The sequence below is a fragment of the Vibrio chanodichtyis genome (assembly GCF_028863985.1).
GTDB lineage: Bacteria > Pseudomonadota > Gammaproteobacteria > Enterobacterales > Vibrionaceae > Vibrio > Vibrio chanodichtyis.
Genome location: NZ_JARBFT010000007.1, coordinates 57,672 through 173,014, shown reverse-complemented (window position 1 = coordinate 173,014; position 115,343 = coordinate 57,672). Strand labels below are relative to the sequence as shown.

Sequence of the window (115,343 nt, the reverse complement as noted above, 5' to 3'; positions counted from 1 at the left end):
TGCTTCTTCAGAACGAGCGGTTTCGACATCAATCACCACATAGCCAAACTCTGCGGTGGTTTGCAGATACTGGGCGGCGATGTTGATCCCTTCCTCGGCGAAGATGGTATTAATTTGAGTTAACACCCCTGGACGGTTGGCGTGAATATGCAGCAGACGCGAGCAGTTACGATGCTCAGGCAGCGATACCTCAGGGAAGTTAACGCTGGATAGGGTTGAACCGTTGTCTGAATATTTGGCCAGTTTACCCGCAACTTCAATACCAATGTTCTCTTGTGCTTCTTGGGTTGAGCCGCCGACGTGTGGGGTTAAAATGACATTGTCAAATTGCAATAAAGGCGATGTAAACGGTTCTTTGTTTGAAGCAGGCTCTTCCGGAAACACATCAATCGCTGCGCCAGCAATATGACCTGACTCCAATGCATGACATAGCGCTGCAATATCAACCACGGTACCGCGGGCTGCGTTGATAAAAATCGAACCTGGCTTCATGCGGGCAAATTCATCGGCCCCCATCATGTTTTTGGTGCCAGCATTTTCTGGCACGTGCAGCGAAATCACATCACATTTATTGAGCAGATCGCTGAGGGTATGCACTTGAGTCGCGTTACCCAAAGAGAGTTTATTTTCAATATCATAGAAATAAACCTGCATACCTAAGTTTTCGGCAATGATGCCAAGCTGAGTGCCAATATGACCATAGCCGATAATACCTAACCGTTTGCCACGCGCTTCATAGGCGTGATCGGCACTTTTTTGCCAAATGCCACGATGGGCGAGGGCGTTTTTCTCGGGGATGCCGCGCAGTAACAGTAGAATTTCACCGAGCACTAGTTCAGCAACACTACGGGTATTTGAGAAAGGTGCGTTAAACACCGGAATGCCACGTTTAGCGGCGGCATTAAGGTCGACTTGGTTGGTACCGATACAAAAACAACCGATCGCGACCAGTTTTTCGGCCGCATTGATCACTTTCTCTGTCAGATTACTACGCGAACGGATCCCCACAAAATGCACATCTTTGATCGCTTCGATCAATTCAGCCTCTTCAAGCGAACCTTTATGGTATTCAATATTGCTGTAACCGGCCGCTTGCAGTACTTCAACTGAAGAGGGGTGAAGTCCTTCAAGCAGGAGGATCTTAATTCTGTCTTTTTCCAGTGAAACTTTGGCCATTTTATCGTCCTTAAAACAATGGGAAGGTGGGCTAACTGGCGCCGTCGTTCGAAAGTTGAGTCATGATCTAGAAAAGCAAACGTTTTCCTTGTGCGCCTTCTGCTCATTAAACTAACAAACTTTTTTGGCTTTGGGTAAGAAAATTACGGAATAAGACAGAGTTTTCTTAGAAAAAAGCCTAAAAAACGGCACCGATGGGCGCCGTTTGTAAGCGAATAACGGAAAAGGGCGATGCCCTGTTCGCTTACTCTTCGATTTTGGCGCCTTGTGCCGTGCCGGTGATCACCACATCCGCTCCGCGGTGGGCAAAAAGACCGACCGTGACTACACCGGCGATGCCGTTGATCTTGGTTTCCAAATCTTTAGGGTGGCTGATGCGCATATTGTGTACATCGAGGATTACATTGCCGTTGTCGGTGATCACGCCAGTCCGATAGACCGGATCTCCGCCCAATTTAACCAGTTCACGCGCAACATAAGAGCGCGCCATTGGGATCACTTCGACCGGCAGAGGGAAATCACCCAGTACGTCAACCGCTTTACTGCCATCGACGATACACACAAATTTTTTGGCAATCGCGGCAACAATTTTTTCACGAGTTAGCGCAGCACCACCGCCTTTGATCATATCGCGCTGTGGGTTGATCTCATCAGCACCATCGACATAGATGTCCAGCTCTGCAACGTCATTGCAGTCATAAACATGGATACCGAGCGCGGCTAATTTCTCGCTAGATGCAACCGAGCTAGACACGGCACCTTTGATTTGATCTTTAACCGAACCAAGTGCATCGATGAAGTGATTGACAGTCGAACCTGTACCCACACCGACAATACTGCCTTTTTCTACGTACTTTAGGGCAGCCCAACCGGCGGCCTTTTTCATTTCATCTTGAGTCATGCCTATCTCCAAAATAGCGTTTATCTTGCGCGGCGCGATTATAACCCCAAACCGCAACGGCAAGTCATCCTTTGGCGCAGGTCAAACTGAGCAATTGATCGGTTACCACTGCCAAACCTTGCTGGGGGTCACAATTTTTCGCAACGGAACGTCCCAACTTGCAGTGGGTAGATGCTCAACTTGCTGGCAATCATGTGCCAAACCCACCGGTAACACGGCGGGTTGATGATGTAAGCAAGGGGCTAAAGTACGATCGTAATAACCGCCGCCCATGCCCAGTCTTTGGCCATAGCGATCAAACGCCACCAATGGTGTGGCAATGATATCGAGGTGTTTGACCGGGCAGATCAAGCGTTGATCGAGTTTTGGTTCGCGAATACGGTAACGATTTTCGCTCATGATGGTATCAGGATGGTAGTGCAAAAATAGCAGATGCCCTTTGGCAAAGGGGTGTAATACGGGCAGATAGACCTGCTTACCTTGTTGCCATAACCACTCGATTAATGGTTGCGTATCGAGTTCACCATCGTTGGCAAGATACAGTGCTATGCGCTGCGCGGTGGAGAGTTCTGGCAGGGTTGCAAAACGGTCAATCAGTTGCAGGCTGGCCGTGCACTGTTGTAAAGCGGATAGCGCTTGGCGACGCAGACGCATTTGCTGGCGAAGCTGAGTACGAGGATCGGTCATAAAGGGAACCCCAGGGTGCCGTTGAGGATTGTAGCCCTTGAACCTGCAGGTTCAAGGCGGATCAATAATGGTAACCGTAGGCTTCTCGGTACAAGCCGAGCTTGCTCAATAGCTACCCAATACCAATCCTGTTATGTTGCTTATCGGCTCAGGGGACGTAAATCCACTGACGAACACCCCAGGGTAAATCAATGCTTGCGCTTATTTGTTCAGCTGCACATTTTGCAATGCGGCTTCTAATGAGGTGGTGAGCTGTTCCATGCGCTGACTCAGTTGTGACTGAGCACCTACATTTTCTTGTTGCTTTGTTTGTAATTCATAGCAGATGTTGAGCGCCGCGATGGTCAATAATTTCACCTCATTGGTGACTTTAGTCCGCTCTGCCATTTCTTTCAATCTATGGTCGAGATCTTGCGCTGCTTGAAGTAAAGACGCTTCTTGACCTGCTGGGCAATTTACCCGGGTCACTTTGCCCAAAATTTCAATATCAACCGCTTGATTACTCATAATAAATGAACTCTTTTGGCGTATCGAAAAGATCAATCCGCTCTAGTGACCATTGAGGTGGAACTATAGGTAAAGCCAAAACAAGATTCAAGCCTTTCTGGTCGCAAGCGGATAAATCCACGCTTGAAAACTCATGATTTGGACAATTTGCGCAAAAGCTAAGCAGCAACCGCAGCTGAGCATTTTCGCTGTGGCGTTGAAGTGATAGGATTAGTGAAATTTCTCGCTGAGTGGATCCTACATGACCAAACCGACACTTCCTAGCTATCTTGCCTTAGCCGACCAACTTCATAGTGCATCTCTCGCGATGAGTCCCGCTGAATTACAAGGTTTACTGACCGGCATGTTGGCGGGGGGCTTAAATGTGCATGATAAAAGCTGGCAAGCGCTGCTGTTTGATTACACCAATGATGGTATGGGGTGGCCAACGGGTGCTTTAGCCTGTGCAGAACAAACGCTAGTTGCTACTCATGCCGAATTAGTGGCAACCGATCTTGAACTCTCTTTGCTACTGCCAGAAGAGGAAGGTGAGAATGCCTTGTTTGAACTCGCGGATGCCGTGGCAGAGTGGATTAACCACTTTATCTCTGGGCTCGGCTTAAGTGGCGCGGATCTGCCGCGCGCTTCAGCACAAGCCAAAGAGGCGCTCGATGATCTGGAAGAGATGTCTAAATTGGGCATTGATGAAGAGGATGATTTAGCCGAGCAGGGTGAATTATTAGAGCAAGTGATTGAGCATCTCAAAGCTTGTGTATGGGTATTGCATGCTGAGTTTGGGGCCAAACCGACCTCTGATCAGACCCCAACACTACATTAATCATCGAGCATGATTATCAAGTATGACTAAGGAAGCGTGATGACAGGCACCGACACCAGCACACACAATCGTGATTTGCCACCGATGTTTGATGTGATCATCGCTGGCGGTGCAATGGCCGGGGCGACGCTCGCGCTTGCCTTACAGCAACTCAGCCAAGGCCGGCTAAAAGTCGCATTGATTGACGCGGTTGCCGCAGATCATGCGGCGCATCCTGGTTTTGATGCGCGCAGTATTGCGCTCTCTTATGGCTCGGTGCAGATTCTGCAACAGTTACAACTCTGGCCGAGCTTGCGTCCCGTCGCCACGCCGATTGCGCAGATCCACGTGTCGGATCAATTTCATGCGGGGATGACCGAGATTGAGCGAGAATCGCTGGGGATTGAGGCGTTGGGCTATGTGGTCGAATTGGCCGAAGTTGGGCGTATCTACGCTGAGCTGATGGTGCAATATCCTGCGCTTTGGCAGTTTATGCCGCATCGCGTGAGCCATATTACGCGTCAAGCGGATTGGGTTAGCGTACAGTTGGATAGTGGTGAAAGCTTACGCGGTAAGCTGTTGGTGGCCGCTGATGGTGCCATGTCGAGCTGCTGCCAAGCCTTAGGGTTAACCATGCATGAGCATGATTTTGCCCAAGTGGCGCTGATTGCCAATCTCACCACTGCTCAGCCACATGCCGGACGCGCTTTCGAGCGCTTTACCCCGTATGGCCCGCTGGCTTTGTTGCCGATGAGTCAAGATCGCTTGTCACTGGTGTGGTGTTTGCCACCTGCGCAAGTCGATGAGTGGCTTACTTGTACGGATCGCGAATTTTTACACCGCTTACAGCAAGCGTTTGGTTGGCGGTTAGGCGAGTTTACCCAAGTCGGCCAGCGTAATGTCTATCCGCTGCTGCTCCGTTACCGTGAGCAAAATATCTCCCATCGCTTTGCACTGGTGGGGAATGCGGCGCAAACTTTGCATCCGATTGCAGGGCAAGGCTTTAATCTTGGGATACGTGATGTTGCGACTTTAGCCGAGCAGATTGCGCATAGTGAAGATGCTGGCGAGTATGCACTATTGCAGCGTTTTTCTCAGTTGCGTCAGGCCGACCGCGCCGCCACCATCGAGCTTACCACTGGCTTGGTGCATACATTTTCCAATCCGTGGTGGCCAATGTGCGTTGGGCGCAACCTCGGTCTGATGATGATCGATCATCTTCCCTTATTAAAAACGCCGTTATTGCGCCGTACCCTCGGCTTAGTTAACCGCTAATAGGTAATAAAATGATGCAAAGTGTCGATGTGGTGATTATCGGTGGCGGTATGGTTGGCTTGGCATTAGCGGCCGCACTCAAAGAGAGTGACTTGCGCATTGCCGTGATCGAAAGCCATGTAGCGAATGATCAATTAACCCCTCTGCCTGATGTGCGAGTTTCAGCGCTGAGCCGCTCAAGTGAAATTGTGCTGCGTAATCTCAATGCATGGTCAGGCATTGTTGCGCGTCGTGCTGCACCTTATCAGGCGATGGAGGTATGGGAGCAAGACAGTTTTGCGCGCATTGAATTTAATGCCGACGCCATGATGCAACCTAATCTCGGCCATATTGTTGAAAACCGAGTGATTCAGTTAGCCCTGTTAGAGCAAGTAAAACAACAAGCCAATGTTGCGTTGCATGTGCCAGCCACTTGTCAAAGCATTGCGATTGGTGAGAGCGAAGCTTGGCTCACTTTGAGTAATGGACAAGCCTTCAGTGCTAAGCTGGTGGTGGGGGCGGATGGCGCTCACTCTTGGTTGCGTCATCAAATGAATATTCCGTTAACCCACTGGGATTACGGGCACAGTGCGCTGGTGGCCAATGTACGTACCCGTGAAGCGCACCAGCAAGTGGCTCGGCAGATCTTTACTGCCCAAGGGCCGCTGGCTTTGCTGCCTATGTCGGATCCGCACTTAAGTTCGATGGTTTGGTCCACCGAACCTTCACGGGCGGAGGCGCTGCTTAATATGAGTGCTGCACAGTTTAATCGCGCTTTGACCGCCGAGTTTGATGCGCGTTTAGGATTGTGTGAAGTGGTTGGAGAGCGGCAAGTTTTGCCATTGAAGATGCGTTATGCCCGTGATTTTGTCGCCCCGCGAGTGGCGCTGGTTGGTGATGCAGCGCATACCATTCACCCATTAGCTGGGCAAGGGGTCAATTTAGGTTTGTTGGATGCGGCCAGCTTGGCGCAAGAGCTGCTAAGTGTGTGGCAGCAAAATCGTGATATTGGAGAGCTGCGTCATCTGCGCCATTACGAACGTTGGCGCAAAGCCGAAGCGGCCAAAATGATTGCCGCGATGCAAGGTTTCCGCGATTTGTTTGCTGGTGATAACCCAGCCAAAAAGCTGATCCGTGGCATTGGCATGCATTTGGTCGGACAATTGCCGGGGGCAAAACATGAAATTATGCAGCGAGCACTGGGCTTAAAAGGCGATTTGCCTGAATTGGCTAAGCAGGTGTGGTTAGAGCGTGTCTACTAATTCAAACTCGTGCGATAAATCAGCATTGTTGATTTTGAGCTCGGTTATGTGAATTTTTCTTGCGCGACAGTTTAAAGCTCGCTCCGTTTGACATCGCTGATTTCTCACCACTGCACAAGGGGGAGTTTACCTTCCCCGCTAGCACGGCAGTATCGCCAACGACTATTTGCTGATTTATGCATAAGCACAGCGCAGCTTCATGATCGCTTGATTGACTTCTTTCACGGTTTGATAGTGGCGCTGTTCCGCTTGTTCTGGCAGTTGTAATTTACCGTGATCAAACTCAAATTTACCTATCCCATAAATATAAATTCGACCTTTAAATAAACGACTTACATGTTTAGCAATCATACCTGGTGTATAGCGCTTAAACAGTCTCATAGCTCGATCCTTGCATTGTTCTAGCACGAATAAGTGTAAAAAAATCCGCATAAAAATACTGTGATATCTCTGGTGAAATACGCAGTGGTTATCGATGATTTAGAGTATCTGTGCACAACTAGACAAATTTACAGTCAAATATTCAGTCTTGTATGATCAAACTTGAAATTTATTCTGATATCTGGCAGTCGGTGCTGAATAAGCAGTCAGCATTAAGCCAGCCAGTTATGACAATTTTAAGAATAAAGCTAAAAAATTTTCATTGAGTAAGTGTGTGGTTATTTGATGGTAAAAAAAAGCCCGCGATTAAGCGGGCAAATAGTCACAGATGCATTACACAAAAAGTGGCTAACTTGAATATTCAGTTAATTCACTTTTCCATTGATAAATAAAGAGCCAACTTGGGTGCTCAATATGTCAATCAACGTGGTATAGCCTAGATGATTGTGCGTTGTTTGACTAATTATGTTTTTATTATGACTATAAATTCTTTGTCTGCGATTGATTTATTTGAAGAGGCTCGCAGCGTGATGTAAAAAATGCACGCTGTTACAGCTAAAGCGAGAGTGATGTGGTGTCGTGGTTAACTGGCCTGATCCGCGCAGAACACTGGCGGCTCAGGCTGTGGTGGTAAGCTTGTTTACGACTCATCCAGCAGTGAATAAGGTAATGGCTGGATCTGCCAATGTGTGGTTGGCTGATTAGTTAAGCGCAGTTCAACGTCGGGTTCCAGATCATTGGGTAAGATCATGAGGCCCATCGCAATCTGGTCAGTAAAGCTGTAATGGGTCAGTAATGTTCCCGCACTGCGCCAGTTTTCGCCGACCGCACGTTCGAGAGTGATGGGCTGGTGTGGCTCAAGTGGGGCGGTTAAATTACCTTTAACCAAGTACATCGCGCGTTTGTTGATGCCACGGTATTTGGCGCGAGCCACGGTTTCTTGCCCGGTATAACAGCCTTTGTTAAAACTGATGCCATCTAACGCTTGCAGGTTGAGCGCCTGTGGAATGTGCTCATTTTGCGCGCTTGCGGTGACGACCGGCACTGCTTCAGCAATATCCAACTGTGTCCAAATGGCTTGCTCAACACACAAGCCCTGCCAGGCTGCGACATATTGCTGTACGTGTGCTGGATCGAGCAAAAGTAACCAGCGTAGTGGGCTAATGCGTACCGCGGTGCCGCCTTCGATGTGACGAACATCGTCGCGAGATGCACTCAAACCATCAATCCACGCCTCGGCTTGGCTGCCCATAACACCCAAGCCGATATCGCTAGATTCAGTGATCTCTACTTTAGAGAAAATGGCGTATTTCTTCAGCTCACGCAGTTCGGTGGCTATGGCTGAGCGAGGTTGTAGCATCGCGTAGCCATCATGATGATGAAATAGACGAAATACTGACCACACTTTACCTTTGGCATCACAGTGTGCGCCAAAGGTGACTTGTTGTGGTGTTAGCGAAACCACATTGCAGGTGACTTGACCTTGCAAATAGGCTTTTTTATCCGCGCCCACCATAGTGATGACTCCCCAGTCAGTGAGGTGAGTGAGCATCAATTCAGGGAGCGGATCGTGAGAAGAGAGATTGAGCACGGAAAAATGATTTTGCCAGTCCATGTTATACACCGCTGAGGAAAAAGTGTGACTATGTTAATCGGGATCAAGTTTTTTGTCAGCTTGAACAGGGAGTGTGATTGAGTCACTAGCGGTGGGTGGGGGGGCTTGTTACACTCTAAGGCATAGCAAACGATTGTGTTATACACAACCAGCAGGTAAGGAAAAGCAATGTACACCGCTGAACAAAAAGCGCGCATCAAATGGGCGTGCCGTCGTGGGATGTTAGAGCTTGATGTGGTCATCATGCCCTTTTTCGAAGAGTGTTTTGATTCGCTGTCAGAATCGGAACAACAGGACTTTGTGGCGTTATTGGAAAGTGACGATCCCGATCTTTTTCGTTGGGTGATGGGGCAAGGCCGCTGTGAGAATTTAGGTCTTGCGGCGATGGTGGATAAAATTGTCGCTCATAACCTCAGCAAACACCGTTAAGCTGATCTTTATTCCTTCGCGTTACGCTCAGTTCAGCGCTCTGTTGTTAATCATGTTGATGGGCTGGGTGCTCATCGCATCGGCAATACCTTTGCTGCTGGTGCCCTATTTTGCGGCTTGGATCTGGCATGGTCATCGACGCGGGGTGTGGATGCCACCTAGTTTAGCGGGGGAAGTGGATCTGACCTTTAGCGGCCAGTTGCAAATTGGCCAGCAGCAGTTGAGTTTTAAGGCGATCGATACTCTGTACGCGCCGTGGTTTATCCGTTTACAAGGCGAGGGGCAAGCTTGGTTGATCTGGCGTGATAGCTGTGATCCCATTACCTATCGACAACTGTTAGTGCGATTAAAACGGGAGCTTAATTGCTCCCGTAATGATTGGCCGATAGCCTGAAATGGTGTCCTCAGGGATCGTGGCAAGTGATTAAACTGTGCCTAGTTTTTCTGGCACTCACTTTTCTGGCACTTATCGCTCGGGCACTAAAATAGTTGGGCCACTGTGCGGCAGCGGATCCGGATAATCGAGCGTATAGTGCAAACCGCGGCTCTCTTTGCGCTGCATGGCACAGCGTACCATTAATTCGGCCACTTGCAGTAAGTTACGCATTTCTAGCAAGTTATTGGAGACGCGAAAATTGCTGTAATACTCATGGGTTTCTTGTTGCAACAACTGAATCCGGCGCATTGCCCGCTCTAAACGTTTGTCTGAGCGCACAATGCCCATATAGTCCCACATAAACAGTCGTAGCTCATGCCAGTTATGCTGCAATACCACTTCTTCATCAGAGCAGGTCACTTGACTTTCATCCCAACGTGGTAGCGGATCCGGCATAGTTGCCTGTGGCAATTGCGCAATAATATCGCGCGAGGCTGACCAAGCGTACACCACACATTCCAGCAGTGAATTTGAGGCCATGCGATTAGCACCGTGTAAACCGGTATAGCTGACTTCACCAATCGCATACAACTGTTTAAGGTCGGTCTGGCCTTGTGGATTAACCACCACACCACCACAGGTATAGTGGGCGGCAGGCACGATCGGGATCGGCTCTTTGGTCATATCAATCCCTAAATCCATCAAGCGTGAATAGATGGTCGGGAAATGTTTTTCGATAAAATCAGCCGGTTGATGACTGATATCCAGATACATGCAGTCAGCACCTAAGCGTTTCATCTCAAAGTCGATGGCGCGCGCAACTACATCGCGTGGTGCCAGTTCGGCTCGCACATCAAAATCGGGCATAAAACGGCTGCCATCGGGACGGCGTAAAAATGCGCCTTCACCGCGCAGTGCTTCGGTGAGCAGAAAGTTGCGCGCTTCGGGATGATACAAGCAGGTTGGATGGAATTGGTTGAACTCTAAGTTGGCAACTCGACAGCCGGCTCGCCATGCCATCGCAATTCCATCTCCGGAAGAGACATCTGGGTTTGAGGTATATTGGTACACTTTCGATGCACCACCAGTGGCCAGCACCACAAATTTCGCGCGAATGGTCTCTACGTGTTCAGCATTACGGTTCCATACATAAGCACCGACCACTTTATTGGCATCACCTCCAATCTTATCTTCAGTGATTAGATCTAACGCATTGTGGCGTTCGAGGACGGTAATATTCGGATGGTGGTGGGCATTATCTTGTAGTGAGGTTTGCATCGCCATTCCGGTCGCATCCGCCGCGTGTAAAATGCGTCGATGGCTATGACCCCCTTCGCGGGTCAGATGGTAGCGAGGATGTTCAGTATTGCTATCTTCGGCTTGATCAAACGGCACGCCACCATCAATCAACCACTGCACACACTCTTTGGCGTGTTCGGCGATAAAGCGCACAGTTTGTTCATTACAGATACCCGCACCGGCAATCAGCGTATCTTGCACGTGAGATTCGACACTATCGGTTTCATCAAATACCGCGGCAATTCCTCCTTGTGCATAAAAGGTGGCGCCTTCACTGCGTGGTCCTTTACTTAATACTACGACTTTTCCGTATTGAGCGACCTGTAAAGCAAGCGATAAGCCTGCCGCGCCACTTCCTATGACTAATACATCGCATTGATGCTCTCGGTCTGCGTTCATAAAATTGCTGATTCCCAAACTGTGTGAGTTATCCAACTCGAAATCTATTTAATTTGCTCATCTCACAACCAAGCTTGACTGAGGATGAGCAATATACCCTTCCTACTTGAAGTTGCAGCGGTGTTGGCTACATTCGCTCACCCCAATCACATAGTTTGCCTATGTTCATGGGGACTCACTCACTTGCCGCCTACCTGCAACTCCAAGTTGTTTGGGTATAACTCCGGAACCGTTGCGCGAAAAATAAATTCGCCAGCAGTAAGTGGCGAAAAATTATCGAAAAATTTGCATCGTTTGCACGGGGTAAATCCTGCTATTATCATCGCGCTAAATGCAATCGTTTGTAAATATTATTGTCATATTACTCGCTCTCTATTCCGGCGTGTTAGATATCTCGCTAGTCGTGGGATTACGCCGTAGGGTCAAGTGGCGTGCTGTGGCCTGTCAGCTTAATGTTGGCGGTGAATGGGCTGGATTGATGGGGTTTTAAGCAAAATATTTTACTGACTAATGAACTTTATCAATGATAGCGAGTCTCAAAGGTGCTCATATAAGCAGTGATGTCAATATTATAATTCGCATAATGAGTACCCATATCTGAGAGGGTAGAGGGACATAACAATAGGAGTGACCGCTCGCATGAACGAGCAACTGACCGATCAAGTATTGATTGAGCGAGTTCAGAATGGGGATAAGCAAGCGTTTAATCTTTTGGTTTTGAAATATCAAAATAAAGTCTGCAACCTTATTTCCCGATACATCAGCAATTCTGGCGATGTAGCGGATGTGGCGCAGGAAGCGTTTATTAAAGCGTATCGAGCCATTCCCACTTTTCGTGGTGACAGTGCATTTTATACTTGGCTATACCGTATAGCGGTGAATACTGCGAAAAATCACATTGTGGCGCAGAATCGACGCCCACCCGCTAGTGATGTTGATGCTGAAGACGCTGAATTTTATGAAGGTGGTGATGCATTAAAAGAAATATCGAACCCAGAGAACATTACGTTGTCCAACGAATTGAAACGGGCAGTGTTCGATGCGATAGATGCATTACCTGATGATTTGAAAACGGCAATGACCTTACGTGAGCTAGAAGGCTTAAGTTATGAGGAAATCGCGGAAGTGATGGATTGTCCGGTAGGAACTGTGCGCTCTCGAATTTTTCGCGCGCGTGAGGCGGTCGAAAAGAGAATTAGCCCGCTTTTGTAATGCAAGCTCGGTCGCAAGCGAATTTCGTAATAACGTTCCGTAATAACATTGCGTAATAACTATGGTGAACAGAATGGCTGACAAACAAAAACTTTCAGCACTCATGGATGGCGAGATGATCGACAATGAGCTGATTTTACAATTGGCTCACAATCCTCAAGCATGTACAACTTGGGGCAATTACCACCTAATTGGTGATGTGCTGCGCGGTGATGCGCCAGTAGCAAAGGAGTGGAATATTGCTGAAAGCGTTGCGTTGGCATTGGAAAATGAACCCGCTCATAATTTATTGCGTGATAAAAACCATTCATTACGTGATACCCACAATGTGATTGCTCTGCAGCAAACTAAGCTGACAGAGCAACCCACACCACAACAGGCCAAGCGTCAACTGCCGGCTTGGTGGTCGCAATTGAGTCAATTTGGTATTGCTGCCTCGGTTTGTTTGGCGGTGGTGTTTGGTGTTCAGCAGTATGCCGGGCAGAGCTCGGCGATCGATGGTGAGTTGCCCGTATTGCAAACTATTCCATTGGCCGGCAGTGCCGAACCTGTCAGTTTGACGCGTGACTCGGTTGAAAAGCATGCACCAGATAGTACTATGCAAGAGCAGCGCCGCCGTGTAAATGCCTTGCTGCAGGACTATGAATTGCAATTACGCTTAAATAGTGAGAATGCCGTTTCTCACCAACATTCAGTTGAATCGGTTGCGGAATGAAGAAATTTTTGATCAGTGCGCTGACGCTGTTTTGTGCCACTTCAACAACCGCCTTTGCAGAAGAACAGCCTGCAGAGGCGTTGTTGTATCAGATGAACCAAGCCAGCCAACATCTTAATTACGAACTCTCATATATCTTGGTTAAGAAAAACAGCATTGAGCCACTGTTGTATCGTCATGTGCGTCAAGATCAGCAGCAATTGGCACATCTAGTGTATTTAAGTGGTCCGGTGCGTGAAGTGATCCGGCGCGGCGATGAAGTGAGCTATATTGAGCCTGGCGTCGAACCATTTACCATCGAGTCGAGCGAGATGGTCGCGCCAACCATGCCAATGATTAATAGTGATGTTGCCCAACTGAGTCAGTATTACGATTTTGTCAAAATCGGCCGGGCGCGCGAAGCGGGTGTCCCTTGCCAGGTGTTGCGTGTGGTGCCGAAAGATGGCTTGCGCTATTCCTATGTGTTATGGGTTGATGAGAAGAGCCATTTACCGTTACGCGCAGACTTGCTGGATCGTGATGGTGAAGTCTTAGAGCAATATCGTACCATTTCCTATTCGATCAGTGAACGGTTAGCTGAGCTGATGGCTGGATTGAATTCGGTCCAACTGCCAGAAGTGCTGAAATTACCCAAAGGCAGCATGCAACAAACTTTTTGGCAAGTAAGCTGGGTGCCAGAAGGTTTTCAGGCGATGGAGTTGAATCGCTATCGTATGGCGATCACCGAGCGCCTAGTAGAAAGTCAAATGTATTCTGACGGCCTGTTTAATTTCTCGGTGTATATTTCGGCCAGTGATAATTACTCATTGAAAGGTCAATTGGTGCGACAAGGTCGGCGAACCTTGCACAGTTTAGTCAAAGGTGACAATGAAATTTCGGTAGTCGGCGATATTCCACCAGCAACCGCGCAGCGGATCGCTCAATCCGTGTTGATCAATGTGGCGGGAGTGCCAGCACCATGATGACCGCGTTGGCGACCGTCACTCAAGTGGTCGCGACTCAACAAGGCTTTCAGGTTACTTTGAGCTGTCAGCAACAAACCAGTTGTAGCCACTGCCAATCATCCAGCAGTTGTGGCACTGGTATTGTATCGAAAGCGCTGGGTAGTAAAGCCCTATTATGGCAGCTACACACCCAGCAAGCATTACAGGCAGGAGAAGTGGTTGAAATCGGTTTGCCAGAAAAAAGCCTGTTGCAATCGGCGGCGTTAGTGTATCTGTTGCCACTGTTTTTTATGCTACTTGGTGCTTGGTTTGGCACTCAATGGCTCGCCCCATGGTTAGCGATGGGCGAAAGTGTGGTGATCCTCACTTCACTATTGTCGATTGCGCTTGGCGTATGGGTGGCCAAACATTATGCCGCAGTGCTTGAGCGGTGCTCGGAGCAGCAAGTGGTCGTACTGCGTAAACTGGGGATCCCACTGGCCTAAATTATGATGCGAACCCAACCGAAATTGGGTAGAATCGCCCCACTTGAATGAATGGCCGCCAGCGCGGCTTTTCTATGTCCTTATTATTTAAGAGTTTAGTCATCCCAAGCCTATGAAGCACATTCGTAACTTTTCGATTATCGCCCACATTGACCATGGTAAATCAACACTATCTGACCGTTTAATTCAAGTCTGTGGTGGCTTGAGTGATCGTGAAATGGCCGATCAAGTTCTTGATTCGATGGATCTCGAACGTGAGCGTGGTATCACCATTAAAGCGCAGAGTGTGACACTCGACTACACAGCGAAAGATGGCCAAACCTATCAACTGAACTTTATCGATACCCCAGGACACGTTGACTTCGCGTACGAAGTATCACGTTCGCTAGCGGCATGTGAAGGTGCGCTGTTGGTGGTGGATGCCGGTCAAGGCGTAGAAGCTCAGACCTTGGCTAACTGCTACACCGCGATTGAGATGGATCTGGAAGTTGTACCGATCCTCAATAAAATTGACCTGCCTGCGGCAGAGCCAGAGCGGGTTGCCGAAGAGATTGAAGACATTGTTGGTATTGATGCGATCGATGCTGTGCGCTGTTCGGCTAAAACCGGAGTAGGCGTCGATGAGGTGTTGGAGAAGATTGTTTCAGCGATCCCAGCGCCACAAGGCGACCCAGAAGCACCGCTGCAAGCGCTGATCATTGACTCTTGGTTTGATAACTATTTAGGCGTGGTTTCTTTGGTGCGGATCAAAAACGGCAGCCTGAAGAAAAACGACAAGATCAAAGTGATGAGCACCGGCCAAATTTGGGGTGTTGATCGTTTAGGTATTTTTACCCCCAAACAAGTCGATACCAACGCACTCAATACTGGCGAAGTGGGCTGGGTAGTGTGTGGTATTAAAGACATCATGGGCGCACCAGTCGGCGATACTTTAACCTTAGCTAAAAATGGCTGCGAAACAGCGCTGCCGGGCTTTAAAAAAGTAAAACCTCAAGTTTATGCGGGCTTATTCCCGGTCTCGTCGGATGATTATGAAAACTTCCGTGATGCACTGGGCAAACTGAGCTTGAATGATGCATCACTGTTTTATGAGCCAGAAACTTCGGCTGCACTTGGTTTTGGTTTCCGCTGTGGCTTCCTTGGTATGCTGCACATGGAGATCATCCAAGAGCGTCTTGAGCGTGAATACGATCTTGATCTGATCACCACTGCGCCGACCGTAGTGTATGAAGTGCTCAAGACCAACAAAGAGATCATCCACGTTGATAGCCCAGCTAAACTGCCCGCTATTAACGATATTGAAGAGATCCGTGAGCCGATTGCGCGCTGTAATATTCTGGTGCCTGCCGATTATCTGGGTAACGTGATCACCTTGTGTATCGAAAAACGCGGTACTCAAGTTGATATGGTTTACCACGGTAACCAAGTCGCCTTGACTTACGATGTGCCAATGGCGGAAGTGGTACTGGATTTCTTTGACCGCTTGAAATCGACTTCGCGTGGTTATGCATCGCTGGATTACGGTTTCCAACGCTTTGAAATGTCGCACATGGTGCGTGTCGATGTGCTGCTCAATGGCGATAAAGTCGATGCGTTGGCCATCATCACCCACCGTGATCAGTCGCAAACTCGCGGCCGTCAATTGGTGGAGAAGATGAAAGAGTTTATCCCTCGCCAGATGTTTGACATTGCGATCCAAGCGGCGATTGGTAACCACATTATCGCCCGTTCTACCGTCAAGCAGTTACGTAAAAACGTACTGGCTAAGTGTTACGGTGGTGACGTGAGTCGTAAGAAGAAGCTACTCAAGAAGCAGAAAGAAGGTAAGAAACGGATGAAGCAGATCGGTAACGTTGAGCTGCCGCAAGAAGCGTTCCTCGCCATTTTGCATGTGGGTAAAGATTAATTTCTTTGCCGAGTTGAGATTGATGGGTTTAACTGATGAGTGAAAGGGTTTCGGCTCTTTCACTTTCGCATTTTTTAGATAAGGGAAGTCAATGGCGAACACATTCTCACTGATTTTGGTGCTAGTCACTCTGATCACCGGTCTGGTTTGGACTCTGGAAAAACTGCGCTGGGCAAAACAGCGTCAGCAAAAACAGGCTGAGCTACAAGCACAAACTCCAGATTTACCGGCCTCAGCGCTCAATAAAGCCTTGGTGCAGCCGTGGTGGATTGAGAACAGCGTGTCGATTTTTCCAGTGATCGCCTTGGTGTTAATTCTGCGTTCGTTCATTTATGAACCATTTCAGATCCCATCTGGCTCGATGATGCCAACCCTGTTAGTTGGTGATTTTATTCTGGTTGAAAAATATGCCTACGGCTTGAAAGATCCGGTTTGGCGTACTCAGTTGCTTGAAACTGGCCAACCTGAACGTGGCGATATTGTGGTGTTCAAATATCCGGTCAGTCCGAATATCGACTATATTAAACGCGTCGTCGGTATGCCGGGAGATACGGTGCGCTACAGTGCAGATAAAGAGCTGTGTATCCAGCCACAAGGCCAAAGCCAATGCCAAGCAGTGACATTATCAAATGTGCAATCGAGTGAGTTTTATCAGAATAATATTCCGCTTATCCAGCTCGATGAGCAGTTAGGTCAACAGCCACACAGTATTTTGGTTAATCCACTGCGCATGGACAACGTGGCCGACTATCGTCCGCGTCGTGGCGTCAATGAGTGGGTGGTACCACAAGGGCACTATTTTGTGATGGGTGATAACCGTGACAATAGTGCTGATAGCCGTTTCTGGGGCTTTGTGCCAGAGCAGAATTTGGTCGGGAAAGCAGTTGCGATCTGGATCAGTTTCGAGTTTGAACGCGCTGCCGATAGCGTACTTCCATCTTGGATCCCAAGTGGAGTGCGATTGAATCGTATTGGCGGGATCCATTAAGCCTGCATCAGTGGGCCAATAACATTGAGATTATGACACCTCTAATGAATAAATTAACAAGTAAGCTCGGTTATACCTTTCAGGATAGCGGGCTGCTTAATCTGGCGCTGACACACCGCAGCGCCAATGGTAAGCACAATGAACGTCTTGAGTTTCTGGGCGATTCAATTTTAAGTTTTGTCATTGCTGACGATCTGTATCACCGTTTTCCTAAAGTGGATGAGGGTGATATGAGTCGTATGCGTGCCACCTTAGTGCGTGGGCACACATTGGCGGAACTGGGTCGAGAATTCGATCTGGGAGATTACTTAAAATTAGGTCCAGGTGAGTTGAAAAGCGGTGGTTTTCGCCGTGACTCGATTCTGGCTGATGCGGTAGAAGCCTTGATTGGTGGAATTTACCTCGATAGCGATCTGGAAACCGTGCGTGGGATTGTGCTCAAGTGGTATCAATGCCGACTGGATGAGATCAAACCGGGCGTATCACAAAAAGATCCGAAAACTCGCTTACAAGAGTTTTTGCAAGGCAGAAGAAAACCACTGCCTATCTACACTGTGACTAATATTAAAGGTGAAGCACACAACCAAGAATTTAGCGTTGCGTGTGAAGTTGCAGGTATGGATGCACCTGTGATCGGTAAAGGCACCAGCCGCCGCAAGGCAGAACAAGCGGCTGCAGAAACGGCACTGGAGCAACTAACTCATGGCTGATCAAGAATTTGATATCGATGCATATTTTGCCTCTCAACATGATGGCGAAGTCGTAGAAACATCCACTCCAGAGGATCAACACTGCGGCTTTGTCGCGATTGTGGGGCGTCCAAACGTTGGTAAATCGACCCTGCTTAATAACCTATTAGGGCAGAAAATTTCCATCACTTCGCGTAAACCACAAACCACTCGCCACCGGATTATGGGCGTGGATACCGATGGTGCTTATCAGGCGATTTATGTCGATACCCCAGGACTGCATATTGAAGAGAAGCGTGCGATTAACCGTTTGATGAACCGTGCCGCGAGCAGTTCATTGAGCGATGTTAACTTAGTGCTGTTTGTGGTCGAAGGTACCCACTGGACCGCCGATGATGAAATGGTGTTCAACAAACTGCAAAAAGCCAATTTCCCTGTGGTGCTGTGCGTCAACAAGGTTGATCAGGTGAAAGATCGTAACGAAGTGATGCTGCACATGCTGGATCTTTCCAAGCGGATGCAATTTGTCGATATCGTACCGATTGCGGCTAAGCTGGGTAAAAACGTGGATGTGCTGAAAAAGCATGTGCGTCAACACTTACCGAAAGCGCTGCACCACTTCCCTGAAGAGTATGTGACTGATCGTTCACAGCGCTTTATGGCGTCGGAAATCGTGCGTGAAAAATTGATGCGTTTTACCGGTGAAGAGCTGCCGTATTCGGTTACGGTGGAAATCGAGCGTTTCGATTACAATCCGGATAATGATGGTTTTCACATTAATGCGCTGATCTTGGTTGAGCGTATCGGTCAGAAAAAAATGGTGATTGGCAAAAATGGCGAAAAAATCAAAACCATTGGTCGTGAAGCACGACTGGATATGGAACAACTGTTTGGTCGTAAAGTGTATTTAGAAACTTGGGTGAAAGTGAAATCCGGTTGGGCGGATGATGAGCGTGCGCTGCGCTCACTCGGCTATATCGACGATCTTTAACCGCACAAAAGGTGGCAACTCTGTTGTCACCTTTTTTGATCCCCGCCCTTAACGAGATAATAGAACAGGAAAATGTCAGACGGACTGCAACGCTGTTTTGTTCTGCATCGCCGCCCTTACAGTGAATCGAGCTTGATCCTTGATGTGTTTAGTGAGGAGTATGGCCGAGTCAGCCTAATGGCCAAAGGGGCGCGTGGCAAACGTTCCAATCTTAAAGGTGCGCTGCAACCTTTTACTCCGCTCCTGCTAAAATGGTCGGGCAATGGCTCGATGAAAACCTTACGCCAAGCTGAGCCGATCAGCCTCGGTTTGCCTCTGTCGGGTGTCTGTCTGTATTCTGCGCTGTATATCAATGAGCTGGTCGATCGAGTCTTGATGCCTGAAGTCGCAAGCCCTGGGTTATTTCATGATTATCTGTTTGCTTTGACGGAACTGGCGCAAAGTACCAATCCGGAGCCTGCGCTGCGGCGCTTTGAGTTAGCGTTACTGACCGCACTGGGTTATGGGGTGGATTTTTTACATTGTGCTGGTAGTGGCGAACCGGTTGCACCACAGATGACCTACCGCTACCGTGAGCAAAAAGGCTTTATGGCGTCACTGCGTCGCGATAATCTCACTTTTCTCGGTGATGAGCTGATTGCGATCAGTGAGCGGCGTTTTACCAGCCAAGCTCAATTGCAAGCGGCAAAACGCTTTACACGTTTAGCCTTAAAGCCGTATCTTGGCGGCAAACCTTTAAAAAGTCGTGAGTTGTTTCGTCAAACAGCTCTCCCTAGAGCACGGAGTACAGAAAAATGAGCTCAATTTATCTTGGTGTGAACATCGATCATGTGGCGACATTGCGTAATGCGCGCGGCACCCAATATCCAGACCCGGTGCATGCCGCGGAAATGGCTGAACGTGCCGGTGCCGATGGCATTACTATTCATTTGCGTGAAGATCGCCGTCACATTACCGATCGCGATGTGCGTATTTTGCGCGAAACGTTGCAAACGCGTATGAACTTAGAAATGGCGGTGACCGATGAGATGGTCGAGATTGCGCTGCAAACTCAGCCAGAATATGTCTGCTTAGTGCCAGAAAAGCGTGAAGAGCTCACCACCGAAGGTGGCTTAGATGTGGTTGGTCAGCTAGCGCGCGTTAAAACGGCGACCCAAAAACTCACCGCGGCGGGGATTAAAGTCTCGCTATTTATTGACGCGGATCGTGAGCAAATTGATGCGGCGAAAAGCTGTGGCGCACCGTTTATCGAGCTGCATACCGGCCATTATGCTGACGCATCTAGCGAGCTTGAGCAGCAAAATGAGCTCAAAAAAATTGCTGCCGCTGCGGCTTATGCGGATGATCTGGGGATTACCGTCAACGCTGGCCACGGTCTGACTTACCATAACGTTGCGCCGATTGCGGCAATCCCTGAAATTTACGAGCTTAACATCGGCCATGCGATCATTGGTCGTGCCGTGTTTGATGGTTTAGCCAAAGCAGTCGCGGATATGAAAGCCTTGATGCTGGCGGCACGTCGTTAAGCCGATGATTGTAGGTCTCGGAACCGATATTACTGAAATCGAACGAGTGGAAAAGGCCTTGGCGCGCTCTGGTGAAAACTTTGCGCGCCGTATTCTCACCGATGCGGAGTTCGAGCAGTTTCAGAGTTTGCAGCGGCAAGGGCGATTTTTAGCCAAGCGTTTTGCGGCCAAAGAAGCGGCCTCGAAAGCGTTAGGCACTGGAATTGCCCAGGGCGTGACCTTTCACGACTTCACCATCAGTAATGATGCTTTGGGTAAGCCGCTGCTAAGTTTAAGCGGCAAAGCCGCACAATTAGCCGCCTTGCTTGAGGTGCGTTCGATTCACCTCTCTTTATCGGATGAACGCCATTATGCAATGGCGACGGTTATTTTCGAGCGTTAAACGGCGTGTCCTGCGGCGAATTAATCCTCACTCGGCAGATAATCGGCCGCAGCTTGTATCACGTTGATCATCTCATCTTGTAGCTCAAACAGCTCCGGCTCCAGTTCTGCAATCGTGACACCACTGCGTAGCGCTTGTTCTAGATTGGCACACACTCGGCGCAGTTTCGGTACACCGCTATAGGCGCAACTGCCATGCAGTTTGTGGATATGGTGCAGCAGATCACTTGCCGAATACTGGGGATCGGCTAACGCGAGATTGACCACGTTGGCCATCTGCGGTAAGAAATCGACTAACATGCCCAGCATCTCTTGGGCCAGTGCTGGTTTATTGGCGGCTTGTTGCAACGCCAGTGACCAATCAATCACCCTCTCATCATCCTTTACCATTGTCTGCTGATGTGACTCTGCTATTGCAGAGGAGGCAGCCTCTCCGGCGGAGAAAGGTTTACGGATAGCGTGCTTGGTCGAATAAGGATCCCAATCGATTAATACTTGCTGTAATACCGGCTCATCAATCGGTTTGGTCAGGTAATCATCCATGCCAGCGTTAAGTAAGCGATCCCGCTCACCCGCCATCGCGTGCGCAGTGACGGCAATCACCGGAATCTCTTGATAGCCGTCGAGCTGCTTGATCGCTTTACAAGCGGTGACGCCATCCATATGTGGCATCTGAATATCCATCAAAATGATATCGAATTGCCATTGTTGTGCTTGCTCGATCGCTTCTTGGCCACTGGTGCAAGCGATCACGCACTCCACGCGCTCTTGCAGTAGGGCGGTGATCAGCTTGAGATTGGCAGGGTTATCATCAACGGCCATCACACGCAGTGGCAGTTTCGCCGCTTGCGGTTTCGGAGCGCTGCTACTGGTTAAAGCGGGTTGCTGTGCGGCTAGGGTTTGCAGCAGTTTTTTGCGTGACAGCGGCTTGCTGATGCATTTGATCGGGTAGTGTTGCATCAATTGATCGGCGAGAGCTAATTCGGTGGTTGGCATGCCAACAATCACATGCTGGCTGATCGTGAGCGCGCGCTGTACCCAGGTTTGCACTAGGCTCGGATTGATTTCTTTATTCGGCGCGAGGTTAAGCAATACATAGTCGTAGGTTTGATCGTGCTCTGGGAGCGCTGAGTGGTAGGTGACTTCCAAGCCACTTTGCTGCAAGGTTTGCTGCACAATTGCGGCCGCTTGCATATTCGGTTCAATCAATAGTAAATGACGATCGGCCAGTAATTGGGCGTCATAGCCATCATTGATTGGCAGCTCAGTGGTGTGTAAACGTAGAGTAAACCAGAATGTCGAGCCTTGGTGTAAACGGCTGGTGAGGCTGATTTCGCCGCCCATATGGCTGACCAATTTCTGGGTGATAACCAGCCCAAGGCCAGTACCGCCATAACGGCGTGAAATGCTGGCATCAGCTTGGCTAAAGGCTTGGAATAGCTGGGCTTGTTGGCGCTCCGAAATACCAATCCCAGTGTCGCGCACCATAAATTGCAGGTCGATCATATCGTCACGTTGAGTGCGCATTTCGATGCTGACATCAATATTGCCGCGCTCAGTAAACTTAATCGAGTTGCCGACTAAGTTGGTCAGCACTTGCTGAATACGCAGTGGATCGCCAACTACGCCACGAGGGATCTTCGGATCGATTTTAAGCGTGATCTCCAACCCTTTTTCGTGGGCGCTGGTGGCTTGTAGGTTGACCACCTCTTCCAGCACATCTTGAAATTCAAAGGCGATGTTTTCAAGTGCCAGTTTGCCCGCTTCCAGTTTGGAAAAATCTAAAATGTCATTAATGATGGTTAGTAGGTTATTGGCCGATTTATCAATGGTTTGTAAACAGTCGGTTTGGCTGTTGGTCAACTGGGTTTTGAGCATCTGCCGAGTAAAGCCAATCACGCCATTGAGTGGGGTGCGCAGCTCATGCGACATATTGGCCAAAAATTCAGATTTAACCCGCGCCGCTTCTTGGGCGCGTTTTTTGGCGATATCAAGCTCCACGTTTTGAATTTCAAGCTGCTCAAGGGTTTCGCGCAAATCGGAAGTGGCTTGGTCGATGCTGTGCTGCATCTCAACATGGTATTCCGACAGCGACACCGCCATCGCGTTGATGCCTTTTTTCAGAGCATCTAATTCGCCGTGCATTTTGCCTTCAATCCGTACATCCAAATGTCCGCGCCGGATCCGGTCGACCATATTTTTCATATGGGTGATCGGGCGGGTCACATCGTGCATCAAACGAAATGCAAATACCGCAGAGAGTAAAATGCCAATCACCAGTACTAAGCCAGCCGAGAAAATTTCTTGGTATTGCTGTAAGCGCAGTGATGATAGATCCAGTTCAATCGCGATATAGCCAGTGACTGGCGTGGCCGGATTGGCATCACCATTTTCGAGTAAGGTGCGCTCGGAGACGATCGGAGTGCGTAAAATCAGCGTGTTTTCATCAATCACTGAGCTACTTAAAAATGGGATCGGCTGATCTTTGGGGTACATCAACTGTTCAAAATTGGGATGAAAGTTGGAGGTGACAAACAGTTCATGATGGAGATCAAAGACCGCGATACTGCGCACTAACTTGGAGTTTTTGCGGTGTGCGTAGCTGATGATGCGGCGTACCGACTCACGGCTCTGGATACGCAGCGCATCTTCACTGGCGATCGCCAGTGGCTCGATGATGCTCGCGCCAGAACTGATCACTTGGTTTTCTAAGTCGTGATAGCGGTTAAAAGAGAATAGCGCACTGAGCAGCAGACCAATAATCAGGGTGGGAGCCAGAGTGAGGGTAATTACGCGGGCACGCAAGCCATATCTTCGATTCATTATTGTCTAAACATTGTGGTGTGGATATGGGAAAATACCCCACATGAATTCGAAATTGGGTGAGGCAGGCTTAGCGCTAGCTTAATCAACTCGCTCAGCTTCGACAATCCTCCCAGCGCAGAATAGTGACACTGGGGCGAAAACACACCGATTTCAACACTTGAGCACAAAGCATGGCACGTTTCTTTCAACCGAAAAAACCCACTACGTTAGACAAAAAGCACCAACCGGTCACTATTGAACGGTTGGATCATCAAGGCAGCGGGCTGGCCTTTTGGCACAATAAACCGTTGTTTGTTGACGGAGCTTTGCCTGGCGAACAGGTGCTGATCCAGCTCACGGAAAGCAAAAGCAAATACGCCAGAGGCCAGTTGATCAAAGTGTTGCAGCCAAGCACACAGCGGGTGGCGCCATTTTGTCAGCATTACGGACAGTGCGGTGGTTGTGATTTGCAGCATTTAGAACGTGCGGCACAAATGACTCACAAGCAGCAAGCATTAAGTCAATTAATGGTCAAGTTTGCTAAGCAGACGCTTGCTCTGTCGCCGCCGATTTGCTCTGATGATCAAGGTTATCGTCGTCGGGCGCGGCTCAGTCTGCAATGGGATAAAAAAGCCCAGCAATTGCAGTTTGGTTTTCGCCGTAAGCAGAGTAAAGCGATCATCGGTGTTACCGACTGCCCAGTGCTTGAGGCGAGCTTAAATGCTTTGCTCCCCCCTTTAAAATCACTGCTGAGTGATTGGAGCCAGCCTGAATGCTTGGGCCATGTTGAATTGGTGCGCGGCGACAATACACGAGTACTGCTGCTGCGCCATCTCGGTGCGCTAGCCGCGCAAGATCATGCCCGTTTGAGCGAGTTTGCTACCCAGCACCAGCTTAGCCTTTATCTCAGCTTAGAGGCAGGACAACTGCAACATGTGCAAGGGGAAGTCGCCTATTGTGAGGAAGCCGGGGCGCGGTTAAGTTTCTTGCCGAGCCATTTTATTCAGGTTAATCGTAGCGTGAATCAGCAGATGGTGGCGCAGGCGCTCGCTTGGTTAGAGGTTAATCCGCAAGATCAGGTGTTGGATCTGTTTTGTGGTTTAGGTAACTTCACTTTACCGTTGGCTAACTTGGCGCATCAAGTGGTTGGCGTAGAAGGGGTGGCCGAGATGGTGCTACACGCCACCCATAACGCCAAGTTGAATCAAGTTAACAATGTGGCGTTTTATCAGGCTAATTTGGAACAAGATATGACACGCGCCTCATGGGCGCAGCAGAAATTTGCTAAAGTACTGCTCGATCCTGCGCGAGCGGGAGCGGAAGGTATAGTACAACAATTGGCGGCTCTCGGGGCTGAGCGGGTGGTGTATGTCTCGTGTAATCCCGCGACATTGGCTCGTGATAGTCAAAGCTTATTAAGCCAAGGATTTCGCTTAGAAAAATTAGGTATGTTGGATATGTTCCCGCATACCAGCCATCTCGAATCGATGGCACTGTTTGTAAAAAAGGGCTAATCGCTAAACGGTTTATTGAGGCGTCGGTCGAAGGCTAACAAAGACAATTATTAGGATGATATCAATGGTTGCGGTACGCAGCGCACACTTAAACCCAGATCAACAGTTTGAACTCGCAACATGGATCACCAGTCTCGCACAAGAGGCGAAAACCGCGGCGAAATTGACCGAGGTGTATCGCGATTGTGAGCAGTTGCTGGCTACCCATTCACAAGGCCCGCTGCTGCTATGGCGTGGGCGCGAAATGATCGAAATTTTGATCACCTTGTCGATGGATCGCCCAACGTTGGTGGCCGCTTTGCTGTTTCCTATCGCCAGCAGTGGCGTGTTAGATAGCGAATCACTGCAAGAGAGCTATGGGCGAGAAGTGCTGAAATTGATCCAAGGTGTGGAAGAGATGGCGGCGATTGGTCAGCTCAATGTCACCTTGCATGGCAGTGAAGCTTCCGCTCAAGTGGATAACGTGCGCCGGATGTTGCTCGCGATGGTGGATGATTTTCGCAGCGTCGTGATCAAGCTGGCCGAGCGGATCTGTAATCTGCGTGAAGTGAAAAATGAGCCGGATGATGTGCGCCGTGTGGCGGCCAAAGAGTGTGCCAATATCTATGCGCCGTTAGCCAACCGACTCGGGATTGGGCAACTGAAATGGGAAATGGAAGATTACGCATTTCGTTATCAGCAGCCAGAAACGTACAAGCAGATTGCCAAACAGTTATCCGAGCGGCGGATTGTACGCGAGCAGTATATTCGTGACTTTGTCGACGATTTACGTGCTGAGATGCAACTGGCGGAGATCAATGCCGAAGTCAGTGGCCGCCCCAAACACATCTACAGCATTTGGCGCAAAATGCAGAAAAAAAGTCTCGCCTTTGATGAGCTGTTTGATGTGCGAGCGGTGCGAATTATTGCCGAAAAACTGCAAGATTGTTATGCCGCACTTGGCATAGTGCATACCAAATATCGTCATCTACCGAACGAGTTCGACGACTATGTCGCCAATCCTAAGCCGAACGGTTATCAATCGATCCATACCGTCATTTTAGGCCCAGAAGGCAAAACCATCGAAATCCAGATCCGCACCAAACAGATGCACGAAGAGTCAGAGCTTGGGGTCGCGGCGCACTGGAAATACAAAGAAGGCAGCAGCGCAGCCCGCAGTGGTTATGATGAGAAAATCACTTGGCTGCGTAAACTGCTCGATTGGCAAGAAGAGATGTCCGATTCAGGCGAGATGCTTGATGAGCTGCGCAGCCAAGTGTTTGATGATCGGGTGTATGCCTTTACTCCGAAAGGTGAGGTGGTGGATTTACCCATGGGCGCCACTCCGCTCGATTTTGCCTACCACATCCATTCTGAAGTCGGTCATCGCTGTATCGGTGCCAAAGTAGCGGGCCGTATCGTGCCCTTTACCCATAAATTGCAGATGGGCGATCAGGTGGAGATCATCACCGCCAAGCAGCCTAATCCATCGCGAGACTGGCTCAACCCATCGCTAGGGTTCGTCCATTCAGGGCGTGCTCGGGCTAAGATCAACGCTTGGTTTCGCAAACAGAGCCGTGAGAAAAATCTCGAAGCTGGCCGTGAAATTCTCGAGAGTGAACTCGCCAAAATTGGTGCCAATCTGAAACATGCCGAGGCTTATGCACTCAAGCGTTTTAACGTTAACAGTGTGGATGAAATGTATGTTGGGATTGGCAGTGGCGATCTGCGCATTAACCAAATTGTTAATCATATTAATGCATTAGTTAATAAGCCGACCGCTGAGCAGCAAGATAAGCTGGTGCTTGAGAAGCTGCAGGAAAACAAAACGCTCACCTCCCATCGTCCGCACAAAGATGCGGTGGTGGTGGAGGGGGTCGATAATCTGATGACCCACCTCGCACGCTGCTGTCAGCCGATCCCGGGTGATGAGATCCGCGGTTATATTACGCAAGGACGGGGCATTTCCGTGCATCGCAGCGATTGTGAGCAGTTAGAAGAGCTGAGCCATCATGCACCAGAGCGGATCATTGATACCGTATGGGGCAGTGGTTTTGCTGGCAGTTACTTACTGACGGTTCGTATCGAGGCGATGGAGCGCAGTGGCTTATTGAAAGATATCACCACCTTACTGGCCAATGAAAAAATCAAAGTGGCGAGTATGAAGAGCCGCTCAGACTATAAGCGGCAGATCATCACGATGGATTTCGATCTTGAGGTTAATAACGTGGAAGCGCTAGTCCGAGTTTCCAAGCGGATTGAACAGATCAAAGATGTGATGCTGGTTAAACGCTTAGGTTAAATGAAGTCCCCATATATAAGGCAAGCTATGTCACACCCAATTGAACAACTTGAGCAAATTATGCGTCGTCTACGTGATCCTGAATCAGGTTGCCCGTGGGATAAACAGCAAACCTTTGATACGATTGCCCCGTATACGATTGAAGAGACGTTTGAAGTAGTGGATGCCATCACCCAGCGCGATTGGCCGAATTTGCGTGAAGAGCTGGGTGATCTGCTATTTCAGGTGATTTTCTACAGCCAAATGGCCAAAGAACAGGGGTTGTTTGAGTTTCGTGATGTGGTTGAGACAGTGAATGAGAAGCTGACTCGCCGCCATCCCCATGTGTTTGCGGATGCTCAATTTGATAATCAAGCGCAAATTGATGCCAACTGGCAAGCAGAAAAAGCCAAAGAAAAAGCGCTGGCGGGCAAGCATCAACAGAGCATCCTTGATGCGGTGCCACGTTCGTTACCCGCCTTGTCACGTGCGGATAAAATCCAGAAAAAATGTGCTCAATATGGATTTGATTGGGATAGCGTTGGCCCGGTGGTGGATAAGGTATACGAAGAAGTCGAAGAGGTGATGCACGAAGCGTTGCAAGTGGATGTGGATACTCAAAAAGTCGAACTCGAGTTAGGCGATTTATTGTTCGCGACCGTCAATTTAGTGCGCCATTTGGGTCATGATCCTGAGATGGCGCTGAGCAAAGCCAACGCTAAATTTGTGCGCCGTTTTCAAGGGGTAGAAGAGCGAGCGAGAGCGCAACATAAGTCATTGCAAGATTTCAGTTTGTTAGAGCTCGATCAGTTTTGGCAGCAAGTCAAACAGGCGGAAAATAACCAATAACCGGGCTGGGTTAGCCGAGTTGCCAACATCATCACTCGGCGCTAAAAAAACGCCCAATCGGCCAGCAAAACTAAGTTGGCAGGTCTTCGTTTTGGTGGCTTTGCATCAATTTGGTTTGATTTGAAGCAAAAAATAAAAAATTGAGTGTGATAGATTTCACGTTGTGGCAGTGGGGGGGTTCTGGTATAGTTTTGTCCCGTCCAGATGAAATTCATTTCCCTCATTCAACCAATTTCAGGTTAAACATGACGACAAATTATATTTTTGTTACTGGCGGGGTTGTATCCTCTCTAGGTAAAGGTATTGCAGCGGCATCCCTTGCAGCGATTCTTGAAGCTCGTGGTCTTAAAGTGACCATGATGAAGCTTGACCCTTACATCAACGTTGATCCAGGCACCATGAGCCCAACTCAACACGGTGAAGTGTTCGTTACGGAAGATGGCGCAGAAACCGACCTAGATCTTGGTCACTACGAACGTTTTATTCGTACCAAGATGACCAAGCGTAACAACTTTACTGCAGGTCGTGTTTACGCTGACGTACTACGCAAAGAGCGTCGTGGCGATTATCTCGGTGCTACCATTCAGGTTATTCCTCATATTACTAACGCGATCAAAGAGCGCGTGATTGCAGGCTCTGCAGGCCATGATATCGCGATCGTTGAAGTAGGCGGTACCGTTGGTGATATCGAATCACTGCCATTTATGGAAGCGATCCGTCAGTTGGCGATCGAAGTTGGCCGTGAAAATGCGATGTTTATGCACTTAACGCTAGTGCCTTATCTCGCGGCTGCCGGTGAAGTGAAAACCAAACCAACCCAACACTCGGTCAAAGAGCTGCTTTCGATCGGTATTCAACCGGATATTCTGGTGTGCCGTAGCGATCGCATGATCCCAGCCAACGAGCGTAAGAAGATCGCTCTGTTCTGTAACGTGCCAGAAAAAGCCGTTATTTCGATGAAAGACGTCGATTCTATCTACAAGATCCCACAATTGATCCGCTCGCAAGGGCTGGATGATCTGGTGTGTGCACGCTTTGGTATTAACGCGCCAGAAGCAGATCTGTCGGAATGGGAACAGGTGATTTACGAAGAAGCCAATCCAACGGGTGACGTGACTATCGGTATGGTCGGTAAGTACACCGAACTGCCAGATGCTTACAAGTCGGTCAACGAAGCGCTGAAACATGCGGGTCTGAAGAATCGTCTGAATGTGACTATCAAATATATCGATTCGCAAGATGTTGAAACCAAAGGCACTGATGTGCTCAATGGTCTGGATGCGATTTTGGTACCGGGTGGCTTTGGCGACCGTGGTATTGAAGGTAAAATCTGTGCTGCACAGTTTGCGCGTGAAAACAAAATTCCTTACCTTGGTATCTGCCTAGGTATGCAAGTGGCACTGATTGAATACGCGCGTAACGTTGCGGGTATGGAAGGTGCTCACTCTACTGAATTTAATAAAAGCACCAAATACCCAGTGGTAGGCCTTATCACTGAATGGGTTGATGGTGAAGGTAATGTTGAAGAGCGCAGCGAAAAATCGGATCTTGGCGGTACTATGCGTCTTGGTTTACAGCTGTGCCACCTTGAGAAAGGCACCAAAGCCTATGAAATGTACGGCAGTGCGACGATTCATGAGCGTCATCGCCACCGTTACGAAGTGAACAACCTGCTGCGTCCTCAGATTGAAAAAGCAGGTTTGAAGGTTTCTGGTCTGTCAGCAGATAAGAAGCTGGTTGAAGTGATTGAGAACCCTGCTCACCCATGGTTTGTAGCAGCGCAGTTCCACCCTGAATTCACCTCAACCCCACGCGATGGTCACCCTCTGTTTGCTGGTTTTGTCAAAGCAGCAGGTCAGTACCAACGCGGTGAATTGAAGTAAAAGGATACGGGTAGCCACTTTAGCTGTGTGACTACCCTTTTAGTTTTGACATTTAAATTCAATTGAGAGGAAACATTAATGTCTAAGATCGTTAAAGTTCTAGGTCGTGAAATCATCGACTCACGTGGTAACCCAACCGTAGAAGCTGAAGTTCACCTAGAAGGTGGTTTCGTAGGTATGGCTGCTGCACCATCAGGTGCATCTACTGGTTCTCGTGAAGCGCTTGAACTGCGTGACGGTGACAAGTCTCGTTTCCTAGGTAAAGGCGTTCTGAAAGCGCTGGCTGCGGTTAATGGCCCTATCGCAGACGCTCTGGTTGGCAAAGATGCAAAAGATCAAGCAGCTATTGACCAAATCATGATCGACCTAGATGCGACTGAAAACAAATCAAACTTCGGTGCAAACGCGATTCTAGCGGTTTCTCTGGCGAACGCGAAAGCAGCTGCTGCAGCAAAAGGCATGCCTCTGTTTGAGCACATTGCTGAGCTGAACGGCACTCCAGGCGTATTCTCAATGCCTCTACCAATGATGAACATCATCAACGGTGGTGAGCACGCTGACAACAACGTCGACATCCAAGAGTTCATGATCCAACCTGTTGGCGCGAAAACTCTGAAAGAAGCAGTACGTATGGGCGCAGAAGTGTTCCATAACCTAGCTAAAGTACTGAAGTCTAAAGGCTACAACACTGCAGTTGGCGACGAAGGTGGTTTCGCACCTAACCTGAAATCTAACGCAGAAGCGCTAGAAGTAATCGCTGAAGCAGTAGCAGCAGCAGGTTACAAACTGGGTACTGACATTACGCTAGCGATGGACTGTGCTGCTTCTGAGTTCTACGATGCAGAGAAGAAAGAATACAACCTGAAAGGCGAAGGTCGTATCTTCACTTCTAACGGTTTCTCTGATTTCCTAGAAGAGCTGACTGAGAAGTTCCCAATCGTTTCTATCGAAGACGGTCTGGACGAGTCTGACTGGGAAGGTTTCGCATACCAAACTGAGAAACTGGGTAAGAAAATCCAAATCGTTGGTGACGATCTGTTCGTAACTAACACCAAGATCCTGAAACGTGGTATCGACAACGGTATCGCAAACTCTATCCTGATCAAGTTCAACCAAATCGGTTCTCTGACTGAAACTCTGGCTGCGATCAAGATGGCAAAAGATGCTGGCTACACTGCAGTTATCTCTCACCGTTCAGGCGAAACTGAAGATGCAACTATCGCTGACCTAGCGGTAGGTACTGCAGCAGGTCAAATCAAGACTGGTTCTATGAGCCGTTCAGACCGTGTTGCTAAGTACAACCAACTGATCCGTATCGAAGAAGCACTGGGTGCACGTGCTCCTTTCAACGGTCTGAAAGAAGTAAAAGGCCAAGCTTAATTTTAAGCTAGCTAGTGCGCAGCCGTTGACATAACGGTTGCGTGATAAATCAAACGCCCTGCATTGCAGGGCGTTTTGCTTTTTGACTGTGGATGGAAATTAAGCTTAGACATCGATTAGCCTGTGCTAATTGCGGCCAGGCGCCGTTTATCCAACTCTTGTTTGATATGCTTACCTTGAAAGCCAGCTGCAATCACAGCTTGTACTTCTACGCTGAGCGCGGCTTGATAAGCGCGCTGGAAAATGTCGCGTTGTGGATAGGGCTCGGCCTCTAAACCTAAACGGCCGCAATGATCCGCTTCGCAGCACAATAACACTTGCTCAAGCCGCTCAGGCTTACGCCATACATCCAACAGTCCTAGAACCTTGAGTTTGGTGGCGGGTTTTAATTCGTCCGCGCGGTGGATATTGGAGTGCTGAGCACATACCGCGAGCGCCAAATCGCGAAACTCATTCGGTATGCGAATCCGTTCACATAATGATTCAATGATTTTTAGCCCAGTATGGCCGTGTAATTTATGGCTTGGCCATTCAGCTGGCGGTGTCACTCCTTTGCCTAAATCATGCACTTGCGCCGCAAAACGCACCGCAAGCGAATCAGAAAGTCGTGCCGCTTGCTTCGCCACCATCAAGGTATGAATGCCAGTATCGATCTCTGGGTGCCACTGTTCGGGTTGTGGGACACCAAACAGACGATCGATTTCGGGCAGGACAATGGCGAGCGCACCACAATCGCGCAGCACCTGCAAAAACACTTCGGGATGATGGGTTGAGAGTGATTTATGCCACTCTTGCCACACTCGCTCGGCGGTTAAGTGCTGTAATTCTCCTGACTGAGCAATGTCAGCCATCAACTGCATGGTCTGCTCGGCAACCGTGAAACCGAGATGATGCAGCTTGGCCGCAAAGCGCGCTACGCGTAGTACCCGCAGCGGATCTTCGACAAAAGCCACAGAGACATGGCGCAGCACTTTCGCGGCGAGATCGCGTTGACCACCATAAGGATCGATCAGTTGGCCGGCTTGATCTTGCGCGATGGCATTAATGGTCAGATCGCGGCGCAGCAAATCCTCTTCTAGGCTCACATCCGGCGCGTAATGGCAGGCAAAGCCAGTGTAACCAACCCCGGTTTTGCGTTCGGTACGCGCTAAGGCATATTCTTGTTTGGTCTTTGGATGTAAGAACACCGGAAAATCCTTTCCGACCATTTGAAATCCAAGCTCTAACATGGCTTGTGGGCTTGCCCCCACCACCACCCAATCGCGATCATAAACCGGCAATTGCAGTAATTGATCGCGCACTGCGCCACCGACCAGATAAATTTGCATCATAGAGTCTCAAAAAATTACATGAATGGCATTGGCTAATCTTAGTCAGCAATGATACGTTGCACCCACAGTGATGAATAGGGTTAACCAGCATGTATCTACACTTCTTTGGGTTTGACGAGTTACCGTTTTCGATCGTCCCCAACGCGCGCTATCTCTATCTGAGTCAGCGTCATCAGGAAGCCATAGTACACCTGCAAGCCGGTTTGGGCGATGGTGGCGGTTTTGCGATGCTCACTGGTGAAGTGGGTACCGGTAAAACCACTGTCGCTCGAGCGATTTTGGCCAGTTTGCCGGGCAAAACGCGCGCCGGGATGATCCTCAATCCGACTTTTTCCGATCTGGAGCTGTTGGAAGCGATTTGCGATGAGTTTGAGGTTAGCTATCCGAAACAAGCGACGTTAAAGACGCTCACACAAGTGCTGCATGAGTTTTTGTTGGCCGAGCACGCGCAAGGCATACAAGTACTCTTGATGATTGATGAAGCACAGCACCTCGCTCCGGATGTGTTAGAGCAGTTGCGTTTGCTAACCAATCTAGAAACCGACCAGCATAAACTGCTGAAAGTGCTACTGATTGGTCAACCGGAGTTGCAAGACAAACTGCGCATGCCGCAATTACGCCAGCTCGCGCAGCGGATCACAGGGCGCTATCATCTGTTACCGCTCACCGAGCAGCAATGTGTTCATTATATTCACTTTCGAGTCGAGCAAGCCGAGGGGGATCCCGCGCTGTTTGCTCGTAAAGGGTGCCTATGGATAGCTAAGCAAACACACGGTATTCCGCGTTTAATTAATCTGGTGTGTGATGCGGCGCTGAAGCAAGCTTATCAAGCGGGTGAGCAAACGCTGAGTTTGGCGAGAATTAAGCTTGCCTGCCAAGCAGTGATGAGCTTTCAATCCTCCGTTTATCAAGTGACATCAAGCAAACCACCCGCGCGCAAACTCTCTTATCTCTTCAGCGCATTGGGGGGGATTGTTCTGAGCGCAGTATTGGCATGGCAATTACCACCCCAGCTTGATCGAGCTATGCAAAGCTATTTTCCGCTAGCAGAAGTGGTGCCACCGACCGAGCAGATGGTTTTCCCACCAGCACTACGTAGTGCGTTGCTCAATGCGACCAGTAGTGAACATGCCTTTGAAACCCTGTATGCAGTTTGGGGGTATCAAGCCTCGGTGATGGAGCGGTTTTGCCAAACTCAGGCGGATACGGCGCTCTGGTGCGAAGAGCAGAGCGGAGATTGGTCAACGCTGCAAACTTACGATTTGCCAGCGGTATTGACTTTAGTGCTGGATGAAGTGCCAGTTTACGCAGTGCTGTATCGCTTAACGGGCGAGCAAGTTGAGCTGTTGGTGAATGGCGAGCGTTATCGTGTTGCACGTCAATGGCTAGAGCCGCTATGGAATGGGCAGTTTGCTCTACTTTGGCAAGGTGGTTTTTCCCGAACCTTAAAACAGGGAATGCGAGGGGGAGATGTCGCGTTACTCGAGAGCAAATTGGCGCAAGTGTTAGGTGCGCCTGAACGTCCGCGTGAGCAATTTGATAAGGATTTGGCGCGTAAAGTTGAGTTATTCCAACGTTGGCAAAATATGCACGTTGATGGTATCGCAGGAAGACAAACCTTACGCCGCCTTGAGCTATTGACCCAGCAGCAAGCACCAAGTTTGCAGGAGGAGGGCTAATGTCAAAAGTAATGCATGCCTTGCAGCAATCTCAGCACCATTGTCAACAAGCTCATCCAGTCAGTGATCGCGCTTATACCGAGCAAGAACCCGCAGCGATGAGTCGATCACGCTGGTTGCATTTAATGCTGTGGCTCGTGCCGGGATTAGTGACAGCGGGAGTGATGACTTACCAACGCTATGAACAAGTGCAGCAGGAAGTGGCTAATCGACCAACCGAGCCTAAAACGGTGCAAGTTGATGCGCCATTAGAGCGTTTAACTTATCCCGAATTTGAGGATCTGCAACCGACCTTTGTCGAATCAGTACTCGACGAATCCTATCCAGAAGAGGATTTGACGTCTTTAGCTGGAAACATAGTGTCACCACCGGCGACAATCCAAGCTTCTGCTCAACAGAGTGCATCAAATCAGGCGTTGGGCGATCTCGATTTAACTCAGCTTTCGCCTGAATTAGCATTGCGTGTTCAGGCGATTATGCGCGATCAATCCAGTGAGTCAGCCGCCCCAACCACAGCAACTTCTGCGGCGGTGCGATTAACTCAGCACAGCGATCGTTACCAAGGGCAGCTTCCAGCACTCAATTTTCAGATGCATGCTTTTTCCAGTAATGACCAAAAACGCTGGATAAAAGTGAATGGGGTCGAATATCGTGAAGGGGATAGCTTAGCGCCTGAGGTCAAGTTACAAAGTATCAAGCCCCAAAGCAGCGTGATTATCTTTGGTGGTGAGGAGATCGAGATACCAGCACTGTATGACTGGAAAGGTTAGGTGCAGCCCAACTCTTATTGCCCAACGATGAAAGATAGCTAAAACAAAACGGTCACCTGAGTGACCGTTTTGTCTAAGCAAGCGGGATAGTTAGGCCCAACCAGAAGGATTACGTTTACGGCGTGGCACAATATGCGGTAATAGCAAACCAAATAGTAAGCCGATCCCCGCGACGCCACCGCCATAGGTGAAGTATTTGAGCAGCAAATCTTCTTTTTGCGTATCGAGTTTGGCGCGCAGTTCGCGAATTTCCGTTTGTGACTGGGTGAGCTGTTTACTGATCTCGCTGTAACTACGTTCCAGATCGGTGATCTGTTGATTGCGCAGCTCAAGGGATTCGGCCAGTCCCGCTTTTTCACTGTCGGCATTTTGTCGCGCATTGGCTAACTGCTTTTTCACATCGGCCAATTCTTGCTCCAGCGCGGGTAGGCGCAGTGCATTGCTGACTTGACGGCTAATCAAGCGACTTTCTACCCAACCGGTACGGCCGCGTTCATCGCTGATCTGGCTATAGCCATTTTCTTTATTGACACTGAGCAGCTTAACTTTTTCACCTGCTTCAATGCTGCCAAGAATACGGTATTGGTTACTTGGGCCTGAATGCATGTAAGTGAAGAGTTTATCGGCAATGTAGCGCTCTTGCGCGAACGTTGGTGCAGCCAACATGGAAAGTAGCACCATGCAGATCAGTTTTTTCACAGTAAATCCCTTAGGTTAACGATAGGTTTAGTGATAGGTCTCATCAAATGTGTCGCAAATAGTATGCAGTTTTGGTAAGCGCTGCAACTAACAAGGGAGGCTAAGCCTCCCTTTCTGTGCGTTTGAGCCAATCCTGACGGTTGGCTAACTCTGATTTTACCTAGGCTTAGCCGACAAACACTGCTTGAATAGCGTAGAAGAACACCACCGCCAGTAGCGCACCAGCCGGAAGGGTGACCACCCAAGAGGCGACAATGTTACGCACTACACCTAAGTTAAGTGCGGCAATACCACGTGCAAAACCTACCCCTAACACAGCACCCACCAAAGTTTGTGTGGTTGAAATAGGCAGACCAGTACCAGAAGCCAGCACTACCGTAGAGGCGGTGGCAAGCTGAGCGGCGAAACCACGGCTTGGCGTCAGTTCAGTAATTCCAGTGCCGATAGTGGCCATGACTTTATGACCCAGTGTGGCTAAGCCAACCACGATACCAAAACCACCAAGCGGTAGGATCCACCATGCGATCGAGCTTTTCGCTGCCACTTCACCCATATGCTCAACGGTTGAAACCACCGCTGACAATGGACCAATCGCGTTGGCGACATCGTTTGAACCGTGGGCAAAGGCCATCGCACAGGCGGTGATCACCATCAATACGCTAAAGATGCTCTCTACACCACTAAAGCCGTGGTCTTCATCTCGATTGGCAAATTTGCGTTGAATGTACAAGTAGCCGCCGACCATCACAATCGCAGAGAGTACCGCCGCCCACATCCAAGCTTCGGTGTTTGAAAGGTGTAGGCCAACGTGCTTCAAGCCTTTTTTGATGGTCACCAGCGCAATCACCATTGTAGTGATAAACATGTACACTGGCACAAAACGCTTAGCATTAATCAGCGGTTTTTCGGTATCAAAAATCAGGCGTTGGGCGCTGACAAAGATCAGGTAAGCAAATAAGCCAGAAATGACTGGCGTGATTAGCCAGCTACCGACGATGCCTTGTACTGAGCTCCAATCGACCGCTTCAGTGCCTACCGACACACACGCAAAACCGATGATCGCACCAATAATCGAGTGGGTAGTGGAAACCGGCCAGCCCATATAAGAGGCGACCAGTAACCAAGTTCCAGCTGCCAGCAGAGCTGACATCATGCCGTAGATCAGCACATCCGGCGTATTTACGAAAAGTGAAGTGTCGATAACCCCATTACGGATAGTTTCCGTCACTTCACCACCGGCTAAGTAAGCGCCTGCGAATTCAAAAATCATCGCAATAATAATTGCTTGTTTAACAGTGAGTGCTTTTGACCCTACGGAAGTGCCCATGGCATTGGCCACATCATTGGCACCAATACCAATTGCCATCAAGAAACCGAAGACAGCTGCCACAATAATCAACACAGTGCCGTAGTTTGCAAGGATTTCCATCGTAATACCTAGTTGTTGATAACAAGCGGAGCAACCTTTGCTTGTTTTTTTATGCACATGACAACTTTCAGCGTAGTGAGTACTTAGCGCCTAGCGGGTTGTCATCATATGGTTGCTCTTCGTTATTTGGTTAACTTTAAATTTAAGAACGAGAAAGCATCAGCTCTAAGCGAGCGCCAACGCGCTGCGCTTGGTCGGCAATGCCGCCCACCCATTCAAGAATTTTGTACAAGAACATGACATCAATCGGATTCATTTTCGATTCGATGGCCATCAGTTGCTGGCGCAGGCGAATCTGCATGGTATCGGTGTCATCTTCAATCACATCCAGTTGATGGATCATTTCAGCCACGAGGGTGACCTCACGACCTTTGAATCCGGTTTCCAATAACTCGTCGAGCTCGCTGATCACCTTCTGCGCTTGGTTCGCTGCATCTAAACAGCGTTTAACGTAAGCGATGAAGTTTTCTTGGAGAGGCTCAGGGATGATAAGCTGACGGCCATACACTCGGCCGGCAATATCTTTGGCAAGGTTAGCTAATTTATCCTGTTGGGTGAGCAGTTCAAGCATGTCACTGCGATCGACTGGCATGAACAAACCGCGAGGAAGTTTAAGGCGGATTTCACGTTTTAACACGTCAGCTTCTTTCTCAAGGTGAGAAATTTGTGCACGAATTTCACCGGCCGTTTCCCAATCATCTTTGTTACAAACTTCAAAGAAATTGATCAGATGTGAGCAGCATTCATTCACACACACAACATGACGTTGCAAAGGCTTAATTGGGGACTTTGCAAATAACCCCATAATTGTATTTACTGGCATGGTCATTCAACCTAATAGCTATAACCTTTAAATAACATACACCATAATATGGTGAAATGTTGAGCGTTGGCTATAAAGGCGCGCATGTTAACTCAAACACTGGCGCAATAAAACTGTTTTAGATCACGATTGAACGGATATTTCTCTCTTGCTCCTATGTCTATAAGGCAATATCCTGTCGGCATCTGCAGCGAAAGGTATAACTATGGAAACCGAGATAGAACTGAAGTTTTTTGTTTCTCCAGAATTTTCGACGATTTTATGCGCCAAACTTTCTGAAACTAAAGTACTTCAGCACAGCTGTCGCGAGCTAGGAAACACGTACTTTGATACACCTGATAACTGGTTACGCCAGCATGATATTGGCTTGCGCATCCGTCGTTTTGATGAAGTGTATGTCCAAACGGTGAAAACCGCTGGCCGTGTGGTGGCAGGTCTGCATCAGCGTCCAGAGTTTAATGCCGAACATCATAGTAATGATCCCGATCTCTCTTTACACCCGATGGATATTTGGCCGGCCGCGAAACCGTTGGCCGAGTTGCAAGCCGAGCTATTGCCACTGTTTTCTACCAATTTTAGCCGTGAACAATGGCTGATTAACATGGCTGATGGTAGCCAAGTCGAGGTTGCTTTTGATCAAGGTGTGGTGGTGGCCGGTGAGCGCCAACAGCCGATTTGTGAAGTGGAATTAGAGCTTAAATCAGGGCAAACCGATGCACTGTTTACCTTGGCACGCCAGTTGTGTGAACAGGGCGGCATGCGCTTAGGTAACCTAAGTAAAGCCGCGCGTGGCTATCGGTTAGCGGCTAACCATGCGGGTGAGCCGATCACGCCATTGGCACTGGTCAGTGTCGATAAAAATGATAGCGCAGAATCGTGCTTCATCCGTGCGCTGGAACATGCCCTTGACCATTGGCACCGTCATGAGCAGATTTACATCGAGCGTGAAGAGGTGGCCGCTCTACATGAAATACACCATGCGGTCAGTTATTTACGCCAATTGTTGTCAGTGTATGGAGGGGTGATACCGCGCCGTGCCAGTGCCATTTTACGTCAAGAATTGAAATGGCTAGAGCAAGAGCTGCAGTGGCTAAAACAATTTGAATACCTTGCCAGTTTGCAAGAGGACAAAGGCTATGCGCTGCGTAAATTGGATGCGCGTAAGTTCTTGGTGACTGAGCTAAAAACTGTGCAAGAAAGTTTACCCCAGCGTGAGGATACTCTGCGCTTGTTGAGTAGTGCGCGTTATACCGGACTATTGCTCGATCTCAGTCGCTGGGTATTGACCCGTGGTTGGCAGCCATTTTTAGATGACAAAGCGCGTGAAAAAATGGCACTGCCGCTGGAAATCTTTGCGGTAAGAAAACTGGATCGAGCTTGGGCCGAGTTAATGGAAGCTTTCCCTCCGGGTAAAGTACTAACCGTGCAAGAGTACATCGATCAGCAGTATCGTTTAATGCGCAATTTGTACACAGGGGTCAGTTTTGCCAACTTGTATGCGGCGGAAGATCGTCAGGCATTTCGTATGCCGTGGGCCGATTTATTGCATGGCATTGATGATCTACTGCGCCTGAAGCCGTTAGAGCGGCTGGTGGATTTACTGCAAGGTGACGAGCAAGATCAACTGAAACGCTGGCTGAATCGTCAAGAAAACTCAATTCTGCATGCGATGGAGCAGAGCCGCACTATGGGGGTTGAAGCCCATCGTTATTGGCATGAGTAACACGTTTTTGTTGTTGATCACTGAGTTTGATTGAGATCAGGGAGGCTTTGGCCTCCCTGATTGCTTGCTACACCTTGGTAAAAACTCTTTAGTTTTGGTGGTAGAAGCCGATAGTAAGGTGACGAGAATGCTCGGGAAGCCGACCAAGCTCACAAATTATTTTACTCAACGAAAGAATTAGCGATGTGCCGCGCATTGGTTGAGTTTAATGTTTGTTATCATCGGCATTATTCGTACAACTGATTGCATTAATACGCGCTCAGTTTGGTTACCTAATCTCAATAATATGGAGTCAGGATCATGACAACGATGTCTTTTAAGCCGTGGGAGCGTTTAATTACCGATTTTCGCTTAGTGCCGAAAATGGTGATACTAATGGTATTCAGCACGGTGTTGATCGTTGGCAAGCAGTTATGGGATGCCAGTATTTTCTACCAGTCGCTGCTCTCGGCTACCCAAAATGCGCAAGTCGCCCAGCAGTATTATGATAACTACTTGGTGCAAATCTTTTGGCAAACCCTGCTATTAATTGCTTTCTTTGCTGCACTGCTGCTGTTTGTTGCACGAGTCATGCTGCGCCAAACTCAGTACCTGAATGATGCGATTAAGTTAATGGCACAGCGTAATTTATCGCAACCGATCAATATGGACTGTAAAGATGAATACGGTGATGTGGCGCGTGAGCTAGAAAAAACGCGTCATCAACTGCAAGAGTTGATCCGCACGCAGATTAACGCTTCACAGGAATTAACTTCATTGACTGAAGTGATGACCATGAGCATGTCGGAAACCAAAGATTCGGCGCTGGAAGAGTTCAATGAAATTGATCAACTGGCGACAGCGATGAGTGAAATGTCATCGACCGTCCAAACTGTGGCGGAACATGCGCAAAATGCCTCATCCCTGACAGAAAGTACCTCACTGCAAGCCGATACCGGCCAGCAGTTTGTGAAAAGCACCATCAGTAAAATGAGTGAATTGTCGAAAGACATCAGCGCTTCTGCTCACGCGGTCAATCAGGTTGAAGAGCGAGTGGTCGCGATCAGCAGTGTGGTGGGTACCATTCGTGGCATTTCAGAACAAACCAATTTATTGGCGCTCAATGCGGCGATTGAAGCGGCGCGTGCCGGTGAAGCTGGACGTGGCTTTGCGGTGGTGGCTGATGAAGTGCGTAATCTGGCGCAGCGTACCCAAAATGCGACGGTGGAAATTCAAGAGATGATCACTCAGTTGCAACAGAGTGCCAACAGCGCGGTCGATTTAATGGAAAAAAGCGTCGTGCAAGCAGCGGATGGGGTTGAGCTGATCACCAATGCTGGCACTGAGCTGGATGGGATTGTCAGCCAAGTGCAGCAGTTAAATGATATGAACTTCCAAATTGCTTCTGCCGCCGGCCAGCAAAGCAGTGTGGCGGAAGAGATGAACAAAAATCTCAATAATGTCCGAGAATTGGTTGAAGGCTCAGTCACCGTGATGAGCGAACTGTTAGAAACATCAGAAATAATGCAAACTAACGCCGAAGAGTTGGATAGTAAAATCACCACCTTTCGGGTGTAACGCCGTTTGAATGGTTGCACTCAATAAAAAGATCAAGATAACGCTCACACTCTGCGGTGGGCGTTTTTTTTCAACCCCAGTTTGCGATATAACTCATCACTGATAACGAATCACGAATCAGCATAATCACCACTGAGCTTAACCGATCAAGACAAGGATGCCGCATGCCACTGCCTAGTGCTCTTTTACCCATCGCCGAACAACATTATCAGCAACTGTTGGCATTGCAGCCAGAGATTGCCCAATGGCCGGCCGATTATCAAACCGAGCTGCATCGAGTGCTTGGGCTGAGTGAGTTTATTGCCGAAACTTTAAAGCGGGATCGCCAGTTGTGCCAGCAATTGCCGAACTGGCTTGCCCAAGCGTCACGTTGGCAGAGCTATCGACACCAATTAGCACAACATTTGGTGGATTGTCATGATGAAGCCGCAGGGCAAGCGATACTGCGAAAATTTCGTCATCAAGAGATGGTCTACATCGCATGGCGTGATTTTTGTGGTAGCTGGACGATTGAGCAGAGCCTCACGCATCTTTCACAATTGGCGGAAGCGTTAATTTTTGAAAGTTACCAATGGTTATATCAGCGCTGTTGTCTGGAAATGGGTACGCCATGTAATACACAAGGCCAGCCGCAACCAATGCTGATCATTGGGATGGGCAAACTGGGTGGTGGCGAGCTTAATTTCTCCTCTGATATCGATCTGATTTTCACTTATCCGGAAAATGGTGAAACCCAAGGTGCGCGCCGAGCAATCGCCAATGCTCAGTTTTTTACCCGGCTTGGCCAACGCTTGATCAAATTGTTGGATCAGCCGACACCGGAGGGCTTCTGTTATCGAGTCGATATGCGTTTGCGCCCATTTGGTGATAGTGGTCCACTGGCAATGAGCTATGCGGCGTTAGAAGATTATTATCAAGAGCAGGGGCGTGATTGGGAACGCTACGCGATGATCAAAGCGCGGGTGATTGGGCGCGAAATGTATCCCCAATACCAAGAGCTGCGCCAAATGTTGCGGCCTTTCGTCTTTCGGCGTTACATCGATTTCAGTGCCATTCAGTCGCTGCGTCGCATGAAATCGATGATCAGTAGCGAAGTGCGCCGCCGTGGTTTAAGTAACAATATTAAACTCGGCGCGGGCGGGATCCGCGAAATCGAATTTATCGCCCAAGTGTTTCAATTGATCCGAGGTGGCCGCGAGCCAAGCTTACGTAAACGCGGCCTATTGGAAACGCTGGATGCGATTGCTGAGTTAGCCCTGTTGCCACTCGCGCAAGTGCAAGATCTGCGGGATGCTTATCGCTTTTTGCGCCGAGTAGAAAATTTGCTGCAAGCGATCGCCGATAAACAGACGCAGACCTTGCCAGATAAAGAGCAAGATCAATGGCGGCTTGCGGTGGCAATGGGAGTGAGCGATTGGTCAAGTTTGCAACAACAAGTGAACCAGCATATGCAGCAGGTGCATCAGGTCTTTGCGAGCTTGATTGGTGAGGATGAGGAAGAAGATCAAACGGTGGAGCGCCATTTTCATGAGCTGTGGGATATGGCCCATAAGCCGGAAGTGATCGAGCACATTATTCAGCACGATCTTGGCCTCGCCGCTGGCGAGCAGCCGATTCGCATCATTACCCAATTTAAAGAGGATCTCGCTAAGCGTACCATCGGCCCCCGTGGGCGCGAGGTACTCAATCGCTTGATGCCGAAACTGTACCAAGCGGTGTTTGCTCATCCTGAGGCCGAATTTGGTTTAGCCCGCGTGCTCAACCTGCTGCACAATATTGCAACTCGCACCACTTACCTTGAATTGTTGGATGAGCATCCGGCGGCGTTAGTGCAACTGGTACGGCTGTGTACCGCCAGTCCAATGATTTCAGAGCAGTTAGCGCGTTATCCGATTTTGCTCGATGAACTGATCGATCCGCAGCATCTATATCACCCGATCCCACTAGAGTCTTATCAAAGCGAGCTGCGCGATTTTCTGGCGCGAATTCCAGAGGAAGATATGGAGCAGCAGATGGAAGCGCTGCGCCAATTTAAGCAGATCTCGATTTTACGCATTGCGGCGGCAGACATTGCGGGCGCGCTACCGATCATGAAAGTGAGTGATCACTTAACCTATTTGGCCGAAGCGATTGTCGAAGCAGTGATCCGTCAAGCCTGGCTGCAAGTGAGCAGTAAATATGGCGAGCCGACCCATCTTAAACAGCGTGATGGCAAAGGCTTTGGCGTGGTGGGCTATGGCAAAGTCGGCGGTTGGGAGCTTGGCTACAACTCAGATTTAGATATCGTGTTTATGCACGATTGCCCAGCCGATATTTACACCGACGGCGAGAAAGTGATTGATGGTCGCCAGTTTTATTTACGCTTAGCCCAGCGCGTGATGCACATTTTTTCCACCCGTACCGCATCGGGAATTCTGTATGAGGTAGATACCCGCCTGCGCCCCTCCGGCGTTTCCGGATTACTGGTTTGCCCAACCCAAGCGTTTGATGAGTACCAACGCCAAGAGGCGTGGACATGGGAGCATCAAGCCTTGGTTCGAGCGCGGATGATTTACGGTGATGCACCGCTGCAACAAGCGTTTGCCACTACGCGGCATGAGATCCTTTGCTTGCCACGCGAGCCAGAGCAGTTGAAACAAGAGGTGGTTGCCATGCGCTTGAAAATGCGCGATCACCTTGGTGGCAAAAAAGCCGGTCGTTTTATGCTCAAGCAAGATCAAGGCGGGATCACCGATATTGAATTTTTAGCGCAATATTTGGTGTTATGTTTTAGCCATCAACAGCCTAAGCTGACCCGCTGGTCGGATAATGTGCGTATTTTTGAGTCGTTGATGCAGCATCAAGTGATGGATGAAACACAAGCGCTGACTCTGACTCAGGCTTACACCAGCATGCGGGATCAAATCCATCGCCGTAATTTGCTCAACCAATCGGCCGATGTGCGCGATACGCAATTTGTCGTGGAACGTCAACAAGTGATACAAGCTTGGCAGCAGTGGCTCGCTTGATGACTTCTGCCCTTTCAGTGGCTGTGATAGACTTGGCCGCAATCGGATTATTGGAGATTAAGCATGAAACCAGTCCTACCTGACTACAGCAAAGCAGGGGTATTAATTGTCGGTGATGTGATGCTAGACCGTTACTGGTATGGCCCAACTGGCCGTATCTCACCGGAAGCCCCGGTGCCTGTGGTCAAAGTAGAGCAGAGTGAGGAGCGGCCAGGCGGAGCGGCTAACGTGGCGATGAACATTGCGTCATTAGGCGGTCAGGCGCACATTATTGGCCTGATTGGGCAAGATGAACCGGCGCGTGTGCTGACCGACAAATTGACTTCACTGAAGGTAGATTGTGATTTTGTGGCGTTGGCTAATTATCCAACCATCACTAAATTGCGCGTTTTGAGCCGCGGCCAGCAGTTGATCCGTCTCGATTTTGAAGACAAATTTGAAAATACCGATGCGAATTTGATCTTATCGCGTATGCAAAATGCGCTACCTAAGGTGCGTGCGGTGATCCTGTCTGACTATGCCAAAGGTGCGCTAGAGCATGTGCAGCAGTTTATTCAACAAGCTAAGCAGGCTGGGGTTCCGGTGTTTATTGACCCGAAAGGCAGTGATTTTGAACCGTACCGTGGTGCATCACTGCTAACGCCGAATATGTCTGAGTTTGAAGCGGTGGTCGGTAAAGTGACATCGGAGCAAGATCTGGTCGACAAAGGCTTCGCACTGATTGAGCAGTTCGATTTAGAAGCGTTATTGGTGACGCGTAGTGAACATGGTATGACCCTGTTACGCCGTGGAATGACACCATTCCATTTGCCAACCCAAGCGCGCGAAGTGTATGACGTGACCGGTGCCGGCGATACGGTGATTTCAGTGTTGGCCGCTTCAGTTGCGGCAGGTAAAGATTTGGATGAAGCGTGTGCGCTGGCCAATGCCGCTGCTGGGGTAGTGGTAGGTAAACTGGGCACCTCAACCGTTTCGACCATTGAATTGGCGGAGGCGGTACACGGCAGCCAAGATACCGATTTTGGCGTGATCAGCGAACAAGCCCTGATTGAAGCAGTGAAAAAAGCCAAGGCGCGCGGTGAAAAAGTGGTGATGACTAATGGCTGCTTTGATATTTTGCACGCTGGCCATGTTTCCTATCTTAACCATGCGGCCGAGCTTGGCGATCGACTGATTGTAGCGGTCAATACTGATGAGTCAGTCAAACGCTTGAAAGGCCCAGCGCGTCCAGTCAACAGCACTGAGCGTCGCATGGCAGTATTAGCTGGACTCGGCGCGGTGGATTGGGTGGTGCCATTTAGTGAAGATACGCCACAGCGTTTAATCGCGGCCGTATTGCCTAATTTGTTAGTCAAAGGTGGTGATTACCAACCGCATGAGATCGCGGGTGGGCAAGAGGTGATGGCGGCCGGTGGTGAAGTGAAAGTGTTGAACTTTGAAGATGGATGTTCAACTTCAGAAATTATCGCGGCAATTAAAGGCGGGCGTGGTTAATTCCCCCCCCCAGCCAGTGCGCGACAGTGATTAACTGGATTGCTGAAGCGTTCGCTGATGTTATCAATAAGCAAAGGGGCCAAATGAATAGGCCCCTTTATTTTTGGTATCAATCGATAGTGGCGAATTATTTTTTCGCGACTCGCAAGCCCGCATTGACATCAATAATGTCTTGCTCGCTTAGCGTACCAATTGCTTGGCGCAGTTGTAGTACATTCAAAATGTAGTCGTAACGTGCATTAGACAAGTTTTTGTTGGCATCATACAGACGGCGTGTTGAATCAAGCACATCGACAATCGTACGCGTACCCACATCAAAACCTGCTTCAGTCGCTTCAAGGGCTGATTTGGCCGAAATTACCGCTTGCTCGTAAGCACGCAGGGCACCGATTGAGGCATTAATGTTGTTGTTGTAAGCACGTACATCTTTCACCACCGAACGATAAGTCGCTTCAAGATCTTGGCTGGCAGCCACGTAAGCAAATTCAGCCTGCTTGGTTAGTGAGGTAGTGTTACCACCGGTGTAAAGTGGTACCGACAAATTCACCCCGATTTTGAAATCGTTGTAATCGGACGGGTTGGATGCATTGTTGTCGTTGCGAATATTACCATAGTTGTAACCGCCATCCAGTGTCAGTGATGGCAGATGGCCAGAGCTGGCTAGCGAGATATTATCGCGCGCCACATCTTGGCTAATGCGCGCACTCAGCAGCGATAAGTTTTTCTGCTGAGCTTGCTCAATCAGCGCTTCGCTTGACTCTGTGGTACGGCTTGCCGCAAAACGTTTGGTGTCTAATACCGCCAGTTTTGAATATCCTTGGCCAGTGATTTCACGCAACGTCTCATAGCTATTGATCAGATTGTTTTCGGCGAGCACTTCATCGGCTAACACGCTATCGTATTGTGCTTGTGCATCGTGTACGTCAGTAATCGCCGACAAGCCAACTTCAAAGCGTTGTTTGGTTTGCTCTAATTGACGACCGACCGCCGCTTTTTCGGCTTGCACGAATTCAAGGGTATCTTGAGCGAGCAGCACTTCAAAATAGGCTTGCGCGACACGCAGGATCAAACCTTGCTGAGCTGCTGCGTATTGTGAATCCGCTTGGCGCGCTTTTTTCTCTGCGGTATCTAAATTTATCCAGCTTGAACGTTGATACAGCTCTTGTGAGAACGCAATGCCCGCCGAGAGCAGATCACTTTCCCGTGAATCTTGATCACTACGGCTGATATTGTAACCAGCAGTCAGGTTAATCTGTGGTAATAGGCTGCTGCGGCTGGAGTTTATCGCTTCAAATGCCGCTTCACGTTGCGCGGCGACACTGAGTAATTGAGGGTCATGTTCTTTTGCTTGGTTATAAATCTCTGCCAGGTTTTCTGCCCACACAGCAGAACTTAGTGTGCCTAGCGCAGCACTAACAAATAATGGAATCAGTTTTTTCATCGGTCCTATTCCTGACGTGATGTGAAAGGATTTATTCCTCAAGAGTTTAACCCAAATTGGTGGTAATTCACTCGAAACTTTGCACTTTTTTACACTTAACTATCCACTTGTGCAATAAAAATTTTGAGCCACTTAAAATTTAAAATAAAATTTACATAAAAAGTTGAGCACTTGTTGGAAGTCGGCAAATTCCGCGAGTAAACTGTAAAATCGACCGCGAGGAGATCACTATGCAAGATGCCAAGCCACAACCGCTCTGTTTTAATCAGCAACAGGTCGAGATCCTTAACAAACAGACCTTGTTTCAAGGTTATTTTCGGATGGTGAAATATCGCTTTAAACACCAGCGTTTTGCTGGGGGATGGAGTGAGCCGATCGAGCGTGAAATGTTTGAGCGTGGCCATGCGGCAGCGCTATTACCGTACGATCCGATCCGCGACCAAGTGGTGATCATTGAACAGATCCGAGTCGGTGCACTCGAGTGCGCGCAGCCTTGGCAATTGGAAATTGTCGCTGGGGTGATCGATAGCCAAGAGAGCTCAGAACAAGTGGTGCGTCGCGAAGCGATCGAAGAAGCCGGATTAACGGTTGCAAGAGTGGAAAAAATCCTCTCTTATTACCCCTCTTCGGGTGGCTGCTCTGAAAAGTTGGATGTGTTTGTTGGCGAAGTTGACTGCTCACTGGCGGGCGGCATTCATGGTTTAGACTGTGAAGGTGAAGATATTCAGGTGCATGTGCTGAGTCGAGCCGAGGCGTATCAGCTGGTCGAACAAGGCAAAATTGAGAATGGCGCGTCGATTATTGCCCTGCAATGGTTAGCATTGAATTATCAGCGCTTACAGCAACAGTGGCAGCATACAGAGTGATAATGGGCTGTGAATAGTCAATTGAGAGCAAGAAAGCCTTATCATGTTGATCTTAGAGAGCTGATGCGCGTCTATGAGACCAACTACGCTAAATTGAATGCGCTGTTGCCTGCCCAACCAGAAGTGGGAGAGCAGCGCTGTTACCAAGCGGCACAGATGGCCTATCAACTGGAAGTGCGAGAAGTCACAAAATACACAACTTTGCTGGAAATTTGTCAAAGTGATGACTGGTCGGCGTTTCCATTGCCGACTATGTCTGTCAGGCTATACCACGATGTTCGGGTGGCCGAAGTGTGCTCTACGCTGCCGCGAGAGCGAGTGTTACCGTGTTATGATTATCCCAATCAAAACATGGTGCAACCTGATGAAAAAGCGCAATTAAACCGCTTTTTAGGTGATTGGCTGACCTTCTGCCTAAAATATGGCATTAGCCGCAGCCCGATCACTCTATCACCATAAATAACAGAGGTAGGTTTACCGATTTTGAAAGTGTCATCTCAATCAGAACCGTCAGCAATCAAGCTTATTCAGATCACGGATACCCATTTATTCGCGGCAGAAGATGGTAGCTTGCTGAGTGTGAATACTGCGGATAGTTTTTCAGCGGTGGTGGCGGCCATTGTAGAAGAGCAGGTCGAGTTTGATGCGCTGGTTGCGACAGGGGATATTTCGCAAGATCATACGCCGGAATCTTATCAGCGTTTCGTGCGCACTGTTGCGCCGCTACAAACCACCCAAGCGCAACCCAAAGTTTGCTACTGGTTGCCTGGCAACCACGATTATCCGCCCAGTATGCACAGTGTGTTGCCCAGCGAGCAGATTCAAGCTATTGAGCATGTTTTGCTCGGTGAACATTGGCAGATGGTGCTGCTCGATTCACAAGTCAGTGGCGCTCCGCATGGTTGCCTAAGTCCTGCACAACTGCAATTGCTTGATGACCAATTGAGCCAGCATCCTCAGCGCCACAGTTTAGTTTTACTTCATCATCATCCGTTATTGGTCGGCAGTGCGTGGTTGGATCAACATGCGCTGAAACAGAGTGAAGATCTCTGGGCGGTGGTGGCAAAACATCGTAATGTCCGCGCGTTGTTGTGTGGCCATGTGCATCAGGAGATGGATCGGATGCATTTAGGTGCGCGGGTGATGGCAACCCCATCGACCTGTGTGCAGTTTAAACCCAATTCACAAAATTTTGCCTTGGACAACTGTTCTCCCGGTTGGCGTGAGCTGACCTTGCACGCGGATGGGCAGATCAGTAGTCAAGTTAACCGTTTGAAGCACGGTCGTTTCTTACCTGACTTTACTTCCAATGGATACTAATATGGCTGCGCGTCCCTCACTGCTGGTTTACATCCATGGCTTTAACAGCTCACCGTTGTCACACAAAGCGCAGGTGATGCAGCAGTATTGCCTGCAACATCGGCCAGATATCACGGTCTTGGTCCCCAAGTTGCCGAGTTTTCCTGCCCAAGCCGCGCAGCATTTGTTCGCACTGATCGAGCCGTATCGTGAGCAATACCGAATTGGTTTGGTCGGCAGTTCACTGGGCGGCTATTTAGCCACTTGGCTAAATGCTCAATGGGGTTTGCCCGCGGTAGTGATTAACCCGGCGGTCAAGCCTTATGAGCTGTTAGCGGATTTTCTCGGTGAGCAGCTTAACCCTTACACACATGAGCGTTACGTGCTTGATGCGGGTCATATTGATGAGCTCAAAGCGTTAGACGTCGCGCAGCTCAAGCAGCCGAGTGATTTTTGGTTATTGCAGCAGATGGGGGATGAAGTGCTCGATTATCGCCAAGCAGCTGAAAAATACCATGCCGCCAAGCTGACACTCGAAGCGGGTGGCGATCACAGCTTTGTCGATTTTGAACGCTACCCAGCGCAGATCATTCAATTCCTAGCCCTTTGATTGGTGATTCGCTTTGCGCTTTTGGTGCGGTTGGCCGATTTTGCTGCGCAAAGCGTCATAAATTTAATCAATCCTTGCGCTCTGTCCTTGACATCAATCGGCAGCTTCCAGACTATGTTGCCCTTAGACTTTGGCGTCTAGTACACGCCTAATCATTCAGCAAATAAAGCATTCCGATTATGACTGAACAATATAATGCTGGCGCTATTGAGGTTCTCAATGGCTTAGAACCAGTCCGTCGCAGACCGGGAATGTATACCGATACCACGCGGCCTAACCATCTTGGCCAAGAAGTGATCGACAACTCTGTCGATGAAGCGTTGGCCGGATACGCCTCCAAAATTCAGGTTATTCTGCATGCCGATCAATCATTAGAAGTGATTGATGACGGGCGAGGAATGCCAGTGGATATTCACCCAGAAGAGAAAATCTCTGGGGTTGAACTGATTTTATGCAAACTGCATGCAGGCGGTAAGTTTTCCAATAAAAACTACCAATTCTCCGGCGGTTTGCACGGGGTTGGTATTTCGGTGGTCAACGCCCTGTCGAAACGGGTGGAAGTGACGGTACGCCGTGATGGTCAAGTGTATGACATTGCTTTTGAACATGGCGAGAAAGTCACCGAGTTGAGCGTGACAGGCACCTGTGGTCGACGCAATACCGGCACGAGCGTACATTTCTGGCCGGACAGCAAATATTTTGATTTCGCCAACTTTTCCGCATCCCGCCTGATTAATAATTTGCGTGCTAAAGCGGTGCTGTGCCCCGGTTTAGAGATCATCTTTACCGATAAAGTTAATAATCATGAGCACCGTTGGCTGTATCAAGACGGTTTGAAAGATTATCTGGCCGAAGGGGTGAAAGGTTACACCTTATTGCCTGAAGAGCCGTTTACCGGTGAGTTTAGCGCGCAAACTGAAGCGGCGACTTGGGCGGTGATTTGGCTGCCGGAAGGCGGCGATCTGATCAGCGAAAGCTACGTTAACCTGATCCCAACCGCGCAGGGGGGGACTCACGTTAACGGTTTGCGCCAAGGTTTACTCGATGCAATGCGTGAATTCTGCGAGTTTCGCAACCTGCTACCACGCGGGGTTAAGCTGACCGGAGAAGATATTTTTGAACGCTGTGCCTATGTGCTGTCGATCAAGATGCAAGATCCGCAATTTGCTGGCCAAACCAAAGAGCGTCTCTCTTCCCGCCAATCGGCAGCCTTTGTCTCTGGAGTGGTGAAAGATGCCTTCAGCTTGTGGTTGAATGAAAAACCGCAATTAGCTGAACAGTTGGCAGAAGTATGTATTACCAACGCCCATCAGCGCATGCGCGCTAGCAAAAAAGTGGTGCGTAAGAAAATTGCTTCTGGCCCTGCATTACCCGGCAAATTAACCGACTGTACCGTGCAAGATCTTAACCGTACCGAACTATTTTTGGTGGAAGGGGATTCGGCAGGCGGCTCGGCTAAACAAGCACGCGATCGCGAATTCCAAGCGATCATGCCGCTGCGTGGCAAAATTCTCAACACTTGGGAAGTCTCCGCCGATCAAGTGCTTGCTTCACAAGAAGTGCACAATATTTCGATTGCGTTGGGGATTGATCCTGATAGTGATGATTTGGAAACTCTGCGTTATGGCAAAGTGTGTATCCTCGCCGATGCGGACTCCGATGGTCTACACATTGCCACCTTGTTGTGCGCGCTGTTTACCCGCCATTTCCGTGCGTTAGTCAAAGCTGGCCATGTGTATGTGGCGATGCCTCCGCTCTATCGTATCGACTGTGGCAAAGAGGTGTACTACGCCTTGGATGATCAGGAAAAAGAGGGCGTGTTAGAGCGCCTGAGCCAGAAAAAAGCCAAAATTAATGTGCAACGCTTTAAAGGTTTGGGTGAGATGAACCCACTGCAACTGCGTGAAACCACGATGGATCCGAATACTCGCCGCTTGGTGCAACTGACGATTGATGATTCAGAAGCCACCGACGAAATGATGGATATGCTGCTGGGCAAAAAACGTGCGGATGACCGCCGTGCTTGGCTGCAAAGCAACGGCGACATAGCAGAGGTGTAACCCATGTCTACAGAAATCAGCTTTGATGGCGTTGAGCAGTTGCCGCTGCGCAAGTTTACCGAAGACGCTTATCTTAATTATTCCATGTACGTGATCATGGATCGCGCGTTGCCATATATTGGCGACGGCTTAAAACCGGTGCAACGCCGTATCATTTACGCGATGTCCGAGCTTGGGCTTTCCGCCTCGTCCAAATACAAAAAATCGGCACGTACCGTGGGCGATGTGTTAGGTAAATACCATCCACACGGTGATTCAGCCTGTTACGAAGCCATGGTATTGATGGCTCAGCCATTTTCTTACCGTTATCCCTTGGTTGATGGTCAAGGTAACTGGGGTGCGCCCGATGACCCGAAATCGTTTGCTGCGATGCGTTATACCGAAGCCAAATTGTCTAAATTTGCCGAAGTGTTATTGGGTGAATTAGGTCAAGGCACGGTTGAGTGGCAACCGAACTTTGATGGCACCATGCAAGAGCCAAAAATGTTGCCAGCGCGACTGCCGCATATTTTACTCAATGGGGTCACCGGCATTGCGGTTGGGATGGCGACAGATATTCCACCGCACAACGTGCGTGAAGTTGCTGAAGCGACCATGCATTTGCTGGATCATCCACAGGCGTCACTGACCGACTTAATGCAGTATGTCCAAGGCCCAGATTTTCCAACCGAAGCGGAGATCATCACCCCAACCGCTGAGCTTGAAAAAATGTACCGTTCAGGGCGCGGCAGCGTCAAAATGCGAGCGGTATGGAGCAAAGACGGTAACGATATTGTGATCACCGCGCTGCCCCATCAAGTGTCAGGTGCCAAACTGCTTGAGCAGATCGCTGCGCAAATGCGCGCGAAGAAACTGCCGATGGTGGAGGATCTGCGTGATGAATCGGATCATGAAAATCCGACCCGCATTGTGATTGTGCCGCGATCCAATCGCGTGGATTGCGATCTGCTGATGAACCACTTATTCGCTTCAACCGATTTGGAAAAAAGCTTTCGGGTGAATCTGAATATGATCGGGCTGGATAATCGTCCACAGGTCAAAGGGTTAGTGCAAATCCTCAACGAGTGGATCACTTTCCGTCGTGAAACGGTACGCTCACGTTTGCAATACCGCCTAGATAAGGTACTGGCGCGCTTACATATTTTGCAAGGTTTGCTGATCGCTTATCTCAATCTTGATGAAGTGATCGAAATCATCCGCACCGAAGAGGACCCGAAAGCGGTGCTGATGGCGCGCTTTGACCTGAGTGAGATTCAAGCCGATGCGATCTTAGATACCAAATTGCGCCACTTGGCGAAATTGGAAGAGATGAAGATCCGCGGTGAGCAGGATGAACTAGAAAAAGAGCGCAAAAAACTCGAAGAGTTACTCGGCTCGGAACGTCGTCTCAATAGCCTGCTCAAAAAAGAGATCAAAGCTGATGCGGATAAATTTGGCGATGCTCGCCGTTCTCCATTAGTTGAACGCGAAGAAGCTAAAGCGCTGACCGAGCGTGATCTGATGCCAAGTGAAATGATCACTGTGGTGGTTTCCGAAAAAGGTTGGATCCGCCATGCCAAAGGGCATGAAGTGGATTGCCACAGTTTAAGCTATAAAGCGGGTGATAATTATCTGACTCACGCCTGTGGTAAGAGTAACCAGCAAGCGGTACTGCTAGGCAGTGATGGGCGCTGTTACTCATTAGAGTCGCACACTCTGCCTTCTGCGCGTGGCCAAGGTGAGCCGATTACTGGCCGACTCAATATGGCGGAAGGCACCTCGATTCGTCAGGTGGTGATGGGCGATGAAGAGCAGTTGTGGCTGATCGGATCGGATGCCGGTTATGGCTTTGTGTGTAAAGGTGACGATTTATTATCGAAAAACCGCACTGGTAAGGCGCTGATCAATTTGCCTGATCAATCAGAAGTGATGACGCCGCAAGTGATTGCTGATTTGGATCGCGATGAGATTTTAGCTATCACCAACCAAGGCCGAATGTTGCTGTTCCCGATCAAGGATCTGCCGCAACTGAACAAGGGCAAAGGCAATAAGATCATCAACATTCCTGCCGCCAAAGCCAAAACACGTGAGGAAGTGTTATCGAACTTGATGGTGCTGCCACAAGGTGCCTCGATTACCCTGTATGCTGGTAAGCGCAAATTGGGCTTGAAAGCCAGCGATCTGGATAACTTCCGTGGTGAGCGTGGCCGCCGTGGGGCACTGTTGCCGCGTGGTTTACAGCGGGTGACCGCGATTGAGATTGAAACCTCAGCCGAGCCGCCAGTCTCTGATCATACTGAAGCATAAGAATAACAACGAGGAGCCAGTGGCTCCTCGTTGTTTATGACTGGCTTTTATTACGGGTTATGACTCACCAGCCGATTGAGTGCGGATGATTTTACCGCCATCGATTATTAATACGGATCTTCTGACCAACCATCGCTGTCGGACATATCTGGCGCGCCAGCAATCGCGTTCTCTTCATCGGCCCATTCACCAAAATCAATCATTTGGCATTGCTTGCTGCAAAATGGGCGGTGTGGGCTCTGCTCACTCCATGGCACATCAGCGTGACATTGTGGGCATTTGACGATGGTGATTTTTGGGGTCATAACACGGTCCTGTTGAATAAGCCACAGCGGCCTATTCCTAATTGAAGCGAATTTATTACGATTGTCAGTGACAACGGAGGAAGTTTAACAGCACACCGCTAAATCAAAGCCAATATCTTGGCTGCTGGCTTGTCCGCTGTAGAAGTCGAGAAACTTGATCGCAAAGCGATTTTTGTGTCCGGAAATCATCGGGTAGACGCCATATTCGAGCGGGATCGCAAGACGTAGGATATTGGCATCCTCGGCATCACTTTGGTAGAAGCCATTATTGGCCATCCGTGAACGGTAAGTTCCGGTTTCACGGGTCAGTTTTAGCCACAGTTTAAGGGCATTGGACAGTGGGGTTAGGGTTTGCATCCACTGCTTGGCATCGCGCGTTTTACGCTCCAGTGGCAGATGCAGCCAATAATGCAGCGCAGGCAGATCAAAGCAGCAAGCACCACCGGGCAAATTAAAACGCTGCCGAATGGCACTCAGGAAACGATCTTCTTTGAGCGATTGACCAAACCGCTCAGCGCTCATTAAATCGCGATGCACCGCATCCAGTTCGCTAAGTAGCGTTTTCAGCATCGCCTGATCGACACCTTCCACATTGAGCCAACTACGATAGGTTAGGCGCTGCTTTTCCATATCTTTCGCCAGCTCACTTTTCAGTTGGATCTGTTCAAAAATATCCAGCATATCGAACAGAGAACGGAAAAATAGCGGATACTGAATGCCATCACTGAAGTCTGATGTTTGCTCCATCTGGTTGAGCAGCGCTTCAACTCGCAGGTAGATGCGCGTCTTTTCATTGAGAGGATGTTCAAACAGGTGTGTGGTCATTGAGCTAGCCTTGGATTCTTTGCGCTTATTCTCACAAATTTTGCCTGCTCATGGCTAGATACTTTTGGTGCAATAGTGTGATTTGTGGCAAAAGTTTCTGGTTTTCTGCATCATTTTTGAGCACATCGTTGGCGATCGCCAGCCGTTCAGCGCGTGAAGCTTGTGCGGCGAGAATCGCTTGTGCTTGTTGGCGTGCAACCCCATCGCGCGCCATAGTGCGCTCAAGCTGTACTTTTTCATCCACATCCACCACCAGCACCCAATCCGCCATACTTTGCAGTTGGTTTTCAACCAAGAGCGGCACAATTAATAATGCATAAGGGGAGCGGGTTTGCTTGAGTGCTGCTCGCATCCGCTCACGGATCAGCGGATGCAGCAGTTGATCCAGCCAGGCTTTCTCATCCAGATCGGTAAAGATGCGCTCACGCAGGGCGGCGCGGTTGAGTGAGCCATCGGCCTGGATCACGGAGGATCCAAAATGGGCAGCAATCGCTTGTAGCCCTTGCGTGTTGGGAGCCACCACCTCACGAGCGATTACATCGGCATCGACCAAATCGATGCCAAACTGCTCATGAAACAGATTAGCAACCGTGGTTTTGCCGCTGGCGATACCGCCAGTCAGTGCAACGACTAAGCTCATAATGGCCCAACCCAAGTGGAGAAGTACCACGCGATGATCGACTCACCGTACAGCAGAGCCAAGCCACCCGCGATTGCTAAATAAGGCCCAAATGGGAAAGCTTTATCAATCCCTTGCCGTTGTAGGCGCAGTTGGATTAATCCAAATACGATGCCAACCAGTGAAGAAAGCAGCACAATTACTGGCAACTGCTGCCAGCCAAGCCAAGCGCCGAGTGCGGCGAGCAATTTGAAATCGCCATAGCCCATGCCTTCTTTGCCGGTCAGTAATTTAAACAGCCAGTAAATTGACCATAGGCAGAGATAGCCTGCCATAGCGCCGATCACCGCATCACCAAGTGATAGCGGAGAAAACCCAAGCAGCGCCAGCGCAATGCCCGCCCACAGTAACGGGAGGGTCAGTTGATCGGGCAGCAGCATGGTATCGAGGTCGATAAACGTTGCTGCAATCAGCACATAGCTGAAAAACAGTAGCGCCACGGCATAGATACCAAACGGAAATTGGCTGGCGATCAGGCCACTGATCCCTGCGCTCAGCAGCTCAATCAATGGATAACGCGCACTAATTGCCGCTTGGCAGTGCGAGCACTTACCGCGTAGCCAAAGCCAACTGAGCAGTGGGATGTTATCGATCACTCGAATCGGGGTATTGCAGTGTGGGCAAGTGGAGCGCGGCACACTGAGCGTGAGCACACCGTCTGGCGGGCTAATCGCGTATTCAGGAAAACTTGCCGCACACTCAGTGCGCCATTCGCGTTCCATTATTTTCGGTAAGCGGTAAATCACCACATTCAGAAAGCTACCGATGATCAAGCCAAATAAGCTAGCCAATAGCGGAAATAGCCACGGGTAGTAATCAAACAGTTCCATTTTTTATGCTCTAAGCTAATTGTCCCAGCGTCGAAGTGCGTGGGATTGCCATACTAACCTAAGACACTCATCAAGTTAAAGATTGGCAAGTACATCGCCACCACTAAGCCACCCACTACCGTGCCAAGAAACACAATGATCAGCGGCTCAAGAATTTTGCCTAAATTATCCACGGTATTATCGACTTCAAATTCGTAGATGCTGGCGACCTTATTCAACATATCATCCAACTGGCCTGACTCTTCGCCAATCATCACCATTTGCAGCACCATTTCCGGAAACGCTTCGGTATTGCGCAGCGCAATATACATCGGTACCCCGGCCGCCGTATCGCGGTATACTTGATTGATGGCGTGTTCAAAGTGGATGTTACCTGCGGTTTTGGCAGTGGTTTTTAAACTGGCGAGGATGGGAATACCCGCGGCAAAGCTGGTGGCGAGAGTGCGGCTGAATTTGGCGATCGAGGCTTTGGCCAGTACTGAGCCGATCACCGGTATTTTCAGGCTGAGGCGACTGGTGGCTAAACGCACTGCCAATGATTTTTGGCGTAGCGTTTTGAGTCCGAAGAGTGCCGAGCCAATCGCCAGTAATGCCCATCCACTATAGGCTTGTACCCAGTGTGATAGTTTGAGCACTTGCTGAGTAAACCAAGGTAGTTCCGCCCCAAAACCGCTAAACATTGCTTCAAATTCGGGGATCACCATAGTCAGCATTAGGTAAGAAACGCCAAGCGCGACTAACACCACCATGCTGGGGTAAATCAGCGCTTTGATCACTTTAGCGCGCAGTTGTTCACTTTTTTCCCGATAAGTCGCCAAGCGTTCAAACACATCCGGCAAATTGCCGGACATTTCACCGGTTTCCACCAAATCAACATACAAGCTGTCAAAATGCGCGCTGGCGGTACGCATCGATTTTGAGAGTGGCGTACCGGCTTCAACCCCTTTGGTGATTTGTGCCAGGATCGATTTCATCTCCGCTTTGCGATGGTTATCGCCCACCAACTTGAGCGCCTGCACAATCGGTACGCCAGTGGTGAGCATGGTGGCCAGTTGGCGGGTTAATAGGGTGATGTCTTTACCTTTGACCCGATGAGTGAGGCGAGACAGCAAGGAGACGCTGCCTTTTTTGAGTTTTTTGATCTGAATGTGCTGCTCTTTGAGTTTGTCGCGCACTTCTAATTCGCTGAGTGCCAGTAACTGGCCGTGGACTTTTTTGCCGTTACTGTTAATGCCTTTCCAGCGGTAGTGTTTTAAGGCTACAGATTTGCTCGCTTGCATAGAAAAACTCGTTATTTGGTCGATCGTGCTTGGTTTAGAAATAGAGTACCCGTTGTAGCTCGGTAAAACTGGTGATGCCTTGGCGCAGTTTTTCTAAGCCGGACTGTTGCAGGGTTTGCATGCCATTTGCGCTGGCTAGTTGTTCAATTTGTTGAATGGTGGCGCGCTGCATAATCGCTTCTGCCAGCTCTGGATTAAACGCCATCACCTCATAAATGCCGACCCGACCAGAATAGCCACCGGTACATTCGTTGCAGCCAGCCGGATTGGCTTGATACAAAACTTCTTGTGCTTGAAAGGCAAACTGGTTTTGCAAAATGGCCGATGGCGCATGAGCCACTTTGCACTGTTTGCATAAGCGACGCGCCAGCCGCTGAGCAATAATTAAACTCAGCGATGAGGCGAGGTTAAATGGCTCCACCCCCATATTAGCTAAGCGGATCACGGTTTCTGCCGCGGAATTGGTGTGTAAAGTGGAGAGCACTAAGTGACCAGTTTGCGCCGCTTTGACCGCGATTTCTGCGGTTTCCAGATCGCGGATTTCGCCTACCATCACCACATCGGGATCTTGGCGCAGAAACGAGCGCAGCGCTTCGGCAAAGCCAAAACCAATTTTCGGTTGCACTTGTACTTGGTTAATACCCGTTAGGTTTATTTCGACCGGATCTTCCGCGGTGGAGATATTGATTTGCGCGGTATTAAGAATGCGCAGCCCAGTGTACAGCGATACGGTTTTGCCGCTGCCAGTTGGGCCAGTCATTAAAATCATCCCTTGTGGCCGTTTTAGTGCGGTTAAATAGAGCTGTTTTTGCTGCGGGTTGTAGCCGAGCTTATCAATATCCAAATTGGCCGCGCTGCTGTCGAGCAGACGTAGAACAATTTTTTCGCCCCATAACGTGGGCAAGGTTGAGACGCGCAGATCAATCGCAGTATCGGCATTGAGGCGCAGTTTGATCCGCCCATCTTGCGGTAGGCGGCGTTCGGCAATATCCAGTTTGGCGAGGATTTTTAGCCGCGCGGCTAAGCGGCGGCTGAGTTGGCTAGCGGGTTGTTGAGTTTCCACCAAAATCCCATCGCAGCGTAGCCGAATGCGAAATTGGTTTTCATAAGGTTCAAAATGGATGTCAGAGGCGCCTTTACGCACTGCATCAAGCAGCACTTGGTTGATAAAGCGGCTGACCGGCGAGTCATCTTGGCTTAAATCTTCAATCGATTGCAGCTCATCGGCACCGACTTGCACCAGATCGGCCAGCTCATCTTGGCTGATCTCTTTACCTTGATTAGCCGCGCCTTGAATTGAGCGGCCATACAAACGGCGGATTGCCGCTTGCAAGGCGCGATGATCGGCCAGTGCCAATTCAACTTGTAGCCCTGAGGCGAAGCGAAACTCTTCTTCTGCTTGTAGTAAGGTCGGATCGGACACCGCCAGCAGTAGCACATGGCCTTGTTTGGCCAGCGGCAGCGCTTGATAGCGGGTGATCAGCTCACGCAAGCCGAGCTGTTGGCACAGCTCGGCATAGTCGTAGCGGCTAAGATCGCTTTCCGGCAAGCCAAAAATATGGCTCAGTTGCTCGGTTAACTGCTGGGGATGGAAAATCTTGAGCTCCAGCAGCGCTTCCGGCACCGAAGTGTCGCAAGCGCTAACGTGTTCGAGCACCGCTTGCTGTTGCGCCGCGCTAATTAACTCCGCTTGGCGCAAGATGGCGATTAGATTGGTGAGCATGTTGCTAAATGTTATTCATTATCTTTAACACAACCCTTGGGTCTATAATTTTCATCAATGTTTGACGAGCATCCCCACGATCCCTCTACATCACGTTGTAAGTTGATTTTTTTATTTACAACGCTAGGACTTGCCCCACTGGTTGCGAATGTAAAGACGATAGTTCCTGAACCGGTCCCTGCAGCCCCAGATGTTGCTGTTCCATAAGTTATTTTTCCAGAGGTTGTTGATGGAACTGGTAAATTTGTTTCGCTTGGAAAAGCCCCATTTTCCACCACGTACATTTCCACATTGGTTCTATGAGCGGTAATTGAAGCCAGTGCTGCTGCCGCTTCACTTTTGGCAACGTATTTCTGATATTGCGGTACGGCAATTGCGGCCAGCACGCCAATAATCGCTACCACAATCATTAATTCAATTAGGGTAAAGCCCTGTTGCAGTTTGTTATACGCTTTCATCACTCTCTCCATTGTTATTGACGTATATCGTGGGGTGAGGATAAGCAGTGTGATGCACAGGAGAAATGGGCTTGATAGTAGGCTGCGAGCCACGCACAGATTTACCTGCCTTGCTTGCAGCGGCGGCGCAAAAGATTACGAGTCAGTTAAAAAAACGCAGGCCACCTTATCGGTGGCCTGCACAGGATGATGACGGGCTGCGGTGTTAATTGGGCTTGGGATCGGCGCTAAAGCGCATCGAGAGATCGAGCGCGCGCACATGCTTGGTCAGCGCGCCGACCGAAATATAATCCACGCCAGTTTCAGCACACTGTTTGAGGTTGTCTAAGGTGATATTGCCGGAGTTTTCCAGCGCCGCGCGTCCAGCGTTAATGTTTACCGCTTCACGCATCATCTCAAGACTAAAGTTATCCAGCATAATGATGTCGGCTCCGGCACGGATCGCCTCTTCCAATTCGGCCAAACTTTCGGTTTCCACTTCAACCGGTTTACCGGGGTTAAGCTGCTTAGCGCGAGTCACCGCCTGTGTGATCCCGCCACAGGCGATAATGTGGTTCTCTTTGATCAGGTAAGCATCAAATACCCCAACCCGGTGATTATGGCCTCCGCCGCAGGTGACCGCATATTTTAGGGCGCTGCGTAGGCCGGGAATGGTTTTGCGGGTATCGAGCAAGCGGCACTGGGTGCCTTGCAGCTCACGCACATAGCGCGCAGTGAGCGTGGCGCAGCCGGATAAGGTTTGGATAAAGTTCATCGCGCTGCGCTCACCGGTGAGCAAAATCCGCGCTGGCCCGGTTAAGGTACACAAGGTTTGGTTGGGCGTAAGCGTATCACCGTCTTGCACATGCCACTCAATATGGACTTGGCCACCGAGCTGTTCAAATACCTGCTGCGCCCATTGTTGGCCGCAAAATACCCCCGCTTCACGAGTGATAATGGTCGCGCTGCTGATCCGATCGGCAGGGATCAGGCTTGCGGTAATATCGGCCGCGGGATTGAGTGTGCCACCTAAATCTTCTTTGAGCGCGTCGCTGACGCTGCGGGTAATATCGGCCGGCAATTGTTGGGTTAAGTATGCTAGGCGATCTTGGCTGTTGTGAGTCGATTTCATCGCAAGTCGAGGGTCCGTGTTAATGGCTAACTAGGCCATGATACTGACTGTCGGCGAGAAATTCAGCCTTTAATCTCGCATTTCACTGGCCGCACGCTAGAATGGGCACCCTCTGCCAGCGACTTGGCGTTGGTCGTCAGCGGCAAATTTATCCCCAGTCGCGAACAAAGCTAAGTCGTCAATAAAGCTAAGCAATGAACAAACCCAAATAGCGAACAGATCTAAGCAACCCATCAAGGAGCGAGCATGATCGATGCACAAGGCTGGTACCGTCTGGCGAGAAAAGTCCCCTCGCCACACTGTGATGCGCGCGGTGATAGTGAAGATATTTCTTTGTTGGTGATCCACAACATCAGCTTGCCGCCCGGTCAATTTGGTGGTCCGTATATTGAGCAGTTTTTTCTCGGCCAATTGGATGCCGAACAGCATCCGTTTTTTAAAGTGATCGCGCCAATGCGCGTGTCGGCGCATTGTGTGATCCGCCGTGATGGTGAAGTGGTGCAGTTGGTGCCGTTTGGTTTGCGCGCGTGGCATGCTGGGGTGTCATCGTTTGCTGGGCGCGCGAAATGCAATGACTATTCGATTGGCATTGAATTAGAAGGCACCGATTTTGTGCCGTACACCGCAGCGCAATATCAGGCGTTGATCACCCTGACTCAAGCGCTGATGGCGCGTTATCCGCACATCACCGTGCCGCGGATTACCGGGCATCAATATATTGCGCCGCTACGCAAAACCGATCCCGGTTTAGTATTTGATTGGCCACGCTTGCGCGCGGGATTACAGGCTAAAGCGCTTTAATCGTTGGTGGCATGGTTTTACTTAGCAGCCTGGCTTTGCGGCATAGATTTGGCCTAGGCTTAAAGCGCAGCGTGGTATTCGCTCAGCACCTGTTCCACCCAAGTGGCGATGCGCTGATCGCTCAATTCATATTGTGAATCTTCATCCAGCGCTAGGCCGACAAAATGACTGCCATCTTCGGTCAAGGCTTTGGAAGCTTCAAACTGGTAGCCCTGATTGGGCCAGTAGCCAAGCAGCTTAGCTCCGCTCTGTTGGATCTGGCTGTGCAGCAGCCCCATCGCATCCAGATACCACTCGCCATAGCCTTCTTGATCGCCTAAGCCGAATAACGCGACGTACTTGTTTTTTAGCGACACGCCAGCGATGTGATCCCATACCGCCCCCCAGTCTTGTTGAATTTCACCGAAATCCCAAGTTGAAATGCCCAGCAACAGCAGATCATAATCATTCATCAAGCTGAGCGGAGCATGTTTGACATTGTGGATATCCACCAGCTCTTCACCAATTATGGCGCGAATTTTCTCGGCTGCCATTTCGGTGTAGCAGGTGCTAGAACCATAAAATAGACCAATCTTCATCAGTTGTTTGTATCGGTTGGGGTAGCAATGGCAAATTCTAACCATAAATATGGGCGCAATGCAGCCAATATCCTGCATCGTGGGCTTTTTTATGTTATACCCGTGCTACTTGCCGCCTAACGGCAACGCCAAGTCGGGCGGGAATTGTTGAGTTAAGAATAAAAACACGCTGTAACGAGACAGCTAAAGCTGAGGACTGTGTGAGCGAAGCCTTATCTATCGATCCCTTATCTGCTGAACCTTTATCGACAGATCTGGGGATGGTTGAACGATTTTTAGATGCGATGTGGTTGGAGCGCGGGTTAGCGGAAAATACCGTCGCTTCTTATCGCAATGATTTGATTAAATTATTAGATTGGATGGCCGAACAGGGCTATCGATTAGATTTCATTAGCTTTGCTGGCCTGCTGGAGTATCAAAGCTGGTTAAGCGAGCAAAATTACCAAGCGACCTCCAAAGCGCGCATGCTATCGGCCATCCGGCGGCTGTTTCAGTATTTGCACCGTGAGCAAGTGCGAGCCGATGATCCGAGTGCACTGTTGATCAGCCCCAAATTACCGGTGCGTCTGCCCAAAGATTTGAGTGAGGCGCAAGTGGAGGCGCTGCTGAATGCACCTGATCCGCAAGCGCCAATTGAGCTACGCGATAAAGCGATGCTCGAATTGTTGTACGCCACCGGTTTGCGGGTCACTGAATTAGTCTCGCTGACCATGGAAAATATGAGCTTGCGCCAAGGGGTGGTGCGCGTGACCGGTAAAGGTGGCAAAGAGCGTTTGGTGCCGATGGGCGAAAATGCCGTGGAATGGATTGAAACTTTTTTACAGCACGGACGGTCTTTACTGTTAGGTGAACGGACTTCAGATATTGTGTTTCCGAGCAGCCGTGGTCAACAAATGACCCGGCAAACCTTCTGGCATCGCATCAAACACTATGCGCTGATTGCGCAGATTGAACTCGATCAACTCTCGCCGCACGTATTGCGGCATGCGTTTGCGACTCATCTGCTCAATTATGGCGCGGATTTGCGTGTGGTGCAGATGCTGCTTGGGCATAGTGATTTATCCACCACACAAATTTATACGCATGTCGCGACTGAGCGGCTTAAACAACTCCACAACGAGCACCATCCAAGGGCTTGAAAATAAGGTGATATTGATGAGCATACTGCGCCGACTAACATGGCTGGCCTTTCCTTTATTGAGCATGGCTGCGGGCGTGCAAGCCAGCACTGCGCCATCAAATACTGCGCAACTTGAACAGCGCTTTGCCAAACTCGGCCTGCAAGTGGTGCAGGTCAAACCGGCGGATATTGCCGGTTTACTCGAAGTGCAAACTTCTGGTGGGGTACTGTTTGCTTCTGAGGATGGTCAGCATTTTATTGCGGGCACGCTGTACGCGCTGGATGCTAACGGCGGCTATGTTGATGTGTTGGCGCAGCGTCAAGCTCCGCTGAATGCGCAAAAATTGGCAGCACTGCAACCGAGCATGCTGGAATTTAAAGCGGCCAATGAGCAATACGCGATCAGTGTGTTTACCGACATCTCTTGTGGTTACTGCGTGCGCTTGCACAGTCAAATCCAAGAGTACAACGATTTAGGTATTACCGTGCGCTACTTGGCTTATCCTCGCCAAGGGCCGACTGGACAAGTGGCTGAGCAAATGGCCGCGATTTGGTGCGCCAGCGATCCGAAAGCGGCGCTGCATGAGGCGAAAGTTAATCGTAAAACCATTAGCACTGATTCACTGGCCAAAGGTCAATCGCTCGCCCAGTGCCAACAAACCATTGCCCAGCATTACCGACTTGGCCAAGAGTTAGGTATTAGCGGCACACCAGCGATTTTCTTGCCTAATGGTGAGATGGTTGGCGGTTATCTGCCTGCGCCACAGTTGTTGCAACGTCTACAAGCCACTCAATAATCTGCTGTCATCCTTATTGACCATTAATTAAAGGATCAGGCCGAAGGTAACTTTGGCCTGTCATCACATGATAGAAATTCAACGTCGACCTGCGCCTGATCTTGCGCTGTTACCTGATCACATCGACCCACTGTTACGGCGGCTTTACCTGAGCCGTGGTGTAAGCGATGTAGCACAACTGGAAAAAGCCGCCAAAGCGCTGCACTCATTTAAACAACTGCACGGCATTGAGCGTGCGGTGGAGTTGCTGTTTGCCGCGATTGTCGAGCAAAAACGCATCATAGTGGTGGGCGATTTTGATGCCGATGGTGCGACCAGCTCGGCGTTGTCGGTGTTGGCGCTGCGGATGCTTGGCAGTCGTAATGTTGATTACTTAGTACCAAACCGCTTTGACGATGGCTACGGCTTAAGCCCAGAAGTGGTGGATCAAGCGCTGCAGCGTGGCGCACAGATGATCATGACGGTCGATAATGGGGTCTCTTCGCTAGAAGGGGTGAGTTACGCCAAACAGCAAGGCTTGCAAGTGTTGGTCACCGACCATCATTTACCGGGGCAACAGTTACCGCCGGTGGATGCAATGGTGAACCCTAATTTGCAGCAGTGTGCTTTTCCCTCTAAGGCATTAGCCGGAGTTGGGGTTGCGTTCTATTTGATGATGGCGCTGTGCGTGCATATGCGTCAGCAAGGTTGGTTTGCCGCACAAGGCATGGCTGAGCCTAAATTAATGGAATTGATTGATCTCGTCGCGCTCGGCACGGTAGCTGATGTGGTGCCACTGGATGACAATAACCGCATTTTGGTTCATCAAGGTTTGCAACGCATTCGCGCTGGGCTTGCGCGTCCGGGGATCCAAGCATTGATTGAAATCGCGAAACGTGATGCATCGCGTTTGGTGGCGGCTGATTTTGGTTTTGCGCTCGGGCCTCGGATCAACGCCGCTGGCCGTTTGGATGATATGTCGTTTGGGGTTGAGTTGCTGCTGTGTAACGATATCCACGCCGCAAGGCGCATGGCCAGTGAACTGGATAGCCTTAATCAAACTCGCAAAGATATTGAAGAGGGCATGAAGCAAGAGGCGGTGGCGTTTTGTGAGCGTTTGCAACTGAGTGACGATCGCGAGCTGCCTTACGGTTTAGTGCTGTTTCAGCGTGATTGGCACCAAGGGGTGATCGGCATTCTCGCTTCACGCATCAAAGAGAAATATCACCGTCCAGTGATTGCTTTTGCGCAAGGCAGTGATGGCAAACTGAAAGGCTCTTGCCGCTCAATTGCTGGGCTGCATATGCGCGATGCACTGGATAAAATTGACACCCAGCATCCCGGTATCATCGTTAAATTTGGTGGCCATGCGATGGCGGCGGGTTTAACCATTGAGCCGCAAAACTTTGAGCGTTTTTGTCAGCTGTTTGATCAACTGGTACGCCAAGAGCTGGATGATGCCGCTTTGAAAGGCATTATTCTCAGTGATGGTGAGCTGACACCGGAACAGTTTTCGCTACACACCGCTGAAATACTGCGCGCGGGCGGGCCGTGGGGGCAAGCGTTCCCTGAGCCACTGTTTGATGGCGAGTTTAAAGTGTTGCACCAAAAATTGGTTGGCGAGAAGCATCTCAAATTGATGTTAGAGCCACTGTATAAAGGCTTTGCCAGCAATGTGATGATCGATGGGATTGCGTTTAATGTTGATCTGCGCCGCTGGCCGGATGCCTCGGTCAAAACCGTTCGCTTAGCGTACAAACTCGATATCAATCAATTTCGTGGTAATCAGTCACTGCAATTGATGATCGATCATATCGAAGCCAAATAGATTCATCCGTTTGTGACTTGAAGCATCAGCGGCCTGTTGCCGCTGATCCACAACGCCAAATCATTGAGTTGCGGATACTCCCATTTTGCCATTTCTTTTTATGCCGTGGGCACTGACTGTCCACGCATTTTGCGCCGAGCAATATCCCCAAATCGCACTCTTGCGAGCAACAAATCCGCTGGTGTTGTCGTTTTCTAGCCCATTAATGCCCCGCTCGTGTGTTTTTTGTAACCGACTCGCTTAATTGTTTTACAGTCTCAATTAAATCTTGTTAGCAAAATGTTTTCTAGGTGGCATTTCCATGATTTGGGTCAACTTTTGGCTGGACAGTGATATTTTAATTATGTTAATTTCTGCAGCAACTTGAAATTGGTATGACCAATTGCCAGCAACAAGAATAAAAGTAGAAGAACAATAAATTATGGCCTATCAAAGGATTCGTCAGCCAAAACTCTCTGATGCGATTGAACAAGAATTGGAGAGATTGATAGTGGAAGGATCACTCTCGCCCGGTCAGCAACTGCCCCCGGAACGTGAGCTGGCCAAGCAGTTTGATGTGTCTCGTCCCTCAATCAGAGAAGCGATACAACGCCTAGAAGCCAAAGGTTTGCTCACCCGCCGCCAAGGTGGTGGTACGTTCGTTAGTGATCGTATGTGGCAAAGCTTTACCGACCCTTTGCTCAATTTATTGTCTAGCCACTCCGAAACGCAGTTAGATCTGTTGGAAGCGCGCCATGCGCTGGAAGGCATCTGCGCTTATTTTGCGGCATTGCGTGGTACCGAACAAGATTTTGCTCAGATCCAACACTGTGCGACTAAGATTGCCGAAACTCAACACGGCAACGATGTTGATCAACACAATGTCGATCAAGAAGCGGAATGTGTTATGGCATTTTTAATTGCCATTACTGAAGCGGCGCACAACGTGGTGCTATTACACATTGTGCGCAGTTTAAGCCCGCTGCTTGAGCAGAATATTCGTCAAAACTTTACATTATTACATCACCGCCCAGCAGCGGTAGAGAAAGTAACTAAGCACCGAGCTAACATTGTGAATGCGATTGTTTCTGGTCAGCCGGAAAAGGCGCGTGAAATGTCCCATTCTCATTTAGCTTATATTGAAGAAACGTTGTTGGACTTGACCCGAGAGCAGACTCGTCGAGAGCGATCTCTGCGTCGAATTCAGCAAGGTAATGCGCCGCAATAAGCGGCCATTGCGATTCAACTTAATCCAACCAACAGAAGGATAGATCGCCATGTCTGACATGAAGCATGACGTAGATGCACTGGAAACTCAGGAGTGGCTTGCTGCCCTTGAATCCGTTGTCCGTGAAGAAGGCGTAGAGCGTGCCCAATACCTGCTTGAGCAAGTATTAGAAAAAGCGCGTTTAGATGGGGTTGATATGCCAACCGGCGTGACCACCAACTACATCAACACCATTCCAGCGGCGCAAGAGCCTGCTTACCCAGGTGATACCACGCTCGAAGGTCGTATTCGTTCGATCATTCGCTGGAACGCGATCATGATCGTGCTGCGCGCCTCGAAAAAGGATTTGGAACTGGGGGGCCACATGGCTTCTTTCCAATCTTCCGCGGCGTTCTACGAGACCTGTTTCAACCACTTCTTCCGTGCGCCTAATGAGCAAGACGGTGGTGACTTGGTTTACTATCAAGGTCATATTTCTCCGGGGATCTATGCTCGCGCTTTCGTTGAAGGCCGCTTGAGCGAAGAGCAACTGGATAACTTCCGTCAGGAAGTGGATGGCAAAGGCATTCCTTCTTACCCACACCCGAAATTGATGCCTGAATTCTGGCAATTCCCAACCGTATCTATGGGTTTGGGACCAATTTCTGCGATTTATCAAGCGCGCTTCCTGAAGTATCTCAATGGCCGTGGCCTAAAAGACACCACCGCACAGCGTGTCTACGCTTTCCTTGGCGATGGTGAAATGGATGAGCCAGAATCACGCGGTGCGATCTCTTTCGCGGCCCGTGAGAAGCTGGATAACCTGTGTTTCCTGATCAACTGTAACCTGCAACGTCTGGATGGCCCAGTGACGGGTAACGGTAAGATCATCCAAGAGTTGGAAGGTCTGTTCCGTGGCGCAGGCTGGAACGTGGTTAAAGTGATCTGGGGTAACGGCTGGGACAAACTGCTGGCCAAAGACACCAGCGGTAAACTGCTGCAACTGATGAACGAAACGGTTGATGGCGATTACCAAACGCTCAAATCGAAAAATGGCGCGTACGTGCGTGAGCACTTCTTTGGTAAATACCCAGAGACAGCTGCGCTAGTGGCCGATATGACTGACGATGAGATCTTCGCACTGAAACGCGGTGGTCATGAAACATCGAAAGTGTACGCGGCGTACAAAAATGCCCAAGAGACCAAAGGTCGTCCAACGGTGATCCTAGCCAAAACGGTCAAAGGTTATGGCATGGGTGAAGCGGCGGAAGGTAAGAACATTGCCCACCAAGTGAAGAAGATGGATATGACCCATGTTCTGGCGATGCGCAACCGTCTTGGCTTGCAAGATCTGATTTCCGATGAAGAGATCAAAAACCTGCCTTACCTGAAGCTAGATGAAGGCTCAAAAGAGTACGAGTACCTGCACGCGCGTCGTAAAGCGCTGCATGGTTATACCCCTGCACGTCTGCCTAACTTCACTGGCGAATTCGTGGTGCCAGCGCTGGAAGAGTTTAAGCCGCTGCTCGAAGAGCAGAGCCGTGAAATTTCTTCAACTATGGCCTATGTCCGTTCGCTGAATATCCTGCTCAAAGATAAGAACATTGGTCAGAATATTGTGCCGATCATCGCTGATGAAGCGCGTACTTTTGGTATGGAAGGTCTGTTCCGTCAAATCGGTATCTACAACCCACACGGTCAGAACTACACCCCACAAGATCGCGATATTGTTTCTTACTATAAAGAAGCGACGTCAGGTCAGGTACTGCAAGAAGGTATCAATGAGCTGGGTGCGATGTCCTCTTGGGTTGCGGCGGCAACCTCATACAGCACCAACAACTTGCCGATGATCCCGTTCTACATCTACTACTCGATGTTCGGTTTCCAACGCGTTGGCGACATGGCATGGATGGCGGGCGACCAACAAGCGCGTGGCTTCCTATTGGGTGCGACAGCCGGCCGTACCACACTGAATGGTGAAGGTCTGCAGCATGAAGATGGTCATTCGCACATTCTGGCGGGTACCGTTCCTAACTGTATCTCTTACGATCCAACCTTCGCTTATGAAGTGGCGGTTATCCTACAAGACGGTATTCGCCGCATGTATGGTGAGCAAGAGAACGTGTTCTACTACCTGACGGTGATGAACGAAAGCTACGCTCATCCTGCGATGCCAGTGGGTGCTGAAGAGGGGATCCGTAAGGGGATCTATAAGCTGGAAAGCTATTCGTCTCAAGGAAAGGCGGGTGACAAAGCCAAAGTGCAACTGATGAGCTCAGGCACGATCATGAATGAAGTGCGTAAAGCCGCGCAAATTCTGAGTGCAGAGTACGGTGTTGCATCGGATGTTTACTCCGTGACCTCATTCAACGAATTGGCACGTGATGGCCAAGCGTGTGAGCGTTTCAACATGCTGCACCCTACCGCGGATGCGCAAGTGCCTTACATCGCACAAGTGATGGGTAGTGAACCTGCGATCGCAGCGACCGACTACATGAAGAACTACGCGGATCAAGTACGCGCATTCATTCCAGCTGAGTCTTACAAAGTGCTGGGAACCGATGGTTTCGGCCGCTCAGACAGCCGTGAAAATCTGCGTCGTCATTTCGAAGTGAATGCTGGCTACGTGGTTGTCGCAGCGCTGAATGAATTGGCTAAACGTGGTGACGTGGAGAAGTCTGTGGTTGCAGATGCCATCAAGAAATTCGACATCGACCCTGAAAAAACCAACCCGCAGTACGCTTAATTGAAGGAAGGAAACGTAATGACAATCGAAATTTATGTACCTGACATCGGTGCGGATGAGGTTGAAGTCACTGAGATTCTGGTCAAAGTTGGCGACCAAGTGGCGGAAGAACAATCGCTGATCACAGTGGAAGGCGACAAAGCATCGATGGAAGTGCCTGCTTCTCAAGCGGGCACCGTGAAAGAGATCAAAGTCGTGGCGGGTGACAAAGTGTCTACTGGCTCGCTGATCATGGTTTTTGAAGCAGAAGGTGCAGCAGCGGCTGCACCAACTCCTGCGCCTCAAGCAGAGGCCCCCGTGGCAGCCGCTCCAGCCGCCGCGGCACGCAAGGAAGTACAAGTACCAGACATTGGCGGTGATGAAGTTGAAGTGACTGAAATCATGGTCAAAGTGGGCGATGTGGTGGCCGAAGAGCAATCACTGATCACCGTTGAAGGTGATAAAGCGTCAATGGAAGTACCCGCGCCTTTTGCTGGCACTGTCACCGAGATCAAAATTGCCGCTGGCGACAAAGTCTCAACTGGCTCGCTGATCATGGTATTTGAAGTGGCGGGCGCAGCACCCGTCGCGGCTCCAGTAACGGCAGCTGCGACCCCAGTTGCTACTCCGGCCCCGGCTACTTCAGCACCAGCAGTAGCGCCAGTCGCTGCAGCAGCTCCGGCTGCCAGTGGTGAGTTTAAAGAAAACCATCAGTACTTACATGCCTCACCTGTAGTGCGTCGTTTAGCACGTGAGTTTGGGGTTAATCTTGAGCAAGTAAAAGGCTCTGGACGTAAGAACCGCATCTTAAAAGAAGATGTACAGCTTTACGTGAAAGAAGCGCTGAAACGTTTGGAATCTGGCGCGCAAGCGGCGGGTAAAGGTGACGGCTCGGCGCTCGGCTTACTGCCTTGGCCAAAAGTGGATTTCAGCAAGTTTGGTGATACCGAAGTGCAACCACTGTCGCGCATCAAGAAAATCTCTGGTGCTAACTTGCATCGTAACTGGGTGATGATCCCGCACGTAACCCAATGGGACAACGTGGATATCACCGAGTTAGAGAAATTCCGTCAAGAGCAAAATGCGATGGAAGCCAAGCGTGATACCGGAATGAAAATCACGCCATTAGTGTTCATCATGAAAGCAGCGGCGAAAGCGTTAGAAGCTTTCCCAGCGTTCAATGCTTCTTTGTCTGACGATGGCGAAAGCTTGATCCTGAAGAAATATGTCAATATCGGCATTGCGGTCGATACTCCGAATGGTTTGGTGGTTCCTGTGTTTAAAGATGTCAATAAGAAAGGCATCTACGAGCTATCGAAAGAGCTGGCGGAAGTTTCGAAGAAAGCGCGCGCTGGTAAACTGACGGCGGCGGATATGCAAGGTGGCTGCTTTACTATCTCTAGCCTCGGTGGCATTGGTGGTACTGCGTTTACGCCGATCGTTAACGCACCAGAAGTAGCGATCCTTGGCGTGTCTAAGTCGGAGATGAAGCCGGTGTGGAATGGCAAAGAGTTTGTGCCACGTCTGCAATTGCCACTGTCGCTGTCTTATGATCACCGCGTGATCGACGGTGCGGAAGGCGCTCGCTTTATCACTTACTTGAATGAGAGCCTGAGCGATATTCGTCGTTTGGTACTGTAAGCGAGTTTTCGGGTGGTGTAAGCCACCCGATCTATTGGTTCTCTCGCAATTTGACGCTGCAAGCTTGCTAGGTTGAATTGTTGTTTCGCTCACAGGCTACATGGATTGACTTTGCACACCATTAACATCTCGTTAAACTGTTACGGTCTGCAAGTCAGCGTGTTAGATGATTGGTTTGCCATTCTCGTTGCGGTAGGTTAAATCACACCACGAGAGATAACGCCCATCAGCCTGTTAGGGATATTGACTACAAGAGGTCGCAATGAGCAAAGAAATTAAAACCCAAGTTGTGGTGCTAGGTGCCGGTCCTGCCGGATATTCCGCCGCATTTCGTAGTGCAGATCTAGGTCTGGATACCATCATCATCGAACGTTACAACACGCTAGGTGGTGTGTGTCTTAACGTTGGTTGTATTCCTTCTAAAGCACTGCTGCACGTAGCCAAAGTGATTGAAGAAGCCAAAGCGTTGGCTGAGCACGGTATCGTATTTGGTGAGCCCAAAACAGACATTGATAAAGTTCGTCTGTGGAAAGAGAAGGTGATCACTCAGCTGACCGGCGGTCTGGCTGGAATGGCGAAAATGCGTAAAGTGAATGTCGTCAATGGTTACGGTAAATTCACTGGCCCGAACACCATTGAAGTGCAAGGCGAAGACGGCACCACTGTGGTGACTTTCGAGCACGCGATTGTGGCTGCAGGTTCTCGTCCTATCAAATTGCCATTCATTCCGCATGAAGATCCACGCATTTGGGATTCAACTGATGCGCTGGAATTGAAGCAAGTGCCGGGCAAACTGCTGATCATGGGCGGTGGTATCATCGGCCTAGAAATGGCAACCGTTTACCACTCACTCGGTTCTAAAATTGATGTGGTTGAGATGTTTGACCAACTTATCCCAGCGGCGGATAAGGATATGGTTAAAGTCTATACCAAACGCATCAAAGACAAATTCAACCTGATGTTAGAAACCAAAGTCACCGCGGTAGAAGCGAAAGAAGATGGGATCTACGTGTCAATGGAAGGTAAGAGTGCGCCAGCTCAGCCTGAGCGTTACGATGCAGTTCTGGTTGCGATTGGTCGTGTGCCAAACGGTAAACTGCTGGATGCTGAGAAAGCAGGTCTGGAAGTGGATGAGCGCGGCTTTATCCATGTGGATAAGCAAATGCGTACCAACGTTGCGCACATTTTCGCGATTGGTGACATCGTAGGTCAGCCTATGCTCGCCCACAAAGGGGTGCATGAAGGTCACGTTGCAGCCGAAGTGATCTCAGGGAAGAAGCACTACTTCGATCCTAAAGTGATCCCATCGATTGCTTATACTGAGCCAGAAGTGGCTTGGGTCGGTAAAACCGAAAAAGAAGCGAAAGCGGAAGGGATTAACTACGAAGTGGCGACTTTCCCGTGGGCTGCTTCTGGCCGTGCGATCGCTTCTGACTGTGCGGACGGCATGACTAAACTGATTTTCGATAAAGAGACTCACCGTGTGATCGGTGGTGCTATCGTCGGTACTAACGGTGGTGAGCTGCTGGGCGAAATCGGTCTAGCGATCGAAATGGGCTGTGATGCAGAAGATATTGCACTGACCATTCACGCCCACCCAACGCTGCATGAGTCAGTTGGTCTGGCAGCGGAAGTGTTTGAAGGTACGATTACTGACCTGCCAAACGCCAAAGCGAAAAAGAAAAAGTAATGTCTGATCTACGCGGTTAACTTTCCGCGTTTGATTGAAGAAACCGCTGCTGGCAGCGGTTTTTTTTCGTCTCCGCTTCCTGATTGGCGGCAAAGTAAGCAGTTAAAGCGAGATTTGAGCTGCTGACCGATTGTTTCTGGACTCTGTTCACACTTCCCGCTACAATCCGCCGCGGAGTTGACTGGGTAGTCGCTGCCTTATTGACGTCCCTTGGCCTTGTGTCAGGGAGACTGATAAGGGGGAGGAAAGTCCGGGCTCCAGAGAGCAGGGTGCCAGGTAACGCCTGGGGGGCGCAAGCCTACGACAAGTGCAACAGAGAGCAAACCGCCGATGGCCTCTCCTTCGGGATAGGATCAGGTAAGGGTGAAAGGGTGCGGTAAGAGCGCACCGTGCGACTGGCAACAGTTCGTAGCAGGGTAAACTCCACCCGGAGCAAGACCAAATAGGCCTCCACATAGCGTTGCTCGCGTTAGGAGGCGGGTAGGTTGCTTGAGCCAGTGAGTGATTGCTGGCCTAGAGGAATGGCTACTACCGCGCAAGCGGAACAGAACCCGGCTTATACGTCGACTCCACCTATTGCAGACCCATCATAGCCTTGTGTTATGGTGGGTTTTTTGCTTTTTGCTGACTCAGGTAACAGCAAAACCATTAAACTTAGCGCAAAGTCACGTCCTGTAACGCTTATAGTTAGCGGTAGTGTCTGAAATCAGTACACTATATGGCGGGTATGCCCAGCACAACGAGAAAATCATGACTGCATCTTTCCAACACATCTCTGTACTCCTTAACGAATCGATTGAAGGATTGGCGATCAAGCCGGATGGGATCTACATCGACGGTACCTTTGGCCGTGGTGGTCACAGCCGCAGCATTCTCGCCCAGTTAGGCCCACAAGGCCGTTTGTACAGTATCGACCGTGATCCACAAGCGATTGCCGAAGCGCAGAAAATCGATGATCCGCGTTTTACCATCGTCCATGGTCCTTTTTCTGGGATTGCAAAATACGCACAGCGTTATGATTTAGTTGGAAAAGTTGACGGCGTGCTGTTTGATTTAGGCGTGTCTTCGCCACAGTTGGATGATGCCGAGCGCGGTTTTAGCTTTATGAAAGATGGCCCGCTGGATATGCGTATGGATCCGACCAGTGGTATGCCGGTTTCTGCTTGGCTGGCACAAGCGGATCTGGATGATATTACTTGGGTGATCCGCGAGTTTGGCGAAGATAAACATGCGCGCAGAATTGCCAAAGCGATTGTCGAATACCGCCAAAATGAGCTTAATGAGCCGTTAACCCGCACCGGTCAATTAGCCAAGCTGATCTCCGAAGCGGCACCAAAAAGTTTTAAAGAGAAAAAACATCCGGCCACCCGCGCTTTTCAAGCTTTTCGGATCTACATCAACAGTGAATTAGAAGAGATTGATACCGCGCTGCGTGGTGCGAGTGAAATTCTGGCTCCGCAAGGGCGTTTGTCCGTGATCAGTTTCCATTCGTTGGAAGATCGCATGGTGAAGCGCTTTATGCGTAAAGAGAGCCAAGGTCCAGTAGTACCCCATGGTTTGCCACTGACTCAAGTGCAGATCCAGGCCCTCGGTAGCGCCAAGATGAAAACCGTCGGTAAAGCGCTCAAACCAACCGATCAAGAAGTTGAACTTAACCCGCGTTCACGCAGTTCTGTGCTGCGCGTGGCGGAAAAGCTGTAGCAGGTTGCTATGCCTCGTCAGTCACCGCCGAATTTGGCTAAATTAATTGCCCTCGACCTACTCACCGTAGGTCGGCTGCCTTTATTGTTGCTGCTGCTGATTTTTAGCTGCGCGATGGCGGTGGTATTTATGACTCATCAGGCCAGACAAGCGATCAGCGCTAAAGACCAAGCGTTTATGGAGCGTGAACGGCTTGATAATGAGTGGCGCAATTTGATTTTGGAAGAAACTGCTCTATCGGAACATAGCCGAGTGCAACAATTGGCGAGACAAGATCTGCAGATGCAGCGTCCAGACTCAGAAACCGAAGTCGTGATCAATCTTAAATGAACAACAAAACTGCCCGAGCCAAATCAGCCAAAGTCTCGCCTAAAGTGAGCTCTACTCAGCCTGAGCCAGTTTTTATCCGCTGGCGCTTTTATCTGCTACTGTTTTTTGTGTTGATCGCTTTCTGTGCCTTGGTGGCACGGGTGGCGTATATCCAGATCATTGAGCCTGATAATCTGATCCGCGAAGGGGATTTACGCTCAATTCGCGCCAAAACCTTACCTTCCGCGCGCGGTATTATTTCCGATCGTAATGGCGAAGCATTAGCGGTGAGCGTGCCAGTGGAAGCGGTATGGGCCGATCCGGTCGACATCTATAAAAAAGGTGGCTTGGTCGATAAAAAACCGTGGCATGCCTTGGCTGATGTGCTCGGATTAGATCGACAAGAGATGATCAAAAAAATTGAGGATAACCGCACGCGACGTTTTATTTATTTGCAGCGCCAAGTCAGCCCCGCGATGGCTAACTATATTCGTGAACTGAAATTGACCGGAATTGGCCTTAAAGAAGAGTCTCGGCGTTATTATCCAGCCGGTGAAGTGAGTGCTCATCTAGTTGGAGTGACAGGGATTGATGGTGCCGGGCTTGAGGGGATCGAGCGCAGCTACAACAACACTTTGACCGGCGAGTCAGGCAAGAGCGTGATCCGCAAAGATAAAGATGGTCGGGTGGTAGAAAATATTGCGCTAGAAGAGCGCGAGCAGGGCAAGCCGTTACAATTGACCATCGATCAGCGCTTACAAGCGATCGCTTTTCGTGCCGTCAAGCAGGCGATGGTTGATTATCGTGCCACCTCGGCATCGGCGGTGATGTTGGATGTCAAAACTGGCGCGGTATTGGCGATGGTTAATGCACCATCTTATAACCCCAATAATCGTAATGACTGGCAAAGTTTTAAAATGCGTAATCGGGTGATCACCGATGCCTTTGAACCTGGCTCGACGGTTAAGCCTTTTGTGGTGCTGGCGGCGTTGGCCAATGGCATCGCCGATAAAAATACCGTGATTGATACCGGTGATGGCACCATGCAAATTGGTGGCAGTCGAGTGCGTGATACTTCTAAAGTGGGGAAAGCTGACTTAACCCTAATTTTGAAAAAATCGAGCAATATCGGCGTGGCGAAATTAGCCTTAGAGATGCCGCTGGAAGCTTTGCTTGGTATGTACAGTTCGGTCGGACTAGGCGAAATGTCTAGCTTGAATTTGGTTGGTGAAACGGCGGGGATTTTCCCCAATCGCCGCCGCTGGTCTCCGTTTGAAATTGCCACCTTATCGTTTGGTTATGGACTGGCGATCACTCCAATCCAACTTGCCCACGCCTATGCCACGTTGGGTAATCATGGCAAATATCAGCCAATCCACATTATTAAAGGCGATCAGCCTGCTCCTGCGCTCCAAGTGGTGGAGCCTAAATACGTCAAGCAAGTGCTAGAAATGTTGGAAACCGTTACCCAACCGGGAGGCACTGCTACTCGCGCTGCCGTACCGGGTTATCGGATTGCAGCCAAATCGGGCACTTCGCGTAAAGCGATTGCGGGCGGATATAGTGATGAATATTTTGCCTATACCGCTGGTGTCGCTCCGGTGAGTAATCCCAGAATTTCGTTGGTGGTGATGGTTAATGAGCCGCAGGGCGATTCTTATTATGGCGGTGCGGTGGCGGGGCCGGTTTTTTCCGAAATTATGAAAGGTGCGTTACAGATCCTCAATGTCGCGCCGGATGAAAACCGCTTCCAAGCCAGATAGTTTGATTATCTTTTGGCTAGATTCCTAAAGCAGAAACACCTCAAATTGGCCGCGTTGTGTCGAGCTCGCGGTCCGAATAAAGCATAGTGTGAGAGGGAACATGAACACGCATAAAGCGCTCTTTGAACTGCTCGCTCCTTGGTTAGAGCTGAGCGACGTACATTTGGCGGCACAGCCCATCACTCATTTAGAGCTGGATAGCCGCCAGATCAAAGCGGGTGATACGTTTGTCGCGATTCAAGGCCATGCCGTTGATGGTCGGCATTATATTCAGCAAGCTATCGCGCAAGGTGCCGCGTTGGTATTGGCTGAGGCGGATGCCAAGCATGCCCACGGTCAGATTGAATATTGCCAGCAAGTGGCCGTGATCTACTTGGCTGAGCTTGGTTTGCACTTATCTGAGTTGGCTGGGCGTTTGTATGGCGGTCATCACAATCAATTGATTGCGGTGACGGGTACCAATGGCAAAACCACCATTAGCCAATTGATTGCGCAGTGGCTTGAGTTATTAGGCCATCAAGCGGCGGTGATGGGCACCACCGGCAATGGTTTTTTAAATGCACTTGAACCAGCGGCGAATACCACGGGTAATGCATTACAAATTCAAGCCAGTCTGCGCGATTTCGCCGAGCGCGGCGCGCAGTACACCGTACTGGAAACCTCTTCGCACGGCTTAGTGCAAGGGCGAGTCAAACAGCTTAATTTTGTTGCCGGGGTATTTTCTAATCTCACTCGTGACCATCTTGATTACCACGGCACTATGGAGGCTTACGCGCAAGCGAAATTCTCTCTATTTAGTGAGCATGCTTGCCAACGTTCTATCATCAATGTCGATGATGCAGTGGGTGCGCAATGGGTCAAACAGTTACCCGATGCGATTGGGGTTTCGTTGCTAGCACAACCAAGCACCGCGCAAGGGATTTGGGCGCGCCAAGTGCAATACACCGAAAGCGGTATCACGCTCAATTTTGAGAGTAGTTGGGGCGAGGGCGAATTGCACGCTCCGCTCATCGGTGAGTTTAATGCGTGTAATGTCTTGCTCGCTCTGGCGACCTTGCTCAGCTTAGGTTTTGACAAAAGTGCTTTGCTGGCAAGCGCGCCACAGCTGCGCCCCGTCTTAGGCCGCATGGAACTGTTTCAACGTGCGCAGCGCGCTAAAATCGTGGTCGATTATGCCCATACACCGGATGCATTAGAAAAAGCGCTACGTGCTTTGCGCGTGCATTGTGCCGGACAATTGTGGGTGATTGTTGGCTGTGGCGGCGATCGCGACCGTGGTAAACGGCCATTGATGGCGGCGATGGCTGAGCAGTTTGCCGATCGAGTGATCCTCACCGATGACAATCCACGCAGTGAAGCACCACAAGCGATTGTGGCCGATATGCTGGCTGGACTTGCTCACCCTGAACTCGCTCATATTGAACATCACCGTTTTCAAGCGGCGAGTTATGCGCTGCAACAGGCCAGTGCGCAAGACATAATTCTGCTCGCGGGCAAAGGCCATGAAGATTATCAGGTGCTGGCTCAGCAAACGATCCACTATTCAGATCGGGAAACCGCGCAACAGTTATTGGAGTTACCATTATGATCCGCGTGATGCTTTCACAGCTCTGCACTCTCCTTAATGCGCGCCTAGTTGGCGAAGATCGCGCGATCAGCGCGGTCTCGACCGATAGCCGCAACATTCCAGCTCAAGCGCTATTTGTCGCTTTGGTTGGCGAGCGTTTTGATGCGCACGATTTTGCCGCTCAAGCGGTGACCGGCGGCGCGGTTGCCTTACTGGTTGAGCGTGAGCTAGCGAGTGAGTGCTCGCAACTGGTAGTTGCGGATACCAAACAAGCGTTAGGTCAACTGGCGGCTTGGGTACATGCACAATGTCATACCCCCACCGTGGCGATCACTGGTAGTTGCGGCAAAACCACGGTTAAAGAGATGGTCGCGAGCATTTTAAGTGCCAAAGGCCAAGTGCTGTATACCCAAGGTAATTTTAATAATGATATTGGTGTGCCGCTCACTTTGCTGCGCTCAACCGAAGCGGATGATTATGCGGTGATTGAGCTGGGAGCCAATCATGTGGGGGAAATTGCTTACACTACTAGATTGGTTAAGCCGGATGTGGCATTGGTCAATAATGTCGCGGCGGCACACCTGCAAGGTTTTGGCTCTATTGATGGGGTTAAACGTGCCAAAGGTGAAATTTATCAAGGTTTAGCCGCCGGTGGGGTCGCGATTGTCAATCGAGATAGCCAAGGTGGCGAGTACTGGAACGATGTATTAGCCGATAAACAAGTGACAACTTTTTCTATGGTCGATCACAGCGCTGACTTTTATCCACGTGATGTGCGGTTAAATGCGCACGGAGTGGCTAGTTTTAGTTTAGTGACGCCACAAGGCGCGGTTGATGTCGAGCTTGGCATTATTGGTCAACACAATGTGGCTAATGCACTGGCCGCCGCTGCGTTAGCACAACAGATGGGCGCGAGCTTGACCGAAATTGCTCAAGGCTTAGCGGAGCTTGCCCAAGTCAAAGGTCGGGTTGATCTCACACAACTGCGCGGCGATATTCGCTTGATTGATGACAGCTACAACGCCAGTGTGCCGGCGATGCAAGCGGCGATTAATCTGCTCGCTAGCTTTTCGGCAGTGCGCTGGTTAATTTTGGGCAATATGGCGGAGTTAGGTGACGAAAGCCTTGCACTTCACCAACAAGTCGGTGAACATGCTGCACCCTTTGGTTTTGAGTTTGTCCTGACTTATGGTCAGGATGCAAAAGTGATCAGTGATCGGTGCCAAGGCCATCACTTTGCTACCCATCAAGACCTACTAGCATTTATTGAGCAACATATAGAACAACAACAGGGCCGCGCTCAAGTGCTGTTGGTTAAAGGTGCCAACAGTGCCGGAATGAGTAAGATTGCGGCTGCTCTTAAGGAGAAATTTGCATGATTATTTGGCTTGCTGAACTGCTCCAGCCATATTTTTCTTTTTTTCGTCTATTTGAATATCTGTCATTTCGCGCGATTGTCAGCATTTTAACCTCATTGGCGATTTCCTTGTGGATGGGACCGCGTCTGATTAAGCGTTTGCAGTTGCTGCAAATTGGTCAAGTGGTTCGCAGTGAAGGACCAGAATCGCATTTTAGTAAACGCGGTACCCCAACCATGGGCGGCGTCATGATCCTTGCTGCGATTGTGATCACCGTGTTGCTGTGGGCCGATCTCTCCAATCCTTATGTCTGGGCGGTACTCACGGTATTGCTCGGTTACGGTGCGGTCGGTTTTGTGGATGATTACCGTAAAGTGGTGCGCAAGAATACTGATGGCTTAGTTGCTCGCTGGAAATATTTCTGGCAATCAACCATTGCGTTAGTGGTGGCGTTTGCGCTGTATGTACATGGCCAAGATACTGCGGCCACTCAACTGGTGGTGCCTTTCTTTAAAGAGGTGATGCCCCAGCTCGGTTTAATGTACATCGTGCTGACCTATTTTGTGATTGTTGGCACCAGTAATGCGGTGAACTTGACCGATGGTTTGGATGGTTTAGCGATCATGCCAACCGTATTAGTGGCGGCTGGATTTGCGGTGATTGCTTGGGCGACTGGTAATGTCAATTTTGCTAATTATCTACACATCCCTTACATCCCGCACAGTTCGGAATTGGTGGTAGTGTGTACCGCGATGGTCGGTGCTGGGCTAGGCTTTTTATGGTTTAACACCTATCCGGCGCAAGTGTTTATGGGCGATGTCGGCGCATTAGCATTAGGCGGTGCATTAGGCACGATCGCGGTATTGGTGCGTCAAGAATTTGTGCTGGTGATCATGGGCGGCGTGTTTGTTATGGAAACCCTCTCGGTGATTTTACAGGTTGGTTCGTACAAACTGCGCGGGCAGCGTATCTTTCGCATGGCGCCTATCCACCATCACTACGAATTAAAAGGCTGGCCTGAGCCGCGCGTGATCGTGCGTTTTTGGATTATTTCGATTGTGTTGGTATTGATTGGCTTAGCGACCCTCAAGGTTCGCTAAACTGGCTTAAGGATGTAAATTTCCATGGATCGTTGGCAAAACATACAGCATGTGGTGGTAGTTGGGCTCGGTATTACTGGGCTATCGGTCGTCAACTATCTGCGCAAATACCATCCGTCAGTGACTGTGCAGGTGATCGATACTCGCGCAACACCACCGGGGCAAGAGCAACTTTCGTCTGACGTTGCACTGCATCGTGGCGGTTGGCATCTTGAGTGGTTACTCAATGCCGATTTAGTGGTCACCAACCCTGGTATCGCGCTGGCGACAGCTGAAATCCAACAAGTACTGGCCGCTGGAATTCCTGTGGTCGGTGATATAGAACTGTTCGCCTGGCATGTGGATAAACCAGTGATTGCGATTACTGGCTCGAACGGCAAAAGCACTGTGACCGATTTAAGCGGTGTGCTGGCCAATGCCGCTGGTGTAAAAACAGCGATTGGCGGTAATATTGGTGTTCCGGCGTTGGATCTGCTCGCCCCTGAGGTGGAGCTGTATGTGCTTGAGCTATCAAGCTTCCAATTAGAAACTACCTCTAGCCTAAAACTGAAAGCGGCCGCGTTTCTCAATCTTTCTGAAGATCATATGGATCGCTATCAAGGCATGGCCGATTACCGCCAAGCCAAACTGCGCATATTTGATCATGCTGAAACTGCAGTGGTGAATGCCGATGATCCACAAACTTTACCTGATCAGACCGATCACCTTAAGTTGGTCACTTTTGCGGTTGAGCAGCCAGCACAATTTAGTGTGGCGAAGCGGCAAGATCGTGAATATCTGGTGGCCGGTGATCACGCGCTATTGGCGACTGATGAGCTGAGTTTGGTCGGGCGACATAATGTGGCGAATGTACTGACCGCACTCGCTTTGCTTGATGCCGCTGGAGTGGATTACCGTTTGGCTTTGCCTGCGCTTAAATCTTACACCGGTTTGAGCCATCGCTGCCAAGTGGTGGCCGACAAACATGGGATCCGCTGGGTTAACGATTCAAAAGCGACCAATGTAGCCAGTACCTTAGCGGCGTTGTCTGGGCTACACATCCAAGGTCAATTATATCTCTTGGTCGGTGGTGTCGGTAAAGGTGCGGATTTCACACCGTTAGCGCCAGTGCTCGCTACTTTGCCAGTGCATTTGTGCTGTTTTGGCGTTGATGGTCAGCAATTTATGTCACTGCATCCCACTGCGCGTTTTTATGACTCGCTGGAAAGCATCATCGATACCCTGCGCCCACAGTTAAAAAGTGGCGATATGGTGCTGCTGTCACCGGCGTGTGCCAGTTTTGATCAGTTCAAAAACTTTATGGCGCGGGGAGATCGCTTTGCTCAACTCGCTCAGCAATACGCATAACGATAGGTAACTTAGCTTGTCTCTAGCCCAAACTGTCACCACACTGCGCACTTGGTTGAGTTCTCGTTCACCCAAGGCGCTGTTTGATCGTCAATTGGTGTGGATTACCTTTGGTCTGATGTTGATCGGTTTGGTAATGGTGACTTCGGCTTCGTTTCCGATCAGCTCGCGGCTGACCGATCAGCCATTTCATTTTATGCTGCGCCATGCACTGTTCTTACTGCTGGCGCTGCTCACCTCCAGTGTGGTGCTGCAAATCCCGTTAGAGCGCTGGATGAAATACAGCTCGCTGCTGCTCGGCTTTTCGTTCTTTTTACTGATCGTGGTGTTAGCTGCGGGTAAATCAGTCAACGGTGCATCGCGCTGGATCCCACTGGGTATCTTTAATTTACAGCCCGCTGAAGTGGCTAAACTATCGCTGTTTATTTTTATGTCTGGTTATCTGGTGCGCAAGCACGATGAAGTGCGGCAGACTTTCTTTGGCGGCTTTTTAAAACCGATCATGGTGTTTGGTGCTTTGGCGGTATTACTGCTCTTTCAGCCTGACTTAGGTACCGTGATCGTGATGCTAGTGACCCTGTTTGGCATGCTATTTATTGCTGGGGCTAAGTTGTCGCAATTTTTGGCGCTAATGGTAGCCGGAGTGCTAGCCGTAGTCGCGCTGATTGCTATCGAGCCTTATCGAGTGCGGCGAGTGACTGCGTTTTTAGATCCGTGGGAAGATCCGTTTGGCAGTGGTTATCAGTTGACGCAATCGTTGATGGCGTTTGGCCGTGGCGAATGGTTTGGGCAAGGTTTGGGCAATTCGATCCAAAAACTAGAATACCTACCAGAAGCACATACCGACTTTGTCTTCGCGGTGTTAGCCGAAGAGCTAGGTTTTGTCGGTGTGGTGTTGGTGCTGATGTTGATTTTCAGTCTGATCTTAAAAGCGATGTTGATTGGTAAAAAAGCCTTTCAGTACGATCAGCAATTTGGTGGTTATCTGGCGTTTGGGATTGGGATTTGGTTTGCGTTTCAAACCTTGGTTAACGTTGGTGCAGCCGCGGGTATGGTACCAACCAAAGGTTTGACCTTACCGCTGATCAGTTACGGCGGTTCCAGTTTAATTATTATGTCCGTGGCGGTATCGATTTTACTGCGCATCGATTATGAATGCCGTTTAGTCGAGCGCCACACAGCAGAAGAAAGCACAGTCGATGAACAGTAAAAAATTGATGGTGATGGCCGGTGGTACTGGTGGTCATGTATTTCCGGGTTTAGCAGTGGCAAAGCAGTTGCAGCAACAAGGTTGGCAGATCCGCTGGTTAGGCACTGCGGATCGCATGGAAGCGGATTTGGTCCCCAAACACGGTATCGATATTGATTTTATTCAGGTCAAAGGGTTGCGCGGCCAAGGATGGGTTAGCTTGCTGAAAGCTCCCGTGCAAATCGTTAACGCAATTTTACAAGCGCGTCGTCATTTGCAGGCTTATCAGCCCGATGCAGTGCTTGGCATGGGCGGCTATGTCAGTGGTCCGGGCGGGATTGCTGCTTGGCTACTCGGTATTCCGCTGGTGTTGCATGAGCAAAATGCAGTGGCAGGCCTGACTAATCAGTGGCTAGCGAAAATCGCTCGCCGTGTTTTTCAAGCTTTTCCTGGTGCATTTCGCGATGCGCCGGTGGTCGGTAATCCGGTGCGCCAAGATGTGGTCCAGCTTGCGAGGCCGGAACAACGTTTTGCCGAGCGCAGTGGCGCGCTGCGAATTTTGGTGATGGGCGGCAGTCAAGGTGCGCGCATTTTGAATCAAACCATGCCTGCGGTGATGGCCGCGCTTGGTGAGGGTTACCAAATTCGCCATCAAGCGGGTAAACACAATCAGCCAGCGGTGGTCGATGCTTATGCACAAGCGGGGATCGCTGACGCGCAAGTGACCGAATTTATCGATGATGTCGCCGAAGCTTATGGCTGGGCCGATCTGGTGATTTGCCGCTCTGGAGCGCTGACCGTTTCGGAAGTCTCGGCCGCAGGGCTAGCGGCGATTTTTATTCCCTTTATGCATAAAGATCGCCAGCAAGCGCTGAACGCTGATCATTTGGTGGCTTGTGGTGCCGCGCAAATGATTGAGCAGCCCGATCTGAGTGTGGAAAAACTGGCTCAGGCGGTGCGAGATTTGGATCGCGCTCGGTTATTATCCATGGCCCACAAAGCTCGTCACGCGGCGAAATTAGATGCAGATAAGGTGGTGGCTGAGGCAATCATCGCCATCACCCAATAATGAGAACAGAATTATGACGATTAAACATACCCAAGACCTCGCGCAAATTCGCGCTATGGTGCCAGAGATGCGCCGCGTGAAAGCGATTCACTTTATCGGTATTGGCGGGGCTGGGATGAGCGGGATTGCAGAGGTGTTGCTTAATGAAGGCTACCAAATCTCTGGCTCTGATTTAGCGGCCAATCCTGTCACAGAACGTTTAGCGCAAAAAGGCGCGACCATTTTTATTGGTCATGCAGAGCAAAATGTGGCGCATGCCAGCGTGGTGGTGGTTTCAACCGCGATCAATGAACAGAACCCAGAAATTCAAGCCGCCCGTGAAAAACGCATTCCGATTGTGCGCCGGGCTGAAATGTTGGCCGAGCTGATGCGTTTTCGCCACGGGATAGCGGTGGCTGGTACTCATGGTAAAACTACCACCACCGCGCTGGTCACGCAGATTTATTCTGAAGCCGGATTAGATCCTACCTTTGTCAATGGTGGTTTGGTAAAAAGTGCTGGTACCAATGCTCGCTTGGGTTCTAGCCGAATTTTGATTGCCGAAGCCGATGAAAGCGATGCTTCCTTCCTACATCTGCAACCGATGGTGACTATTGTCACCAATATTGAAGCGGATCACATGGACACTTACGGCGGTGATTTTGACAACCTGAAACAGACCTTTATCGATTTTCTGCATAACCTGCCGTTTTATGGTCAAGCGATTGTTTGCATTGATGACCCAGTGATTTGCGAGATTATTCCGCGTATTAGCCGCCAAGTGATCACCTATGGTTTTGCGCAAGATGCCGATGTACGCATCGAAAATTATCGTCAGCTTGGTCAGCAAGGTCAATTTACGGTGGTGCGTAAGGGCAAAGCCAATTTGGATATCACCCTGAATATTCCAGGTCGACACAATGCACTCAATGCCGCGGCCGCGATTGCGGTGGCGAGTGAAGATAACATTAGTGATGAGGCGATTTTACGCGCGATGGCCAATACCCAAGGTACTGGCCGCCGCTTTGATCACCTCGGTGAATTTGCTACCGGTAATGGGGTTGCGATGCTGGTGGATGATTACGGTCACCATCCGACCGAAGTGGATGTCACCATCAAAGCCGCTCGCAATGGTTGGGCTGATAAACGCTTAGTGATGATTTTCCAACCGCACCGTTATACACGTACTCGCGATCTGTATGATGATTTTGCGAACGTACTGGAACAGGTGGACGTCCTGATCATGCTGGATGTGTACTCGGCAGGCGAAAAACCGATTGCAGGTGCGGATGGTCGCTCGTTATGTCGTACCATTCGTAGTCGTGGCAAAATTGACCCGATTTTTGTTGCCGATAGTCACACCTTGCCTTCGGTGCTGGCTAACATCTTGCAAGATGGTGACTTGGTACTGACGCAAGGTGCGGGCGATGTTGGGAAAGTAGCCAAACATTTAGCCGCGTTAGAGCTCAATATTGCGCGTATGCAAGCAATATAAGTAACCTTATGGGTGTCTCATTGGTGAATTACTTGGTATCAAACCCAGATTTCTGATGTTGGGTATTTGCTACTTTTGACCACCTCAGTATAATCCGTGGGTTAAAGTTATTGCTTTATACTGTAATGATGCAGCGAAATGGAGCATCCAATTGCCAGTGGTTAAAACAGGAACATCAGGCTTTGATCAAGCAAGTACTTTTAGAAGGCCGTAGAATTACCCGCTCACCACATGTTCAGCAACATGCCTGTGGGGCGAGTTTTTTTTTGGTGGTACTGCTGCTGCTCGTGAGTCTGCTGTATACCACGATCAGTTGGATGTGGGATGAGCAACGCCTACCGCTGTCGAAATTGGTTTTACAGGGTGACTTACAATATGTTTCCGCGCTCGATGTGCAACGGGTATTAGCGCGCTTGAATCATATTGGAACTTTTATGTCACAAGATATTAATGTTCTGCAACAGAGCGTGCAGTCGATCCCATGGGTAGCTCAGGCATCGATTCGTAAACAGTGGCCAGATACGATTAAAGTTTATTTAACCGAATATCAGGTTGAAGCGTTGTGGAATGCCAATGCGTTATTAGATAAACATGGCCGAGTTTTTTATGGCGATATTGGCCAAGTTAAAGGCGAATACGTTAAATTATATGGCCCTGAGGGCAGCGCGTCACAAGTATTAAGCGCGTGGCGAGATTTCAACCCGAAATTTGCCCAGCTAGGTTTAAATATCTCCTCATTAGTTTTAAATGAGCGCAGAGCTTGGCAAATTATTCTCGACAATGGCATTCGTCTAGAATTAGGTAAAGAGTCATTAGAAGAGCGAGTGGCGCGTTTCTTTTTGCTCTATAAACAATTAGGTAATAAAGCTGAACAAGTCAGCTATATCGACCTCAGGTATGATACTGGAGCCGCCGTGGGTTGGTTCCCTGAACAAGAGTTAACACAAGAGAAAAACGATGACTAAGACTGTCGATGACAACATTATTGTTGGTCTGGACATAGGCACTGCCACCGTCTCCGCTCTCGTGGGTGAAATACTCCCTGATGGTCAAATTAATATTATTGGCGCGGGAAGTAGCCCATCGCGCGGAATGGATAAAGGTGGGGTCAACGACCTTGAATCGGTCGTTAAATCGGTTCAGCGAGCGATCGATCAAGCAGAAATGATGGCTGAATGTAAAATTAGCCAGGTATTTCTGTCTATCTCCGGGCGGCATATTGCCAGTCGGATTGAGAAAGGCATGGGGACGATTTCTGATGAAGAAGTCTGCCAAGAGGATATGGATCGCGCCATCCATACCGCTAAATCGATCAAAATTGGTGAAGAACAACGCATTCTGCATGTGATTCCGCAAGAGTTCACCATCGATTATCAAGAAGGAATTAAGAACCCACTGGGTTTATCAGGGGTTCGCATGGAAGTTAGCGTGCACTTGATCACATGCCATAATGATATGGCGAGAAACATTATCAAAGCGGTCGAACGCTGTGGGCTAAAAGTTGAACAATTAGTCTATTCTGGTTTAGCTGCCAGCAATGCGGTGATCACCGAAGATGAGCGTGAACTGGGTGTGTGCGTGGTTGATATCGGCGCAGGCACCATGGACATCGCGATTTGGACCGGCGGCGCACTGCGTCATACCGAAGTGTTTTCCTATGCGGGCAATGCGGTCACCAGTGATATTGCGTTTGCTTTTGGTACCCCAGTCAGTGACGCCGAAGAGATCAAAGTAAAATATGGCTGCGCACTGAGTGAATTGGTCAGCAAAGACGATACCGTGAATGTCCCCAGCGTTGGTGGGCGTCCTTCACGCAGTTTGCAACGGCAAACCTTGTCGGAAGTGATTGAGCCTCGCTACACTGAGCTGATCGGAATGGTTAATCAAACCGTGGATACCGTTCAAGAATCACTACGTAAAGAAGGCATTAAACACCAATTAGCCGCTGGGATTGTATTGACCGGTGGCGCAGCACAAATTGAAGGTTTAGTGGCATGCGCCGAGCGCGTATTCCGCAATCAAGTTAGGGTTGGTAAACCACTCGAAGTGAGCGGCCTTACTGACTATGTAAAAGAGCCGTATCATGCTACGGCCGTTGGATTACTTCACTACGCAAGAGATAGCCAAATCAATGATGAGGCTGAATATCAAGAGCCGAAACGACCGTCAATGACCGGTTGGATAAGCCGCTTGCGCAATTGGATACAAAAAGAGTTTTAACCTGAGAGACAGGAAAAACGGAGATAACACATGTTTGAACCGATGATGGAAATGTCTGACGACGCGGTAATTAAGGTCGTTGGAGTAGGTGGTGGCGGCGGTAACGCGGTTGAACACATGGTGCGTGAATCCATCGAAGGTGTGGAATTCATGAGCATCAATACCGATGCACAAGCGTTACGTAAAACCAGTGTGAGTACGGTGATTCAAATTGGTGGTAATATCACCAAAGGTCTTGGCGCTGGTGCCAATCCACAAGTGGGACGTGATGCCGCTCTGGAAGATAAAGAGCGGATTAAAGAATTTCTCACCGGTGCCGATATGGTGTTTATCGCAGCGGGTATGGGTGGTGGTACTGGTACAGGTGCCGCTCCCGTGATTGCTGAAGTGGCTAAAGAGTTGGGGATTTTAACCGTTGCGGTGGTCACCAAGCCTTTTAGCTTTGAAGGTAAAAAACGTTTGGCCTTTGCTGAACAAGGGATTGAAGAGCTGTCTAAGCACGTTGATTCTTTGATCACGATTCCTAATGAAAAGCTACTCAAAGTCTTGGGTCGCGGTATTACGTTACTGGAAGCTTTTGCTAGCGCAAATAACGTATTGAAAAATGCCGTGCAAGGTATTGCGGAATTGATTACTCGCCCAGGCATGATTAACGTCGACTTTGCCGACGTACGCACTGTGATGTCGGAAATGGGTCATGCGATGATGGGCAGCGGTGTTGCGCGCGGTGATGATCGCGCCGAAGAAGCGGCTGAAATGGCAATTTCTAGCCCGCTGCTAGAAGATATCGATCTGGCTGGCGCTCGAGGTGTGTTAGTTAACATTACTGCAGGCTTAGATATGCGATTGGATGAGTTTGAAACGGTTGGTAATACCGTGAAAGCTTTTGCATCGGACAATGCCACTGTGGTGATCGGTACTTCGTTAGATCCAGATATGCAAGACGAAATCCGCGTTACCGTAGTTGCAACTGGTATTGGTAATGAGAAAAAACCAGACATTACCTTAGTCGCTGGTGGTAAAGCGAAAGTGGCTGCGGTATCAGCTCCGGTTACTGCCCGTGTTGAAGAAAAAGCGGTTGCTTCTGTGCATGAACGAGTGGAAATCAAAGCTCAATCAGTCGCAGTGCCATCTCACGCTTCAGCCAGTCAAAGTGTGGCGCCAAAGCAGGAAAAAGAGAGTGGATATCTTGATATTCCTGCATTCCTAAGACGCCAGGCTGACTAAAATAGCAGCATAATTTGACAGTGTTCAAAATTCTGGTAGGATGACGGTCGGTGTTGTGCCGGCCGTGCATTATGGCTAATAAATTCGAGGCAACGAGATGATCAGACAACGTACTCTCAAAGAAATAGTGAAAACAACTGGGGTGGGCTTACACTCTGGTCGTAAAGTTACGCTAACTCTTCGCCCAGCTGCTGCCAATACCGGAATCGTTTATCGCCGTACTGATCTCAACCCACCGGTTGATTTTCCTGCTGATCCAGCTTCAGTGCGCGATACCATGCTGTGTACCGCTCTGGTCAATGACCATGGTGTACGCATCTCTACGGTTGAGCACCTGAATGCTGCACTGGCTGGCATGGGCATCGATAACGCGATTATCGAAGTCGATGCACCTGAAATTCCTATTATGGATGGCAGTGCTAGCCCATTTGTTTATCTGCTGCAACAAGCCGGTATTGAAACACTGAATGCCGCTAAACGCTTTATTCGCATTAAGAAACCTGTACGTATTGAAGACGGTGATAAGTGGGCGGAATTTTTGCCTTTCAATGGCTTCCGTATGGATTTCGAAATTGAATTCAATCACCCTGCGATTGATGGTGATGATCAACGCCTTGTGTTTGATTTCTCTTCGCAAGGTTTTGTGAAAGAAATTTCCCGTGCGCGGACGTTCGGTTTCATGCGTGATATCGAGTACCTACAATCACAAAATCTCTGTTTAGGCGGTAGTTTTGATTGTGCGATCGTGTTGGATGATTACCGGATCCTGAACGATGAAGGCTTACGTTTCGACAATGAGTTTGTCACGCATAAAGTGCTGGATGCGATTGGCGATCTGTACATGGCAGGTCATGCGATTGTCGGCGAATTCCGTGCTTATAAATCAGGTCACGGTTTGAACAACCAACTGCTACGTGCTGTATTAGCTGATCAAGAAGCTTGGGAATGGGCAACGTTCGAAGAGCAAGCGGGTTCTCCGGTTGCGTTTGCAGAGCCCAATATGGTTATTGCCTAAGCGCTTCATCAAGCACTACGTCACAATAAAAGCGTCGTAATAGAATTGCTAATAAAGCCAGACTTCAAGTCTGGCTTTATTGTTTCTCGGCAAAGCAAAGTGTGGAGCGGTGAAAGATCGCGCTTTACTGGTGTTTTGTCTGTGCCAACTGCGCTAAGCTCTGCAGGCGTTTCTTTACCTTATCAGAAGCGTGATCCGCAATCGCCAGCAGCACGTGCGCTGTATGCTCGGATAATTGTCGCCGAGGCTTGGCTATTGGGGCGGAATCGGTATTGGCTAAGGTTTGCCGATATAGATCTGGGTTGACTCGTATTTCAATTGTGATCAAATGACCAAATCCGTTTTGCCTAAGCTGCGAAAGTAAATGCAAACGCTCGTAATCCACTTTCATCTTAATCGCGGCACTCGCGGCTTCTAATACTAGATTACCGCCGCGCACATTGGCGGCGCGCACTTGGCTTTTTAAGCCTTTTGGTAGGATTTCTTGTAATTGGCGATTAATTAGCAAAATAGCTTTCGCATGATCTTGGATTTGTTTGAGTTTGGATGCCTGAATCAACTCATCGGTAGCGGTAGGGCGATGATCACGCATCGGACTCTCCTTTGATTGGGGTAGTGGCTATTCTAGCGCGCTTCTTGACGTACCGAAACGTACATCTTTGCTGGCACTGTCCTGAGTAAAATCGCCTCGTAACCTTATCAACATTGGGCTTAGTGCACAAAACCGCAAGCTGCTATTCAACAAATCATCGAGAAACTTGGTTGTTAAGACAAAAATTCCTTACACTAGGCAGCACTTAATTAACCGCGTGCCTTGAAAATAAACGCCGTCATCACAATATCTCATAGTAATGATTTATCTCAGTATCCTTAGTTGAAAATAGGTAGAGACTAAACCCATTCCAAGGTCGATAGACAGCGATTTAGCACAGAGAGATCCATAACAAATGATAACTAAGCTACTGACAAAGGTGATTGGCAGTCGCAATGACCGCACACTGCGCCGTTTACGCAAGATTGTAAAACAGATTAATAACTTCGAGCCTGCCTTTGAAGCGCTCTCCGATGAAGAGCTCAAAGCCAAAACGGTGGAATTTCGTCAACGTCTTGAACAGGGTGAAAATCTAGACCAACTGTTACCAGAGGCCTTTGCCACCGTACGTGAAGCATCCAAGCGGGTATTTGGTATGCGCCATTTCGATGTGCAGTTGATTGGCGGTATGGTACTTGATGGTGGTCAAATCGCTGAAATGCGTACTGGTGAAGGGAAAACTTTGACCGCCACTTTAGCGGCCTATCTCAATGCGCTACCAGGCAAGGGCGTACACATTGTTACCGTGAATGACTACTTAGCGAAACGTGATGCGGAAACTAACCGCGCACTGTTTGAATTTTTAGGTATGACGGTTGGCATCAACATTCCGAATATGCCGCAGCCAGCCAAAAAAGAAGCTTATCAAGCGGATATTCTGTACGGCACCAACAATGAATTTGGTTTTGACTATCTGCGCGATAACATGGCGTTCCGCCCAGAAGATCGCGTGCAACGCGCTCGTTTCTTCGCCGTGGTCGATGAAGTGGACTCGATCTTAATCGACGAAGCGCGTACACCGTTGATCATTTCCGGCCCTGCAGAAGACAGCTCGGATCTGTATATCCGTATCAATAAGCTGATCCCACTGCTACAAAAACAAGATCAAGAAGATTCTGAAGAGTACCGTGGTGACGGTCACTTTACGGTGGATGAAAAATCTAAGCAGGTACATCTAACCGAAACGGGCCAAGAGTTTGTCGAAGAGCTGTTGGTGAAAAACGGTATGATGCTTGAGGGCGATACGCTCTATTCACCAGCCAACATTAGTTTGCTGCATCATGTTAACGCCGCGCTGCGTGCCCATGTTCTGTTTGAAAAGAACGTCGATTACATCGTAACCCCGGATGGTGAAGTGGTGATCGTCGATGAGCACACCGGTCGTACTATGCCAGGGCGTCGTTGGTCCGATGGCTTGCACCAAGCGGTGGAAGCGAAAGAAGCGGTGAAAATCCAGAACGAAAACCAAACCTTGGCTTCGATCACTTTCCAAAACTACTTCCGTCTGTACGAAAAACTCTCTGGTATGACCGGAACCGCCGATACCGAAGCGTTTGAATTCCAACAAATCTATGGTTTGGAAACTGTGGTGATCCCCACCAACAAACCTATGGTGCGTAATGATATGCCGGATGTGGTGTACCGCTCGGAAGCCGAGAAGTTTGCCGCGATCATTGAAGATATCAAACTGCGGGTCAAACAAGGCCAACCGGTACTGGTCGGTACCGTTTCGATTGAAAAGTCGGAGCTGCTGTCTAACGCACTGCAAAAAGCCAGCATTAAGCACAATGTACTCAACGCTAAGTTCCATGAAAAAGAAGCGGAAATTGTTGCTCAAGCTGGTATGCCTGGAGCAGTAACCATCGCTACCAACATGGCTGGTCGGGGTACCGATATTGTATTGGGTGGTAGCTGGCAAGCGAAAGTGGAAAAACTGGACAACCCAAGCCAAGAGCAGATCCAGCAGATCAAAGCGGATTGGAAACCGATACATGATCAAGTTCTGCAAGCGGGCGGTTTGCACATCATTGGTACCGAGCGTCATGAGTCGCGTCGGATCGATAACCAGTTACGTGGTCGTTCTGGCCGTCAAGGTGATGCGGGCTCTTCGCGTTTCTATCTCTCAATGGAAGATACTTTACTGCGTATTTTCACCTCTGACCGTATGGCAGCATTGATCCAAAGCGGTATGGATGAAGGCGAAGCGATTGAGTCGAAAATGCTGTCGCGTTCGATTGAAAAAGCGCAACGTAAAGTGGAAGGTCGTAACTTCGATATTCGTAAGCAATTGCTGGAATACGATGATGTGGCGAACGATCAGCGTAAAGTGGTTTATGAGCTGCGTGATGAGCTGATGAGCGCTGATGATATCAGCGATATGATTGCGCAAAACCGTGAAGATGTACTCAACACAGTGATCGATGAATACATTCCGCCACAATCTCTGGAAGATATGTGGGACATCGATGGCTTGCAAGAGCGGCTGAAAAATGACTTCGATCTGCAACTGCCAATCCAATCTTGGTTGGATGCCGACAACAAACTGTATGAAGAAGCGTTGCGTGAACGCATCATCGAGCAGGCGGTTGAAGTGTATCAAGCCAAAGAGCAAGCGGTGAGTCCGGCGGTGATGCGTAACTTTGAAAAATCGGTGATGCTGCAAACGCTCGATACTTTGTGGAAAGAGCATTTGGCGGCGATGGATCATTTGCGTCAAGGTATTCATTTACGTGGTTATGCACAGAAAAACCCGAAACAAGAGTACAAACGTGAGTCGTTTGAGCTGTTTGAAGAGTTGCTTGAATCTCTGAAATCGGATGTGATCACGGTGCTGTCAAAAGTGCGCGTGCAGCAGCAAGAAGAAGTTGAGCGCATGGAAGCTCAACGCCAAGCTCAAGCGGCAGAAGCGGCGCGTCATGCGCAAGCTCAGCATGCTAATCCTGAAGGTGAACCACAAGAGCAGGGTTCGAACCAACCTATGGTGCGTGATGAGCGCAAAGTTGGTCGCAACGAAGCGTGTCCATGTGGCAGTGGCAAAAAATACAAACAGTGCCACGGGCAAATTAATTAAACCGATTGTTGGTTAGTAAAAATAAAAGAGTCGCTGTGGCGGCTCTTTTTGCAACTGAGTTTTAGCGCTCAAGCGTGTTGACCTGTGAATGATGCTTAGCACAGAATGTGATTGACCAGTGAGGCGGCTTGACCTCGATTATTTTCAGTTTGCTAGATTAAACCGGAGCTATAGTTTGAAACGTGTCCACATCGTTGCAGGGATCATTTTTAACCCAGAGCAGAACCAAATTTATATTACCAAACGTCCTGATCATCTGCATAAAGGCGGATATTGGGAGTTCCCTGGTGGTAAAGTTGAAGCCGGTGAGAGTGTCGAGCAAGCTATGGTGCGCGAGCTAGCAGAGGAGATTGGGATTGTGGTTACCGAGCAGCGCCCTTTTCAGCATTTTGATTATGACTACCCAGACAAAGCACTGTGCTTTGATTTTATGTTAGTCAGCGCTTTTGCACAGCAACCTTACGGACGTGAAGGTCAACAAGGGCGTTGGGTCAAGGTAGCGGATTTAGTGGACTATGAGTTTCCCGAAGCCAATCAACCGATTGTTGAGCGGGTAATGGTAGAGTTTGCTTAAATTGATGTTTGCTTGTTTGAGTTTCGCCGCAGACTAGTCACCGGCGACGATAGTTGGTAGTTTAGCGCAACAAATTGCAACTGCGCAGGCAGTGGAGAATGGAGACAGCAAGATGGTTAGAATTGCGATAGCGGGTGCCGCAGGGCGTATGGGACGTAATCTGGTAAAAGCAACTCACCAGAATCCGCTGTGTGAATTGGGCACTGGCTCAGAGCGTCCTGAGTCCTCATTGGTTGGTGTCGATATTGGTGAACTGTGTGGGATTGGTAAACAAAGCATAGTGCTGGTTGATAACCTTGAGCAAGCAGTTGAACAGTTTGATGTGATTATTGATTTCACGGCTCCAGCCAGCACCTTAGCGAATTTAGCGTTGTGTGAGCAGTATGGTAAAAAGCTGGTGATTGGTACGACTGGTTTTTCTGATTTACAGCGCGCGACCATTGCTCAAGCGGCCAAACAGATCCCAATTGTGATGGCACCTAATTACAGTGTTGGGGTTAACTTGGTGTTCAAGCTATTGGAGAAAGCCGCGCAAGTGATGGGTGATTATTGCGATATTGAGATCATTGAAGCGCATCATCGTCATAAAGTGGATGCTCCTTCGGGCACCGCGATCGGCATGGGTGAGGCGATTGCGCATGCGATGGGCAACCAATTGAGTGATGTTGCGGTGTATGCGCGTGAAGGGATCACTGGTGAGCGTTCACGCCATGAAATCGGCTTTGCAACCATTCGGGCTGGCGACATTATTGGTGAGCACACCGCGATGTTTGCTGATATTGGTGAGCGAGTCGAGATCAGCCATAAAGCGACCGATCGGATGACTTTTGCCAATGGTGCGGTCAAAGCCGCTATTTGGCTGGCGCAGCAACCGGCTGGGTTGTATGCGATGACTGATGTGCTAGGTTTGAATGAATTGTAAATACATAATTATGCGCCAGCGATTTGCTGGCGTTTTTTTATCATCCAAAATCGCAACAAACTATTCTTGGCCATGTAATGGTGTTTACAAGTGACTTTGATGGTATTTTTGCTGGTTTCGCTTGGTTTTCTTGCTTTGGTGGCGTTTTTTGTTCATAAAACTTGGTGGTGAACGTTTGCTTTGTGGTTGGTTGTTTTTTTGTCAATAATTTCAAATTGGAAAATCTTGATTCAGGTCGATGGGGAGATTGGTAAGGTTAATTGACTGGGTAAATGTGTATTTTTGATGCTTTTGAACTGCAATTGAATCTAACTGCTGTAAAAATAAGTTAAGTTTTTAGGGTTATATTGACAGGTTAGATTTAGATCTCTAGAATATCGCCAATTTGCCTATGGCACCCTAATGCATAGTTTAGTGGCTGGTATGAGGGTGGGTTTGAAAAATAATTTATTTTTTATGCATTTTTATTCTGGAGGTTGTCTTGAGTAAATCAGCACTATTAGTCCTAGAAGATGGGACGGTGTTCCACGGAGTCTCCATCGGAGCAGATGGTATTTCCGTTGGTGAAGTTGTTTTTAATACCTCGATGACGGGGTACCAAGAAATCCTCACTGATCCTTCCTATTCTCAGCAAATTGTTACTCTTACTTATCCTCACATTGGCAATACCGGAACCAACTCCGAAGACGAAGAATCGACCGCGATTCATGCCCAAGGCCTTGTGATCCGTGACCTTCCTCTTATTGCTTCTAACTTCCGTAGTGAACAATCACTCTCTGACTATCTAAAATCGCAAAATATTGTCGGTATTGCAGATATTGATACTCGTAAGCTAACCCGCATTTTACGTGAGAAAGGTGCACAAAATGGCTGCATCATGGCGGGCGATAATCTGGATCAAGCATTAGCGCTTGCCAAAGCTAAAGAGTTCCCGGGTCTTAAAGGTATGGATCTGGCTAAAGTGGTTTCGACTAAAGAAGCCTACTCATGGCAACAAGGATCATGGACGCTAAAAGGCGGCCTGCCAGAAGCGAAAGCTGACAGCGAATTGCCTTACCATGTCGTGGCATATGATTTTGGTGCCAAGCGCAATATTCTACGTATGTTGGTCGACCGTGGTTGTCGTTTAACTGTGGTACCCGCCGAAACCTCTGCAGAAGAAGTGTTAGCCCTCAATCCAGATGGTGTCTTCCTATCTAATGGCCCTGGCGACCCTGCGCCATGTACTTATGCGATTGAAGCGACTCAGGTTTTCCTTGAGAAAAATATCCCAGTGTTTGGTATCTGCCTAGGCCATCAAATTTTGGCCCTCGCTTCGGGTGCGCAAACGGTAAAAATGAAGTTCGGTCATCACGGTGCTAACCACCCAGTAAAAGATTTGGATCGTGGCGTGGTGATGATCACTTCGCAAAACCACGGTTTTGCTGCTGATGAAGCGACACTACCCGCTAACTTGCGTGCCACTCACAAATCGCTGTTTGATGGTTCATTACAAGGTATTCATCGTACTGACAAGCCAGCTTTTAGCTTCCAAGGTCACCCAGAAGCAAGCCCTGGCCCGCACGATGCCGCACCGCTGTTCGACCATTTTATTGAACTGATTAAACAATACCGCGCTTAATTTGGAGTAGTAGATAATGCCAAAACGTACTGACATTCAGAGCATCCTTATCCTTGGTGCGGGTCCAATTGTTATCGGTCAAGCTTGTGAGTTTGACTACTCAGGTGCCCAAGCGTGTAAAGCGCTACGTGAAGAGGGCTACCGCGTTATTCTGGTTAACTCAAACCCAGCAACCATCATGACTGACCCAGAAATGGCTGATGCAACTTACATCGAGCCAATCCAGTGGGAAGTGGTGCGTAACATCATCGAAAAAGAGCGTCCAGATGCCATTTTGCCAACCATGGGCGGCCAGACGGCACTCAACTGTGCATTGGCGCTGGAAAAGCATGGTGTACTGGCTGAGTTTGGTGTGGAAATGATCGGCGCGACGGCCGATGCGATTGATAAAGCAGAAGATCGTTCACGCTTTGATAAGGCGATGAAATCGATCGGTCTTGAGTGCCCACGTGCTGATACCGCGAAAAGCATGGAAGAAGCGTATAAAGTCCTCGATATGGTTGGCTTCCCATGTATTATCCGCCCTTCCTTTACTATGGGTGGTAGTGGTGGCGGTATCGCATACAACCGCGAAGAGTTTGAAGAGATCTGTGAACGTGGTCTGGATCTTTCTCCGACCAATGAGCTGCTGATCGACGAATCGCTGATCGGTTGGAAAGAGTACGAGATGGAAGTGGTGCGTGATAAAAACGACAACTGCATCATCGTTTGTGCGATTGAAAACTTTGACCCAATGGGTATCCATACCGGTGACTCGATCACGGTTGCGCCAGCACAAACTCTGACCGATAAAGAGTACCAACTGATGCGTAACGCATCGCTGGCGGTACTGCGTGAAATCGGCGTAGAAACCGGTGGTTCTAACGTTCAGTTCGGTATCAATCCGAAAGATGGTCGTATGGTGATCATCGAGATGAACCCACGGGTATCTCGCTCATCAGCACTGGCTTCTAAAGCCACCGGCTTCCCGATTGCGAAAGTAGCCGCCAAATTGGCAGTGGGCTTTACGCTAGATGAATTGATGAACGACATCACTGGCGGTGCAACTCCAGCCTCGTTCGAGCCGACCATCGACTACGTGGTGACTAAGATCCCTCGTTTCAACTTCGAAAAATTCGCCGGTGCCAATGACCGCCTGACTACGCAAATGAAGTCGGTTGGTGAAGTGATGGCGATTGGTCGTAACCAACAAGAATCGCTGCAAAAAGCACTGCGTGGCTTAGAAGTGGGCGCAGCAGGTCTGGATGAAAAAGTGGATCTGGACGCGCCAGATGCGCTGACCAAAATCCGCTATGAACTGAAAGAAGCTGGTGCTGAGCGTATTTGGTATATCGCCGATGCCTTCCGTGCTGGTATGTCAGTTGACGGTGTGTTTAACCTGACCAATATTGACCGCTGGTTCTTGGTGCAAATCGAAGAGCTGGTCAATATCGAAGCGCAAGTTAAAGCCGGTGGTTTTGCAGGTTTGAATCAAGACATTCTGCGTAAGGTGAAACGTAAAGGCTTCTCCGATGCGCGTTTGTCAAAACTGCTCGGGGTGGGTGAAGGCGAAATCCGTCGTCTGCGTGACCAATATAATATCCACCCAGTGTACAAGCGTGTGGATACCTGTGCGGCAGAATTTAAGTCCGATACCGCTTACATGTACTCAACTTATGATGAAGAGTGTGAAGCGAATCCAACCGATAAAGATAAGATCATGGTGATCGGCGGTGGCCCAAACCGTATCGGCCAAGGCATCGAATTTGACTACTGTTGTGTACACGCAGCACTGGCGCTACGTGAAGATGGTTATGAAACCATCATGGTTAACTGTAACCCAGAAACCGTATCAACCGACTATGACACTTCAGATCGTCTCTACTTTGAGCCAATCACTTTGGAAGATGTACTTGCTATCGTGCGAGTTGAGAAGCCAAAAGGGGTGATCGTACAGTACGGTGGTCAAACGCCGCTCAAGTTAGCCCGTGCGCTAGAAGCTGCCGGTGTACCGGTGATTGGTACTAGCCCTGATGCGATTGACCGCGCGGAAGACCGTGAACGCTTCCAGCAAGCGGTACAACGTTTAGGTCTTAAACAGCCTGAGAACGCCACCGTGACAGCGATTGAGCAAGCGATTGAAAAATCGCGTGAAATCGGTTTCCCACTCGTGGTTCGTCCATCTTATGTATTGGGCGGCCGTGCGATGGAAATTGTCTACGATGAGCAAGATCTGCGTCGTTACTTTAATGAAGCGGTCAGCGTATCGAATGAATCGCCAGTGTTGTTAGATCGCTTTTTGGATGATGCTACCGAAGTCGATGTCGATGCAATTTGTGATGGTGAACGCGTTGTGATTGGCGGTATCATGGAACATATTGAGCAAGCCGGTGTTCACTCTGGTGACTCTGCCTGTTCACTGCCCGCTTATACGCTGAGCCAAGAAATCCAAGACAAGATGCGTGAGCAAGTTGAGAAACTGGCATTTGAATTGGGCGTACGTGGCCTGATGAACATTCAGTTTGCGGTCAAAGACAACGAAGTTTACCTGATTGAAGTCAACCCACGCGCTGCGCGTACCGTACCGTTTGTGTCAAAAGCGACTGGCGCACCATTGGCGAAAATCGCTGCGCGAGTCATGGTTGGACAAACTCTGGAGCAACAAGGCTTCACTAAAGAGATCATTCCACCTTACTACTCAGTCAAAGAAGTGGTTCTGCCATTCAACAAGTTCCCTGGCGTAGATCCACTGCTTGGCCCTGAAATGCGCTCAACCGGTGAAGTCATGGGTGTCGGTGCAACGTTTGCTGAAGCGTATGCCAAAGCAGAATTGGGCAGTGGCTCGGTGTATCCAGAAGGTGGTCGTGCACTACTGTCGGTACGTGAAGGCGACAAACAGCGTGCCGTTGATCTGGCTTCTAAGTTGGTGAAATTGGGTTATCAGTTGGATGCGACTCACGGCACTGCAGTGATACTTGGCGAAGCTGGGATTAACCCACGTCTGGTTAACAAGGTGCATGAAGGTCGTCCACACATTCTGGATCGGATCAAGAACCACGAGTACACCTACATCGTCAACACTGCTTCTGGTCGTCAAGCGATTGAAGACTCAAAAGTTCTGCGCCGAGGCGCGTTGGCACACAAAGTCAACTACACCACGACGTTAAACGCAGCGTTTGCTACTTGTATGGCGCATACCGCGGATGCCAAAGCCTCGGTCACCTCAGTACAAGAGCTGCATGCACGTGTAAAAGCTAACCAAGCTTAATTGGTATTACAACAAGAGAGGCTTTAAGCCTCTCTGACAACCTCTTTGCCCGCTCGTCAGCGGGCTTTTTTACGCGCATCAGCAAGTGCAAGCGAGGTCATCTGTTTTTTTGAACATGAACCAGACTTTTAGCTTTAGGTCTTTTCACGATATGATTGGCTGGTGGTCGTTTAGCGTAGCTTGGTGGTGATGAGTAATAGTCCCCGTAATTTTAGTCGCCGTGATCTTTTTCGTGGTTTAGTTGCCAGAGGTAAGGCGGCTTATTATGAGGTTGATGATCAACCGCGACGTACCGTACCTCGTCCGCCTGGGGCATTGGTAGAGGCGCAGTTTAGGCAGTTATGTGATGGCTGCGGTTCGTGTGTTAAAGCCTGCCCGAGTTCAGTGATCCAATTAACAGGGCAATGGCCAGAGCTATGTCTAGATTACAATCATTGTCAATTATGCACTCAGTGCGCCCAAGCTTGCCCGACAGGTGCGCTGCTACCTGCTACTAAAACTGAGCTATTACCGACCTTTGCTTATCAGTGCCATAACCGTTTATTAGGGTATTGTGAGTTATGTACTGAGCAGTGTCCAACTCAGGCTATTGATTGTGAGCCTAAACAACAGCCGGTGGTTGATGAGAATTTATGTAATGGGTGTGGCGAATGTCGTCCAATTTGTCCAGCCAATGCGATTGCGTGGCAATTTCGTGAATCAACAAAAGATTAATGATAATTATTATTGTTAAGTTTTGGTGATAAGTGTTTAAGAAATGCAATGTTTAATGATATTTTTATTGATAGTGATCATAGGGTGACTGATGCAAGGTTTGGATAATAGACCAATACATTGGAGGGTCTACTATGTCCACATCAATAATCAAAAAATTATTCACGCGCCGTGAGTTTATTCAAAACTCCGCGGTTGCTTCTGGCGCAACCTTGGCCGCCAGTTCGATCAGCTTGCCATTCAATGCGTTAGCAGCACCAACGCCATCCTCCTCATCGAGTTCAGAACAGATCCGTTATAGCGCTTGTCTAGTAAACTGTGGCAGCCGTTGCCCATTTAAAGTTCATGTACGCGATGGTGTAGCGGTCAAGATTTCTCCTGAAGATGGAGTCAATGAAGCGATTTTTGGTCAGCATCAAATCCGTCCTTGCTTACGAGGTCGCTCGGCTCGTTTCCGAACCTATAACCCTGATCGTTTAAAGTACCCGATGCTACGGGTTGGCGCACGTGGTGAAGGTAAATTCAAGCGTATCAGTTGGGATGAAGCTACCACTATCGTTGCCGATCAGCTACAGCGGGTGATCAATACGTATGGCAATGAAGCGATTTACTATCAATACGGTAGTGGAACAACAGGAGCGAATTTACAAGGCCGCAATACGTGTAAGCGCCTGCTTAATTTAGCCGGCGGCTTCTTAGATATGCACAATAGCTATTCGGAAGCTCAACTTAACCGTATTCAACCGTTTATTTTTGGGCAAGCGGGAAATATTTACGGTACAGAGCAACAAACGCTTTTTGCTGAGATTAAAAATTCGGATTTAGTGGTGATGTTTGGCCAAAACTTGGCAGAAACGCGCATGTCAGGTGGTGGGCAAATTGCTGAAATTTATCATGCTCTTGAACAAAGCGGCGCTAAGGTTATTTTGATTGATCCTCGTCGTACCGATAGCGTAACCGCATTTAATGCTGAATGGTTACCGATTCGTCCAGGTACCGATGCGGCGTTAGTTGCGGCAATCGGGCATACCTTGATCAAAGAAAATCTGCTCGATGAGGCCATGCTGAACCAATATACGGTTGGTTGGAGTGAAGATACCTTGCCTGCTAGTGCGCCAGCGAACTCATCGTATAAGGCTTATATTCTTGGTCTCGGACAAGACCAAATCGAAAAAACGCCAGAATGGGCGGAGGCATTGACCGAAATTCCAGCGCAACGTATTCGTCAATTGGCTCGTGAAATTGCTGGCGCTAAAGCGGCGTGGATTTCTCAAGGCTGGGGAGTTCAACGTACACAAAACGGTGAGCATGCTGCACGTGCGATCATGATGCTACCTATCATGACGGGTCAGTTTGGGCGTCCAGGAACCAATATTGGTACTTGGGGAGGCAGTGTCAATTATCCGCTAGCAGGTTTGGCGATACCGAACCCAATCAAAGTCTCGATTCCCTGTTTTAGCTGGGTTGATGCGATCACTCGCGGCACAGAGATGACACCAGAAAAAGACTACATCAAAGGTCGGGATCGTTTAACGACCAATGTGAAATTCTTATGGAATTACGCGTCGAATATCACCGCAAATCAGCATTCAGATCTTAACCAAGTGGATAAAGTGCTGCGTGATGAGTCGTTGTGTGAGTTTATTCTGGTGTGGGATAACCATATGACGGCGAGCGCTAAATACGCGGATTTATTACTGCCGGATGTCTCAACCCTAGAATCTGATGAATTGATTAATAATTCTTATCAATCAGGGTCTTATCATTATTTGGTTCGTTTGCAAAAAGCGATTGAACCCATGTGGGAAAACCGGCCGACCTATGATGTCTTGGCGGAAATCGCGGCTAAGATGGGGCTGAAAGAGGCGTTTACCGAAGGTCGAAGCTATCAAGAGTGGATCGAACATGCTTACAACCAAGTTCGTAAACAAGAACCGCATTTGCCTACATTTGAGCAAACCGATGGCATGGGGGTGATTGATCGCCGGATTGCCGATAGCAGCCAGCATATTGCGTTAAAAGATTTTCGTGATGATCCTGCGCAGCACCCGTTGAAAACGCCATCAGGCAAAATTGAGATCTATTCAGAGCAGTTAGCAGAACTGGCGACTCAGTGGCAATTACTGCCTGGGGATAAAATTTCAGCGATCCCAGAATACTGGCCAGCAGTCGAAGGCATCGAAGATAAAGCAATGCTTGAGAAATATCCGTTGCAATTGACAGGCTTTCATCCCAAAGGTCATTGTCACTCAACCTATTCATCGGTAGCTCAATTGAAAGAAGTTGCACCTGATGTTCTGTGGATTAACCCTATCGATGCACAAGTGAGAGGCATCCACAATGATGATTTTGTCGAAGTATTTAATGACAGAGGAAGAGTGCGAATTAAAGCCAAGGTATCACCACGTATCATGCCCGGTGTAACGGCGATGCCAGAAGGCGCATGGGCGCAGACCAATAAACAAGGTGTTGATATTGGTGGTTGTATCAACCGACTTACCTCGCAACGGCCAACGGCTTTAGCGAAAGGTAACCCACAACACACCAATTTGGTCGACGTTAAGCGCATCTGAGGAGATTTTTAAATGAAACAATATGGCTTTTTTGTCGACTCATCTAAATGTACTGGTTGTAAAACGTGCCAAATCAGTTGTAAAGATGAAAAGGCGCAAGAGGTAGGTCCGAAGTATCGCCGAGTATACGAGTATGGTGGTGGTGAGTGGAAGAAAGTAGGCAATGCTTGGCAGCAAAATACCTTCAACTATTACTTATCCATCTCCTGCAATCACTGTGCTGAGCCAACCTGCGTTCAAGGTTGTCCGACAGGGGCGATGCATAAGCGAAAACAAGATGGTTTAGTTGTGGTTGATCAAGAAAAATGCATTGGTTGTCGCTATTGTGAAATGCGCTGCCCTTATGGTGCGCCGCAGTTTGATCAACAAAAGAAGGTCATGTCGAAGTGCGATGGCTGCTATGAACGAGTGGCTCAAGGTTTAAAACCTGTGTGTGTCGAGTCTTGTCCACAACGTGCGCTTGATTTTGATGAGATAGCCACATTACGCGCCAAATACGGTGATACCAATGCGGTTGCACCATTACCCGATCCGCAGTTGACCAAGCCAAGTTTAGTCATTAAAGCGCATGCGGATGCCCGTATGACGGGTGATAAAACCGGTGCTGTTCAAAACCCTTCAGAGGTATAAACGATGCATGAATTACCTTTAGTCTTTTTTACGGTTTTAGGCCAAACCGCGGTTGGTATGATGGTATTGGCTTTTATCGCCGGTCTTCTTGGGCAAATTACTCACGCTCAGCGTCATAAAATCAATCTCGTTGCCATGATTTTATTGGCAGTAGGAATGGTGCTGGGTGGCTTACATATGGGGCAGCCTCTGCGTGCGTTTAACTTACTATTTGGTTTATTCCGCTCACCAATGAGTAATGAAATTGTGTTAAGCGGCCTCTATTTTGGTGGCGTTTGTTTAACCGTGGCTCTTAGTGCTACTCGCCTACGTGCAACCCTGCAAGCCAAGCTTAACGTTACGGTTACTGATACATTGCACCAATGGTTAAATGGAATCACGGCGCTATTGGGTCTTGCTTTTGCTTGGTCGATTACACAAGTTTACCAATTGGCCACCGTTCCAGCTTGGAATAGCCATTATACGTCGCTGCATTTGTGGTTGACCGTGGCTATCTCTGGTGGCATGTGTGCTTTAGGGCTTGGTGTTAAGCGACTCGCTAGTTTAGTGGTGATCATCGGAGCGGTGGTTTCCTTGGCTACTCGTACGGGATATATGGCATTTTTAACCGAGCAGGTACCAGATTTAGTGAGTGCACAAATGGTGTACTGGTACACTTATTGGTTCTCCATCGCCATTGCCCTTGCACTTGCGGTGTGGGTCTTACTCAAAAAACAAGCCGTTAAACCTTTACTTTTCAGTGGTGCGCTAATCATGATTATTGGCGAGTTAGCTTCACGTATTGCATTTTATAATCTGTGGTGGATAACGATGTAGTGATGGCTGTTGGGAGGATACTTTGACGGTATTCTTCTTTTCAACCGAGTTTAACTTTCAGCCTGTGAGATCAGATACCATAAGCAAGTATGCTTGGGTACTTGGATCGCAGGCTGAGTACGTTTTAGAACAAAGGAAAGTTAATGTTAGCAATTGTTCCCAGAATCCTGGGTAGCTTATTTTATTATGCACCGCAAAGTGAACCTGCGCAGTATGCGTTATACGATCTTCCACAATTAGCCAATTATTTCTCTTGGAGCGATCCTGATGCGATTGCGGCAGTGTGCCATCACCTACCATCACCGCAACCTGAACACTTTAGTCAACTATTCGAAGGGCTAGGGTATATGTTTGCTCCACCTTGGGGATCGGTGTACTTAGATCCTGAGAATATCGTGATGGGTGAAAGTACCTTAGCTTATCGTCAATTTCTCCAACGTCATGGCGTAGCGGTGCAACTTGATTGCCACGAGCCAGAAGATCAATTTGGATTGATGCTATTGGCCTTTGCTCACTTTCTTGAACAAGATCAAGAATCCGCAGCAATTGAACTATTAAACAAGCATCTTTTTCCGTGGGCGACGCTCTATTTACAACGCTTAAAGTCTGCCTGTGATGAAGGGGAATTTTATTATTGTTTAGCCATATTAGCGGAATATTTTTTGGCTGAATTACGTAACAAAACCTAGTTTGATCGAAATGATGCAGTAAATGAAATAGGTTGTTGTCTTGTGTTTCGCTGTTTTGAGCAGCGCTACTGTTAGAGTTTATCTTTGAATCGCTTGGGGAAAAATGGAACTTTCACTGGAAATATTAGGGCTGTTATGGATGGTGGCTTGCGTCGCCGGGTTTATTGATGCCATGGCGGGTGGCGGCGGTTTGCTGACCTTACCCGCTTTGCTGGCGGCAGGAGTACCACCGACTCAAGCGTTAGCGACCAACAAGCTACAAAGTTCGTTTGGTAGTTTTTCGGCTACGCTGTATTTTGTGCGCCAAGGTATCGTGAATTTAAAAACGATGCGACTGGCGATTGGCTGTACCTTTGTCGGTGCGGCGCTTGGCGCGGAGGCGGTGCAGTATATTGATGCCTCTTTATTGACCAGCCTGATCCCGGGGCTGTTGATCGCTATCTCACTCTATTTCTTACTCGCCCCCGCGACCAAAGTCGACCAAGGCCCAGCCCCCTTATCCGAGAGTGCTTTTGCGTTTACGGTCGGATTTGGGGTCGGTTTTTACGATGGTTTTTTTGGCCCTGGAACTGGAGCGATTTTTACCGTGTGTTTTGTCGCATTAGGCCATCTTGGCTTAGTCGAAGCCACTGCACGCACTAAGGTGCTCAATTTTACTTCCAATATCGCCGCGCTAACCTTTTTCATTATCGCAGGCTTACCGATTTGGCCGATCGGCCTAACCATGGCGGTGGGCGGATTTATTGGTGCGCGCTTGGGCGCGAAAGTGGTGATCAGCAAAGGTCAGCGTTGGATCCGACCACTGGTGATCACCATGTCGATGCTGATGGCGCTTCGGCTACTTTGGCAGCAGCACGCCAGCGCGCTGCAATCCATGATTGGCTTTTAGCTCGAGGCAAGCTCACTTATTTTGATAGGGCAAAAGTGGGGAGCGATAGATGCCAGCGAATTGCACCAAGCCGGATCAGTAACGTGGTAAAGATCCCAGAGAGCAGCGCGGTTGAGCTGCTGCAACCGATGCTCAGTGCGCTGGTATGGACTATGCCACCGATAATACAGGCGGTGGCGTATACCTCACTGCGCAGCACCATCGGAATTTCTCGCGCCAAGACATCACGAATAATGCCACCGCCACAGCCAGTGATCACCCCCATGATCACCGCAATCAGCGCTGAACTTTGGTAGCTCAGCGCTTTTTCCACGCCAATTCCAACAAACACCGCTAAGCCAATCGCATCACACACCGGCAGGATCCACCACGCGACTCTTTTCGGGCGGCGTACCAACAGCATGGTCAGCGCACAAGTGATCAGGATCACCCATAAATAGAGGGTATCTTTGATCCAAAAGACTGGCGTTGCACCAAGCGCCATATCGCGGATGGTACCACCCCCAATCGCGGTGACGCTGGCAAGTACCACTACGCCAAATGGGTCCATTTTCAAGCGTCCAGCCAGCAGCACACCAGAAACCGCAAATATCGCGGTACCAAACATATCAATCAAGTAAAGCAGAGAGGTATCCAAGGCTGTCTCACTATGTATATCGTATTGGGTAGAGAAATCGCGGCGGATTTTACGAAATTTTATCGGCTACCGTTACTGATTTTGTGCAATTTTGAGGTACTCACACACTTGTTGCACCGCATCTAAGCTTCTTGGGGTAGGGCGATTTAACCAGTCGGTGGTGAGAGGCCAAACTTGCTGGTTTTTTACCGCACTCAATTGGTTACGCCAAGCTTGCCACATGTGGCCATCACTCAGCGCATGGGGCGAGGTAAAAATCACGTCAGGTTGTTTGACCAATACCTGCTCGATGCTGACTTGTGGATAGGGGACGCTGCTATCGGCAAAGATATTTTCGCCGCCGCAGACGCTAAACACTTCACTTGGCCAGTGCCCCTGCGCGAGGGTGATGATCGGTTTTTCACTGAGCTGATAAAAATAGCGCATCGGCCGGTTAGTCGCATATTGCTCGCGCAGCGCCTGTAAACGCTGGCGAAATTGCTGTGCTGCTTGTTGGCCCAATTGTGGGTTGGCGGAATATTGGCTCAGCGCTTCAATATTATTGGCAATCTCAGCGAGCGTTTTGGTTTGCGAGTCATAAATCGTCAGGCCGAGTTGGCGCAGTTTGGCCAATTCCCGTGGTGGGTTGCCAGCCGGCCAAGCGATGATCAAATCGGGTTGCAGAGTAAGGATTTTTTCAATATTGATGCTTTGATGATTAGCGACACGATCCAGTTTTAGCGCCGCAGGTGGGTAGTCACTGTATTCACTGACGGCAACCAATTGATCGCCTAGCCCTGCTGCGTAAGCAATTTCCGTGGCATGTGGGGCTAGGCTAATCACGCGCTGCGCCACAAATGGCGCGGCGAATGCGCTGGTTGTAATAAACCATAACGCGCCGATGAACAGTTGGATAACAGGCATTTATACTCCGCGATAGATGAACAGTAACAGCAGGCTTTCTAATGCGATCCAGACTAAGATGCGCCAAGCGATCAAGTGGTGTATTTGTGCTAGATGGATCGCCGCAGGGGCAATTCGCCCACCAATTTTCGCGCGGACACTTTTTTTATCACCATACATCGCAGGCCCACCGAGTGAGAGCTGCAATTTATTGCTGACTGCACACAAGAGCCAAGCTGGGCCGGGTAGTGGCCAACTGCGGCTTTGTTCCAGCACCGCTTGGTAGACCGATCCCGCTTGTTTACCGAACATGATCAATAAGCTAAACAGCCGCAGTGGTAGCCAATCGAGCACGACTAAAATCCGCACCGCAGAGAGGCCAAAAGGTTGGTATGCGCTGCGCGAGGGTGACCATGCTCGCGCCAGTTCAGCCATCAAGCGATACAGTAGTGCGCCACTGCCGCCAAGTAGGCCATACCAAAACAGCACACACACCACGTTGCGTCCAAAGCCCATGATCAAGGTTTCCGCCCCTGCTTTACCAAGTCCAAGCGCTGAAAGTGGCGCGGTTTGTCGATTGAGCAACGGTTGTAACAGCTCGCGTGCTTGCGGTTTATTGTCTATAGCTAACGCTTGCGCCAGTTGATTGGCAAGTGTTTGCTGGCGTCGCCAATCTAACGCAATCAGCAGCAGAGCTAAATCAAACAACTGCGGTTGCCAGACCAGTGGTTTAAGCGCCCATAACAGTGCGATTGTGGGGATGATCATTAACCCCCAAGCTAAAGTGCCGGCCAGCAAAGTTTGCCGATAGCTGCTCGGAGTATTCACTTTGCTGGCCAGTAACTGAGCAAACTTGTGCCACAAAGTCAGCGGGTGCGCGGCATGAGGGATCGGTAGTAACCAGTGAAACAGCAGTGCGCCCCACATGACGAGCAGCGCACCATTGGCATACAGATGGGAAAATCCGTTATCCATCTATTGGCTCACTTATTTGAGCAATTCAATCATTTTGCACACCATCGCCGAAGAGCTTTGCGCAGCTAAGGGAAGAAATTCATCAAATGACATTGGCGATTGTTTATCGGCGACATCAGAGATAGCACGCACCACCACAAAAGGCACCTTGAATTGATGGCAGGTTTGCGCGATGGCGGATGCTTCCATTTCTACTGCGACAACCTGTGGGAAGTGTTGACGGATCACGCTTTGTTGCTCGGCACTGCATACAAACGCATCACCGGTACAGATCAAGCCGCGTACTGCATGAGTGGCAGGTAAGCTGGCTAGCGCTTGCTCGGCGAGGGCGATTAATGCTTGATCAGCGATAAAAGCCGCTGGTTGGCCTGCCATTTGGCCCATCTCATAACCAAAAGCGGTCACATCCGCATCGTGATGACGCACTTCGCTTGAGATCACCACATCACCCACATTTAGGCTGGCATCAAAGCCGCCAGCAGAGCCGGTGTTGAACACCACATCGGGTGCGTATTGGCTGAGCAGTAAAGTGGTGCCTAACGCCGCCGCAACTTTACCGATCCCAGATTGCAGCAGCACGACTTCGACACCTTGGATTCGACCGCTGTAAAACGTGCAACCAGCTTGCTCTACTTGCTGCACATCTTCAATAAGATCTTTTAGGATGGCGACTTCTTGTTGCATTGCGCCGATGATGCCGATTTTCATGGAAGCTCTCTTTTATCTATCAATAGGAAAACGAGTCGCAGTGTAGCACGAGCACGGTTAATCGATCGAGCTGCAGCGGGATCATCGAGTGTGGCGATTTTACGCCCAAAGAGGTCTCTTGAACGTGGCTCTGAAGTGAACTGAACTGGGTTTTATAAAAAGGTTGGATAAAAAAGGCCAAGCCCGAGGGCTGGCCGAAATCAAACAAGATGGAAGGAAAGGTTTCACTCACAAGGCGCAAGCGAGGATGTATCGCTCGCGCCTGTGCTTTGCTTAAGCCGAAAGCATCAGTGAATCGGCTTTGGCTTCAAGGTGAGTATTGCCCATCAAGAAGGTGTCAATTGCGCGTGCGCATTCACGGCCTTCGTTGATGCAGCGCACCACCAGTGATTGGCCGGTACGCATATCGCCAGCGGCGAATACGCCTTTTTGGTTGGTGGCAAAATCTTGTGTGGCCACATTACCACGCTCATCCAGCTTGATACCGAGCTGAGCGATCACCCCGTGTGGTTCTGGATGCAGGAAGCCCATCGCTAAAAATGCCATATCGCAAGGGATCACCCGCTCACTGCCCGCCACTTCATTAAAGCTTGGCCGTTCACCGGGGGCGGTATCTTGCCACACGATGTCAGCAATGCGTAGACCCGTCACTTCACCTTGTTCATTACCAATGAACTCTTTGGTGAGAATATTCCAATGGCGCTGACACCCTTCTTCATGAGAAGTTGACGTGCGCAGAATCATTGGATACTGCGGCCAAGGCATATTGGCTGGGCGCATTTTTGATGGAACTGGCATGATCTCCACCTGAGTAATGCTCGCGGCGCCATGACGGTTCGAGGTACCGACACAATCTGAGCCAGTATCGCCACCACCAATCACCACCACGTGCTTGCCTTGAGCATGGATTTCCGCACTTTTGAGATCCATGTTATTGGCGCGGCGGTTGTTTTGTGCAAGGAACTGCATCGCGAAATACACGCCTTGCAGATCGCGTCCTGGAATCGCCAGATCGCGGGGTACGGTTGAACCACCGGTCAGCAATACGGCATCAAACTCTTGGCGCAATTGCTGAGCATTGATCTCTACTCCGATATGGGCATTGACCACGAACTTAACGCCCGCTTGCTCCATCACATTGATTTTGCGATCAATAACATCCATTCCCAGTTTGAAATCTGGAATACCGAAGCGCAGCAAACCACCGACTTTTTCATCACGCTCAAACACGGTCACGCTATGGCCTGCTGCATTAAGCTGCTCTGCGGCGGCAAGTCCGGCTGGTCCTGAACCGATAATCGCCACCGTTTTACCGGTGCGTGAACGTGGGGTTCTTGGTTTGGCATAACCCGCTTGATAAGCGCGTTCAGCAATGGTTTTTTCAATGTTGCAGATGGTAATTGGATCTTGGTTAATCCCGAGCACACAGGCGCTTTCACAAGGCGCTGGGCAAACTCGGCCAGTAAACTCTGGGAAATTATTGGTTGAGCTCAGAATATTCCAAGCTTCTTCCCAACTGTCGCGATACACCGCATCGTTAAACTCGGGAATAATGTTGCCAATCGGGCAGCCGTTATGACAAAACGGCACACCACAATCCATACAACGTGAAGCTTGCTGATTGATCTTGTTACCAAATTCTTGGTTAAGAACAAACTCGCGGTTGTTTTTGATCCGCTCTGCCGGGTCGATTTTTTTCGGCAGCTCACGACCAAATTCTAAAAATCCGGTTGCTTTACCCATTTATACCGCCTCCGCTGCTAATGTGGCCTGTTGCTCCTGCTCAGCACGTTTGTGCAATACCGCTTTGTAATCACGCGGCATGACCTTGACCATAGTGGCTAGACTTGCATCAAAGTTGGCGAGGAAAGCTTTGGCCACTTCACTACCTGTGAATTGAACATGCTTAGTTAACATCTCTTTGAGTAGGGCTTGGTCTTGCGCTTCGATAGGATCGAGATCGACCAGCTCGGCATTGAGCTTAGCTTTGAAGTCGCCCGATTTATCCCAAACGTAAGCCACACCGCCACTCATACCCGCGGCGAAGTTACGGCCGGTTGAGCCGAGGATCACCGCGACACCGCCGGTCATGTATTCACAGCCGTGATCACCGATACCTTCAACAACCACTTTCGCGCCTGAGTTACGTACACAGAAACGCTCACCCGCTAGGCCGCGAATGTAAGATTCGCCAGAGGTCGCACCGTAGAAACAGACGTTACCGACCACAATATTCTCTTCCGGTACAATCGATGAATTACGGTTCGGGTACAGCACCAATGTGCCACCAGAAAGCCCTTTGCCCCAGTAGTCATTGGCATCACCTTCGACTTCAAAGTAAACGCCTTTGGTGAGGAATGCGCCGAATGATTGTCCGGCACTGCCGTTGAATTTCACCTGCATTGGTTGTGGCAGACCTTGGTCTTGGTAAACCTTACAGATTTCGTTGGACAGCATAGTACCAGTACTACGATCGGTGTTGATGATCGGCAGTTCCGCTGTCACTGCACTACCGTGCTCAAGCGCTGGCTTGGCCAGTTGGATCAAAGTGCGATCCAGTACGCTATCAAGCTGGTGATTTTGCTCGGTCTGACAATAAATGCCATCTTCATAGCGCGGTGGTTCAATAAACAGGATCGGTGAGAGATCGAGATTCTGGTATTTCCAGTGGCCGATATCATCGCGCACGGTCAGTTTGTGCGCTTGGCCGACCATTTCACTAATGGTTCTGTAACCCAGCTCGGCCATGATTTCACGCAGACCTTGCGCCATGTATTGGAAGAAGGTCACCACATCATCAGCACGTCCCTCGAAACGCTCACGCAGTGTTTTATTTTGCGTTGCAATGCCGACTGGGCAGGTGTTCTTGTGACACTTACGCATCATGATACAACCTTCTACCACCAGCGCTGCGGTCGCGACGCCCCACTCTTCCGCGCCGAGTAGTACCGCAATTGCGATATCACGCGGGGTTTTCATTTGACCATCGGCTTGCACCACGATGCGGTTACGCAGTCCGTTTTTGAGCAGAGTCTGATGGGTTTCCGCCAAGCCAAGCTCCCACGGTAGACCCGTATGACGGATTGATGAAATCGGGGAAGCACCGGTACCACCATCGTGGCCAGCAATCAGCACCACGTCGGCTTTCGCTTTCGCGACACCGGATGCAATGGTACCAACACCGGCTTCAGACACCAGTTTGACGTTAACCCGCCCTTTGCGGTTGGCGTTTTTCAGATCGAAAATCAGCTGGGCTAAATCTTCGATCGAATAAATATCGTGATGTGGTGGTGGTGAGATCAAACCGACTCCAGGTGTGGAGTGACGAGTGGCACCAATCCATTCATCGACTTTATCGCCCGGCAACTGACCACCTTCGCCCGGCTTCGCTCCCTGCGCCATCTTGATCTGGATTTCATCCGCGTTGGTCAGATAGTAAGAGGTTACCCCGAATCGGCCAGAGGCGACTTGTTTGATCGCTGAGCGTTCTGAATCACCATTGGCGTTGAGTTTAAAACGCATCGGATCTTCGCCGCCTTCACCAGAGTTGGATTTCGCGCCTAAGCGGTTCATCGCAATCGCCAGTGTCGAGTGTGCTTCGTAAGAGATCGAGCCAAACGACATTGCTCCAGTCGCAAAACGTTTGACGATGCTTTCAATCGGTTCCACTTGCTCAATCGGGATTGAGCCGGCCGGATTTTTGACAAAATCGAGCTGGCTGCGCAGAGTCACCGCTTTATCGCCTTGGCTATCGACCGCCGCGGCATATTGCTTGAACTGTGCATAGTCTTTGTGGCGAGTAGACTGCTGCAGCAAGTAAATGGTTTCAGGGTTAAACAGATGCTGTTCACCGCGCTGTTTCCACTGATAAACCCCACCGACATCCAGCACTTGCAGGGGAATTTCCCGAGTTGGGTAACCAATGCGATGGCGTACCAGCACTTCTTTGGCGATATCGTCAAGAGTTAAGCCTTGGATACGGGTGATGGTGCCTGTGAAGTATTTATCCACCACCGCTTTGCTGATCCCAAGCGCTTCAAAAATTTGCGCACCGTGGTAGGACTGCAGGGTGGAAATCCCCATTTTGGAGAAGATTTTCAGCAAGCCACCGTTGACACCTTTGCGGTAGTTTTCGAAGTATTTCTCGACCGCAATTTCCGCATCGAGTTTGTTTTGCCGTTTAAGCTCAACAATAGTTTCCACCACCAGATACGGGTTGACGGC

Annotated in this window: 95 protein-coding genes, 2 other RNA genes and 1 pseudogene (2 of these 98 cut by a window edge); 68 read left to right on the top strand and 30 right to left on the bottom strand. The window is 49.4% G+C overall.

The window, feature by feature from the left end; all coding sequences use genetic code 11:
- The 5 genes from serA to PUN32_RS09480 form a co-directional block, all read right to left on the bottom strand.
- Positions 1 to 1,176 carry the 5' portion of a phosphoglycerate dehydrogenase gene (serA, locus tag PUN32_RS09500; protein ID WP_166014333.1) on the bottom strand. Its footprint begins 54 nt before the window's first position, so 1,176 of the gene's 1,230 nt are visible here — the first part of the coding sequence; its start codon is at positions 1,174 to 1,176; the stop codon falls past the left edge of the window.
- Between the two features lie 244 nt (positions 1,177 to 1,420).
- Positions 1,421 to 2,077 (bottom strand): ribose-5-phosphate isomerase RpiA, encoded by a 657-nt coding sequence (gene rpiA / locus PUN32_RS09495; RefSeq protein ID WP_274722882.1) that lies wholly within the window; start codon positions 2,075 to 2,077, stop codon positions 1,421 to 1,423.
- Between the two features lie 102 nt (positions 2,078 to 2,179).
- Positions 2,180 to 2,764: a 5-formyltetrahydrofolate cyclo-ligase gene (locus PUN32_RS09490; RefSeq protein ID WP_274722881.1), complete on the bottom strand. Its 585-nt coding sequence runs from the start codon at positions 2,762 to 2,764 to the stop codon at positions 2,180 to 2,182.
- A 3-nt stretch (positions 2,765 to 2,767) separates the two neighbouring features.
- Positions 2,768 to 2,952: non-coding RNA, 6S RNA (gene ssrS / locus PUN32_RS09485), on the bottom strand.
- A gap of 13 nt (positions 2,953 to 2,965) precedes the next feature.
- Positions 2,966 to 3,271 carry a cell division protein ZapA gene (locus PUN32_RS09480; protein ID WP_274722880.1) on the bottom strand — a complete coding sequence of 102 codons (306 nt, stop codon included), beginning with the start codon at positions 3,269 to 3,271 and terminating at the stop codon, positions 2,966 to 2,968.
- A gap of 241 nt (positions 3,272 to 3,512) precedes the next feature.
- Between PUN32_RS09480 and PUN32_RS09475 the strand changes: the two genes are divergently transcribed.
- Genes PUN32_RS09475 through PUN32_RS09465 form a run of 3 tightly spaced genes read left to right on the top strand, consistent with a single transcriptional unit; the run spans position 3,513 to position 6,583 of the window.
- On the top strand, positions 3,513 to 4,088 hold the full coding sequence (locus PUN32_RS09475; protein WP_274722879.1) for a YecA/YgfB family protein: 576 nt from the start codon (positions 3,513 to 3,515) through the stop codon (positions 4,086 to 4,088).
- A gap of 39 nt (positions 4,089 to 4,127) precedes the next feature.
- Positions 4,128 to 5,342, top strand: coding sequence for a 2-octaprenyl-6-methoxyphenyl hydroxylase (gene ubiH / locus PUN32_RS09470; protein ID WP_406707986.1), 1,215 nt, complete (start codon positions 4,128 to 4,130; stop codon positions 5,340 to 5,342).
- 11 nt (positions 5,343 to 5,353) lie between these two features.
- Positions 5,354 to 6,583, top strand: a complete 1,230-nt coding sequence (locus PUN32_RS09465; RefSeq protein WP_274722878.1) for an FAD-dependent 2-octaprenylphenol hydroxylase — start codon at positions 5,354 to 5,356, stop codon at positions 6,581 to 6,583.
- Between the two features lie 174 nt (positions 6,584 to 6,757).
- Here the strand turns inward: PUN32_RS09465 and PUN32_RS09460 are convergent, their stop codons facing one another.
- Together PUN32_RS09460 and ygfZ are read right to left on the bottom strand one after the other, a co-directional pair.
- On the bottom strand, positions 6,758 to 6,964 hold the full coding sequence (locus tag PUN32_RS09460; RefSeq protein ID WP_166014339.1) for a DUF1107 domain-containing protein: 207 nt from the start codon (positions 6,962 to 6,964) through the stop codon (positions 6,758 to 6,760).
- 640 nt (positions 6,965 to 7,604) lie between these two features.
- On the bottom strand, positions 7,605 to 8,579 hold the full coding sequence (gene ygfZ, locus PUN32_RS09455) for a tRNA-modifying protein YgfZ (RefSeq protein WP_274722877.1): 975 nt from the start codon (positions 8,577 to 8,579) through the stop codon (positions 7,605 to 7,607).
- A 168-nt stretch (positions 8,580 to 8,747) separates the two neighbouring features.
- On the opposite strand from ygfZ, the gene PUN32_RS09450 reads away from it, so the two are divergent.
- Both PUN32_RS09450 and PUN32_RS09445 read left to right on the top strand, forming a co-directional pair.
- Positions 8,748 to 9,008 (top strand): FAD assembly factor SdhE, encoded by a 261-nt coding sequence (locus PUN32_RS09450; protein WP_274722876.1) that lies wholly within the window; start codon positions 8,748 to 8,750, stop codon positions 9,006 to 9,008.
- A 49-nt stretch (positions 9,009 to 9,057) separates the two neighbouring features.
- Positions 9,058 to 9,402 carry a hypothetical protein gene (locus PUN32_RS09445; RefSeq protein ID WP_274722899.1) on the top strand — a complete coding sequence of 115 codons (345 nt, stop codon included), beginning with the start codon at positions 9,058 to 9,060 and terminating at the stop codon, positions 9,400 to 9,402.
- A gap of 72 nt (positions 9,403 to 9,474) precedes the next feature.
- Here the strand turns inward: PUN32_RS09445 and nadB are convergent, their stop codons facing one another.
- Entirely contained in the window at positions 9,475 to 11,082 is a 1,608-nt protein-coding gene (nadB, locus tag PUN32_RS09440) for an L-aspartate oxidase (protein WP_274722875.1), read from the bottom strand.
- 331 nt (positions 11,083 to 11,413) lie between these two features.
- Here nadB and PUN32_RS09435 point away from each other — a divergent pair, with 331 nt between their 5' ends.
- The 12 genes from PUN32_RS09435 (at position 11,414) to acpS (ending at position 20,920) form a co-directional block, all read left to right on the top strand.
- Positions 11,414 to 11,572: a hypothetical protein gene (locus PUN32_RS09435; protein ID WP_274722874.1), complete on the top strand. Its 159-nt coding sequence runs from the start codon at positions 11,414 to 11,416 to the stop codon at positions 11,570 to 11,572.
- Positions 11,573 to 11,721: 149 nt separating this feature from the next.
- Positions 11,722 to 12,294: an RNA polymerase sigma factor RpoE gene (gene rpoE / locus PUN32_RS09430; RefSeq protein ID WP_274722873.1), complete on the top strand. Its 573-nt coding sequence runs from the start codon at positions 11,722 to 11,724 to the stop codon at positions 12,292 to 12,294.
- Positions 12,295 to 12,367: 73 nt separating this feature from the next.
- Positions 12,368 to 13,009, top strand: a complete 642-nt coding sequence (locus tag PUN32_RS09425; protein WP_274722872.1) for a sigma-E factor negative regulatory protein — start codon at positions 12,368 to 12,370, stop codon at positions 13,007 to 13,009.
- Positions 13,006 to 13,971, top strand: a complete 966-nt coding sequence (gene rseB, locus PUN32_RS09420) for a sigma-E factor regulatory protein RseB (RefSeq protein WP_166014345.1) — start codon at positions 13,006 to 13,008, stop codon at positions 13,969 to 13,971. Before PUN32_RS09425 ends, rseB begins: the two co-directional genes overlap by 4 nt.
- Positions 13,968 to 14,438, top strand: a complete 471-nt coding sequence (locus tag PUN32_RS09415; RefSeq protein ID WP_274722870.1) for a SoxR reducing system RseC family protein — start codon at positions 13,968 to 13,970, stop codon at positions 14,436 to 14,438. The genes rseB and PUN32_RS09415 overlap by 4 nt, the downstream gene beginning before the upstream one ends.
- Before the next feature lie 112 nt (positions 14,439 to 14,550).
- Positions 14,551 to 16,344 (top strand): translation elongation factor 4, encoded by a 1,794-nt coding sequence (gene lepA / locus PUN32_RS09410; protein ID WP_166014347.1) that lies wholly within the window; start codon positions 14,551 to 14,553, stop codon positions 16,342 to 16,344.
- Between the two features lie 91 nt (positions 16,345 to 16,435).
- Positions 16,436 to 17,332 carry a signal peptidase I gene (gene lepB / locus PUN32_RS09405; protein WP_274722867.1) on the top strand — a complete coding sequence of 299 codons (897 nt, stop codon included), beginning with the start codon at positions 16,436 to 16,438 and terminating at the stop codon, positions 17,330 to 17,332.
- 32 nt (positions 17,333 to 17,364) lie between these two features.
- Positions 17,365 to 18,042 carry a ribonuclease III gene (gene rnc / locus PUN32_RS09400; protein ID WP_166014349.1) on the top strand — a complete coding sequence of 226 codons (678 nt, stop codon included), beginning with the start codon at positions 17,365 to 17,367 and terminating at the stop codon, positions 18,040 to 18,042.
- Entirely contained in the window at positions 18,035 to 19,012 is a 978-nt protein-coding gene (gene era, locus PUN32_RS09395) for a GTPase Era (protein WP_166014350.1), read from the top strand. The genes rnc and era overlap by 8 nt, the downstream gene beginning before the upstream one ends.
- 72 nt (positions 19,013 to 19,084) lie before the next feature.
- A complete protein-coding gene (gene recO / locus PUN32_RS09390; RefSeq protein WP_274722865.1) occupies positions 19,085 to 19,810 on the top strand; it encodes a DNA repair protein RecO in 726 nt (241 codons plus the stop codon).
- Positions 19,807 to 20,538 carry a pyridoxine 5'-phosphate synthase gene (pdxJ, locus tag PUN32_RS09385; protein ID WP_274722863.1) on the top strand — a complete coding sequence of 244 codons (732 nt, stop codon included), beginning with the start codon at positions 19,807 to 19,809 and terminating at the stop codon, positions 20,536 to 20,538. The genes recO and pdxJ overlap by 4 nt, the downstream gene beginning before the upstream one ends.
- 4 nt (positions 20,539 to 20,542) lie before the next feature.
- A complete protein-coding gene (gene acpS, locus PUN32_RS09380; protein ID WP_274722862.1) occupies positions 20,543 to 20,920 on the top strand; it encodes a holo-ACP synthase in 378 nt (125 codons plus the stop codon).
- A 20-nt stretch (positions 20,921 to 20,940) separates the two neighbouring features.
- Here the strand turns inward: acpS and barA are convergent, their stop codons facing one another.
- Positions 20,941 to 23,742, bottom strand: coding sequence for a two-component sensor histidine kinase BarA (gene barA / locus PUN32_RS09375; protein WP_274722861.1), 2,802 nt, complete (start codon positions 23,740 to 23,742; stop codon positions 20,941 to 20,943).
- Between the two features lie 173 nt (positions 23,743 to 23,915).
- Here barA and rlmD point away from each other — a divergent pair, with 173 nt between their 5' ends.
- The 5 genes from rlmD (at position 23,916) to eno (ending at position 31,610) form a co-directional block, all read left to right on the top strand.
- Positions 23,916 to 25,238, top strand: a complete 1,323-nt coding sequence (gene rlmD / locus PUN32_RS09370) for a 23S rRNA (uracil(1939)-C(5))-methyltransferase RlmD (protein ID WP_274722860.1) — start codon at positions 23,916 to 23,918, stop codon at positions 25,236 to 25,238.
- Between the two features lie 64 nt (positions 25,239 to 25,302).
- Entirely contained in the window at positions 25,303 to 27,519 is a 2,217-nt protein-coding gene (relA, locus tag PUN32_RS09365; protein ID WP_274722859.1) for a GTP diphosphokinase, read from the top strand.
- A 27-nt stretch (positions 27,520 to 27,546) separates the two neighbouring features.
- Positions 27,547 to 28,347 (top strand): nucleoside triphosphate pyrophosphohydrolase, encoded by an 801-nt coding sequence (gene mazG / locus PUN32_RS09360; protein WP_274722858.1) that lies wholly within the window; start codon positions 27,547 to 27,549, stop codon positions 28,345 to 28,347.
- 245 nt (positions 28,348 to 28,592) lie between these two features.
- The gene (locus PUN32_RS09355; RefSeq protein ID WP_274722857.1) at positions 28,593 to 30,230 is read left to right on the top strand and encodes a CTP synthase; all 1,638 of its coding nucleotides are present in this window, start codon (positions 28,593 to 28,595) and stop codon (positions 30,228 to 30,230) included.
- 78 nt (positions 30,231 to 30,308) lie between these two features.
- The gene (gene eno / locus PUN32_RS09350) at positions 30,309 to 31,610 is read left to right on the top strand and encodes a phosphopyruvate hydratase (protein WP_274722856.1); all 1,302 of its coding nucleotides are present in this window, start codon (positions 30,309 to 30,311) and stop codon (positions 31,608 to 31,610) included.
- A 116-nt stretch (positions 31,611 to 31,726) separates the two neighbouring features.
- On the opposite strand, the gene PUN32_RS09345 is transcribed toward eno, so the two are convergent.
- On the bottom strand, positions 31,727 to 32,938 hold the full coding sequence (locus PUN32_RS09345; protein WP_274722898.1) for a multifunctional CCA addition/repair protein: 1,212 nt from the start codon (positions 32,936 to 32,938) through the stop codon (positions 31,727 to 31,729).
- 92 nt (positions 32,939 to 33,030) lie between these two features.
- Here PUN32_RS09345 and PUN32_RS09340 point away from each other — a divergent pair, with 92 nt between their 5' ends.
- Together PUN32_RS09340 and PUN32_RS09335 are read left to right on the top strand one after the other, a co-directional pair.
- Positions 33,031 to 34,620 carry an ExeA family protein gene (locus tag PUN32_RS09340; protein ID WP_274722855.1) on the top strand — a complete coding sequence of 530 codons (1,590 nt, stop codon included), beginning with the start codon at positions 33,031 to 33,033 and terminating at the stop codon, positions 34,618 to 34,620.
- Positions 34,620 to 35,390, top strand: coding sequence for a general secretion pathway protein GspB (locus PUN32_RS09335; protein ID WP_274722854.1), 771 nt, complete (start codon positions 34,620 to 34,622; stop codon positions 35,388 to 35,390). Before PUN32_RS09340 ends, PUN32_RS09335 begins: the two co-directional genes overlap by 1 nt.
- Before the next feature lie 90 nt (positions 35,391 to 35,480).
- Here PUN32_RS09335 and PUN32_RS09330 read toward each other — a convergent pair whose 3' ends face one another.
- The 3 genes from PUN32_RS09330 to PUN32_RS09320 form a co-directional block, all read right to left on the bottom strand.
- On the bottom strand, positions 35,481 to 36,089 hold the full coding sequence (locus PUN32_RS09330; protein WP_166014362.1) for a TIGR04211 family SH3 domain-containing protein: 609 nt from the start codon (positions 36,087 to 36,089) through the stop codon (positions 35,481 to 35,483).
- A gap of 166 nt (positions 36,090 to 36,255) precedes the next feature.
- Positions 36,256 to 37,518 carry an inorganic phosphate transporter gene (locus tag PUN32_RS09325; RefSeq protein WP_274722853.1) on the bottom strand — a complete coding sequence of 421 codons (1,263 nt, stop codon included), beginning with the start codon at positions 37,516 to 37,518 and terminating at the stop codon, positions 36,256 to 36,258.
- Positions 37,519 to 37,660: 142 nt separating this feature from the next.
- Entirely contained in the window at positions 37,661 to 38,341 is a 681-nt protein-coding gene (locus PUN32_RS09320; RefSeq protein WP_166014364.1) for a TIGR00153 family protein, read from the bottom strand.
- A gap of 205 nt (positions 38,342 to 38,546) precedes the next feature.
- Between PUN32_RS09320 and PUN32_RS09315 the strand changes: the two genes are divergently transcribed.
- The 4 genes from PUN32_RS09315 to hldE all read left to right on the top strand — a co-directional run bounded on the left by PUN32_RS09315 (position 38,547) and on the right by hldE (position 46,123).
- The gene (locus PUN32_RS09315; RefSeq protein WP_274722852.1) at positions 38,547 to 40,064 is read left to right on the top strand and encodes a CYTH and CHAD domain-containing protein; all 1,518 of its coding nucleotides are present in this window, start codon (positions 38,547 to 38,549) and stop codon (positions 40,062 to 40,064) included.
- A 300-nt stretch (positions 40,065 to 40,364) separates the two neighbouring features.
- Entirely contained in the window at positions 40,365 to 41,621 is a 1,257-nt protein-coding gene (locus PUN32_RS09310) for a methyl-accepting chemotaxis protein (RefSeq protein WP_274722851.1), read from the top strand.
- A 164-nt stretch (positions 41,622 to 41,785) separates the two neighbouring features.
- Positions 41,786 to 44,629, top strand: coding sequence for a bifunctional [glutamate--ammonia ligase]-adenylyl-L-tyrosine phosphorylase/[glutamate--ammonia-ligase] adenylyltransferase (gene glnE, locus PUN32_RS09305; RefSeq protein WP_274722850.1), 2,844 nt, complete (start codon positions 41,786 to 41,788; stop codon positions 44,627 to 44,629).
- A gap of 63 nt (positions 44,630 to 44,692) precedes the next feature.
- Positions 44,693 to 46,123 carry a bifunctional D-glycero-beta-D-manno-heptose-7-phosphate kinase/D-glycero-beta-D-manno-heptose 1-phosphate adenylyltransferase HldE gene (gene hldE, locus PUN32_RS09300; protein WP_274722849.1) on the top strand — a complete coding sequence of 477 codons (1,431 nt, stop codon included), beginning with the start codon at positions 44,693 to 44,695 and terminating at the stop codon, positions 46,121 to 46,123.
- Positions 46,124 to 46,250: 127 nt separating this feature from the next.
- On the opposite strand, the gene tolC is transcribed toward hldE, so the two are convergent.
- Complete coding sequence (gene tolC / locus PUN32_RS09295; RefSeq protein WP_274722848.1) at positions 46,251 to 47,564, bottom strand: outer membrane channel protein TolC; 1,314 nt, start codon at positions 47,562 to 47,564, stop codon at positions 46,251 to 46,253.
- Between the two features lie 230 nt (positions 47,565 to 47,794).
- On the opposite strand from tolC, the gene nudF reads away from it, so the two are divergent.
- From nudF to parC, 6 genes are all read left to right on the top strand, one after another.
- Positions 47,795 to 48,430, top strand: a complete 636-nt coding sequence (gene nudF, locus PUN32_RS09290) for an ADP-ribose diphosphatase (protein WP_274722847.1) — start codon at positions 47,795 to 47,797, stop codon at positions 48,428 to 48,430.
- Positions 48,431 to 48,439: 9 nt separating this feature from the next.
- On the top strand, positions 48,440 to 48,889 hold the full coding sequence (locus tag PUN32_RS09285) for a DUF1249 family protein (protein WP_274722846.1): 450 nt from the start codon (positions 48,440 to 48,442) through the stop codon (positions 48,887 to 48,889).
- A 30-nt stretch (positions 48,890 to 48,919) separates the two neighbouring features.
- Positions 48,920 to 49,750 (top strand): 3',5'-cyclic-AMP phosphodiesterase, encoded by an 831-nt coding sequence (gene cpdA / locus PUN32_RS09280; RefSeq protein ID WP_274722897.1) that lies wholly within the window; start codon positions 48,920 to 48,922, stop codon positions 49,748 to 49,750.
- A gap of 1 nt (position 49,751) precedes the next feature.
- Positions 49,752 to 50,339, top strand: coding sequence for an esterase YqiA (yqiA, locus tag PUN32_RS09275; RefSeq protein ID WP_274722844.1), 588 nt, complete (start codon positions 49,752 to 49,754; stop codon positions 50,337 to 50,339).
- Between the two features lie 179 nt (positions 50,340 to 50,518).
- Positions 50,519 to 52,399, top strand: coding sequence for a DNA topoisomerase IV subunit B (gene parE, locus PUN32_RS09270; protein WP_274722843.1), 1,881 nt, complete (start codon positions 50,519 to 50,521; stop codon positions 52,397 to 52,399).
- Between the two features lie 3 nt (positions 52,400 to 52,402).
- A complete protein-coding gene (parC, locus tag PUN32_RS09265; protein WP_274722842.1) occupies positions 52,403 to 54,685 on the top strand; it encodes a DNA topoisomerase IV subunit A in 2,283 nt (760 codons plus the stop codon).
- A gap of 107 nt (positions 54,686 to 54,792) precedes the next feature.
- Here the strand turns inward: parC and yacG are convergent, their stop codons facing one another.
- From yacG to nadC, 8 genes are all read right to left on the bottom strand, one after another.
- A complete protein-coding gene (gene yacG, locus PUN32_RS09260) occupies positions 54,793 to 54,990 on the bottom strand; it encodes a DNA gyrase inhibitor YacG (protein WP_274722841.1) in 198 nt (65 codons plus the stop codon).
- Positions 54,991 to 55,074: 84 nt separating this feature from the next.
- On the bottom strand, positions 55,075 to 55,815 hold the full coding sequence (gene zapD / locus PUN32_RS09255; protein ID WP_274722840.1) for a cell division protein ZapD: 741 nt from the start codon (positions 55,813 to 55,815) through the stop codon (positions 55,075 to 55,077).
- Between the two features lie 31 nt (positions 55,816 to 55,846).
- A complete protein-coding gene (coaE, locus tag PUN32_RS09250) occupies positions 55,847 to 56,455 on the bottom strand; it encodes a dephospho-CoA kinase (RefSeq protein WP_274722839.1) in 609 nt (202 codons plus the stop codon).
- Positions 56,452 to 57,324, bottom strand: coding sequence for a prepilin peptidase (locus tag PUN32_RS09245; protein ID WP_274722838.1), 873 nt, complete (start codon positions 57,322 to 57,324; stop codon positions 56,452 to 56,454). The genes coaE and PUN32_RS09245 overlap by 4 nt, the downstream gene beginning before the upstream one ends.
- 53 nt (positions 57,325 to 57,377) lie before the next feature.
- Positions 57,378 to 58,604, bottom strand: a complete 1,227-nt coding sequence (locus PUN32_RS09240; protein WP_274722837.1) for a type II secretion system F family protein — start codon at positions 58,602 to 58,604, stop codon at positions 57,378 to 57,380.
- 34 nt (positions 58,605 to 58,638) lie between these two features.
- On the bottom strand, positions 58,639 to 60,327 hold the full coding sequence (gene pilB, locus PUN32_RS09235; RefSeq protein WP_274722836.1) for a type IV-A pilus assembly ATPase PilB: 1,689 nt from the start codon (positions 60,325 to 60,327) through the stop codon (positions 58,639 to 58,641).
- Between the two features lie 11 nt (positions 60,328 to 60,338).
- Positions 60,339 to 60,785 (bottom strand): pilin, encoded by a 447-nt coding sequence (locus PUN32_RS09230; protein ID WP_274722835.1) that lies wholly within the window; start codon positions 60,783 to 60,785, stop codon positions 60,339 to 60,341.
- Between the two features lie 205 nt (positions 60,786 to 60,990).
- Positions 60,991 to 61,896 carry a carboxylating nicotinate-nucleotide diphosphorylase gene (gene nadC / locus PUN32_RS09225; protein ID WP_274722834.1) on the bottom strand — a complete coding sequence of 302 codons (906 nt, stop codon included), beginning with the start codon at positions 61,894 to 61,896 and terminating at the stop codon, positions 60,991 to 60,993.
- 246 nt (positions 61,897 to 62,142) lie between these two features.
- Between nadC and ampD the strand changes: the two genes are divergently transcribed.
- Positions 62,143 to 62,697, top strand: coding sequence for a 1,6-anhydro-N-acetylmuramyl-L-alanine amidase AmpD (gene ampD / locus PUN32_RS09220; protein WP_274722833.1), 555 nt, complete (start codon positions 62,143 to 62,145; stop codon positions 62,695 to 62,697).
- A gap of 59 nt (positions 62,698 to 62,756) precedes the next feature.
- On the opposite strand, the gene fldB is transcribed toward ampD, so the two are convergent.
- The gene (fldB, locus tag PUN32_RS09215) at positions 62,757 to 63,275 is read right to left on the bottom strand and encodes a flavodoxin FldB (protein WP_274722832.1); all 519 of its coding nucleotides are present in this window, start codon (positions 63,273 to 63,275) and stop codon (positions 62,757 to 62,759) included.
- Positions 63,276 to 63,535: 260 nt separating this feature from the next.
- On the opposite strand from fldB, the gene xerD reads away from it, so the two are divergent.
- From xerD to lpxC, 22 genes and pseudogenes are all read left to right on the top strand, one after another.
- Complete coding sequence (xerD, locus tag PUN32_RS09210; protein WP_274722896.1) at positions 63,536 to 64,414, top strand: site-specific tyrosine recombinase XerD; 879 nt, start codon at positions 63,536 to 63,538, stop codon at positions 64,412 to 64,414.
- A 16-nt stretch (positions 64,415 to 64,430) separates the two neighbouring features.
- Complete coding sequence (gene dsbC, locus PUN32_RS09205) at positions 64,431 to 65,192, top strand: bifunctional protein-disulfide isomerase/oxidoreductase DsbC (protein ID WP_274722831.1); 762 nt, start codon at positions 64,431 to 64,433, stop codon at positions 65,190 to 65,192.
- A gap of 67 nt (positions 65,193 to 65,259) precedes the next feature.
- Positions 65,260 to 66,999 (top strand): single-stranded-DNA-specific exonuclease RecJ, encoded by a 1,740-nt coding sequence (gene recJ / locus PUN32_RS09200; protein ID WP_274722830.1) that lies wholly within the window; start codon positions 65,260 to 65,262, stop codon positions 66,997 to 66,999.
- Positions 67,000 to 67,420: 421 nt separating this feature from the next.
- Positions 67,421 to 68,206: a pyruvate dehydrogenase complex transcriptional repressor PdhR gene (gene pdhR / locus PUN32_RS09195; protein ID WP_274722829.1), complete on the top strand. Its 786-nt coding sequence runs from the start codon at positions 67,421 to 67,423 to the stop codon at positions 68,204 to 68,206.
- A gap of 49 nt (positions 68,207 to 68,255) precedes the next feature.
- Positions 68,256 to 70,931, top strand: a complete 2,676-nt coding sequence (gene aceE / locus PUN32_RS09190; RefSeq protein WP_274722828.1) for a pyruvate dehydrogenase (acetyl-transferring), homodimeric type — start codon at positions 68,256 to 68,258, stop codon at positions 70,929 to 70,931.
- Positions 70,932 to 70,958: 27 nt separating this feature from the next.
- Positions 70,959 to 72,551 (top strand): annotated as a pseudogene (gene aceF, locus PUN32_RS09185) (pyruvate dehydrogenase complex dihydrolipoyllysine-residue acetyltransferase); the annotation flags it as partial.
- A 262-nt stretch (positions 72,552 to 72,813) separates the two neighbouring features.
- Entirely contained in the window at positions 72,814 to 74,241 is a 1,428-nt protein-coding gene (lpdA, locus tag PUN32_RS09180; protein ID WP_274722826.1) for a dihydrolipoyl dehydrogenase, read from the top strand.
- Between the two features lie 173 nt (positions 74,242 to 74,414).
- Positions 74,415 to 74,816: RNase P RNA component class A (gene rnpB, locus PUN32_RS09175), an RNA gene on the top strand.
- A gap of 175 nt (positions 74,817 to 74,991) precedes the next feature.
- Positions 74,992 to 75,942, top strand: coding sequence for a 16S rRNA (cytosine(1402)-N(4))-methyltransferase RsmH (rsmH, locus tag PUN32_RS09170; RefSeq protein ID WP_274722825.1), 951 nt, complete (start codon positions 74,992 to 74,994; stop codon positions 75,940 to 75,942).
- 9 nt (positions 75,943 to 75,951) lie between these two features.
- Positions 75,952 to 76,272 carry a cell division protein FtsL gene (ftsL, locus tag PUN32_RS09165; protein WP_274722824.1) on the top strand — a complete coding sequence of 107 codons (321 nt, stop codon included), beginning with the start codon at positions 75,952 to 75,954 and terminating at the stop codon, positions 76,270 to 76,272.
- Positions 76,269 to 78,014, top strand: coding sequence for a penicillin-binding transpeptidase domain-containing protein (locus PUN32_RS09160; RefSeq protein ID WP_274722822.1), 1,746 nt, complete (start codon positions 76,269 to 76,271; stop codon positions 78,012 to 78,014). The genes ftsL and PUN32_RS09160 overlap by 4 nt, the downstream gene beginning before the upstream one ends.
- 100 nt (positions 78,015 to 78,114) lie before the next feature.
- Positions 78,115 to 79,602, top strand: a complete 1,488-nt coding sequence (gene murE / locus PUN32_RS09155; RefSeq protein ID WP_274722821.1) for a UDP-N-acetylmuramoyl-L-alanyl-D-glutamate--2,6-diaminopimelate ligase — start codon at positions 78,115 to 78,117, stop codon at positions 79,600 to 79,602.
- Positions 79,599 to 80,960 carry a UDP-N-acetylmuramoyl-tripeptide--D-alanyl-D-alanine ligase gene (locus PUN32_RS09150; protein ID WP_274722820.1) on the top strand — a complete coding sequence of 454 codons (1,362 nt, stop codon included), beginning with the start codon at positions 79,599 to 79,601 and terminating at the stop codon, positions 80,958 to 80,960. The genes murE and PUN32_RS09150 overlap by 4 nt, the downstream gene beginning before the upstream one ends.
- Complete coding sequence (mraY, locus tag PUN32_RS09145; RefSeq protein WP_274722819.1) at positions 80,957 to 82,039, top strand: phospho-N-acetylmuramoyl-pentapeptide-transferase; 1,083 nt, start codon at positions 80,957 to 80,959, stop codon at positions 82,037 to 82,039. The genes PUN32_RS09150 and mraY overlap by 4 nt, the downstream gene beginning before the upstream one ends.
- Before the next feature lie 24 nt (positions 82,040 to 82,063).
- Positions 82,064 to 83,386, top strand: a complete 1,323-nt coding sequence (gene murD / locus PUN32_RS09140; protein WP_274722818.1) for a UDP-N-acetylmuramoyl-L-alanine--D-glutamate ligase — start codon at positions 82,064 to 82,066, stop codon at positions 83,384 to 83,386.
- Between the two features lie 16 nt (positions 83,387 to 83,402).
- Positions 83,403 to 84,596, top strand: coding sequence for a cell division protein FtsW (gene ftsW / locus PUN32_RS09135; RefSeq protein ID WP_274722817.1), 1,194 nt, complete (start codon positions 83,403 to 83,405; stop codon positions 84,594 to 84,596).
- A 7-nt stretch (positions 84,597 to 84,603) separates the two neighbouring features.
- Complete coding sequence (gene murG, locus PUN32_RS09130) at positions 84,604 to 85,644, top strand: undecaprenyldiphospho-muramoylpentapeptide beta-N-acetylglucosaminyltransferase (RefSeq protein ID WP_274722895.1); 1,041 nt, start codon at positions 84,604 to 84,606, stop codon at positions 85,642 to 85,644.
- Positions 85,645 to 85,657: 13 nt separating this feature from the next.
- On the top strand, positions 85,658 to 87,118 hold the full coding sequence (murC, locus tag PUN32_RS09125) for a UDP-N-acetylmuramate--L-alanine ligase (protein WP_274722816.1): 1,461 nt from the start codon (positions 85,658 to 85,660) through the stop codon (positions 87,116 to 87,118).
- 182 nt (positions 87,119 to 87,300) lie between these two features.
- Positions 87,301 to 88,083, top strand: a complete 783-nt coding sequence (locus PUN32_RS09120) for a cell division protein FtsQ/DivIB (RefSeq protein WP_274722815.1) — start codon at positions 87,301 to 87,303, stop codon at positions 88,081 to 88,083.
- Positions 88,076 to 89,338, top strand: a complete 1,263-nt coding sequence (gene ftsA, locus PUN32_RS09115) for a cell division protein FtsA (RefSeq protein WP_274722814.1) — start codon at positions 88,076 to 88,078, stop codon at positions 89,336 to 89,338. The genes PUN32_RS09120 and ftsA overlap by 8 nt, the downstream gene beginning before the upstream one ends.
- A 30-nt stretch (positions 89,339 to 89,368) precedes the next feature.
- Entirely contained in the window at positions 89,369 to 90,565 is a 1,197-nt protein-coding gene (gene ftsZ, locus PUN32_RS09110) for a cell division protein FtsZ (protein WP_274722813.1), read from the top strand.
- A gap of 97 nt (positions 90,566 to 90,662) precedes the next feature.
- Positions 90,663 to 91,580: a UDP-3-O-acyl-N-acetylglucosamine deacetylase gene (gene lpxC / locus PUN32_RS09105; protein WP_166014403.1), complete on the top strand. Its 918-nt coding sequence runs from the start codon at positions 90,663 to 90,665 to the stop codon at positions 91,578 to 91,580.
- A gap of 124 nt (positions 91,581 to 91,704) precedes the next feature.
- Here the strand turns inward: lpxC and PUN32_RS09100 are convergent, their stop codons facing one another.
- The gene (locus PUN32_RS09100; protein ID WP_274722812.1) at positions 91,705 to 92,172 is read right to left on the bottom strand and encodes a DUF721 domain-containing protein; all 468 of its coding nucleotides are present in this window, start codon (positions 92,170 to 92,172) and stop codon (positions 91,705 to 91,707) included.
- A 355-nt stretch (positions 92,173 to 92,527) separates the two neighbouring features.
- Between PUN32_RS09100 and secA the strand changes: the two genes are divergently transcribed.
- From secA to PUN32_RS09045, 11 genes are all read left to right on the top strand, one after another.
- Entirely contained in the window at positions 92,528 to 95,242 is a 2,715-nt protein-coding gene (secA, locus tag PUN32_RS09095; protein WP_274722811.1) for a preprotein translocase subunit SecA, read from the top strand.
- Between the two features lie 175 nt (positions 95,243 to 95,417).
- Positions 95,418 to 95,816: an 8-oxo-dGTP diphosphatase MutT gene (gene mutT, locus PUN32_RS09090; RefSeq protein WP_274722810.1), complete on the top strand. Its 399-nt coding sequence runs from the start codon at positions 95,418 to 95,420 to the stop codon at positions 95,814 to 95,816.
- A gap of 112 nt (positions 95,817 to 95,928) precedes the next feature.
- On the top strand, positions 95,929 to 96,738 hold the full coding sequence (gene dapB, locus PUN32_RS09085) for a 4-hydroxy-tetrahydrodipicolinate reductase (RefSeq protein ID WP_274722808.1): 810 nt from the start codon (positions 95,929 to 95,931) through the stop codon (positions 96,736 to 96,738).
- Positions 96,739 to 97,219: 481 nt separating this feature from the next.
- Positions 97,220 to 98,359 (top strand): glutamine-hydrolyzing carbamoyl-phosphate synthase small subunit, encoded by a 1,140-nt coding sequence (gene carA, locus PUN32_RS09080; RefSeq protein WP_274722807.1) that lies wholly within the window; start codon positions 97,220 to 97,222, stop codon positions 98,357 to 98,359.
- 16 nt (positions 98,360 to 98,375) lie between these two features.
- A complete protein-coding gene (gene carB / locus PUN32_RS09075; protein ID WP_274722806.1) occupies positions 98,376 to 101,606 on the top strand; it encodes a carbamoyl-phosphate synthase large subunit in 3,231 nt (1,076 codons plus the stop codon).
- A 189-nt stretch (positions 101,607 to 101,795) separates the two neighbouring features.
- Positions 101,796 to 102,320 (top strand): 4Fe-4S binding protein, encoded by a 525-nt coding sequence (locus PUN32_RS09070; protein ID WP_274722805.1) that lies wholly within the window; start codon positions 101,796 to 101,798, stop codon positions 102,318 to 102,320.
- A 134-nt stretch (positions 102,321 to 102,454) separates the two neighbouring features.
- Positions 102,455 to 104,893, top strand: a complete 2,439-nt coding sequence (locus tag PUN32_RS09065) for a DMSO/selenate family reductase complex A subunit (RefSeq protein ID WP_274722804.1) — start codon at positions 102,455 to 102,457, stop codon at positions 104,891 to 104,893.
- Positions 104,894 to 104,905: 12 nt separating this feature from the next.
- Complete coding sequence (locus tag PUN32_RS09060) at positions 104,906 to 105,523, top strand: DMSO/selenate family reductase complex B subunit (protein ID WP_274722803.1); 618 nt, start codon at positions 104,906 to 104,908, stop codon at positions 105,521 to 105,523.
- Positions 105,524 to 105,526: 3 nt separating this feature from the next.
- A complete protein-coding gene (locus PUN32_RS09055; protein ID WP_274722802.1) occupies positions 105,527 to 106,339 on the top strand; it encodes a dimethyl sulfoxide reductase anchor subunit family protein in 813 nt (270 codons plus the stop codon).
- Between the two features lie 143 nt (positions 106,340 to 106,482).
- Positions 106,483 to 107,028, top strand: coding sequence for a TorD/DmsD family molecular chaperone (locus PUN32_RS09050; RefSeq protein ID WP_274722801.1), 546 nt, complete (start codon positions 106,483 to 106,485; stop codon positions 107,026 to 107,028).
- A 103-nt stretch (positions 107,029 to 107,131) separates the two neighbouring features.
- Positions 107,132 to 107,917, top strand: coding sequence for a TSUP family transporter (locus PUN32_RS09045; protein ID WP_274722800.1), 786 nt, complete (start codon positions 107,132 to 107,134; stop codon positions 107,915 to 107,917).
- A 16-nt stretch (positions 107,918 to 107,933) separates the two neighbouring features.
- Here the strand turns inward: PUN32_RS09045 and PUN32_RS09040 are convergent, their stop codons facing one another.
- From PUN32_RS09040 to gltB, 6 genes are all read right to left on the bottom strand, one after another.
- Positions 107,934 to 108,554, bottom strand: coding sequence for a TRIC cation channel family protein (locus PUN32_RS09040; protein WP_166014411.1), 621 nt, complete (start codon positions 108,552 to 108,554; stop codon positions 107,934 to 107,936).
- Positions 108,555 to 108,626: 72 nt separating this feature from the next.
- Positions 108,627 to 109,457 carry a vitamin B12 ABC transporter substrate-binding protein BtuF gene (btuF, locus tag PUN32_RS09035; RefSeq protein ID WP_274722799.1) on the bottom strand — a complete coding sequence of 277 codons (831 nt, stop codon included), beginning with the start codon at positions 109,455 to 109,457 and terminating at the stop codon, positions 108,627 to 108,629.
- Entirely contained in the window at positions 109,458 to 110,411 is a 954-nt protein-coding gene (locus PUN32_RS09030) for a cobalamin biosynthesis family protein (protein ID WP_274722798.1), read from the bottom strand. It lies immediately after the preceding gene.
- Positions 110,412 to 110,423: 12 nt separating this feature from the next.
- Positions 110,424 to 111,119, bottom strand: coding sequence for a 5'-methylthioadenosine/S-adenosylhomocysteine nucleosidase (gene mtnN / locus PUN32_RS09025; protein WP_274722797.1), 696 nt, complete (start codon positions 111,117 to 111,119; stop codon positions 110,424 to 110,426).
- 273 nt (positions 111,120 to 111,392) lie between these two features.
- Positions 111,393 to 112,862, bottom strand: coding sequence for a glutamate synthase subunit beta (locus PUN32_RS09020; RefSeq protein WP_274722796.1), 1,470 nt, complete (start codon positions 112,860 to 112,862; stop codon positions 111,393 to 111,395).
- Positions 112,863 to 115,343, bottom strand: partial view of a glutamate synthase large subunit gene (gene gltB / locus PUN32_RS09015; protein ID WP_274722795.1) — the 3' portion only. It continues 2,064 nt past the right edge of the window; 2,481 of the gene's 4,545 nt are visible here — the last part of the coding sequence; its start codon lies off the right edge, out of view; its stop codon occupies positions 112,863 to 112,865.

Coding starts and splice junctions, on each gene's coding strand:
- PUN32_RS09100 (WP_274722812.1), bottom strand. CDS start 92,172: ATGCGTGATCATCGCCCTACCGCTACCGATGAGTTGATTCAGGCATCC.
- PUN32_RS09240 (WP_274722837.1), bottom strand. CDS start 58,604: ATGCAAGCGAGCAAATCTGTAGCCTTAAAACACTACCGCTGGAAAGGC.
- nadC (WP_274722834.1), bottom strand. CDS start 61,896: ATGAAATCGACTCACAACAGCCAAGATCGCCTAGCATACTTAACCCAA.
- ftsL (WP_274722824.1), top strand. CDS start 75,952: ATGCCTCGTCAGTCACCGCCGAATTTGGCTAAATTAATTGCCCTCGAC.
- PUN32_RS09050 (WP_274722801.1), top strand. CDS start 106,483: ATGTTAGCAATTGTTCCCAGAATCCTGGGTAGCTTATTTTATTATGCA.
- mtnN (WP_274722797.1), bottom strand. CDS start 111,119: ATGAAAATCGGCATCATCGGCGCAATGCAACAAGAAGTCGCCATCCTA.
- PUN32_RS09465 (WP_274722878.1), top strand. CDS start 5,354: ATGATGCAAAGTGTCGATGTGGTGATTATCGGTGGCGGTATGGTTGGC.
- pdxJ (WP_274722863.1), top strand. CDS start 19,807: ATGAGCTCAATTTATCTTGGTGTGAACATCGATCATGTGGCGACATTG.
- hldE (WP_274722849.1), top strand. CDS start 44,693: ATGAAACCAGTCCTACCTGACTACAGCAAAGCAGGGGTATTAATTGTC.
- rnc (WP_166014349.1), top strand. CDS start 17,365: ATGACACCTCTAATGAATAAATTAACAAGTAAGCTCGGTTATACCTTT.
- PUN32_RS09030 (WP_274722798.1), bottom strand. CDS start 110,411: ATGGATAACGGATTTTCCCATCTGTATGCCAATGGTGCGCTGCTCGTC.
- murD (WP_274722818.1), top strand. CDS start 82,064: ATGGATCGTTGGCAAAACATACAGCATGTGGTGGTAGTTGGGCTCGGT.
- ygfZ (WP_274722877.1), bottom strand. CDS start 8,579: ATGGACTGGCAAAATCATTTTTCCGTGCTCAATCTCTCTTCTCACGAT.
- murC (WP_274722816.1), top strand. CDS start 85,658: ATGACGATTAAACATACCCAAGACCTCGCGCAAATTCGCGCTATGGTG.
- barA (WP_274722861.1), bottom strand. CDS start 23,742: ATGAATCGAAGATATGGCTTGCGTGCCCGCGTAATTACCCTCACTCTG.
- ftsZ (WP_274722813.1), top strand. CDS start 89,369: ATGTTTGAACCGATGATGGAAATGTCTGACGACGCGGTAATTAAGGTC.
- PUN32_RS09020 (WP_274722796.1), bottom strand. CDS start 112,862: ATGGGTAAAGCAACCGGATTTTTAGAATTTGGTCGTGAGCTGCCGAAA.
- PUN32_RS09245 (WP_274722838.1), bottom strand. CDS start 57,324: ATGGAACTGTTTGATTACTACCCGTGGCTATTTCCGCTATTGGCTAGC.
- PUN32_RS09425 (WP_274722872.1), top strand. CDS start 12,368: ATGGCTGACAAACAAAAACTTTCAGCACTCATGGATGGCGAGATGATC.
- rpiA (WP_274722882.1), bottom strand. CDS start 2,077: ATGACTCAAGATGAAATGAAAAAGGCCGCCGGTTGGGCTGCCCTAAAG.
- btuF (WP_274722799.1), bottom strand. CDS start 109,457: ATGCCTGTTATCCAACTGTTCATCGGCGCGTTATGGTTTATTACAACC.
- PUN32_RS09450 (WP_274722876.1), top strand. CDS start 8,748: ATGTACACCGCTGAACAAAAAGCGCGCATCAAATGGGCGTGCCGTCGT.
- ampD (WP_274722833.1), top strand. CDS start 62,143: ATGATCGATGCACAAGGCTGGTACCGTCTGGCGAGAAAAGTCCCCTCG.
- xerD (WP_274722896.1), top strand. CDS start 63,536: ATGGTTGAACGATTTTTAGATGCGATGTGGTTGGAGCGCGGGTTAGCG.
- glnE (WP_274722850.1), top strand. CDS start 41,786: ATGCCACTGCCTAGTGCTCTTTTACCCATCGCCGAACAACATTATCAG.
- nadB (WP_274722875.1), bottom strand. CDS start 11,082: ATGAACGCAGACCGAGAGCATCAATGCGATGTATTAGTCATAGGAAGT.
- rseB (WP_166014345.1), top strand. CDS start 13,006: ATGAAGAAATTTTTGATCAGTGCGCTGACGCTGTTTTGTGCCACTTCA.
- lepA (WP_166014347.1), top strand. CDS start 14,551: ATGAAGCACATTCGTAACTTTTCGATTATCGCCCACATTGACCATGGT.
- recJ (WP_274722830.1), top strand. CDS start 65,260: ATGATAGAAATTCAACGTCGACCTGCGCCTGATCTTGCGCTGTTACCT.
- PUN32_RS09340 (WP_274722855.1), top strand. CDS start 33,031: ATGTATCTACACTTCTTTGGGTTTGACGAGTTACCGTTTTCGATCGTC.
- PUN32_RS09150 (WP_274722820.1), top strand. CDS start 79,599: ATGATCCGCGTGATGCTTTCACAGCTCTGCACTCTCCTTAATGCGCGC.
- eno (WP_274722856.1), top strand. CDS start 30,309: ATGTCTAAGATCGTTAAAGTTCTAGGTCGTGAAATCATCGACTCACGT.
- PUN32_RS09230 (WP_274722835.1), bottom strand. CDS start 60,785: ATGAAAGCGTATAACAAACTGCAACAGGGCTTTACCCTAATTGAATTA.
- PUN32_RS09435 (WP_274722874.1), top strand. CDS start 11,414: ATGCAATCGTTTGTAAATATTATTGTCATATTACTCGCTCTCTATTCC.
- PUN32_RS09060 (WP_274722803.1), top strand. CDS start 104,906: ATGAAACAATATGGCTTTTTTGTCGACTCATCTAAATGTACTGGTTGT.
- recO (WP_274722865.1), top strand. CDS start 19,085: ATGTCAGACGGACTGCAACGCTGTTTTGTTCTGCATCGCCGCCCTTAC.
- PUN32_RS09355 (WP_274722857.1), top strand. CDS start 28,593: ATGACGACAAATTATATTTTTGTTACTGGCGGGGTTGTATCCTCTCTA.
- relA (WP_274722859.1), top strand. CDS start 25,303: ATGGTTGCGGTACGCAGCGCACACTTAAACCCAGATCAACAGTTTGAA.
- PUN32_RS09460 (WP_166014339.1), bottom strand. CDS start 6,964: ATGAGACTGTTTAAGCGCTATACACCAGGTATGATTGCTAAACATGTA.
- tolC (WP_274722848.1), bottom strand. CDS start 47,564: ATGAAAAAACTGATTCCATTATTTGTTAGTGCTGCGCTAGGCACACTA.
- PUN32_RS09310 (WP_274722851.1), top strand. CDS start 40,365: ATGACAACGATGTCTTTTAAGCCGTGGGAGCGTTTAATTACCGATTTT.
- rsmH (WP_274722825.1), top strand. CDS start 74,992: ATGACTGCATCTTTCCAACACATCTCTGTACTCCTTAACGAATCGATT.
- ubiH (WP_406707986.1), top strand. CDS start 4,128: ATGACAGGCACCGACACCAGCACACACAATCGTGATTTGCCACCGATG.
- mazG (WP_274722858.1), top strand. CDS start 27,547: ATGTCACACCCAATTGAACAACTTGAGCAAATTATGCGTCGTCTACGT.
- fldB (WP_274722832.1), bottom strand. CDS start 63,275: ATGAAGATTGGTCTATTTTATGGTTCTAGCACCTGCTACACCGAAATG.
- yacG (WP_274722841.1), bottom strand. CDS start 54,990: ATGACCCCAAAAATCACCATCGTCAAATGCCCACAATGTCACGCTGAT.
- secA (WP_274722811.1), top strand. CDS start 92,528: ATGATAACTAAGCTACTGACAAAGGTGATTGGCAGTCGCAATGACCGC.
- PUN32_RS09490 (WP_274722881.1), bottom strand. CDS start 2,764: ATGACCGATCCTCGTACTCAGCTTCGCCAGCAAATGCGTCTGCGTCGC.
- parC (WP_274722842.1), top strand. CDS start 52,403: ATGTCTACAGAAATCAGCTTTGATGGCGTTGAGCAGTTGCCGCTGCGC.
- pdhR (WP_274722829.1), top strand. CDS start 67,421: ATGGCCTATCAAAGGATTCGTCAGCCAAAACTCTCTGATGCGATTGAA.
- PUN32_RS09045 (WP_274722800.1), top strand. CDS start 107,132: ATGGAACTTTCACTGGAAATATTAGGGCTGTTATGGATGGTGGCTTGC.
- coaE (WP_274722839.1), bottom strand. CDS start 56,455: ATGAGCTTAGTCGTTGCACTGACTGGCGGTATCGCCAGCGGCAAAACC.
- PUN32_RS09475 (WP_274722879.1), top strand. CDS start 3,513: ATGACCAAACCGACACTTCCTAGCTATCTTGCCTTAGCCGACCAACTT.
- nudF (WP_274722847.1), top strand. CDS start 47,795: ATGCAAGATGCCAAGCCACAACCGCTCTGTTTTAATCAGCAACAGGTC.
- PUN32_RS09325 (WP_274722853.1), bottom strand. CDS start 37,518: ATGGAAATCCTTGCAAACTACGGCACTGTGTTGATTATTGTGGCAGCT.
- parE (WP_274722843.1), top strand. CDS start 50,519: ATGACTGAACAATATAATGCTGGCGCTATTGAGGTTCTCAATGGCTTA.
- yqiA (WP_274722844.1), top strand. CDS start 49,752: ATGGCTGCGCGTCCCTCACTGCTGGTTTACATCCATGGCTTTAACAGC.
- lepB (WP_274722867.1), top strand. CDS start 16,436: ATGGCGAACACATTCTCACTGATTTTGGTGCTAGTCACTCTGATCACC.
- PUN32_RS09315 (WP_274722852.1), top strand. CDS start 38,547: ATGGAAACCGAGATAGAACTGAAGTTTTTTGTTTCTCCAGAATTTTCG.
- era (WP_166014350.1), top strand. CDS start 18,035: ATGGCTGATCAAGAATTTGATATCGATGCATATTTTGCCTCTCAACAT.
- PUN32_RS09480 (WP_274722880.1), bottom strand. CDS start 3,271: ATGAGTAATCAAGCGGTTGATATTGAAATTTTGGGCAAAGTGACCCGG.
- aceE (WP_274722828.1), top strand. CDS start 68,256: ATGTCTGACATGAAGCATGACGTAGATGCACTGGAAACTCAGGAGTGG.
- dsbC (WP_274722831.1), top strand. CDS start 64,431: ATGAGCATACTGCGCCGACTAACATGGCTGGCCTTTCCTTTATTGAGC.
- PUN32_RS09415 (WP_274722870.1), top strand. CDS start 13,968: ATGATGACCGCGTTGGCGACCGTCACTCAAGTGGTCGCGACTCAACAA.
- PUN32_RS09160 (WP_274722822.1), top strand. CDS start 76,269: ATGAACAACAAAACTGCCCGAGCCAAATCAGCCAAAGTCTCGCCTAAA.
- acpS (WP_274722862.1), top strand. CDS start 20,543: ATGATTGTAGGTCTCGGAACCGATATTACTGAAATCGAACGAGTGGAA.
- rpoE (WP_274722873.1), top strand. CDS start 11,722: ATGAACGAGCAACTGACCGATCAAGTATTGATTGAGCGAGTTCAGAAT.
- PUN32_RS09055 (WP_274722802.1), top strand. CDS start 105,527: ATGCATGAATTACCTTTAGTCTTTTTTACGGTTTTAGGCCAAACCGCG.
- dapB (WP_274722808.1), top strand. CDS start 95,929: ATGGTTAGAATTGCGATAGCGGGTGCCGCAGGGCGTATGGGACGTAAT.
- PUN32_RS09070 (WP_274722805.1), top strand. CDS start 101,796: ATGAGTAATAGTCCCCGTAATTTTAGTCGCCGTGATCTTTTTCGTGGT.
- murG (WP_274722895.1), top strand. CDS start 84,604: ATGGTGATGGCCGGTGGTACTGGTGGTCATGTATTTCCGGGTTTAGCA.
- mraY (WP_274722819.1), top strand. CDS start 80,957: ATGATTATTTGGCTTGCTGAACTGCTCCAGCCATATTTTTCTTTTTTT.
- murE (WP_274722821.1), top strand. CDS start 78,115: ATGAACACGCATAAAGCGCTCTTTGAACTGCTCGCTCCTTGGTTAGAG.
- rlmD (WP_274722860.1), top strand. CDS start 23,916: ATGGCACGTTTCTTTCAACCGAAAAAACCCACTACGTTAGACAAAAAG.
- PUN32_RS09320 (WP_166014364.1), bottom strand. CDS start 38,341: ATGCCAGTAAATACAATTATGGGGTTATTTGCAAAGTCCCCAATTAAG.
- carB (WP_274722806.1), top strand. CDS start 98,376: ATGCCAAAACGTACTGACATTCAGAGCATCCTTATCCTTGGTGCGGGT.
- lpdA (WP_274722826.1), top strand. CDS start 72,814: ATGAGCAAAGAAATTAAAACCCAAGTTGTGGTGCTAGGTGCCGGTCCT.
- ftsA (WP_274722814.1), top strand. CDS start 88,076: ATGACTAAGACTGTCGATGACAACATTATTGTTGGTCTGGACATAGGC.
- zapD (WP_274722840.1), bottom strand. CDS start 55,815: ATGACCACACACCTGTTTGAACATCCTCTCAATGAAAAGACGCGCATC.
- pilB (WP_274722836.1), bottom strand. CDS start 60,327: ATGCTCACCAATCTAATCGCCATCTTGCGCCAAGCGGAGTTAATTAGC.
- PUN32_RS09065 (WP_274722804.1), top strand. CDS start 102,455: ATGTCCACATCAATAATCAAAAAATTATTCACGCGCCGTGAGTTTATT.
- lpxC (WP_166014403.1), top strand. CDS start 90,663: ATGATCAGACAACGTACTCTCAAAGAAATAGTGAAAACAACTGGGGTG.
- PUN32_RS09335 (WP_274722854.1), top strand. CDS start 34,620: ATGTCAAAAGTAATGCATGCCTTGCAGCAATCTCAGCACCATTGTCAA.
- PUN32_RS09345 (WP_274722898.1), bottom strand. CDS start 32,938: ATGCAAATTTATCTGGTCGGTGGCGCAGTGCGCGATCAATTACTGCAA.